A 115,343-nucleotide genomic window follows, 5' to 3' on the forward strand; every position below is an offset into this window, starting at 1 on the left:
TTTCGATGACAACAAGAGCGTTTTGGTTGAAAGTTGTTTTGTGGGATTTGAGCCATTTCTCAAATAGCTTTATCCCTGCTGCTGTGTTGTCAAACCGTGAGGTTTCTATCCCTTGTTTTACATGGTTAACTACAGCCATTAACGAAACATCGAAGTAGGGTTTTGAAACATCAATCCCAATAAAAAAAATTGTAGAGACAATCATCCTGTTATTTTTTATGTTTGTAATAGTTACCTAATTTTTACCCCATCGATCCTAGTCCTTGATAATGGGTATTGCCCTAATTGTTATCTGGTCACTAAGGGAAAAAACGGTAGCGGATTGCATCATGCTATAGGTATAAAAACCTTGACGAAATATTAATGTGCCGCTACCGCTTTAGGTAATCTGATAATTAAGCTAAGTAAAATAAATATTAGATTTTCTTAAATAATATATCAAAACAAATCTAAAGGACGATCGCCTTAGGCAAAGGAGCTAAAATAATCCAGTCAGAGAAAGATGTGTCCACACGATAGGATTCATCGGGACGGACTTGTAATGGAAAGCGGGACTGAAGTTGCTAAGAACACTGAACTGCTCATTTCCCAATCACTATAAATATTAAGCTTATATTTGGGGTGCAGGGCCTGTATAAGTAAATAAATGTGTTCCCGTTTTGCGCTTATACGCTTCGCTTCGTCGTGCCTCCTCGCTGCAGGGCAACGCTGCAACGGTGGCTAGGTGGCCAAAATAGTTTTTCATTTTTGGGGTTGCGGGGGTGTAAACCTTTGTTTCTAAACCTGACAGCAGCGGCAGCTCCCGATTTTTCATCGGGACTATAGCGAATGGCAGGACTGCAAACCGCCAAGCACACAGAACTGCTCATTTCCAATCACAATAAAATAGATAGTTTATATAGGTTGCAATGCTTTCGGTTGGCAATTTACTGTTAACTGGAAACCAATAACTGAAAACCGACCTAAAGTTCTTTTCTTAACCTTGCTACCGGAATATTCATCTGCTCCCGATATTTCGCAACGGTTCTTCTGGCAATGTTATAACCTCTTTCTTTTAAAATTTCGGTTAATTTTTCATCAGCCAGAGGTTTGCGTTTATCTTCGTTGCCAATACAGTCTTCCAATATTTTTTTAACTTCCTTATTCGAAACTTCTTCACCGTTTTCGGTTTGAATAGCCTCTGAGAAGAAAGATTTTAACAAGAAAGTGCCAAATTCGGTTTGTACATATTTAGAGTTTGCCACCCTCGATACGGTTGAAATATCCATATCGATTTTATCTGCAATATCTTTTAAGATCATCGGACGCATTTTTCGCTCATCGGACGTTAAAAAATATTCATATTGATAGTGCATAATGGCATTCATGGTTTTTAACAAAGTTTGTTGCCTTTGTTTAATCGCATCTATAAACCATCGAGCAGAATCTAATTTTTGTTTCACAAACTGAACGGCCTCTTTCAGCTTTTTATCTTTTGATGAAGCTTTGTCGTAATGCTCGAACATCTCCTGATAAGATCTGCTTACCTTTAATTCAGGGGCATTTTTCGAATTTAGTGTCAAAATCAATACACCATCATTATTACTGATATGGAAATCAGGAATAATCTGCATTTGTTTGGTGGTAACCTGATTGGCATCGCCTGGTTTCGGGTTTAAACGCAAAATTTCGTTTACAACCTCTTTAAGCTCTTCACTATCTAAACCTAAACTTTTTTCTAGTTTGTCGTAATGTTTACGTGTAAACTCATCCAAATAGTTTTCTACAACATTCATTGCTTTAACTATAATCGGATTATTCGGGTCTTTCCTTTTTAACTGGATCAATAAACATTCTTTCAGGTCTCTAGCACCAATACCGGGAGGGTCAAAGCCTTGGATCAGTTTTAACATGTCCAATACATCATCTTCCTCAACCATAACATTCTGTGAAAAAGCAAGGTCATCGATCATGGAGCCCAACGGACGGCGTAAATAACCATCATCATCTAAACTGCCGATAATCTGTTTTCCAATAATAAAATCCTGATCTGATAGGGGGATAAGGTCTAATTGCTCTTGTAAACTTTCAAAAAAAGTACTTTCAATGGCAATTGGTGTTTCCTTTTTCTCCTCATCGTCATCACCATTATTGTAATTGGTACTATAATCATTGGTAGAATCGTCTTGTAAATAATCATCTACATTAAATTCATCCATGCTGGTATCTTCTGATGATTGTTCGTAATCTTCAGGTCCATCATTTAAATCATCATATTCGCTCTTTGGCTCATCCTGAGTCATTAAGCTTGGGTCTTCAAGTGCCGGGTTTTCTTCAAGTTCTTCTTTTACACGGGTATCTAAAGCAACCGTTGGCACCTGCAACAGTTTGATAAACTGTATTTGTTGTGGTGATAACTTTTGTAATAATTTTTGTTGTAAGTGTTGCTTTAGCATAGTAAATATAAAAGAATGGGGCAAAAATAAACAATAGATTTCAGATATTCTGCTGATTTGACCTAAATGCTATCGATATGTTTGGTTTTAAAATTATTTCATAAAGATTTGTATTGAATTTAATCTTTGCTACTTTAGTGAGTAAATAAACTAAAACTTAATAAAATATGGGCTTTGTAAAGGAATTTAAAGAATTTGCTATTAAAGGGAATGCTTTCGATTTGGCAGTCGGAGTAATTATAGGTGGGGCTTTTGGTAAAATTGTTACCAGTGTAATCGACGATTTAGTGATGCCTATTATAGCTGCAATGGTTGGTAAGCCAGATTTTAGTAGCATTTATTTTGCAATGGGAAAAGGTGCTGAACTGATTCCACAGGGCGCTTCACTGGCAGATGCTAAAAAGGCCGCTCCAGATGCCTCTATATTTGCTTATGGTAATTTTATTACAGTGGCCATTAATTTCTTATTGTTGGCTTTAATTGTTTTTATGATGGTTAAAGCAATTAATAGAATGAAGAAGAAAGAAGAAGCTGTAGCGGTTGCTGCTCCTGTAGTACCAACGGCAGAAGAAACACTTTTAACAGAAATCAGAGATTTGTTAAAAACAAAAGCATAATATTAAAAAAGCCGTTCCGATGTAAAATTGGTGCGGCTTTTTAGTTCTAATAACTTCTTTTTACGCTTGGATCGGTTATGATGATGTAATCGCCTAGTTTTTTAAATTGCTGCCAATCCGGATTCGTAAAGCTTTCATCAGAAAATGATGAAATGTTCAGGATTTTTAATTTCGGATTTGCTTGTGCCAGTTTTGCCAATGTTCCCAGTTTTTCATCACTGTGGAAACGTCCATTAAGCTGAAAAACCTTAACGCCTCTGTTTGCCTTAACAAATTTATGTATAGACCATGCCATGGTAGCATCCCATAAATTTTGTGTCTGGTAAATCTTCATCGAGCCCATGCTGTGACCACCCAAAGTTGCTGTGAATTTTTCATAATATCTACCCTGAGCAGTATCAATAGGCAAGGGTGGTAAAAAATTGAATGATGTTTTTGGGAAATTTTCTAAAACTTTAAGTCCTCCAGCGGTAACGGCATTGCTATAACGGGTTGCAGCATTTGCCGCAATAACCTTTAAACTGTTTTGTTTGGCGTACTCTATTAAAGGTTTGTAATCTTTGTAATTTCCCCAGGCTCTACCTTCTTTAATAAAGTTCTTTTCTGAGATTAAGCCTGCTAAGTATTCATCTACTTCAGGTTGTACATCGGTATGGAACATTTCTAAAGATAGTGCCGTTTTTAACGGATATTTTGAATGGAGTTTTTTAAAAAGTTCCGCTTCCAGATAATGACCTATAGAATCGTTATGGTCTTCACCAAAAAATAAAACATCCGCTTGCTCCATATCAGCAACAATATCGTCTATTGAGATAGATTTCTGTTTTTTTACATCATAAATCTTGTAATGGTTACTTATTTCCTGTGCGTATAAGCCAGTAGAAATAGTAAGAGCTAACATTAATAGGAGAAATTTCATGCCATCAAAATAACAAAATAATTTTCACCGATAAAATAACGGCACTCACCGCCTTTTACCAAGTTCTTGCAAGTTAGGTATATTATGACCGGTTGCTTATTAATACTTTTGGGTATTAAACATGAACACAAATGGAAAATATTAATAATAACGATAACAACCAGCTTAAAAACTCAGGAAGGGTTTGGAGCGGTTTCATCATAGTCATCATCGGATTTGCATTTCTATTAAACAATATGGGACTAAATATTCCGAGATGGATATTCAGCTGGTCTAATTTTTTAATTGTACTTGGAGTATTTATCGGCGTTCGTCGTAACTTTAAAGGAATAGCCTGGCTTATCCTGATTTTGATCGGTGCTTACAATACATTGGATAATATACCGGGACTGGATCTCGATCTCTCTAAATATGCTTTAGGTATAGGTTTAGTAATTGTTGGTGGCTTTTTAATCTTTAGACCAAAAGATACAGGATTTTTAGGAAAGAAATTGAAGAATAAAGATAAGAACAAAGCCGATTTTGATTTTGACGCAGCTGATGATAAGAAGACCGCAAATAATAATGATGTTATTGAGGTAGTGGCCGTTTTTGGGGGCAGTAACCAAACCGTTTACTCTAAAAACTTTCAAGGAGGCGAAATTACTGCGGTATTTGGAGGGGCAGATATTGTAATGACTCAGGCTGATTTTCCTGAAACAGCATCGCTTGATGTAACAGCGGTTTTTGGAGGAATTAAATTAATTGTACCACAAAACTGGGCAATAAAATCGAACGTAACGGCATTATTTGGTAGCGTAGAAGATAAAAGATCACATGTGATGCCAGTAGCAGAGATGAAAAAAACATTGATTTTAGATGGGACGGCTTTATTTGGAGGGATCGAAATTAAAAGTTTCTAAACATTTATTATAAAACATCGCCTATGAAATGGTTCGCAGTAAATTGTATCTATCAGGTAATTTGTGGTGAAGGAAAACATACACCCCAGTTTAATGAACAAACGCGTTTAATCCAGGCAGATGGGATTTTGCAGGCTTTAAACAAAGCTAAATTGAATGCTGTATATTATAACCCTTCTTTTAATAATTGTAACGGCGATAAAGTAGTATGGAAGTTTATAGGTGTAGGCGGAATATCGGCAGTGGAAGAACTTGCTGATGGTGTAGAAGTAAGTTCTAAAATTGTTGAGCCCAAATCGGTTACACAATACCTGGAGAAGCTAGCGCACCGCAATAAATCATTAACTAATCAAAACCATTTTGACAACTAGACCTTTATCCGTTCCGCAAATACAGAAAATATCGTTTACCATTGCAATCGTGTGGACTGTATTGTGTGGTGCCGGATTGCATTATGTAGTTAATTTTTCTTGGTGGATATCAATAACCGATAGCTTAACCAATAACTTTTTGTTGGCTTTGGCTTGCATTGGTATTAGTAACATGCTTGGGTATTACCAGCCAAAAAATGAGCGGATACTGTACGTACTGATCATCACGCTTGCGCTTACTTTTGTGATTATTTTTGCATCAAAATATGTTGTGCTCTATATTTTTTCTGATTATAAGGAATATAAAGATTTTTACAATTTCTCTTTTGCCTTCAGGGGCTTAATTTCTTTTATGTGTTTAGCCTGGTGTGCTTTAGCTAATATTTTATGGTATAGATTAGAAGAACAATCAGAAACACACGAAAGGCTATCGGCAGCCAAAAGTTTAGCAAAAGAAGCTGAGTTGAATAAATTAAGACACCAATTACAACCACATTTTCTTTTCAATAGCTTAAACTCAGTGTTTGCATTAACCATGGTTAATCCGAAAGAAGCGGGGGTAATGATTATGAAACTAGCTTCTTTTCTTCGTGGAACCTTAAAACGTGATGACGAATTGTGGGTTTCAGTAGAAGAAGAAATGGAATACATTCAATTGTATCTCGATATTGAAAAGGTAAGGTTTAGCCATAGGTTAAACATTGAGGTTAATGTAGCTGAAGATACTTTGAAGCTTTGTTTACCAGGTACCTTGTTGCAGCCTATTGTTGAAAATGCCATTAAATTCGGACTTTATAATACTTCAGCAGGCATTACGATTAAGGTAGATGTTACTGTTGAATATAACATTTTGCAGTTACGTGTACAAAATCCATTCGATCCCGAAATGAAGGCCGCCGGAGGAACTGGTTTTGGTTTAAGTGCCATTAAACGCAGGCTATATCTGTTATTTGCGAATACTCATCTTTTACAAACCGATATTGAGGCAAATAATTTATATATTACCACCCTAAAAATTCCACAAAAAAATGATCAGAACAATACTAATTGACGATGAGCCTTTAGCAAGAGATATTGTAAAATATTACCTTTCAGATCATGCAGAAATAGAGATTGTAGCAGAATGTGGTGATGGGTTCGAAGGTTTGAAAGCCATTACCTTGCATAAGCCCGATTTAATTTTTCTGGATATACAGATGCCTAAAATTAGCGGTTTCGAAATGCTCGAGCTGGTTGAAGATAAACCTGCAGTAATTTTTACCACAGCTTTTGATGAATATGCCATTAAAGCTTTTGAGGTTAATGCGGTAGATTATCTGCTTAAACCGATTGATAAATCGCGCTTCGATGCAGCCATTAAAAAATTACCAGGCAAATTAAACCAAACCGAAAATACAGAGGCTGTTTTGGATGCAGCTGCTTTAAGTCCGGCCCAAAATAATAGGGTAGTGGTTAAAAAAGACGGCGTAATTAAAATTATTCCCATTTTCGATATCAACTATTTAGAGGCCGATGATGATTACGTGAAATTAAGTACCATTGATGGTGCTTTCTATAAGAATAAAACCATGGCTTATTTCGAACAAACGCTCGATGCGAGCCAGTTTATCCGTATACACAGGTCCTACATCATTAATCTGGCCCAGGTAACTAAAATAGAGCTAAAAGAGAAAGATAGCTACGTAGTATTGTTAAAATCTGATATTTGGTTACCAGTAAGCAAAACAGGTTATGTGAAACTGAAGGCGGCGCTAGGTTTGTAATCTGTTTTGGATCTATCGGTCGGTGTCTCACCGACCGAAATAAAAAGGGTGGCAAAAAGGATTTTCACTACAATCAGGTTTGTTTACGGATGCCGCTACTACTATTGATGGTTTGCGCCTTTCTAGCGACAAAGAGCAAATGTAATTTGTTAAACAATGATATTTAGGGTACTTACTGGCCTCGTCCCATCAGGACGGATCCTAGGTAGAAAGAAAGTTTTTTTCGTTCCGTCGGAACGTTTGGTGAAACAATAAACGCATAAATAGATATTTATAAATACCCATAAGGCAACTTTTTCAAAAGAATTATTACATTTGCATTTAAATAGAAAAAATAATAATTAATCACTCTTGCATTTGTAGAGAAATCGCTTTATATTTGCACCTCTTAATTTTACAATAGATAATATACAGTCATGAAAAGAACATACCAACCTTCGCAAAGAAAGAGAAGAAACAAACACGGCTTCCGCGAAAGAATGGCAACAGCTAACGGCAGACGAGTATTAGCATCACGTCGTGCTAAAGGAAGAAAAAGATTAACAGTTTCTGACGAACGCAAGCATAAAGCATAATTTTTGATTGCTTTTCCGTTAATTCGGGATCGGCAGATCAAAATCTGCAGTTATCAATCAAAAATATATGTACACATTCAGGAAAGAAGAACGGTTATGCAGCAGGAAACATTTAGACCTGTTGTTTAAAAACGGTTCTTCTTTTTTATTATACCCCTTTCGGATTTCTTATCTTTTTGTCGATCAACCGGCTGATGTACAAGCGCAGGTGGTCATCAACGTTCCTAAAAAAAGATATAAACGGGCAGTAGATCGCAATCTGCTCAAGCGCCGCATACGCGAAGCTTATCGCCTCAATAAACAAGATAAATTATACATGCCTTTACCTACTGATAGGGGATTGCTTTTGATTTCCATTCAATTTGTAGGTAAAGAAAAATATGATTTTGTTTTTATCGAGAAAAAACTGATTGCTACTTTTAAGCGCTTTCAAAATTTAATCCAGCCCAATGAAATTCATCAATAAAATTTTCGGGTGGTTTTTTTTAGGCCTAATTAAAGTGTATCAATACGCCATTTCGCCAATGCTGGGTGCAAATTGTAGGTTTACGCCAACCTGCTCGCAATATGGGATAGAAGCCATTAGAAAGCACGGCCCATTTAAAGGTGGTTGGCTGGCACTGAAACGTATTGGCAGCTGTCATCCATGGGGCAAACATGGACATGATCCTGTTCCGTAGAAGAGTTCATTTGTTCACTGATCATTGGTTTATTTGTGATTAATTCATAGCCACATTCATCGTTGCGAAGCAATCTCCTCCAATTAATTTATTTGTTAACCTTAATATCATTTGGAAAGTATTAAGGTAAAGGTCCTTCGACTACGCTCAGGATGACACATCACAAAAGGTAATTTGGCTCCAAACGCTAAACTAAATTAACTTCGGACCTCTGACTTCCGACTACATCCATTTTTATTTATCTTTGCACAATGGCTAAAATACTTCAAATAGAAACAGCTACGGCAATTTGTTCTGTAGCACTATCTATCAATGGCGAAACGATTTCATTTAAAGAAGAAAAAGGACAAAACTTACATGCAGCAAATTTAACCTTGTTCATTGATGAAGTGCTTAAAACTGCGGGGTTGAGCTACCAAGAGTTAGATGCCATTGCCGTAAGTAAAGGGCCAGGATCTTATACAGGATTAAGGATTGGTGTTTCTACAGCTAAAGGTCTCTGTTATGCATTAGATAAACCTTTAATTGCCATCGAAACCTTAGAAATGATGGCTGCCGGTTACTTAACAGAAAATCCTGAATATTCTGGTTTAATCTGCCCAATGATTGATGCCCGTAGGATGGAAGTTTATACCTCAATTTTCGATCATTCATTAAATATAATCGTTCCTACCGAAGCAAAAATTATTGACGAGGCAAGTTTCACTGATTATCTTACACAACAACCAATTATCTTTTTAGGTGATGGCGCTGCCAAGTGCGCTGAAGTTTTAACACATCAAAATGCAAAATTTGATGCGTCCAATTTCAATTCTGCAACATACATGTCGCGATTAGCGAATGAAGCTTTCACTAAAACTAATTTTGAAGATGTGGCCTATTTCGAACCTTTTTACCTGAAAGATTTTGTAGTTACACAATCTAAAAAGCAACAGGCACAAGGTTAAGTCGGTTACTTTCTTTTAAAAACCGAAAATAAACTTTTAAAGAAACTTCCACCTTCGTTATCATTTATGCCTGGTATTACGTCGGCAAATTGCGGATGGTTCACCACACTGCCGAATTTAATGCCCACGCCCATATAAAAAGAAGCTCCATTTGGGCCGTTGCCTACAGTAGCATCATTTTTAATCATCCCCAGCGTTTGGAAACTGGTAGCTACCAAATTATCGGTGCCCATAAACAATTCGAAATTAGGGGTTTGGTATTTTGCCTGCAATCCAAGCATAAAAACACCATTCAAATTGTACAATGGAGTAATACTTCCTGAAAAATCGTTGGCAATAAAAGTGTTTACAAAAGCAATATCTCCACCTTTGTAAAACAGGTTTTTCGAAACAGCTAGGCCTGGTTTGTAAAAACCATATCGCTTAGATAGGTAAACATCAAGTTTGGCGTTGGTAGGAGCTAAAAACTTCTTACTCTGTTCCGAAAGGAGGAAAATGTCTTTAATTTCCTGGTTGGTATTAGATTGATTATTTTCTATATTCTCAATAATTTTCGATTGATCTATCATCGTACGCTGCGTATTACTTCGCCACCAAATAAAACCTAAATCTTTAATATTGGCCATTAAGAAAAGGCCTTTTTTAGTAGTGTAATTGGCTCCAAAGCTTAATGATAACCCAGGGTTTTTAAAGTTGGGAAAGAAGTTTTTCTTATCTACCTCATTAAAATCAGAAAAATTGCTAGAGTAAGTTCCCTTCAGGCCAATTAACAAGGCATCAGCTTCTGGGTCGATATATAAGAAGGAATTGGAAACATCTAATTTGTTATAAAGTATTCCACTCAATACACTGGCTTTTAAACCAAATGCAAGGCGCTTGTTCCAGTTTTCGCGGTAGGTAAAACTAAATTGGTGATACGTTTGCTCGTAACCTTTTGTATCGAATATTCCGGTATATTGTTGGTTGGGGCTAAACCTTTCGAACGAATCAAAAATAGCAAGGGTTTCATTTGTGTATTCGATATTGGCATCCGACCTTATCTGCCAAGAAAACCCCATTTCTTTTTGATATTTGTAAGATTTGAAAAGCCTGAACGCAGCTACATAGATATTGCTGTTTTCGAAAAAATGATTAACTTCTCCAGTGCCGATCGGTAAACTTCTTGTATCAAAAACACCCTCTTGCGTTAGTTTTCTAATGGCAAACTTAGAGCTTCCCTTATTAATTGCATTTGTTCCAAAGTAGGGCAGGAAGAAATTTGAAGAGAATTTTCGGGATGAATCGAGCGTGAAAGATTTTTGAGATGGGTTTTCGAAGGCGTCAAACATCGTTTTGGTGCCGAAAAGTGCATATTGTTGCGCATTTGCAACCCCGAAGCTGGCTAGTGCCAGTAACGCAAGTAAAAGTTTCTTCATGTAAAATAGTTTTTCTGGGCTTGTTTCCTTATTAACGGTTACTTAACGAATCTGGTATTTCTGGCTTTAAATATTTGTTTAAAAGCAAGTTAGTGATGAACTTGTTTTTGTCTGCACTCATCTGGTAATAAAAAGTATCGAAACTTTTTAAACCGCTATCGGCCCTCAAATGTTTGTAAAATGGGAGCTGAATATTGTTCCTGAAAATATCTGCCGAATTTTTGGTGTTGATGTAATAACTCACATTCGAGGTGGTCGAAATCTGGTTCACCGCATCTACATATTGTGGCGTTTGTATTAAAAGCCTGTTGTTTTTATAATCATTTAGAAATGATTGCACCGTGCTTGCGTTATTGGCCGCAACTAAATTATTATCTACAATGGCATAATAAGGCCTCGCAAATTTTTTAAAGGGTTCACCGAAATAGCTGTATAGAATATCAGATGATTTAAAGAGCTTAATGTCTTCATTGTAATCTGTACTTACATCAAGCAATAACTGTTTTACTTTTTCCCCATTTGATAATGAAATTGCACCTAGTTTTTCGCTAGTGCTTAACTGAAAAAGAATAAATTGATTCTTCGTGTAAGTCGTAAATATCGAATTTAAATCTATTCTGTATTCGTCTTTTACTTTTTTTATTACCGCATTGGTTTTTGAAAGTGTTTTCGTCTGTTCCTGCCAACTATTAAGCTTTTTAAGCCATTTGCCATAATCATCATAAGCATAAAGTGTATAGTTTGCTGTATTATCTGGCAGGATATTTTGTATGGATGTATTTTGTGCAGCTGTGTTTTCGAATAGTTTAAGGTAATTATGCTGGTCTTTTAACTCTGTATTGCCGCTGAAAAGGATTTTTTCTCTACTGAAATTATAATTAAGTACGGCAAAACTGTTCTGTTTATTAAAAATTGCAATTTCTCCATTAATGTTGCCCGCAATAATATTTTTGAGCAGTAACGGCGCCTGGTTAAAATTGATATAAACATGGGTGAGTACATTTTTAATTTGCCGGTTATTCTCCTTAATGTATTCAGTAAAGGGATTTTCCGTTAAACGTACATTGGCATCATTAATAAGTTTAAGAGATGTTGAAGCCGTTAATACCTGGCCATGAATGCTTAAATAAACCGATAAGCTATCATTTAGCTTTACCGTATACAGGTCTTTAGCAGTTTCGCTGATCGCTTTTTTAAGTTTTAACTGTTCATAGAATTTTTTGATGTCATTATCACGTTGTATTTGTAAGGTGATCAAGAAGTTCAGGGTTTTATTCGAATCGGGTAATACACTGATGTAAACTTGCTGATCTTTCAGGTATCTGTTTAGCAGATTATCGTCGATAATGCTTGTTTTCAGCTGTTTTAAGATGCTCATTTTATCCTTTCCCAAAACCTGCTGGATAAGTTGCTGCCCCTCAATAATATCGTAAAAACCTTTGTCGTTCTGAAAAGAAAACACCAAAGCTGCGTTATTGGTTGCCGATTGCAGCGCCAGGTCTTTCGCATCATTATCTATACCCAATTTTGAAAAATAGAGGTAAGCCATAAAGGCTACACCTAAAAATAATGCACTTGTTAGAATTACGATTTTTTTCATCTGCTGTGCAACAAATTTAATTTATTACATTGATTAGTGAGAAGTTCTTTGTCAATTTATTAATTTAGCGATTGCTACTAGCAAATAACTATGAATAAACGAATAATCCTTACTGCTTCTTTTTTTGGTGCTGTTGCTGTTTTGCTGGGCGCATTTGGTGCTCATGGTTTAAAAGCCTTAATTGATGGACCATCATTAGAAATTTGGCAAAAGGGTGTTGATTATCAGTTCTATCATACATTTGCGCTGTTGTATCTTTCTACCTTTGCCCGTTATCGGAACAAGCTCATTAATATCGCTTATTTTTGCTTCACGTTTGGGATTATCCTCTTTTCAGGGTCATTATATTTATTGGCTACCCGAAGCATATCGCATTTAGGATTTACTGAATTTATTGGCCCAATAACGCCAATTGGTGGGCTTTTATTTGTATTGGGATGGATAATGCTCTTTTTTGCGGCATTTAAAGATAAATAATGAATACTTTCGAAAGTGATATTTTTGCAGAAAGAGAAACACTTTTTGTTGAAGTTATTTTGCCATTATCTTTGGCGAAAAACTATACTTATCGTGTACCTTTTGATTTAAACGACCAGATTGCCGTTGGAAAACGGGTAGTGGTGCAATTTGGAAAACATAAAATTTATACGGCTTTAATTAGTAAAATTAGCACCTTACCGCCAACAGTTTATGAGGCCAAATATATTATCGATGTAGTAGATACTGAGCCTGTAATCACACCTACCCAGCTCAAATTTTGGAGCTGGATGACCAATTATTACATGTGCAACGAAGGCGATGTAATGGCAGCTGCCTTACCAGCAAGTTTAAAGCTGGCCAGCGAAACGATCTTGATCCTTCGCGAAGATTACCATGAAGATACCGAACTTACCGATAAGGAAGAAATCATTATCAATGCACTGAAACAGCAACATAAACTTACCGTTAATGATGTTTCTAAGCTACTTGGACAGAAAACCGTATATCCGATCATCAATCATTTGTTGGATAAAGAACTGGTTCTGGTGGCAGAAGAGGTGGTGCAGAAATATAAACCTTTGCTTAAATCGTTTGTCATATTAAACGATTTTTATAGCGATGAAGAAAATCTGAAACAGCTTTTTAATGTTTTGGATAGAGCTCCTAAACAATTAGACGCTTTATTGGCTTACCTGAAATTACAAAAATCTAATCTGCCGATTGCTAAAGAACAGCTTTTAGAAGAAAGCAATTGTGGACCAGCAGCGCTAAAAGCCTTAACCGACAAAGATATTTTTGTAGTAATGAAAAGGCCGGTTAGCCGTTTGGCCGCGCACGATGAGGAATTCAGTGTAAATTTCGAACTGAACGAAGGTCAGCAGAAAGCATTAGGTCAGATTAACCAATATTTTGAAGAGAAGGAGGTCGTTTTGCTACATGGCGTCACCGCATCCGGAAAAACACAGGTGTATATTAAGCTGATTGAAAAGATTATCCAGCATACAGATGGACAGGTTTTGTTCCTGTTACCCGAAATTGCCTTGACAACCCAGATTGTAGAACGGATTAAGCGCTATTTTGGTAATTCAATTGGTGTATACCACTCTAAATTTAACAACAGCGAACGGGTAGAAATTTGGAATAAAGTACGGACAGGTGCTTATAAAGTAATTCTTGGTGCCCGTTCAGCAGTTTTTCTTCCTTTTGAACACCTAAAATTGATTGTGGTTGATGAGGAACACGAACCGTCTTACAAACAATACGATCCGGCACCACGCTATCAGGCAAGGGATGCAGCCATTTATCTTGGTTATCTGCATCAGGCTAAAGTTGTTTTAGGATCAGCTACGCCATCCTTAGAGAGTTATTATAATGCCTTACAGGGTAAATATGGACTTGTAGAGATGAAAGAGCGTTTCGGCGGGGTTCAGCTTCCTAATCAGCAGGTGGTAAGTATTTCGGAAGAAACGAAGAAGAAAACGATGAGTTCGTATTTTTCGAGCGTGTTGATCAAAGATATCGATCTGGCCCTTTCTAAAAAAGAGCAGATTGTCTTATTCCAGAATAGGAGGGGCTATGCCACCATTCTGATCTGTGCAACCTGTGGTTATACCCCGAAATGTGTAAATTGCGATGTAAGTTTAACCTATCATAAAAGTAGTGGTAAATTACATTGTCATTATTGTGGCTATCAACAAAGTAGCGTAAATATCTGTCCGGCTTGTGGTTCGGTGCATGTGGAGCAAAAAGGATTTGGTACTGAGCGGATTGAAGAAGAACTCAGGTTACTTTATCCTGAAGTTACCATCGCCAGATTGGACATGGATAGTACAAGGACAAAAAATGGGCTGCAACAAATCTTAAACGACTTTCAAGAAAAGAAAACTGATATTTTAATTGGCACACAGATGGTGGCCAAAGGATTGGATTTCGATAACCTTAATCTTATTGGTGTAATTAATGCCGATACACTTTTAGGTTACCCCGATTTCCGCGCCTACGAAAGAAGTTTCCAGCTGCTGGCACAAGTGGCAGGTAGGGCAGGTAGGAGGGCCGATCAGGGGAATGTTTGTATTCAGACTTACGATGCTGAAAACCGCATTATTAAACAGGTAGTAAACAACGATTATGAAGGAATGTACAACGACGAAATTGTTGAACGTGAGAAATTTCTTTATCCGCCGTTTTCGCGAATGATATTTTTGTACATCAAACATAAAGATTCACATGTTCTGGATCATGCTGCATTTGCTTTGGCCAATATCCTTAAAGGAAAATTTGGTAAACGTGTTTTGGGCCCAGAACAACCATTGGTAAGCAGAGTGCGGAACCTTTACATTAAACAGATCATTATCAAAGCCGATAAGCATACTGCCATTCAAAAAGTTAAAGATGCACTACGGGAAACCTTAACCCAATTTAATGCCACCAAAGAATTTAAAGGTGTTTTTACACAAATAGATGTAGATCCGTATTAATTACTAATTTAAGTTTTGATTTAGTGTTACTTACGGTAATGTGGATTTCTTTATCTTGTATCACCGTTTAAGAAACGCTAATTTTGAAGCTCATGGCGTATAAATTTGTTGATAATTACCGAGAACGTGGAGCGAGAAAAAAACTGGTTGAGTTGTTAAAATCTCGCGGGATTGAAGATGAAAATGTGTTAACAGCCATAGGTAAAGTTCCACGGCATTTCTTTTTTGATGAAACTTTTTGGAACCAATCTTACAAAGATATTGCTTTTCCAATAGGTGATGGGCAAACTATATCCCAACCTTACACTGTTGCCTACCAAAGTGAACTGCTGCACATTAAAAAAGGAGATAAAGTACTCGAGATCGGAACTGGTTCAGGCTATCAAACCTGTATTTTAATGGAACTGGGCGCAACAGTTTTTACGATAGAAAGACAAGAAAACATTTACAATAGAACCATTCAGATTTTACCCGGAATGGGCTACCGACCTACTTTTTATTGTGGCGATGGCTCGAAAGGAATTGCTGCCCATGCCCCCTACGACAAAATAATCGTGACTGCTGGCGCTCCTTTGGTTCCAGAAATCTTATTAAAACAATTAAAAATAGGTGGCATTCTGGTTATCCCGGTGGGAGATGAAAAAACCCAGAAAATGGTTACCGTTATACGTGTAAGTGAAACAGACTACGAAAAAATTGTGTTGGATACCTTTAGGTTTGTGCCATTAGTTGGCGACCAAGCATGGTAATTCTAGTCTTGAGTCCAAAGTCGTGAGTCTTTAGTCGATTTGGACTCAGGACTAAAGACTCCAGACTGAAGACTAATCTATCTCTTCATCGCTCTATCCAACTCACGTTTGGTATCTCTATCCTTAATGCTATCGCGTTTGTCGAATTCTTTTTTACCTTGAGCCAAAGCAATTTCTATTTTAGCGAAACCTCTTTCGTTGATGAAAATACGTAAAGGAACAATGGTATAACCTTTTTCTTCGCCTTTAAGCTTTAATTTTCTAATTTCTTTTTTCTGCAGTAATAAGGCACGGTCGCGTTTAATATCGTGATGATAGAAAGAGCTGTGCGTATATTCAGAAACATGAAGGTTGCGCACATACAGGTTTCCCCCAATAAACATGCAAAATGCATCGGTCATGTTGGCTTTACCTTGCCTGATTGCTTTTATTTCAGTTCCTAAAAGTGCAATCCCTGCTACGTATTTATCTAAAAGATTGTAGTCGAAATATGCTCTTTTATTCTTTATGTTGATGTCGTTTTTCAAAATTTTAATAAAGTATGTGATGTTATAATGCCAAGCAAATACGCAAAATATAAATGCTGGGTTGCAAATATCCTAAAAATTGATGTGATAATTTAGTTTTAATTTTTAATTGTAGAGATAAAGAAGTCAAGTTTTATAGCGATTTGGCTATTCAAACTTGACTTCTTTGATATTTGGAAATGTATGGACGAGGCATTTGGCATCTTCAGCCCCGCTTTTGCTGCAACAAAAGCAGAAAAAGCTTTTGGTTTTCGCGTCAATCAGGTTTAAGAACAATGTTTAGCGCCTTGGAAACAGACTGCTGTCGGGGCTGTGGCTGCCATAGAAAACTGGCTTTCATTTCCAAAATATGATCATTTTACTGAAATTTTGAAAGGTATTATTCCATATCTATGATAGACGCCCCTAACGATTAAAATGCTCATTGATTTGTAAAAGCTAAGGATATATTATTATGTTCGTATTTATTCGTTTAAGTTTGGACTTTAAATATCAAAAATGAAATTCAGGAACCTACTTTTAATCTTATTGTTAGCCGTTACTTTTCAGGTAGAAGCACAGCAACCTACTTTATTGCCACAATTCACCTTTTACAAACTGGATGGAAAACCATTTTCAAATAATGATATTAAACAAGGAAAAAAGAACCTAATTATCTTATTTGATTGTACCTGTGATCATTGTCAGAGGGAAAGTAAAAACCTGAATACAAATTACGCCAAGTTTAAGGACGTTAACATTTACATGATCACCATGGATGAGGCTTACATTATTCCACAGTTTTTCAATTCGTATGCCAAAGGTTTAAATGCCAAGCCCAATGTAATGGTATTGCAGGATAAGAAACGCATGTTTATTCCAACCTTTTTGCCAAAGCAATACCCATCCATGTACCTATATTCTTCAACTGGTAAATTGCTCATGTACCAATCGGGAGATGGGGGCATAAAAAAGCTGATGACCGTGGTAAGTAAATAAATTAGCTTTTTTAGCCACAGATCTGCACAGATTAACACTGATTTTTATCTGTGCTAATCCTTTTATCTGTGGTTAAATTACTTTTAACCATTACCTGATAATTAGTACAGGAATGTTCACTTTATGCCGTACCGAATCAACAGTGGTACCGAATATAAGGTCTTTTAAGCCTTTATGGCCATGCGCCCCCATTACCAATAGTTCCATTTCATTTCTGTTGCTGATATCAGCTATGGCTTTACCGGTACTTCCAAAACCAATAAAGGGTGTAGAATCATATCCAAGATCTTCGAGGTTGGCTCGGTATTTCTCCAGGTTGGCTGCATCGCTCTGTGTTTCATGGTCCATTACTTCGTTACCAAGATAGCGTGCGGCAGCTGTTTCTACAACATGGATAAGGAAATAGTGTGCATCTTTGCCGCCTTGAATTAAAGCATGTCGAATGGTGTTTCTATCGTTTTTAGAAAAATCTACAGCAATTCCAATTCGTTTATAACTAATCTTGTCGATTTTACCAATATCCAAAGCATTCCCGTGAGGTACAAGCTGTCTTGATGCATTCTTTTTCTTTTCTAATAACGGATGGAAGAAAACATACAGCAAGAGTAGAACGATGAGGATTAATGCTGGTATTACAATCACATAAATCCACCAGTTGTTGGCCTCTTTTGCCCAGCCACTTATCTCTTCAATTACAAGTTTCACATTCAATGCGATAATAGCTAAAGCACTTGCCCATGCCAATACCTTAACCCAGGGTTTAATTGCAAAATCTTTCATCAGTTTTTTATCTGATGTAAAATGAATTAATGGAATAATGGCAAAGCCCAATTGCAAACTTAACACCACCTGACTCAATACTAATAGTCCGCCTAATGCATCATCTCCATAATGTAAAATGGTAAAAAAAGCAGGGATAATGGCCAGAAGGCGCGTAATCAAACGTCGTAACCAGGGCTGAATCCTTAGGTTAATGTGGCCTTCCATAATAATCTGTCCAGCTAAAGTCCCAGTAACGGTAGAACTTTGTCCGGCAGCGATTAATGCTATTGCAAATAGGGTTGGAGCTACATCCCCGAAAATGTTCGAAAGTAGTTTATGCGCATCTTGAATTTCAGCTACCTCATGTAGCCCATTTTTATAAAAAGCCGCTGCGGCAAGAATCAATATGGCAGCGTTAACAAAAAAAGCTAGGTTTAATGCAACTGTTGTATCAATGAGGTTAAATTTTATGGCCTCTTTAATCCCTTTATTGCTACGTTCGATCTTCCTGGTTTGTACTAAAGATGAATGTAGATAAAGGTTATGCGGCATCACCGTTGCACCGATAATCCCGATGGCAATATAAAGTGCATCGCCATTTAGTATGGAGGGTTCAAATCCTTTGACTACTTCTTTAAGTGATGGTTCTACAATAAACATTTCAACCAGAAAGGAGATCCCGACAATAAAAACCATCGAAACGATAAAGCCTTCCATGGCTCGCATGCCTTTGTTGAGTAAAAAGAGTAATAAAATGGTATCGAAAATAGTAATTGAAATGCCCCAGATTAATGGTAATCCAAAAAGCAGCTGTAGGCCTATGGCCATCCCGATAATTTCTGCTAAATCGCAAGCTATAATTGCAGTTTGTGCCAAGGCAAATAATGGAATATTAGCCCAACGCGGATAAGCTTGTTTAGATGCCTGTGCTAAATCAAGTCCTCTTACTATACCCAAACGGGCACTTAACGATTGTAAGAGCAATGCAATGAGGTTCGACATCAGTAAAACCCAAATTAATTGGTAACCGAATTTACTACCACCCGCTAAATCGGTCGCCCAGTTACCTGGGTCCATGTAGCCAACACTAATTAAATAAGCCGGACCAATGAAAGCCAAAATTCTTTTCCAACCTTTTCTTTTATCTGTATTTACACTTTGATGTACTTCACTTAACGATTCAGTTTTTGCCATTGCTGCTGATTAAAATATGTTTTGCAACTTCTCTACTAATATTAACTTGTTTATCGGATAACCGGATTTCTACGGAGCCATCAAAATCGGTTACATCGCTGATCTGGATTTGTTTGCCCAAGGTAAGGCCTAACTTTTCTAAATGTTTTAAAAATGCCGAGCTGTGTTGGGTTACACCGGTAATGGTACCCCGATCGCCTATTTTTAGTTCGATTAATTTTATAAACTGGGTTTTGGCAAATCTTCCGTTTTTATCGGGAATGGGGTCGCCATGGGGGTCTGCTTTCGGAAAGCCTAAAAATTCATCTAGTCTTTCAATTAGCTCAATTGATTTAATATGCTCTAACTCTTCCGCTACATCATGTACCTCATCCCACTTAAAGTTTAATTTGTCTACCAAAAAAACTTCCCATAATCTATGCTTACGGACAATATCTATCGCTGTATTTTTTCCGATTTCGGTTAAAGTAACCCCCTGGTATTTAATATAATCAACTAAGCCTTTGTCGGCTAATTTCTTAATCATATCGGTAACCGAAGCTGGTTTGGTTTGCATTTGCTCTGCAATAGCGTTGGTTTGAACGTTTATGGTTTTCTCTGCCAGATGATAAATAGTCTTTAGATAGTTCTCTTCCGTGTAACTTTGCATTTATATTTATCTAATTTTATTTTTAGGTAAATCTAAAAATTATTTTTTAAAATATATATGATAAATTATGTTAAAATTTAGAATATAATTTGGTTATGTTTGTATTCTCAAATACCTTTAACACCATATGGCATCTGAATTAGATAAAATTGACTTTAAAATTTTAAGAATTCTTCAAGAGAATGGAAGAATTACAAACTTGCTTTTATCCCAAGAAATTGGTTTATCACCTGCACCAACTTTAGAACGTGTGCGCAAGCTTGAAATGGCAGGATATATTAAAAGTTATCATGCACTGGTAGATGAAGAAAAGCTGGGTTTAGGTATCAAAACCTTTATTCAGATTCAACTCGATTTTCATAAAAATAACACCATCCAGATCTTTTTGGATGAAGTAAATCAAATTAAGGAAATCACAGAGTGTCACCACGTTACTGGTCAGGCCGATTTTCTATTAAAGGTTTATGTGAAAGACATTAAAGCATACGAACGTTTAATCATGGATAAAATCAGTAAGATTTCTGTGGTTAAAACTTTCCAAACGATGATGATCATGTCGACCACAAAGAAAGAACCGATTGTGCCTTTGGAGTATTAAACCGAATAATACCGTCATTTTATAGATGCGTCATGCTGAATTTATTTCAGCATCTTTCTTGCTATTAAGACCCTGAACTAAATTCAGGGTGACGTATTGAGAAAGGTTAGTCGATTTCGTTATTCAATATTATCCCATCAATAATTCCTGATATTTCCTCCGCATTTTGGTAAACCATAAAATGCGTTCCGTTTTGGATTACAAAATCTGGCATTGCGGTTTTGGAATACAAAATTTTATCATTGGTGCCGTGAATGTGGTAGATGCCTTTAGGTTTGATTTTATTCCTCCAGCCTAAAATACTCCCGATTGCCCATTTCAAAAAATAAGGATCTGTATCTTTTATAATTTTGCTCAAAAGTGTTTTCTCACTACTGGAACGTGTACCGAAATAATAATTTTGAGTGAGTTTATTCGATGACTTTAAGAGTTTTGCAGGGATAAGTTTCAGTAGTCCAAGCTTACCTGCGAAACGATATAATGCGGGTAGATGAGTACTCAACATGGTACTCGAGATGATAATCGTTGTTGCAGGGTTTAATAATTTTGCAATTTCTACTGCTATCATCCCGCCAAAAGAAACGCCGACCAAGGCAAAAGGCTGAGTTAAGTTCATTACTTCACTTAGGCGTTTAGCGTATGAAGCCAACGATTCATTTTTATTTGGCGTAATCCAATCTATGTGAATGATATTGATATTTTCATCTAGCTTTAGCTTAGAAAAAATTCTTCTACCGGCACCTAAACCGCTTATAAAATAAGTATTCATTATGCTGGTAAGTTCCAGTCGATGGGTGTTAAGTTGTTTTGTACTAAAAGCTGATTTGCGTTGGAGAAATGTTTAGATCCAAAAAAACCATTGTAAGCCGAAAATGGCGATGGGTGGGCTGCTGTAAGTACATAATGCCTTTTCTGGTCGATTAAAGCCGCTTTTTGCTGCGCGTATTTACCCCACAAAAGAAATACGATCTGTTCGCGTTTTTGAGATAAAGCCTTGATAATTTCATCAGTGAAAATTTCCCAGCCACGGTTTTGATGTGAACCTGCTTCTGAAGCACGAACGGTTAAGGTGGCATTTAACAACAATACACCTTGTTCTGCCCAATGCGTTAAATGTCCGTGGTTTGGTGTTTTAAAACCTTCAATATCAGTTTCCAGCTCTTTATAAATATTTTTTAATGAGGGCGGAACAGCTACACCACGCTGTACCGAAAAAGACAGACCATGCGCCTGGCCAACACCATGATAGGGATCTTGACCTAGAATGACAACTTTTACCTGATCGAAAGGTGTGGTGTTTAATGCATTGAAAATATCAGCGCCTTTTGGGTAAACCATTGCACCTTTCTGTTTCTCTTCCTGTAAAAAAGACTTAAGGCTTTTCATGTAGTCTTTTTCGAATTCTTCTTCTAAAACGGCTAACCAACCTGGTTCTAATGCTGCAGACATGTCTTTTGATGTAAAATGTATTGAATGTAAGATGTATAATGTAAAATCGGGTCAATGGTTTGATAGTTTATAGTCAATAGTTTGGGTGTTCATTCTGGTGAATAGACATTCAACTATTAAACTATGAGCCATGGACCAATAAACTATCAACCAAACCCGTCTCAAAAAGTTTAAGATTTCTTCTTATAAATAGCTAACAGATCACCCTCTAGTGTTGTTTTAGGGCCTTCAATAATTCTCCCCAGTTCTTTTCCTTTTTTATCAAAGACAATAAAAGTTGGTACCCTTACAATGTCCAAGCCATCTATAATGCCGTTTTCAGCTTTTTTATTTCCATCAACCGCAATAATTTCTACGTTTTTCTCATTAAAGTGCAAGGCGTCTAAAATTTTAAAGAAGTTTGGTACGTTTGCTTTACTATCGCCACACCAGGTGCCTAAAACAATTTTGATTTTTTCATTTTTAACCAGTTTTTTCAGTTCGATCAGTGTTGCCGCATCTGGTATGTAAGCTGCATAAAGCGGATCGTACATTTCTTTGAACTCAGGAAAGGTCGTAATGCCCTCGCGCGTACAGGCATTAATTAATATGTCTTTATTGTGAACTTGATCGTGGATTTTTTTATTCACATCTTGAGCAGAAACGTTCATTGCAAGTACGATTAGGGTTATGGATAAGAGGATTTTCATATTAGTGAAATGATTTTTGTGAGCTTTTAAATTTTTAATGAAATTATTGTTTTAAAATCTAATTTCTGCCATTTAAACACGATATTTGCAAAAAAAAAATAATTAGAATAAAATTTATGCCAAATATTATCAGATTAATTGCGGGGTTTGCTTTACTGGGTGGCGCAGTAGCTTTATTTATTTTCGGTTTCTGGCCATGGGGCATCGTTGCCATATTATTGGGAATAATTGTAGTGGTAACTTATTTCTTTAATGAGAATATGCTTTTAGCACAATGGTTTCTTCGAAAAGATAACATGCCTAAAGCAAAAATGTTTTTAGATAGGATTACCAATTACGAAACGCAGTTGATTAAAGTTCAACATGGTTATTATAACTTATTAATCGGTTTAATTGAAAGCAGAACAGCACCGATGCAGAGTGAGAAGTATTTCAAAAAATCGCTTGCATTAGGTATGCAGATGGATCATAACATTGCTTTAGCTAAATTGAGTTTAGCAGGTATTGCAATGGCTAAACGGAACAAACGCGAAGCAACCATGTACCTTGCTGAAGCGAAAAAAGCAGATAAGAACAAATTATTGGCCGATCAGATTAAGCAAATGAAAGATCAGATGGGCATGATGGATAAGCAACAGCAAGTTCGTTATAGATAGTATTAATTACCATATATAAAGCCATTTCATTATTTGAGATGGCTTTTTTTTATTGATTAGTTTTTTTGTAATTACTTTTTTGGTTTTGGAAATGAATGTCGGTTTTCCATCGGGTGCGGTAGTCCCGCTATTCGTTCCAGCCGATGAAGGATCGGCATCCACTGTTATCGGGTTTATAGTGAAGGGTTTGTGGCCGAGATGCATGATGTTCATTGCATCAGTAATATAGAAATGTCATCCTGAGCTTGTCGAAGGGCTTTTAGTAGTGATTAAGGTTTATCTCTTCCGATAAATCTCTCTTTACCTAAAAGAAAACCAATTGCCCGCTTAACATTCTTCTCTACAGAATCTTCTGTTTTGAGGTTTGCAATATAACGTGTTATTTCTTTTTGCAAATAGGGAGCAAGGCCATCAAATATCTCCTTAGCCGCTTTGTTTTCTGCCAGAGCTTCAACTAATTTAGGGTGTACAGTTATTGAACGTATTTCAGTATCAAATACTATTTCGAAGATTGCAGTATCTCCAACATCTTTGCCTGCGGCTTTTCGCATAGGGGTATTCAGGTACAAACGCCAATCGCCAGCATACTTTACCAAGGTTTGTTTAAACTCATGCCCATCAATTTTCATCGTAATCGGGAGTTGGCCTTTGTTTTTCCCTGCCTGATAGAAAACATAGTTTAATGCTTCATCTGGTACAAATACAAAAGGATTGATACCTATAATTTTAATTTCGGAAGTAAAAGGTTTTGGTTTTTTTGTGTTCATTGGCTTTCTATTAAATAAAGATATTGGCTTTGATTAAAACTCCATAATTTTTGGGTCAATAATCAAGCGCCATAATTTCTCTCTATGCTCCATGCCCAACGCTTTTCGCTCTTCGCTAACTGCTCTCCACGCACTGCTTTTTGCTAAAAATTAAAACCAAACGTTATTTTCCATTGTAGTTTATGTAAAATCTAATACTATGGCAACATCACAAGAAGGGAGTACCAACAATACTCAGGAAGAAAATAATATTAAAGATTTGGGCGGCAAAGCAGCTATTGAAAAACTCAGAACGCTAGCCGAAAAGGCCGAAAGCTGTTTTTTCTGTACCAATATTAGAACTGGGATACCCTTATCGGTAAGACCGATGGCTATTCAGCAGGTCGATGATGAGGGGAATATCTGGTTTATGAGCATGAAAGACAGTCATAAAAATAATGAGATTTCAACTGACCCTTTTACGCATCTATTGTTTCAGGCCGGAGCACATTCAGGTTTTGTAAATATTTATGGAATTTCAGAAATCAGTAGGGATCAGGCTAAAATTGACGAGCTTTGGAGCCCGTTTATTAAAACCTGGTTTCAGGGTGGGAAAGACGATCCGGAAATTACCTTGATTAAGGTTATCCCTTCGGAGGGATATTATTGGGATACCAAACACGGCACTGCAGTTGCATTTTTAAAAATGGCAGCGTCGGTTATAACAGGAAAAACAATGGATGATTCGGTTGAGGGAACTTTGGAGGTAGATTAATAGGTTAACTGTTGGAATCGGTTAACTGGTTAATTGTTGCAATTAACTGTCAACTGAGAATTCCCAACTGCAAACTGATTATTTATCTCCTAAATAATCAAATCCTTCTAGTTCTTCTCTTTGGGCTCTTTTGCTTAAGATATCTTCTTCTTCTGCTTGTACCCTTGAGAAAAACAAAGCTTCGGCCTGGATTCTTTTTATTAACTGACGTACCAGCGTTAAATCAAAAGCATCTTTGCTTAATTTAATGCAGTATTCTCTTTCGTTGATTTCTAAGCTTGACGTATTCATATCGCAATGATTTTTAATTATCGATTGCTGTAAATATAGAGAAGGCTTGCTAAACTATTGTTAGCAAGCCTTTTAAGTTTATGTTATGTTTTTGTTAAAATCAAATCCCGAATTACTCTTTTAGCGCCTCAGATTTGATTATTTATGTGATAGGAATAGACCATCATCCGTTTTGGTAACTTTTAAAATTCCTTTTGCTGTTAAAGCTTTTAAGGTTGTATCCCATTTCTTGTTGCTCCAATCGGCCAGTTTTCCTTTTACTTCGGTTAACAGATATTGATCGCCTTCCGAAACCAGTGCATATAATTCTGTTTCTTCTGGAGTCATTTCTATTTTCTTTTTCTCAGGGCGCATCTGCGGGAAGAATAAAACTTCCTGGATGGTACTTTGGTTGGTCATTAACATTACAATACGATCTATACCAAAACCTAAACCTGAAGTAGGAGGCATACCATACTCTAAAGCACGAACAAAATCATCATCCATTGCCATAGCTTCGGCATCACCGCGATCAGCCAGTTTCAGTTGATCTTCGAAACGTTCTTTTTGGTCAATTGGATCGTTCAATTCCGAATAGGCGTTTCCAATTTCTTTCCCATTAACAAATATTTCGAAACGCTCTACTAATCCTTCCGCAGTACGGTGTTTTTTAGCAAGTGGTGTCATTTCTATTGGATAATCTGTAATGAAAGTAGGCTGGATTAAATTCGCTTCTACCTTAGCACTGAAAATTTCATCTACTAATTTACCACGGCCCATTGTAGAATCGGTTTCGATAGCCAATGAAGCACAGGTTTGTAGAAGTTCGTCTTCTGTCATGGCCGATACATCAATCCCTGTATATTTTTGAATGGATTCGTACATGGTTAGTTTTTCGTATGGCCCTTCGAAATTAATATCGTGCTGACCAACTTTAACTACAGCTGAACCATTTGTAGCAATAGCTACTTTTTCTAAACATTCTTCAACCATAGCCATCATCCAGATATAATCTTTGTAGGCTACATATATTTCCATTGAGGTGTACTCTGGATTATGTGTACGGTCCATTCCTTCGTTACGGAACATTTTACCAAACTCATATACACCATCGAAGCCGGCAACGATCAATCTTTTTAGATAAAGCTCATTTGCAATACGCAAATAAAGCGGCATATCTAAAGTATTGTGGTGTGTGGCAAAAGGACGTGCGGCAGCACCACCATGAATGGGTTGTAGGATAGGGGTTTCTACTTCCATCCAGCCTTGCTCATCAAAGTAATTACGCATGCTGTTAATTACCTTACTGCGTTTGATGAAAATTTGTTTGTAATCAGGGTTTACCGTTAAATCTACATAACGCATGCGGTAACGTAATTCTGGATTGGTAAATCCATCGTATACGTTTCCTTCATCATCACGTTTAACAATAGGTAGCGGACGTAGTGATTTAGAAAGGACCTTAAATTCAGTAACATGCACAGAAATTTCTCCTGTTTGTGTAGTGAATACATATCCTTTAACCCCGATGAAATCGCCGATATCTAAAAGCTTTTTAAATACAGTGTTATATAGTGTTTTATCATCACCAGGACAAAGTTCATCACGCTTTAAGTAGATCTGAATTCTGCCAGTAGAATCCTGTAGCTCAGTAAAAGAGGCAGCGCCCATAATATTACGGCTCATAATTCTACCTGCTAATACTACGGTCTTGTATGCTGTCTTATCTACTTCATAATTAGCTAATATATCTGCTGCATATGCATTTACTTCATAAGCTTCTGCAGGATAAGGCTCAATGCCTAGTGCGCGTAATTGTTTTAGCGACTCACGTCGTAATATTTCTTGTTCTGATAATCCTATGCTCATTTCAGGTATTTTTTGCAAATTAATGATTTTGCATTTTTTGTTATTGTTAAATTTTGGGGCTTTAAAGGAATAATTTGGTGATAAAATTTTGAATTTATATTGAAAAAAAATTCAATTTTCAGTACCAATTAGCTAACCATTTAAAACCGATGGCTGCAAAGATAAGAAAGCTATTGTAATTACTAAATGCTTTATTTGATATAACGCAGCATTTTAGATTGTTAAAGCCCAATGAGATAAAAAAGTGATTACCAGAAGATTTCTTGCAGTACTTATTCCATATCAATTAAGGGATCCCAGAATACCTTTTTAAGATTTTGAACTTTAAGGTTTTTAATTTCAACGCCTTCGTTTTCGAGCAGCTCCTGTCTTTTAGCTGTAGATGATGGATCGCCACTGAGTACGCCATTGCTACTGATTACCCTATAATAAGGTACAGGAGGCTGTGAGGCCCCACAAGCGCCAATTGCTCTGGCAACCATTCTTGAGAGGTTAGGTGTACCAATAGCTTTTGCGATTGCACCATACGAAGTTACCCTGCCTTTGGGTATTTCTCTGGTTAAATCCCAAACCTGCTCAAAAAATAAATCGTGTTTCATAGTTTTTGGCAAATGATATGTAAAGCTATTAAATATAGCTCTTTTATAATTCTTCATTCTGATCCGATAGCTATCGGATTTATTTTATTAGGGGCTTTTATATAGTTTCATTGGTCTAATAGCTACTCCGTGGTCAGAATCCTTCTGACTCTACTTTAGTCAAAAAATAGACCCTGAAATAAATTTAAGGTGACGAATAGCAAAGACATAGAATTTATGAATGGGGTTTATTATGTTTTCTAATAGGATTTCATCAAGTAAATTTATTAAACGATATGAATTTAGTGTTTTACAGATGTTATATTTGTTTAGATGTGACTTAGCCATTAAAAAACGATGCCCGATATAAAACATATACCAACTTCTAGTCTTGATTTTTTAAGGTTATTAAAAAATAACAACGAACGTGAATGGTTTAATGACCATAAAACGGCCTACCAGAAAGAACATGCATATATAGAATCTTTTGCACAGGATTTATTAGATCTTATGAATACCCATGATGTAATTGAAACACCATCGGGAAAGAAAAGTTTATACCGGATATATCGGGATACTCGTTTTTCAAATGATAAAACACCTTATAAAACACATTGGAGTGGAAGTTTTAAACGGGCAGGTAAACAAAGAAGGGGTGGCTACTATTTTCATATCGAACCAGGTAATAGTTTTTTAGCTGGCGGTTTTTTCGGGCCTTCTCCTCAAGATTTGAAATTGATAAGGGAAAATATAAGTTTTGATGCCGAGCCTTTGAGAGAAATATTAAATGATGAAATTTTTATTTCTTCCTTCGAGACTTTGAAAGGCGAACAATTAAAAACAGCTCCAAAAGGTTTTGATGGAGATCATCAGGATATCGATTTGCTACGCTATAAACAATTTTTGCTGGTTCATCGATTTACCGATGAGGAAGTTTTAAGTAAATATTACTCAGGACATTGTAATCAGGAATTTAAAAATATGCGTCCATTTTTTGATTATATGAGCGAAGTATTAACAACTGATGCAAATGGAATGGATCTATAATTGATTTTTATAATAATTATTGTAAAAAATTAAAGGGTCACGATTACAAGATTAGTAATGACGACCCTTTTTTTAATTATGATTCAGCTTCTATACCTTCCTCATACATTTCGTCAATGGCTTCGGCATATTTTTTCTCTACAATACGGCGTTTCACTTTCATGGTTGGGGTAATTTCTCCCTCATCTATATTGAAAGGATTACGTTTGATCTTAAAGTTCTTAATGCGTTCAAACTTGGCCAGTTCGTTAGATATTTTTTTAATGTCCTGTTCCATCCAATCTATAATCTCCTGATCGCGGATAAAAGGATCAGCTTCTTCAAAAAACGATGGTTTAAGTTTAAAGGTTTCTTCTAATGTTTCTCGGTTCGGAATAATAATAGCCGTAATAAATTCACGTTTATCTCCAATTAAAAAAAGTTGATCAATTTTTGGGCTTTTCAGGTAAATGTTTTCTACTGGGGTAGGGTAAACATTTTTGCCATAAGCATTTACGATCATGTTTTTTAAACGATCAGTGATTTGTAAATTGCCTTTATAAAAACGGCCAATATCTCCGGTGTGGAACCACATCTCTTTATCTATCGCTTCGGCGGTTTCGGCAGGTTTGTTAAAATAACCTTTCATCACGCAGTGACCGCGAACAATAACTTCACCTTCAGCACATTCAAATTCTTCGTTAAAAGTATTGTGTGTTTGGATACTGAGCATTTCTTTACTTTCAACGTCTTGTATGCCCACTTCAATTCCTGGAATGATGCGGCCAACAGTACCATAAACCTGCCTGTGATATTCGGTTACCGACATTACTGGCGAGGTTTCTGTTAAGCCAAAGCCTTCTAATATTTTAATGCCCAGATCGCCGAAAAATTCGCCTACATTTTTAGGTAGCGCAGCACCGCCAGAAATCATAAACTTTAAACGTCCGCCGGTTTTCTCTTTAATTTTACTGAAAACCAGTTTCTCTGCTATTCCTTTTTTAGCCGATAAAATGAAGCCTGGATTTTTACCAGCTTCTTTTGCTAAACGGTACTTATTTCCCGTTTCCAAGGCCCAGGTAAATATTTTTGCTTTTGTACCTCCGCCAGCAGTTCCACCTTTTATGGCTTTATCATGTATACGTTCTAAAAGGCGCGGAACACAGCTCATTACAGTAGGACGAACTTCGCCCATATTTTTGGCCAATAATTCTAAACTCTGCGCGAAGGCAATTTTACAGCCTTGTGCACAGCAAACATGATAGGTTGCTGTACGTTCGAATACGTGTGATAATGGTAAAAAAGAAAGAAAGGTTTCTGTTTGATCAATCACGGGAATCTGTTGTAAACAAACCTCCACATTCTTAACAAAGTTATAATGGGTAAGCATTACACCTTTTGGCGTTCCTGTTGTTCCAGAAGTATAAATTAAAGAGGAAACATCCTCAGGTAATACTAAACTTCTACATTGATCAATTTCAGCCTTTTCCGCAGCTGTAACCTGATGTTTAAGCGCCAGGATGTCAGAAAAGGCAATTACTTCCACGTGTACATCGTCAGGAATAACAACTTTTTCGAAATCTTTAAAAGCTGGAATAATATATTTTAACTGTTTACAATTGGCTGCTACCTTTAATACTTTGCGGTATAGAAAGTTGTTTCCAACAAGAATAGCTTTTATGCCAGAATCATTAATGATATAAGCCACTTCATGTTCAGAAAGTGTAGGGTAAATAGATACGTTAATTACACCAATTTGTTGGATACCCTGATCATAATATACATATTCAGGAGAATTTTCGATCATTAATCCTAGCCGGTCGCCTTTTTTTATGCCTTTCTCTAAAAAGAAAGCAGAAACAGCATCAGCTCTTTTTAAAGTATCCTCATAAGAAATTTCAGCCCATTCTGCACCTTGTTTATGGATCAAAAAAGTGTCTTGAGGTTTGTGGATATTTTTTACAACATTTCGCAATAAGGTAGGAACAGTTGAAAATTCGTTTATTAATGGCATGCTCGTAATTTGGTTCGCTAATTATAATTAACAATAATAACGCTTTTTGGTTTAAAAATAGAAAAGGCCCCGAAAATTTCGGGGCCCTTAAATAAATATATTTTATAAGATTTTAAACAGAGAAGCTTTCACCACAGCCACAACTACGGCTGGCATTCGGGTTTATAAAGTTGAAACCTTTTCCGTTTAAACCATCAGTGAAATCTAATTCAGTTCCGGCTAGGTAAAGGAAAGATTTCATATCCAAAGCAATTTTGATTCCTCTGTCTTCAAAAAACTGATCGCCTTTTTGTTCTTCGTTATCAAAATCTAAATTGTATGATAAGCCCGAACAGCCACCACCCTTTACCGAAACGCGTAAAAAGTAATCAGAACCCATTTCCGAATCCTGCATTAAGTGGGTGATTTTTTCTTTTGCTTTATCTGTTATCGTAATCATTGTGATAGAGATTTGAGATTTGAGATGTTAGATTTGAGAAATATTTGAGCGCCTTAAGGTCTCATATCTCAAATCTACTGTCTCATATCTATTTTAATGGTGCGATTTTTCTAATACAATTGCCTCTAAGCCATTTTTAACGCGGTAATCGTTAATAGCCGATTTAATTGCATCCTCTGCCAAAACTGAGCAGTGAATTTTAACTGGAGGTAAAGCCAATTCTTCAACAATATCCATGTTGTCGATAGATAAAGCCTCATCAATTGTTTTTCCTTTTAACCATTCTGTAGCTAAAGAAGAAGAAGCAATAGCAGAACCACAACCAAACGTTTTAAATTTAGCATCAGTGATAACGTTATCTTCTCCAACCTCAATCTGCAAACGCATTACGTCGCCGCACTCAGGTGCACCAACTAATCCTGTTCCTACAAATTTGCTGTCTTTATTTAATGTACCTACGTTACGTGGGTTATTGTAATGGTCAATTACTTTTTCTGAATATGCCATGATTTTATTTTTTTAATCTCCTTACGGAGCAAATTTTTTAATTAGTTTTCAATTTAGAGTTTGGCGATTTGCGTAAGGCGTTTGGCGATTAACCTTCTACCTTAAGCCTTCCAACCCTCTACCTTTCTTAGTGTTCTGCCCACTCAATTTTACTCAAGTCTATTCCTTCTTTAAACATTTCCCAAAGTGGAGAAAGTTCTCTTAAGTGATTAACTGCTTTTTGAGTAACTTCAATGGCCTGATCGATCTCAGCTTCTGTTGTAAACCTTCCTAAACCGTAACGGATAGAAGAGTGTGCTAAATCATCAGATAAACCTAAGCTTTTTAAAACGTATGATGGTTCTAAAGATGCTGAAGTACAAGCCGATCCCGAAGATACTGCTAAATCACTCATTGCCATCATTAAACCTTCACCTTCAACATATTTGAAAGAGATATTGGCTACGTGTGGTAAACGGTGTTGTGTATTACCATTAACATAACTCTCTTCCATTTTGTTTAAAGTAGTTTCTAACTTATCACGTAAAGCAGCTAAACGAACAGATTCGCTTTCCATTTCTAAACGGCAAAGTTCGCAGGCTTTACCTAAACCTACAATACCAGGAACGTTTAACGTACCAGAACGCATGCCGCGCTCGTGGCCACCGCCGTCCATTTGTGCAGTAACTTTAACCCTTGGGTTTTTACGGCGAACGTAAAGTACACCAACACCTTTCGGACCGTACATTTTGTGTGCAGAGAAAGCCATTAAGTCGATACCATCAGTATTTACGTCAACAGGAATTTTACCAACTGCCTGCGTAGCATCAGTCATAAATAAAGCACCGTGCTTGTGTGCAATAGCTGCAATTTCTTTAACCGGTTGGATTACGCCAATTTCGTTGTTGCCATACATAATCGAAACTAAAATCGTTTCAGGAGTCATGGCAGCTTCTAATTCAGCTAAATCAATTAAACCATCTTCTTTAACACCTAAATAAGTAACACGTGCTCCGTTTTTCTCTAAATGTTTGCAGGTATCTAAAACTGCTTTATGTTCAGTAACCGCAGTAATAATGTGGTTACCTTTTTCTTTGTACATTTCAAATACACCTTTAATGCCTAAATTATCGGCTTCAGTAGCACCTGATGTAAAAATAATTTCTTTTTCAGTACAGCCGATTAATTTGGCTACCTGCTCACGGGCATAATCTACACCCTCTTCAGCCACCCAGCCAAACGCGTGATTACGACTTGCGGCATTTCCAAATTTCTCAGTAAAGTAAGGTAGCATTGCTTCCAACACCCTTGGATCTAACGGGGTAGTTGCATTATTATCTAAATATATCGGCTGTTTCATCTCTATTCTGTTAATTATAACACAAAGATACGAAAAAACTTATTTAACAATTATAAATAATAGCTATGACCTTACAGGGAAAAGCCGCATTTTTACATTCACATAACCTTATAATCTATGAATAAGATAGAACACATCGGCATCGCGGTAAAAGACCTTAACAGTTCTATAGACATTTATCAGAAACTGCTCAATACAGATTGCTATAAAACAGAGCAAGTTGCATCCGAATTTGTAAATACGGCTTTCTTTAAAACAGGCGAAAATAAAGTCGAACTGCTGCAGGCTACTGCTCCCGAAAGTGCTATTGCTAAATTTATCGAAAAAAAAGGGGAGGGGATTCATCATATCGCTTTCCTGGTTGATGATATCCTTGCCGAAATGGAACGCCTGCATAAAGAGGGATTTGTATTGCTTAGCGAGTCGCCTAAAAAAGGAGCAGATAATAAAATGGTGTGTTTTGTACACCCAAAAGATACCAACGGTGTGCTGATCGAGATCTGTCAGGAAATTAAATGGATTTAGAAGATGTTTAACGCGATTGGATCATTCCCCTCTTTTCTTTTAGAGGGGGTGCCTGCAAGGCGGGGTGTGAATTTGAGTAATATGCTTTTGAAAACGAAAGGTCTGTATTCCATAGCCTCTTCAGTCCTGCTAACCGCTATAGTCCCGATGAAGAATCGGGAGCTGCCGCTTTTATCAGGTTTATTTAAATTGGTCTGTGGTTCTTGGTTTAGCGCTAATCGCACAAAAAGCTGATCTTAAAATCCTTTAATCCCAAAAATCCTATTCTATGTCATTAATTAGTATCATCAGCAAAGATTTCGATATACCAGATGATCTTTCCGAAAATCAATTGCGAGATGCAATGGTTGCTGCCTTTGCCTATTTGATAGATAACGATTTTCCTAAACTGATCCAGATTTTATATAAGGCAGATGTGGATCAATATAAATTAAAAGAACTGCTAGAAACCAAAGTAGGGCAAAGTTCAGCAGAAATAATTGCTGATACTTACATCGCTAGGCAAATGGCCAAAATAGAAACATGGAAGAAATATAGTTAGTTATAAGTCAGATTGATAGTTAATTAAGTCGCTTGATCTTGATGATTTTATATCTTTATTTAATGAATTATCGCTTTCTCTTATTTCTACTTTTTCCAACTTTTGTATTTGCACAAAGAAACTCACCCTCAGAAATAAAAAGAGTGATCACTATTTCATATTAGAAGTATTTATTAATGCTAATAATTATATGAATACCGATCATTATGATTCCGCACAATTATGGCTGACTAAAATTTATATCAAAGTCAGTTATTGTAAAACATTAAGTTGTCCTTGACTTTAAACGGAGGCATTTTTTTTGCCCCAATATTATAAATCTATTAAGAAATAAAGGCATCCTGTCAATTTAAAATCACAGATTTGTGTTAAATTAAATTAAAAATTTTAGCATTTTTCAGCAGGAGCTGAGTGGTATTTGCATTCATTTTTTGCATTAAATTTTTTCGGTGTGTTTCTACCGTAAAGTGGCTAATAAATAATTTTTCTGCAATTTGAGGTCCATTTAATCCTTCGTGCAACAAATTGAGTACTTCTTTTTCCCTACGTGTTAAAATTGGAACACTCTTTATTGCCTGGTTTACTGTATTATATTGCTCTAATAGTTTTTGATTTGCCGCCTTGCTCAGAAATATTTTGTCATTCATCACTTCCCTAATGGCTAAAAGTAATTCATCGCGTTCCATGTTTTTTAAAAGATAACCATTGGCACCTTTAGATAAAAATTGGATAATGATGCCAGCTTCATTGGTAGAAGTTAGGCCAATAATCTTAGTGCTGTTGTTGTTTTTGCGAATGAGTTCGCACAACGCTAATCCATTCATGTCTGGTAAATTGATGTCTAATAAGATAATATCAGGCAGCGCAGTTGTTAAGAACTCGATCGCATCTTTGGCAGTTTTACAAATCCCTAAAATGGTTAAATAGCTTTCGCTGTTTAACATGGTTGATATTCCATCGCCAACCAGGGGGTGGTCATCTATGATTAGGATAGAAATCATTTAAATAATTCGATAAATGAGCATTTTTTTGGTGATGACAAATTACTGAATATTTATTAAAAAATCCATCAAAACTGTAGTGCCAACTCCATTCTCAGAATCTATTGATAATTTACCTTGAAGGTAATCTACACGGTTTTTTACAGATTGGAGCCCTGCGGTATTATTATTCTTTTTTAAATCAAACCCCCTGCCATTGTCTTCTACAGTTACGCTTAACCGTTCTGCTTCTCTATTAAATTGGATAATGACTATAGTTGCATTTGCATGTTTAATGATATTATTTAAAAGTTCTTGGATTATTCTAAACAACATCATTTCTGTTGACGGATTTAACCTTTCATCCATTCCGTAGGCTTGCATGGAGACATTTAATAATTTACCTGCATTTACACTGTTGCACAACTCTTGGATGGCAGGCACCAAACCAATTTTTATCAAAACTTCAGGCATCATGTTATGCGCAATTCTTCTTACCTCTACAGAAGCTAGATCTACCAATTTGTAGCTCTTTTGAAATAATTCGTTACTTTCCAAGTACTTTTCTTCGTGCTTTAGGGTGCTTAACTGCATTTTAATGGTAGAAAAAAGGCCACCTAAACCATCATGTAAATCCTGAGCAATTCGGTTGCGTTCTGTTTCTTGTCCGTTTACCATAGATTGTAAAGAGACTACCTGTTGTTGCCTTTCTAAAAATTTTATTTGTTCTCCTTTTAATGCACTATCCTTGTCAGCAATTACTCGTTTTTGTCGGCTAGACCTATACAGAAGCATCAATATAATTAATAAAGCTATGGCTGAAATAACGATGATGATTAATAATTTATTTCGCTGATTAGCAGCAAGTTCTTTTTCAATGTTAGATAGTTTCAATTGGGCAATTGTTTTTTCTTTTTTTTCGGTTTGGTAACCGTTTTCTAAAAAATTTAACTGCGCTAAGTTCTTTTCTGTATTAAGGCTATCTCTTAGGGTATAAGATGAGGATAAGGAACGGTAGGCACTATCACTCTTGTTTTGTTTGAATAAGATTTCACTCAATAATTTTGAAGACGAAAGTACAACCTGCTGAATGGCGTCTTTTTTAGCGCCTTCATTTGCCTTTTTTAGGTAAGCAGCAGCTAAAGTGTAGTTATTTAAGTTGTAATATATTTCGCCTAATTTATTATTTGTTTCATGTGTTTGTGCCACATCTTTTAACTTTTGGGCCAAGGCTAATTTGGTTTTATAGAAACTGATGGCTTTAGGGATGTTCTTCAAATAAAACTCCTGGTACCTACCTTCCATTTCGTACAATACTAGGCGGTAATCGTCTTTTTCAAATTCGCTGAGTTGGTTGTCTTTCAGGTTTTTTTTAAGTGAATCTATATTTGATTTAACCAACGGCCCATTTTTCAGTTTATCAGCGAGCGTTAACTTTTCAGACCAGTACAGGTATTTCAAATACGGCTTTGCCTTATTTAGTAAAGGATAGCAAAGGTTCAAATATTCATTTGCTTTTTTAACTTGATTGAGCATGCTGTAATGGCTGCCAATATTTACGTATACAATACATAATGAAGTTGCATCTGGCTTCATTTTCTCTAATATTACCCTAGATTTTAAATAGTAGTTGAGTGCTGTTGTATAATCGCCATTTTTACTATATATGCCCGCAAGGTTATTTAAGGCAACCATTTTCGATCGATTTTTAATTGCAAAATCGGGTATGAACTCGGCATGTTCATTTAGCTCGCTAAAACATTCAATTGCTTTTGCCCATTCGCTTCTTCGGAAATGATAATTACCCTTAGTTAGCAATACCTCACAAATCCCCCTATGAAATCCAATCTTTTTAGCTAAGATCTCAGTATTGTTTAGCAATAATAACCCCTCATCTGGCTTGCTTTCATGTAAAATTTGATAAGATGCCAGTTTACGCATGTTAATAATTCGGATAGTATCGTGTTTGGCATTTTTGATCAACTCTTTTAAGCTGTCTGTATTGAGCTTTTGGCTAAAGGCGGAATTGATTGCCGCTAATGTGAAAAAGGTAAAGAGTGTAGCGTACTTAAAGAGCGAAGATAAACTGTTCATATCGTGTAAATTATCTAAGCAAAGTAGGGATAAATTTTCATCTCACAAATACCGGAATTCAGGTAGTTTTTTATTGAAAAAATCCCAGTTTCAGGTGCTATAAAGTAGCGTTTATTATCCTCAGTTTTACATCACTAAAACACTTTAAATTAAAACGTTATGAAAAAATTATTACTAATTGCGCTAACACTATTTGTAATGCAAGCCAATGCAGTTGTACACACCGTAAATAATGTAACTGGTGGTGGTGCACAATTTACTACCATTAATGCAGCGATAGCTGCGGCTACTATGGGCGATACCATTTACGTTCATGGTAGCCCGATAGTTTATGCCGCATTTAATATTTTAGATAAAAAATTAACCATTATTGGTCCGGGTTGGGCGCCTCAAAAAAATAACCCGGTACGTGCTATAATATTTAGTGCAACCATTAAAAACAGCGGTGCAACTAGTGCTGTTGCCACATCAAACGGAACCGAACTACAGGGTCTTGTTTTTAATAACACAATTTCTTTTTCTGCCAATAGCATTAATGAAAGAGGTGTATCTAACATAAGATTAGATAGGTGTGAGCTAAGAAACGGAATAGAATCAAGTGGTTACGATGCTAATAATTACATTATTGAAAATTGCTATATTTCTGGTTCTGTAGCAAGAATAAGCTTGAGTACTTCTAATAGTTATTCAAACTTTTTGTTTCAGAATAATATCTTCAGGATCGATGGATTTAATAATGGTTTTTTATCTGGTTTTTTAAACATCAGCAATTTCATTTTTAATCATAATTTATTCATGACCAATGCACCTGGTGCAGCAGGCTCTTTGGCAGTTAATAATGGCGTTGCAAAAACCCTTACATTTAGTAATAACATTTTCGTGAATATCAATTTAAACTCGGGTATAGAGTCTTGTACATTCAATAGTAACCTTACTTTTTATTCGAGCGTTCCAGCATTAACTGCTCCTTGGGCTGCAGGTAATGTGGCTAACAACATAGATGGTGGTGGCAATTTAAATAACGTTAATCCGCAAATGGCGGCACAAACTGCAGTAAATACTGGGGTAGATAATATCATTGCTGATTTTACAATTGCTGCTGGTCCTGCAAATAACGCAGGTAACGATGGTAAAGATTTAGGTTTGTTATTTGATGCTACAGGTAGTTTAAACTGGGTAAGTGCTCGTGGTGCTCGTTTGCCATTCATCTTTAGCATGAACATTACCAATCCAACGGTTTCGCCTGGTACTAACCTAAATGTAGAGGTTACCGCTAAGAAAAATAATTAGATTTTATAATAGGTTAATTGGTGTTAGTTAATGTTTATGGGGCTGCTTAAAACAGCCCTTAAACTAATTTCACCACTAATCTTAACCTTATACATCATGAGAAGAATTTTCCTCTTACTGCTGTTGTTATCTTCGTTTGTTGTTAACGCTCAAGTAATAAACAAAGCAGAGTATTTTATCGATACCGATCCTGGACAAGGTAATGGCGTCAATATTCCGATAGGTACCGATCCCAATACCATTAGTTTTGTAGCAACAATACCTACCACTAGCTTAACGGAAGGTTTTCATAACCTCAACATTCGTACAAGATTAGACAACGGTATTTGGAGCCATTATGAAAACAGGGTTTTTTACCTATCAAAGTTTGCTTTGGAAGCAAGTAATGTAAAAGCTGCAGAATATTTTATCGATGCAGATCCTGGTAATGGAAACGGAATAGTAATCCCTGTTGCAACTGTTGGTGCAACTACGAGTTTTATAGCCACTATACCAACAACTGGTCTAGCTAATGGCTTTCATAATTTAATTATACGCTCTAGAAACGAACTTGGGCAATGGGGTTTGGGAGAAAATCGAGTTTTTTATACCTCATCAAGTGCTAATGCTGCAGATGTTACAGCTGCAGAGTTTTTTATAGATACCGATCCTGGAACAGGGAACGGCACGGCATTAAGTGTAGGTGCAAGTGGAGCAACGACAACTTTTACTGCTAGTATCGCTACAACTGGTTTAACCAATGGCTTCCATAACCTCAATATCAGAACTAAAAATAGTCAGGGTATTTGGGGTCATTACGAAAATCGAGTATTTTATGTTTCTAACCAAGGTTTGCCTGCGGCAGATATTACAGCAATGGAGTTTTTTATTGACGCCGATCCCGGTGTTGGTAATGGAACAGCTGTGGCGGTAACTACCGGAAGTATTGTAACTTTAATAGCAAATATTCCAACTACTGAACTAACTACAGGTAAACATTTTCTGTTTTTAAGAGCCAAAAGTGCCGACGGTTGGGGAGGTTTCGAAAAACAAGAATTTACCATCGGCGCTGCGGTTGCACCAGCTAAACCAATAATTGCAAGTGTAGATGCTAAAACAACTTCACCAGCATTAACTAATGTAAACAAACCTGTAATTAAAGGAACATCAGAGCCCAATGTAACCATAGAGGTATTTAATGGAATAACTTCATTAGGAATTGTAACCGCAGATGTAACAGGAAACTGGACTTTTACGCCCGCAACAGCATTGGCTGATGGAACTTTAAACATCACTACAAAGGCCAAAAATGCTAGTAATTTAGAAAGTGTGGCAAGTGATGTATTTGTGGTAGTTATTGATACCCAAGCACCTGCAATAGCAACTATTGTAAGTATTGATGCTAAAACAGCACCCAACTTTACCACAGCTCAAAACAAACCAATTGTGGTTGGCAAGGCCGAAGCTTCATCAACGGTTGAAGTATTTAATGGACTTACCAAATTAGGGGAAGTGCTAGCTGATGCTGCTGGCAATTATAGTTTTACACCACTTGTAGCTTTAGCAGATGGCAATTATGTAATTGCAGTTAGTGCAAAAGATGCCGCTGGGAATGTAAGCGCAAAAAGTGCAGGCTTTAGTTTTAACATTTTAACGCTTATCTCTGCTGCTGCGGTTATTGCAAGTGTAGATGGCAAGACCACCCAGAACTTTACAACAAATGTAAATAAACCCATCATTTCAGGAACGGCAACTGCTTTATTAACTATTGAATTTTTTAATGGCTCAACAAGTTTAGGTGCCATTGCAGCTAGTGCAGGTAGCACTTTTAGCTTTACGCCTATTACCGCATTGGCTGATGGAAATTATACGATAACAGCTAAAGCAAAAAACTCAGCTAATGTTTCTAGCGTTGCCAGTAATAGTTTCAGTTTTACTATTGATACACAAGCGCCAACAACACCGGTAATTGTAAGTATTGTAAATCAAACCAATCAGAATTTTGCAACTAATGTTAACCGACCAGTAATTACAGGAACTGGAGAGCCGGGATCGATAATAGAGCTATTTAATGGCGGTATAAGCTTGGGTTTTGCAACAGTAGATGCAACCGGAAAATTCACATTTACGCCAGCTACTTCATTGCCAGATGGCACTATTGCAATTACCACAAAAGCAAAAGATGCGGCAGGTAATACGAGCTCATCAAGTAACAGCTTTACATTTTCAGTTGATACAGTTGCGCCAAATGCGCCACTTATTGTGAACGTAGATAGCAAAAATACACTAAACTTTATTACCACAAACAATAAACCAGTTATTACAGGAACTGCAGAACCAGGTACCACCATTGAAATATTTAATGGTACAACTAGCTTAGGCTTTGCAACGGTTGCCGCAAATGGCACTTATACTTTTACACCAACAACAGCATTGCCAGATGGTAGTTATGTGCTTACTTTAAAAACTAAAGATGCAGCTGGAAATGTAAGTGCATCTAGCGTTAACTTCAATTTTACGATTGATGCTACAGCTCCAAGTGCACCAATAATCGCAAATGTTGATGGAAAATCGACACAGAATTTCTCAACCTCAAATAACAAACCTGTAATTAATGTAACAGCAGAAAATTTATCGAGCGTTGAGTTATTTAATGGCACTACAAGTTTGATTATAGCTAATACTAATGCAACAGGTGCCTTTATATTCACACCATCATCGGCATTGCCTGATGGAAATTATGTGTTAACCGCTAGGGCTAGAGATGCAGCAGGAAATTTAAGCTTGACGAGCGCAAGTTTTAGTTTTAGGATTGATACTGCTGTTCCAATAGCACCAATTATTGCTAGTGTTGATGCTAAGACAACGCAGAATTTTACAACATCAAATAATAGGCCTATAGTTAACGGAACTGCTGAAAATTTGGCTACAATTGAATTATTTAATGGTATTACAAGTCTAGGTACAGCAATTGCTGATGCGAGTGGTAATTATAGTTTTACGCCATCATCGGCATTGCCAGATGGAAATTATGTATTAACTGCGAGAGCTAAAGATGCAGCTGAAAATGTAAGTGTTGGTAGCTTAAGTTTCAGTTTTGCAGTAGACAGTAAAGCACCCTCAATTTCTTTGATTGTTAGTGTGGATGGTAAGTCGGCCAGTCCGGCAAGCGGAACTAATAATAAGCCAATTTTATTGGGCACGGCCGAAGCAGGAAGTACCATCACCATTTTTGCTAACAATGCCATAATTGGTATTGCCGCTGCAACGACTACTGGTAATTGGATATTTACACCCAATGCCGAACTAGCTATTGGAACCTACAATTTTGCCATAACCGCTAAAGATGCACTGGGAAATGAAAGTGCCAAAAGCATCGCATTTGTTTATGATTTAGTTCCAGTGGATAAAATCGTATCGGCCAATAATATTTTAACACCTAATGGCGATGGTAAAAATGACTTCTTGGTCATTAATAACCTTCAGTACTATCCAAAAAGCTTGGTGAGAATTTACGATAGGGCCGGAAGAATTTTATATACCGCCAATGCTTACAAAAATGATTGGGGAGGCGATTTGAACGGAACTTATTTAGCAGAAGGCACTTACTATTATATTGTTGATTTGGGGGAAGATTTTAAAGCATTCAAATCCTATATCACTATCATCAGAAAAAGCATTAGATAATGGAAAAACTAAATAAATATCACAAATGGAACAAAGTTGGCATAGTGATGCTGATTGTTTTGTTCAGCTTTAATAATGAAACTTTTGCGCAATTAAAACCCGCAAATGCTATTTATTATTTCAATGAGTACTTAGTAAATCCAGCAATAGCAGGGAAAGAAGCAAAGGTGGTAAAAGCATCACTCGGTTATAGGCAACAGCTCTCATCTTTTGCCGGAGCGCCACAAAATCAATTTTTGGCAGTAGATTATGGCTTTGATCAAAAATCTGGAGTTGGATTAAAGTTTAACAATGATAAAGCAGGTTTATTGAGACAAACATCTGTTGCGCTAACCTATGCTTATCACTTGCCATTAAACGAAGAAGATAGGCTTAGCTTTGGTATATCTGGAACATTTACCAATAATAGATTAAATGAAAGTTCATTAATTGGTGATAACAGTGATCCAGATGCGATGGATGTAAATCAGAGAAAGACTTATTTTGATAGTGATTTTGGGATAGTTTATCACAATAAACTAATTACTGTTCAAGCAGTTTTCCCTAATATGATTGCCACCTTAAAAAATAATAGGGAAACAGAAGCAGATTATTCAACTTTCTTTACAGCGGTTAGTTATAAGTTTGAAACCGATTTGGGGCTTTTAGAACCGAAATTAACTTACCGTGGAATTAAAGGTTTTAAAAATGTATTGGATGTGGGTACCAATTTTTTATTCAATTCTAATAATAAAAATCAATTCAACTTAATGGGATTTTATCACAGCTCTAAAAGTGCAACTGTAGGTTTTGGGATAACTTTTAATAGTAGATATAGTTTTACAGGCAGTTATTCTATAAATACAACACTGCTACAAAGTTACAGTAATGGAGATTTTGAGATAGGAATAGGTTTAAAGTTGTAATACTAAACTTTATAAATGAGTTGGGAGAATATCCCCATCTCAACTCATTATTTTCCACTAAAAATCATTTATAAATATAATCCAAAATCAATGTCAAAATTCCTAACTGTCTCCGCCCGATGAGGTGTAATTAGGGCTTTTAGTAGGCAATTTTGAGTGTCAAATTAAATTTAAACTTTTAAAAATCAAAAACATGAAAACAATTACAAAAAACATTAAATGGTTATTCATCATTGTTGTGGGCTTCAGTTTTATCGCTTGTAAAAAAGACAGTAGCGTAGTAGATGAAATTAAGAAGGTAGAAATTCAAAAAAAACAGATTCAACAAGTTATTCCAGATCAATACTTAGATTCTTTAAAGAAGTTAGGGCTTTCTATTAATACAGGAATCACACCTTTAAATGCAGAGGGGAATTACGGTATAAGTCCATTAATTCTTTTATCTAGCAATATTAAAACTGATGTAAAGGGTTCTCGTTTTCTCGATGCAAAGATTAACCTTTCAAAACAGGATGAAAACTTTGGAATTAGGTTGTTGGCTAAAAACTTTCTTTCCTCTAGTGATACAAGTATTGTTACTGCTATATCAGGAGCAGGAAATGATTTTACAATTTATGGTAAGGTGAAGTCGACACACAGTGGAAAAACAGCCGATTTTGCTATTATCATATCTGGAACTTTAGAAAACAAGAACATTAAGAATTTTAAATATGGCTTAATTTGTATTTCTAATAAAGAAACTACTTCGAGTGTTTTTATTAAAGAGGGCCAAGGTCGAGTATTTACAGAAAGTGATGGGATCTCGACTGTAATAACAGAAAAGGATTTTCTTGCACTCAGTTTTGAGAAACAAAAAGTTCAATCATTTGGTGGATCAAGACTAATTCAATAAAAACTGATGTTAACTAAAATATTTCTTTTAGTCTCTTGTAAATCAAAAATAAAATTAGGATATTTGCATCCTCTAAAATAGAGGTAGAAAAGACTAATAGGAAATGTCATAAGCATTGTTGCCAGGCAAATTGCAAAAATGTTCTTGATGCTTTCACACAAATAACTAAAAATAATATTCAAATGAAAAAAGATTTGCACCCAACAAGCTACAGACCAGTTGTTTTTAAAGATATGTCTAACGAATATGCTTTCTTAACAAAATCTTGCGTAGATACTAAAGAAACAATTAAATGGGAAGATGGTAACGAGTATCCTCTTTATAAATTAGAGATTTCTCACACTTCACACCCTTTTTATACTGGTAAAATGAAATTGGTTGATACAGCAGGACGTATCGATAAATTCAAAAACCGTTACGCTAAGAAATAATTTTAGCAACAAAAAGCATTTTTTGAAGTCCCTTTGCCAAAAGCATCGGGACTTTTTTTATTTTTGCTACTTATGACAATCAATCTGTTTGATGATTCTTGTTGGGCGTCCTTGCGTCCACTTACGTTTACCAGGCCTGTGGCCGATTTACGCATTGGTATTTTAACCATTGCAGAGAAATGGGCTAAATATTTAAATGCCGATTTCGGCTTTCATACCCAAGATTACCTCTCCATAAAGTTTGCGCCAAAATCCAATGCCAATTTATTTATAAATGGTTCTGTTTGCCCCGATGAGGCTTTGCTAAGCGATGTATATGGACTTAAAGCGGGCGAGGTACTTTATAAAAGAGATGTCATTATCGCGTATATCGCAGATCAGCATGATTTAGAATCGGCTAAATCATTAAGGCCGGTTGAGTATAAAAATGATTTTGTACAGATTGTTTATCCAGAGCATATTTTCGGGAATAATCCAGGCGAGATCAGAAAAGATTTTAAATTGTTAACCGAAGGCCGTAGCTCAGCAAAAATAAGTAACACCAACCAATTGCTTGGTGATGATATTTTTCTTGAAGAGGGTGCTAAAGCCGAATGTAGTGTGTTAAATAGCACCTATGGGCCAATTTACATCGGTAAAAATGCTGAAGTGTGGGAAGGTAGTTTAATAAGAGGATCTTTTGCGCTTGGCGAGAATTCGTCGATAAAAATGGGTGCTAAAATATATTCGGGTACTACCATTGGCCCGAATAGCCGTGCTGGTGGCGAAATTAACAACTCGGTAATTTGGGGCAATTCGGCCAAAGGCCACGAAGGTTACTTGGGTAATTCGGTAATGGGAGAGTGGTGTAATATAGGTGCCGATACAAACAATTCGAATTTAAAAAATAACTATGCCGAAGTAAAACTGTACGATTACGAAAGCAAAAAAATGCGGAACACTAATTTGCAGTTCTGTGGTTTAATTATGGCCGATCATGCAAAATCTGGCATAAATACCATGTTTAATACTGGCAGTGTGGTTGGTATTGGAGCCAATGTTTTTGGTGCGGGTTTCCCTGCAAACCACATACCCGATTTTAGTTGGGGAGGTGCCGGTGGTTTCGATATCTATAAATTGAATAAAATGTTCGAAACAACCGAAAAGGTATTTGCCCGAAAAAATATAGTTTTTGATGAAGTAGAAAAGGATATTATTACTAAAGTATTTGAATTAACTGAATCGTATAGACGATTTTAATATAAAACCTGATCTGGAAAGATCAACCAACCATTAAATAATACAAAATGAGAAAAAAGATTGTTGCCGGTAACTGGAAAATGAACTTAGATTATAACGAAGGTGTTTCGTTATTCAGCGAAATCGTAAATATGGTTAAAGATGAGCGCAAAGGCGATCAACTGGCTATTATTTGCTCACCGTTTATTCATTTAAACAGCTTGGCAAAATTGGGTGGTAACGATGTTAAAATTGGCGCTCAAAATATTAGCGATAAAGAAAGTGGTGCATATACCGGTGAAACCTCGGCAAAAATGGTGAAATCTGTTGGTGCAGAATATGTTATTCTAGGTCACTCAGAACGCAGACAATATTTCGCTGAAAGCGATGCTTTATTAGCTGAAAAAACTAAAGTTGCCCTGGCTAATGGTTTAACACCAATTTTCTGTATTGGCGAAACTTTAGACGAGCGTAACAACGGCAGTTATTATGAAGTATTAAAAAAACAATTGGTAGAAGGTATTTTTAGTTTAACTGAAGAAGACTTTAAGAAATTGGTTATTGCTTACGAGCCAGTTTGGGCTATCGGCACAGGTTTAACCGCCTCTCCAGAGCAAGCGCAGGATATCCATGCTTTTATCCGCAGTGAAATTCAAGCTAACTATGGGTTTAATGTGGCTGATGATACAACCATTTTATATGGTGGTAGCTGTAATCCAGGCAACGCTGCAAGTTTATTCTCTCAAAATGATATTGATGGCGGCCTGATTGGTGGTGCATCATTAAAATCGCGCGATTTTACAGATATTATTAAAGTACTAAACAGCTAAATGCAATACACAAAAGCAATATTTACATTTAAAAGTATCGAAGACTATCAACAGGATTTGCTTATTAGTGATCTTGCCGATTTAGGCTTCGATACTTTCGAAGATAGTGAGGGTGGTTTTACGGCTTTCGTAATCAAGGATAATTTTAATGAGCAGGAATTAAAAGATCTTTTGACAAATTATAGTGAAGAGTTTACAACATCATATACTTTAGAAGATGTTGCCGATGAAAACTGGAATGCGGAATGGGAAAAGAATTTTAGTCCGCTGATTATTGATGATGTGTGTTATGTAAGGGCAACCTTTCATGAACCTCAGCCATCATATCCATATGAGATTGTAATCGATCCTAAAATGGCCTTTGGTACTGGTCATCATCAAACTACCACAATGGTGATGCAGTATATTTTAGCTGCTGATTTGAAGGACAAAAACATTCTGGATATGGGCTGCGGCACCGGTATTTTGGCCATTCTGGCTGCGAAACTGGGTGCTAAAAGCCTAATGGCTATCGATTATGATGATATCTGTTACGAAAGCACCATTGAAAATGCCGCACTTAACCAGGTAGATAATTTAAAGGCGCTTTGTGGTAGTAAAGAAGTGATTCCTAACGAAGAATACGATGTTATTTTTGCCAATATCAATAGAAATATCCTGCTGGACCAGATTCATCGCTATGCAGAAGTATTGAAAGCAGAAGGGAAAATTTTCTTTAGTGGATTTTATTTAGATCCTGATTTAGGAATGATTACCGCCGAATGTGCTAAATACGGCATTAAATATATTGATCATAAACAAAATGGCGATTGGGTTGCGACTCAGTTTGAAAAGAAGGTAGAAGGCTAAAAGGAAGAGGGCTGAAGGTCGGATCTCAAATCTGATGTCTCACATCTCAAATCTAAAAAAAAAATATGCGCATACATTTTATAGCGATTGGTGGAAGTGCAATGCACAATCTGGCCATCGCCTTACATAAAAAAGGTTATCAAATTTCAGGTTCTGATGATGTGATCTTCGAGCCGGCGAAATCCCGTTTGGATAAATATGGTTTATTGCCTGCTGAAATGGGCTGGGGTGAAAGCCGTATTTCGACCGATTTAGATGCGGTTATTTTAGGGATGCATGCACGGATAGATAATCCTGAATTATTGAAAGCGCAGGAATTGGGTGTTAAAATCTACTCTTATCCTGAATATATTTACGAGCAGAGTAAAAATAAATTACGTGTAGTAATTGGTGGTAGTCATGGTAAAACAACCATTACCAGCATGATTTTGCATGTGCTCAATCATTATAAACGCGATTTCGATTATTTGGTTGGTGCACAACTGGCAGGTTTCGAAACCATGGTGAAAGTTACAGAAGAGGCGCCGGTAATGATTATTGAAGGCGACGAGTATTTGTCTTCTCCGATTGATAGAAGACCTAAATTTCATCTTTACAAAGCAAATGTTGCCGTAATTAGTGGTATTGCATGGGATCACATTAATGTTTTTCCAACCTATGCCGATTATACTTTGCAGTTTGATAAATTTATCGATACCATTGAGCCTAATGGCACTTTGATATACTGCAAGGCTGATGCCGATCTGAATGAAATTGTAACGCAATCAAAAGCCAATGTTTCAAAAATTGCTTATGCCATTCCTGCGCATGAAATTAGAAAGGGAATAACCTATCTGCTTCCCGAAGAAACGGCTTTGAAAATTTTTGGCGATCACAACCTGATGAACCTGAATGCTGCTAAATTGGTATGCAAACAATTAGATATCAGTGAAAAGGAATTTGATGCAGCCATTTCCTCATTTACAGGTGCAGCTAAACGTTTAGAAGTAATATCAGCCGATGAATTGACCAATGTTTACAAAGATTTTGCACATTCACCGTCAAAACTGAAAGCCACCATAGATGCTGTTAAAGCGCAGTTTACCAACCGAAAACTGGTAGCCTGTATCGAATTGCATACTTTTAGCAGTTTGAATAAAGATTTCTTGAAAGAATATACAGGTGCTATGGATAAGGCTGATGAGGCAATTGTTTTTATCGATATTAAATCTTTCGAACAAAAACGGATGGAACCTTTTTCTGAAGATGATGTTCAGCAGGCATTCGCCAATCCAAAATTGAAGTTTTTTAATGATGCAGCAAAGTTAAAAGCCTATTTGTTGAGTTTAAATTATAGAGATGCTAATCTGTTGATGATGAGCTCTGGTAATTATGCAGGTTTCGATCTGCCTGAACTGGCGGCTGCATTAGAAAAGTAGATATGAGACATGAGATTTGAGATGTAAAATTTCAGAACTAGAATTCCCACTCAAATCTCACATCTAGTATCTCATATCTCACCTATAGTGTCTCAAATCTCATATCTAACATCTAATATCTAATCAAATGAAAAGCACCGGAGATCACATTAAGCAAAGCAGGCTAGCCTTAGGTCTAAGTCAAGCTGATGCAGCTAAAAAGCTTAATATTTCTACTCCGGCTTTTTGTAAAATTGAGACAGGCCAAACCGATCTTAATATCTCCCGTTTACTCCAGATTTCCAAAACGTTTAAGGTTCCGGTGATACAGCTGATCACTGGGCAATCAACAACATCAGACTCATCTGAAGAACTCGTTGCACTTAAAAAAGAACTGATAGAAAAGGAAGAAGAAATTAATAAGCTCCGTAAAAAGGTTATCGATCTGTATGATAAGCTTGGAATATAAAATGCGGTTTGTCTGTCGTTTATCCGACTAATTGTCATTTAATAATTTTATTAAAGAATAAAATTCATGTTTATTATAAATATTTTGAATTAAATTCAAAATATTTATAGTTTTATAGAATGGTAATCGAAAACAATTTTAGTCTTGATCATATCGATCTGGCTATACTCAGACTTATGCAGGATAATGCGCGGATCTCAAATGTAGATTTAGCAAAGGCATTGGATCTAGTTCCTTCAGCTGTGCTGGAACGGGTAAAGAAGTTGGAAAAGAAAAATGTAATTACCCAATATAATGCCCGGATAAACCCTGTGGCACTCGATTTAAAATTACTCGCCTTTATTTCAATGAAATCATCTCAAAGTTTGGGCTGCAGTGATACCGCAAATGAACTGGCAAAAATACCCGATGTGCAAGAAGTACACGTTATTGCAGGAGATGATTGCTTTCTGATTAAGGTGAGGACAGCAGATTCTGCCTCATTAATGGCTTTACTGCGCGATGAGTTTAGTAAGATTCCGAATATTTTATCGGTTAAAACTACAATTGTGTTGGAAACCGTGAAAGAGCAACAAAAATTGGTAATCCCTGAAAAATAAAAACATGGCAAATTTAAATAAAACGGCATCTCCGGTAATGGTTTACCTGGCATTTGCTATCGTATACATCGTATGGGGTTCTACTTACTTTTTCATCCAAAAGGCCTTGGTTGGTTTTCCGCCATTTATTTTAGGCGCATTCCGCTTTTCCATTGCGGGTGTTTTGATGCTAACTTGGTGCAAGATTAAGGGAGAGGAGATCTTTAACCTAAAAACGATGAAAATTGCTGCGGTAAGTGGTATTTTGATGTTAGGCTTAGGCAATGGAATCGTGATCTGGGTAGAACAGTTTATCCCAAGTGGTTTAGTAGCCATTATGGTAGCTTCAGCAGCAATCTGGTTTGTTATTTTAGATAAATCGCATTGGAAAGAAAATTTGAGCAATAAATATGTAGTATCGGGTTTGGTAATTGGCTTTTTGGGTGTTGTGCTCTTATTTGGCGACCAGATAGTAAAGGCGCTTGATAAACCTCAAAGTAATTTACAGATTATCGGCATGGTATTGCTTGTTTTAGGGCCGATAGCTTGGGCAGGGGGATCGCTTTACTCGAAATACCACCCCACTACAGGAAGTTCGGTTTCTGTTAATACAGGCTGGCAGATGTTAATGGCCAGTGTAGCTTTCTTACCTGGAGGATTTTTTAAATCTGAGTTTAAATTGCTCGATTGGGGGAGCATACCGCTTGATGCCTGGTTATCTATTGTTTACCTTATTCTGTTTGGTTCAATTGCAGCTTTTAGTGCTTATGTGTGGCTGCTTAAAGTGCGCCCAGCTACACAGGTGAGTACCTATGCATATGTAAATCCGGTAGTAGCTGTTTTGCTAAGTTTAACTTTTACCAATGAAGTGATTGGCCTTACACAGGTGATCGGATTAGTGATTATTTTAGGAAGTGTACTCTTGATTAATTTGCCGAAATATAAAAGTGTATAGGTTATTATAGGAGGATCGTCATTGCGAGGAGGGACGACGAAGCAATCTTTAATTTAGATAAATATTATATAATTAAGATTGCTTCGTCGGCTAAAAAAGCCTTCTCGCAATGACGATAAATTAATTAAAATACCTTACGCATGGTAAGGTGCTTTTTGCCAAAGGTTGCACCAGTAGCTTTATGGATCGCAATCATTTGTTCATTAAAATCACCAACCCAACTCAATTCGAGTTCTTTATATTGATTTTTAGGAAGTACGTATTCGCCCAAACTGATAAAAAGAACTGATTCTAAGCCGTGTTTTTGGAATTTAGGTTTAGTGCCCATCACAATTGCCCTCATGCGGGTAACGCCCACCCAGCGGCGGTAAGCAAACTTTAATTTTTCAATCAAACCAAGTTTTCCATCAAAACCTTTAATCATTTGGTTTGCATCAGGAATTAACACTACAAAAGATGCTGGTTCGCCATTAAAGTATGCAAACTGGATCAGGTGTTCATCCATAATAGGTTCCATGCTTTTAAAACTCTCTTCGAGGGTTTCTTTCTTAATAGGAACAAAGTTTTCAAAATCCTGCCAGCCATCATTGTAAATTTCCATTAAGTCATTTATGTATTTGCTGGAATTGGCTTTGCTGAAATATTCGAAAGTATAACCTGGTTTATTTCTTACCCAGTTGGCAATTTTTGTAAAACGTTCTGGAAAAGGAATAGTAAGGTTAATGTGATTGGTTAATTGCTCATATTCGGTAACAAAACCATATTTCTCGAAAAATTTCTGATAATACGGAAAGTTATAGTTCATCCCGAAAGAGGGAGGGGTAAAGCCCTCAACCAATAGGCCCCAAAAAGTATCATTTTCGCCAAAATTAATCGGGCCGTCCATGGCTTTCATTCCGTTTTCGGTTAACCAGGTTTTGGCCGTATCGAATAAAAGAAAGGCAGCTTTTTCATCATCAATACATTCAAAAAATCCCATACCACCTGTTGGTTGGTCATAGTGGTAGGCTTTTTTTTCATTAATAAAAGCTGCTACACGGCCGATCAGTTTTCCTGCATCGTCTTTTAAAACCCAGCGTGTACATTTTCCATGCGCAAAAAAGGTGTTTTTTTCTGGATTAAAAACATTTTCAACTTCACTATCCAGTGGACAGATCCAGTTTTTATCGTTTTTATATAGGGCTTTGGGTGTGTTTAGAAAGTCTTTTTTTAATGATGAATTGCTTACTGGTATAACTTGCATGGGCAGATTTTAAAATTAAAAAGCATCCTACCAAGCGGGCGGATGCTTTTTCAAATATATGTTTTTTTAAATATTAATAATCGTCGTCGTCATCGTCGAAGTTATCGAAGTTGTCAAGATCATCTAATGGCAAATCAAAATCATCATCGTCGTCATCTTGTGGCTTCTTTTTCGTTGTTAGAATATCGTCATCTTCAAGATCATCATCATCGTCTACCTGTTTCTTGGTAGTCGGCTTGGTTGGGAGTTTCTTTGGCGCTTTCATAACACAAAAATAAAAATTGCTTTTATAGTTTAAAAATACAAAAAAACTTTTTCTAATAACAACCTGAAAGCAAAGAAATTAATTTATTTATTCCACATTTTCTCCAACCGTATTTTCCTCCTTTACGATGTCTTTCAGTTGAGGAAGTTGGTTTAGGTTATTTAACCCAAAATAATCCATAAATAATGTGCTTGTGCTGTATAGGATAGGTCGGCCAGGAGTTTCGGCTTTTCCATCGATACTGATTAGCTCTTTTTCCAGCAGGCGTTGCACAGAATAATCTGAATTTACGCCTCTTATCTGTTCAATTTCTAATTTAGTAATGGGCTGGCGGTAGGCAATAATTGCTAGTGTTTCCATAGCTGCCTGGCTTAGTTTTTTCTTTGAGCGATGTAACTGAAGTTGGTTAACCGTTTCATGGTAATCTTTTTTGGTGAGAAACTGATAACCATTGTTTAAGAATACCAATTCGATGGCAAAATCAACATGGCTATATTTTTCCTTAATCTGTTCAACGCTTTCTAATACCTGTACTTCGGTAAATTCTTCATTGAAAACAGCATTTAAGGCAAGTATAATTTCTTGAGTGCCTATGCTTTGGCTGGAAGAAAATACAAGGGCTTCGATGTGCCTGGTGATGTTGTGATTGGGCATATACAAAAATAGAATTTTTGGGCATAAAAAAAGCGGTCTCGCTTTTAAAAACAAGACCGCTTTCAACACACAAATGAAACCTGAATTAAGATATAGTTTTAGGTTAGGTTATTAAATATCTATATCAATTCTATAAGAACGTCTTTGATAAACACTATCGTTTATTTCTAACACAAGTTTAAGGCTAAACAAGGTTCGATCAAGATTCTATTTAGTGAGTGGTATTAATAATTGAGTAAACGGTAAATTTTCTACTTTAACGGTATAGAAATGGTTACTGTTGTACCATTTGTGGTATTCTGCCTAACATCTAAGTGTATAGGTTTTGCTCCAATCTGACCTAAAAGGTGCAACCTTTCTTTGGTTAACTGCATGCCTTTACTAATGTGTGTTTCTTTTTTATCCTTTAAAGAATTATCAATTCCAATCCCATCATCAATAATTTCGATGTTAAGATAGAATTCATCTTTCAGTTTAATGTTGATCAGAATTTCACCACCGCTTTCTTTTGGCATAATGCCATGCCATATTGCGTTTTCTACATAAGGTTGCAACAGCATAGATGGTATAAAGGTTTCTTCTTTGTCGATATCTTCATCCACATTAAAAATATAGACCAGTTTATCACCAAAACGGTTCTTTTCCAGTTTTAAATAAAGATTTAAGTATTCTAGTTCTTCTTCTAAAGAGATGTAGCTTTTTGTACAAATCTCTAGGTTCTTTCTGATCAATCTGGCAAATCCCGTTAAAACCTTGTTTGCTGAGGCTGTATTCTGCGTATTAATGTAATGCTGAATCGAATTCATCACGTTGAAAACAAAATGTGGATTCATCATCGCCTGTAAAGCTTGTTGTTCGAGCATCAGAACTTTATTTTTTAACAACAATTGCTCTTGTTCTTTGTCTTTTTGCTTACGGGTAATGTAAACAGCCACTTTATAAAAAATATAGGCTACAAGCAATATCAAAATAGATAAGAACCATAAGCTTTGCCAAAAATGCTTTTTAATGGTAAATGCGATTTTTGCCGATTGGCCCCAATTGCCGTTCTGACTTTTTGCACTCACTTCAAAAACATAATCGCCAGGCTGGAGGGAAGAGAAATCTAACCGCCTTGTTCTGGTTTCTACCCATGCAGAATTTTCGTTTAAACGGTAACGATAGGTAATATCACTGGTGGTAAAATCGACCGCACTAAAGGTAAAGAGAATGGTATTGTTACCAGTTTCGAAAGTAAAATTACCTTGATCAACTGGTAAACGCTCGTTATCTTTAACAATAGATGTAACGTACACTTTGGGAAGATTCTTAATGATGTTTTTATTGTTGTACTTAAATAAGATTAGGCCTTTGTTTGTTGCAAAATAGGCCGTGCTATCATCAATGAACAAACTGTTGATGTCATCACTCAAAAGATCCTTACCATAGTCGAAATTGGCCACGGTGGGCTGACTCGGATAATCGGCTATTTTGTTAACACCTTTATTTGTTAATACCCATATTTCGCTGTTTTTTACAAATATTTTGGTGCAGATATTATTGGTTAAACCATCTTTTTGGGTAATCTGTCTGGCAATCTGGTTGTTCTTATAAAAAATTAAACCATAGCCATCTGTAGCCAAAATCAATGTGCCGTCGGCAAGCTGTTGAATGTCGTTTATCCTTTTGGTAAGTAAGGGATGGTTTTCGTAATGTTTAATTAGTTTCCCTTTTGAAAATTGAGAAAGTCCATTAATATTCGAAAACCATAGATTGCCTTCATGGTCGTAAAAAACGTGGTAAGACCTATCTTTAAAAAAATCTTCTTTTTCGCGGTATTTTGCAGCGTTAAATTCGAATTTATTTCTTCTATCCGATAGGAAAACAACACCTGATGATAGGGCTAAGGCAAGGTGATTGTTATTTTCGCCTACACTAAAGTGTTTAATTACGAACATTGAGTTGTTCGATTCCTTTAAATAACTGACTTCATTACTGCTGTTATAGATATTTTTGAAAATACCCATTCCATAATCGGATGCAAAATATATGGATTGGTCTTTTGGGTCGAAAGTAATCTGTTTAATGGTTTTGTATTTCTTAAAATCGTCTAAACCAATTTCGTCTACTTGGTAATTGTTGATGGTTAACACGTCGATTACGGCATCATCGGTACCCAGCCACAGGCGGTTTTTCCCGTCTTTAGTGATGCTTTTGATTACATTGCTACTCAGGCCAGATTCTGCATCAATAATCGATAATCGGTTATTTGTATTAGGAAGCATGTAAATTCCTTGATTGGTAGCAAACCACATGTTCTGGTTATTATCCTTGATGACCTGGTTAACCGAAATATCCTGAAGATATTGGACTGTTTTTCCGCTTTTATCTAGAGCGAAGGCTCCATTGGCATTCGATAACCAAACCTCTTTGGAAGTAACATCGTAATAAAAATATCCCGACATGTTCTTGATCAGATTCTGAGGAATCGGTATGAGGTCGTTGATGCTTCCATGTCTATATTGTTTTAATCCTCCGCTGTCTAGGTAAAATAAAGATCTGTGACTGGTATTCGCGGCAGTCATGTAAGAAAGGGGCTGTACTTTGGAACTGACCATGGAAAAAGTTTTTCCATTAAATTTCTGCACACTTAAGTCGCTATAGGCAAATATTTCACCTTGCTCATCTTCATGGATAAAGGCATTGATAAATTTATCATTTAGATTAGGGGAAATGTATTTTTTGATCGTTTTGCCATCCCAGCAAACAATCAAGTTGGCATTTGTTCCGAGCCAAATCCGTCCGAGTTTATCTACTAAAAAGGAAACAATTACGGTGTTAAAGTTTAGTTTTTTAAGTAGGTTATCATTATCCTGGTTGTAAAACTTTCCTTCTTTTAAGTAGCTGAGCTGACCGTTCAGGGCAAAAAACCACAACCGCCCTGCTTTATCTTCTTTCATCTGAAGGATCTGGGTATCCGGAAGTCCATCTTCGATGGTAAAATTCTGGAAATTTGTTCCATCAAAACGACTTAATCCATTGTCAGTGGCGATCCATATAAAACCTTTCTTATCTTGTAAAATGTAATAACAGTTATTGCTGGCGAGTCCGTTTTTAGTATTGTAATGGGGCAGGTAAGTGGTTTGGGCAAGCAGGATTTTTGGGGCACTAAATATAATAAGCCCGAATAAAAAAGCAATAAATGAGCGACCGAAGTTTAACCTCAGTATTGCTTTTATAGCAAATAAAATCGCTCTTATGCGTAGTTTAATGATCACTGTTTGCTTTTGTAAATAATTTTATTTTTTCAAAAAAATCGCTTGCTCTTCTTCGCGAAATATTAATACTTTCTCCATTTTTTAAGAAAACCTGAAGTCCGTTTTTAGAATTGTATTCTTTTAAGTGGTTGAGATTAATAATGCTCGACTTATGGATCCGCACAAATTGATCGCCTGGTAAAAGCTCTTCAAATTCCCGTAAAACTTTCGAAACCGTAATTTTATCATGGTTACTTAAGTGTACAATAGAATAATTACTGTCTGCTTCGATGTAAATAATATCATCGATATCAATCATTTTAAACCCCTGCCCATAAGGGAGTGTAAGTTTTCTGATTTCTGATCGTGAACTTAAGCTAGAAGCCAGATTATTGATTCTTTCATCGTTTTCATTCTGACTTTTAAAGCGTTGGATATGTTGAAAAACCTTATCTACAGCTATTTTAAGCTCATCAATATCAATTGGCTTTAACAAATAATCGAGTGCATTTGCCTTAATCGCTTTTAGTGCATATTGATCGTAAGCAGTTGTAAATATTACGGCGGCATTGTGTTTTTGTGCATCGGGAATAAGTTCAAAGCCGTTGCCCCCAGGCATGGCAATATCCAGAAAAATCAGATCAATGGGATGATGCGCTAAAATATCTTTTGCTTCCGCTACAGACCTTGCAATACCGGTAATTTCTACCTGCGGACAATTCTGTTGCAGTAAAAAAAATAATGATGAGCGTGCAAATTCCTCATCATCAACAATAATGGCTTTTAATATGGTCATAGCTATAGGTTGGTGAATGTATTAAAATGGTCTTATAAAAAAAAATGCAAATCGAAAAAACCAGTGATCTGATTGTCACGTATGTATCATCAAACGAATTCAAAACCACTAAACATAGATTACTATGAAACACAATGAACTAAAAACAAAAAATGAACTTCAGGAAAAAAGTTTATTTGACAAAACTGTAGGCAGAAGATCTTTTCTTCAGTATGCAGGTGCAGGTGCAGCTGGTATTGCTTTGGTAGCCGCCGGTTGTAAAAAAGATCGTGGCTATGAGAATCCTGTAATGGGAGGCGCTACACTAGATTTTAAAGATGATTTTGGTGTATTAAACTATGCCTACGCTTTAGAGCAATTAGAAGCTGCATTTTATGTTAAGGTTGCTTCAGCACCTCCTGCAAGTTTCACAGCTGCTCAAAAAGCATATTTTCAAGATATCCAGTTTCATGAAATTGCACACAGAGAGTTTTTTAAAGCAGCTTTAAGCACCGCTGCAATTGGAAGTTTGGAGGTTGATTTTTCTAAAATAGATTTCACTAGTGCTACAAGTGTATTATCAACAGCAATGACTTTTGAAGATTTAGGAGTTGCTGCATATAATGGTGCAGGGCCAAGAATTAAAGACGGAGGATATTTGTTATTGGCCGGTAAAATTGTGTCTGTAGAAGCGCGTCACGCAGCTTATATTAGAGATCTAATTTCTAATGGTTCATTTGCCGATTTAAACAGTCTTTCGGCATTCGGTTCTAATAATGCTGGAGGTTTAGATGGAGCATTAACACCTGATAAGGTTTTGCCTTTAGCACAACCATTCATCAAAACAAAAATCTCTGCAATCAATCTTTAAACTTTAAAACTAGAAATCATGAATATCGTAAATATATTAGAAGAAATTGAAAAAGTTGACGGTGAAATCTATGAGAGATTAAATCCGAGAAGAGCTGCAATGAAAAGCTTTTTCAACATGGGTAAAAAAATCTCTTTAGCCGCTATGCCACTGGCGCTAGGTTCAATGTTCCAAAAAGCATACGGACAAACAGCTTTACCAACAGCAGTTGTTAATGTATTAAACTTCGCATTGTCTTTAGAGTATCTTGAATACCATTTTTATAATCACTGTCTTGTAGGCAAAACTCCGGGATCGGGAGTAACCGATGTTACTTTTAATTTTCCTAATGCAGCCAGCCAAGCAGCCATTACTACCATTCGTGATCACGAAAAAGCACACGTTGATTTATTGGTAGGTGCTTTGGGAAGTTCGGCTCGTGCGCCTATTGCCTATGCAGATACCGATTTTAGAGCAGGTGGAACATTTGCTACCGTATACTCTGATTATGGTACCTTCTTAGCGGTAGCACAAGGTTTTGAAGATACTGGAGTTAGAGCATACAAAGGTCAGGCAGGAAACTTATTGGTTAGTCCAGGTGTATTGCAAACCGCTTTGCAGATCCACTCGGTTGAGGCACGCCATGCTTCACATATCCGTCAAATGCGTACAGCAGCTGGTAGTACAGTATATAAACCATGGGTTAGTTTAGGCGCTTCTGGCCAGGCAAACGATTCTGGAGTTCCTCAGGTAGATGCAGTTTATGCGGGTGAAGATTTAACTGTACAGGCAAATGTTAACATCGCAAATATTACCGGTGCACCGAACGCAACTGCGGCTAAATTGGCTGCTGTAGAAAGTTTTGATGAGCCATTAGATAGAGCTAGTGTAATTACCATTGCAAACTTGTTTTTACAACCAGGTAAAAAACTATCATAGCAAAAGTTTTTACATTATTAATTAGGTAATGTTTAGTTTAAGGTAGGGAGGTAGAACTTAGTTTTACTTCCCTTTTTTGAATAGGATTATTAAGATGATAGGATTTTAGGATCAATGGGTATAATAAAATACATTCTCCGTCATCCATCTCACATTACTAATAAGTTATCACCTGTTCTTCCAAGTGCTCAGGCAAATCCCTGTAATTGTATTTTTGTCCGCGTAACTGAGGTTCGAAACCTGCGGCTTTAATAGATTGCTGAATGCCATTTGCTGTGAAACGATGTGGTGCACCAGCAGCTGATACTACATTTTCTTCGATCATAATAGATCCAAAATCATTTGCGCCTGCATGTAAACAAAGTTGGGCAGTGGCTTTACCAACTGTTAACCAACTGGCCTGAATGTTTTTAATATTTGGCAACATAATGCGGCTAAGTGCAATCATACGGATATATTCATCTGCTGTTACATTGTTGCTAATTCCACGTAATCGCTTTAATAAGGTGCCATCATCCTGGAAAGGCCAAGGAATAAAGGCTAAAAATCCGTTTGCATCTGCAGGTTTTTCGCTCTGTACCTGGCGGATCCATACTAAATGTTCAAAACGTTCTTCTATGGTTTCCACATGGCCGAACATCATCGTTGCCGAAGTAGTGATGTCTAATTGATGGCATGCACGCATTACATCAAGCCACTCTTGTCCGCCACACTTGCCTTTCGAGATTAAACGCCTCACGCGGTCGTTTAAAATTTCTGCACCAGCACCAGGAAGAGAATCCATCCCAGCTTCTTTTAATGCTTTTAATACCTCAGTATGCGTCAAACCTTCGAGCTTTGCAACGTGTGCAATTTCTGGTGGACCTAAAGCATGCAGTTTTAAATCAGGATATAATTCTTTTAATTTTCTGAATAAGTCAGCATAAAACGCTAAACCTAAATCGGGATGGTGACCACCCTGCAATAATAATTGATCTCCACCTAAACGGAAAGTCTCTTCAATCTTTACCTTATAAGTTTCGATATCAGTAATATAACTTTCGTCGTGGCCAGGCCTGCGGAAGAAATTACAGAATTTACAGTTGGCAATACAAACATTAGTGGTGTTTACATTACGGTCGATCTGCCAGGTTACCTTACCACTGGGTACTTGAATTTTTCTTAACTCATTCGCTATAAACATTAACGATGCGGTATCGGCATGATGGTATAAATGTACACCTTCTTCAAGGCTCAAAAAATCGAAATGTAATGCCCGTTGCAGTAAATCGGCTGTATTCATAGCACAAAGATAAGGAAAAGGGAGGGAAGGTTGAAGGTGTAAGGTTTGAGGTTTGTAAAAAAAAGCCGAGAGCGACAAGGCGGTTGGCGAATAGCGCACAGCGGGGAATTGCCATTCTCCATTTTCAATCATCCGTCCTACATTCTCCATCTTACATTGTCCATCATTTGCCATTTTACATTCTCATTCATTTTCCATCTTCCAATCTCCCTTAAAACAATATCTTTACGGTTCTAAAAATAAATATGGTAGATTTTAATCGTTTTACACTGGCCAACGGCTTAAAAGTTTTGGTGCATGAAGATGCTACAACACCAATGGCTGTTTTAAATATCTTATATGATGTGGGGGCTCGTGATGAGGATCCGGAAAAAACGGGTTTCGCACACTTATTTGAACATCTTATGTTCGGTGGATCAGTAAACATCCCCAATTATGATGAACCTTTGCAACGTGTAGGAGGTGAGAATAACGCTTTTACAAGTAACGATATCACTAATTATTACATTACGCTGCCTGCTGAAAATATAGAAACTGCATTTTGGCTGGAGAGCGACCGCATGCTGGGCCTGGCTTTTTCTGAAAAAAGCTTAGATACCCAACGAAATGTGGTAAGTGAAGAATTTAAACAACGTTATCTTAATCAGCCTTATGGCGATGTTTGGCTAAAGTTGCGTCCGTTGGCTTATAAAAAGCATTCTTACCGCTGGGCAACTATCGGGAAAGAACTTTCGCACATCGAAAATGCAACAATGGATGATGTGAAAGCATTTTTTAAGAAACATTATACCCCACAAAATGCAATTTTGGTAGTAGGTGGCAACGTGAAAACCGAAGAAGTAAAAAAACTGGCCGAAAAATGGTTCGAGCCTATTCCGGCCGGAGATAAATATAATCGCGATTTGGTACAGGAGGAACCTCAAACCGAAGCCAGAACAGAAACTGTTAAAGCTAATGTGCCTTTAAATGCGATTTACATGTCTTTTAAAATGCCAGGACGATTAAATCAGGATTATTATTCCTTTGATTTATTATCTGATATTTTATCAAGAGGACAGTCTTCACGCTTGTACAATAGCCTGTTAAAAGAACAGAAACTTTTTAGCGATATCAACGCCTATATTTCGAGCAGTTTAGATCCGGGTTTGTTTATCGTTGAAGGTAAACTAGTGGAAGGTGTAACAACCGAAACGGCAGAAAAAGCAATCTGGGCTGAACTGGAAAAATTAAAGGCCGAGCTGGTTTCTGAAACTGAATTAACCAAAGTGAAGAATAAAGTAGAATCGGTACTTGTTTTTTCTGAGATGAGCCTGCTAGATAAAGCGATGAACCTGGCTTATTATGAATTACTGGGAGATGCGGCTTTATTGAACCAGGAAACCGAATCGTTTATCAAAGTTAAAGCAGAGGATATTAAACGGATATCCAACGAAACATTCCAATCAAATTCATCATCAACTTTATATTACTTAACTGAAGAAAATGCTTAACAGACAACAGGCGCCTGATTTTAAGCAGGTATCAACCATAAATTTTATCCATCCAGAAAAAAAAGTATTAGATAATAGCGTGCCCGTTTTTACTATTTATTCTGGAGAGCAGGACCTGGTACGTATTGAATTTGTTTTTGAAAATGTAAACTGGACACTCGAAAAACCATTGCAGGCTATTGCGGTAAGCACATTGATTAATAACGGAACAAATAAATTATCGGCAAAAGAAATAGCCGAACAAATTGATTTTTATGGTGCATTTTTCCAAACAGAATATGCCCAAGATCAATCTTCGGTTACGCTTTACACTTTAAATAAACATTTGCATTCGGTATTACCCATTGTGAAAGATGTTTTATCAGAAAGCCAGTTCCCACAACATGAGCTCGATATTTACATCCAAAACCAGAAGCAAAAGCTACAGGTAAACCTGAAGAAAAATGATGTTCTTTCGAGAAAAGAATTTGCACATGCTTTATTTGGCGATACAGCTTATGGTGTAAATATTAAAGCAGAACACTATGATGCATTAAAACGGGAAGACTTAATAGAATATTTTAAGGCTGCCTACGCGCCAAATAATTGTACCATAATCGTTTCGGGGAAGTTTGATACTACAAGCTTTAAGCTGTTAAACGATACTTTTGGAAAAGATTGGGAAAAAAGCAATGCGGTAAAGAATAGTTTCAATTTTACTGCTACGGCAAAACAGTTTGTTTATACAGAAAAACCAGAGGCTTTACAATCTGCAATCAGAATAGGCCAGTTGGCAATTAACCGCACACACGAGGATTTTTCTGGACTTCAGATTTTAAATGCTGTTTTAGGTGGCTACTTTGGATCACGTTTAATGAACAATATCCGCGAGGATAAAGGCTATACCTACGGCATTGGTTCGGGTATTTCTTCCTTACAACAGGCTGGTTATCTTTTTATCGCTACTGAGGTTGGTGCCGATGTTTGTTCGGCTGCATTAACCGAAATTTACAAAGAAATCGATATATTGAAAAACGAACTGATAGGGGAAGAAGAGCTGGATCTGGTTAGGAACTACATGTTAGGTTCGATGTTGGGCAGTTTGGAGAATGTTTTCTCACATGCCGATAAATTCAAGAACATTTATTTTGCAGGATTGGATTACAACTACTATACAAAATATATAGAGAAAGTTAAAACCATTACTGCTGAAGAATTACTTGCCTTGGCGAATAAATACCTCACAACCGATCATTTTACAGAGGTGGTAATTGGGAAGAAATAAGTGTTATCGCACTAACGAAAGAAGTCAAGTTTTAAATACTTGACTTCTTTTAATTAAACTATCTATACTGGCAAAGATATGTTGTTTGAACGCTCGCCTTTATTTTAAAAGATGAGTTGGCAGGTACTTCAAAATTGTTACCTGCTTTAATGTTTTGCCAGTCTGTAGTATCTGGTAAAAGTGCTGTCAATTCACCCTCTATAACGTGCATAATTTCTTTCTGAGCTGTTCCAAAAGTATATTCTCCCGGGTTTATAACGCCGATAGTCGATTTTCCCTCAGCGGTTTCATAGCCTAACGATTTAACGTTGCCATCAAAATATTGGTTTTCAGTAATCATATGCTAATTTATAAAGTTTTTGCTAAAACAGCTTTTTGTTTATCTGCCTGAAATATCTTTTTATAAAAATCTACATACTCGCCGTATTTTTCGGGCGGGTACTTTTTATTATTCATGCTTTGTGTACGGCTATAAATAATCGTATTGTCTTTTACACTAAATTTTGCAGTATACGAGCCGAATTCAGATGTAATGGTAATATCTTTTGGAATAAACTCTACATTATAACCTTTTGGTAAAATGTAACTAATTTCATCATCATCGTTGTAGCTGAACGGAACAGCAAAGTATGTTTTTCTGCCCTCTACTTTAAGCGGAACGCTCTCGCGACGGTTAACCTGGTTTATCACCAAAAATAACTTGTCTCCACCTTTTGTTAACAACGGATTGGTTTTAAAGTTAATCTCTTCGGTAAGCACTGGTAACGTTTTATCTGGCTGTGCATACTTATAACTAATCAGCTCTGCTACCGGAATGGGACTTTCTTCAATTATTGTTTTCCGGAGATCAACAGGTTCCATTAAAGTCATCGGAAAATTTTCTTCAAACTGCGCGTTGCCATAAGTAGATTTTATTTCAGAGCTGGCTGTACCATCTTCTGCCAATGTAATTTTGGTTTTTCTGATCTGATAATTTTCCTTGGCATTGTAAGTGGGAGTATGCACTATTTTTCCTCCATCTTCGGTAACCATTAATACATTCCGGTCAGAATTGCTATAGCCGATAAATCCCATTGGTTTATATTGACTGGTGCATTCTAAAAAAGTAGTATCTTTTGCCAATGGAACACACAAAATCATGTGGTTTGCCTGCCCCATACTCGAGTAATTCGGATTTAAACTGGGCATATCATTTCCAATAACAATTAAATTGGAGGCAATTCCTGCTTCGTTTAATAAAGCCTTCATATAGTTAGAAAGCGCTTTACAATCACCGTAATTTACCTGTGCAACCTTTTCGGCCAAAATAGGCCTAAAACCACCAATGCCCAGTTGAACACTTACATAACGGGTATTTTGCTGCAAATGGTTATATAAAATCCGAATCTTTTCTTTAGGTGTTTTGGCATCTTTGATTAAATTCTGCACCATTAATTTGGTTGCTTCCGGAAGTTTATTTCCATCCTGATTTAAGGTAAAAAGCCACGATCCGAAATTTTTCCAGTTATCGAAATTTCCTGTAGTACCATCGTATTCAAACTGATTGGGAGAGGCTTTAACCCATGCAGAAATGTTATCAATACCTGTGCTTAAAGGCTCATCAGCAACTGCTGCAACGTTGGCACTTTTCCATTTATACTGTACTTTTTCTCCATTGATCACCGAGTCGGTCGGTAAATTCGGACTCGTAATATACCTCATTTTGTAGTTTTTTGCCTTTTGAATCGTGTAGGCAGATTTTTCTACCGATACACCAAAACCTTTCAGGTCGTGCCATGAAGGAAAAGAAAGCAATCCTTTATAATCCTGGCTATAGCTGTACTCTATGGTGTATGGATAGGTTATACTTACAAATTTCAAGAGCTTAAGTCTATTGTCTTCGAAGATCGAAAAATCCGAAATCAGGCTTTGGTCTTTAATATCAGAACTTTTATAGTCCTTTACCTTTTTTCCTGCAGCATCGTAAAGGGTAGCTCTAATGTTGTATATACTGCTAAACTTATCGTAAACCTCTGCCATTTCTCCATAGCTTTCGCCGGCTTTGTTCAAAATGGTTATCGCCACTTTATAATCCATTTTTGCCTCACCTAAACCCTTAACATCAAAAAAAGATTCTTCGTTCCTAATTACAACAACAGCATCCTTTTTCAGGTTTTCAGAGATCTTTGCTACATCGTAATCTATCTGTGCTAATGCACTATTAACGCTTACAAGCGCAAGTGCCAAACTTAAATAGTATTTCATTATACTTTCTTTTTAAATACAATTTGTTCAGCCTGTTTTTCTACAACCGTTTTAAATAGTTCTTTTAAATCGAAATATTCTTCTGGCGTATAAAGCGATTTGTTTACGTTTATGATACTTTTTACCATTAAGGTTTTGCCTTCTGTCACATAATTGATGGTAAATGTTCCATTCTCTTCCGGGAGTTTATAAATCCCGCCCTTTGGTAGCTTATCTACTTCATAGTCTTCAGGGAAGTTGATCGTAATGCGGTAACTTTCTTTAAATGGATAGGCAAAATCGACCGGGAATTTTCGTTGCTCTAGTTTGAATAAATTTTCCTTCGTTCGTTCGAAAAGGAGAGGGGTAAAATACACCAGGTTTCCGGCTTCTTCCACATTATCTTCAATTACTACATCCATGCTTTCAGTCAACAGTTCATCAAGATTGTCGAGGTTGTCGATTTTGTAAATAGAAACTTCAAGACCTGTTTTATCTTTTTTGAAGTTTTTAACAAATTCGGTTTCGTTATTTGTTTTTCTGTATTTATTGCGAAGGTTTAATGCGCTATAACCTTTTGAGTATTGAATAATTTTGCCTGTTAACTTATGGTCTTTATCAAGCGTCATATTATAAACAAAAATCTTTTCGCTCGATATACTTGGTTCTGTAGAAAGCCATTTTCCATCAAAGCTTTTTAAATTCATATAAAACCCCTGGTGACTCAGGTTTTCATAATCTAACATACCAGCAGGAAGATCTTTATCTGTAGCATCAAGAAAATAAAGTGTATTCCCGATCTGCGTAACACCAATTACATTATTGAACGCCGATTCCATCGGATATCCAGGATGTTCGCCATTTTCTCTGGTGCTGATCAAAACCGGGTAAGCATCAATTTTCGCTTCCTTTAATAAGCTTAATAGAGCAAGGTTAATATCAGCAGACGAACCTGTTTTCTTTTCGAAAATGCTTTTTGGATTGGTCTCCTTAGCATACTTCGAGTATTCTTTATTCCATTTTAAGCTGTTTTTAACATAGTTGAAAATAAGTTTTACAGCAGCCAGGGTATCTTTTTCCCCTTTCAAAATGCCTGGAAGTACAGATTTGGCATAACTGTTTTTATTAATAAAACTGCCAAAATTTTCATCCTCGGCCAGCCCTTGGATGATTTTTGGCCACGAACCATTAAAGTCTTTATAAATTTCGCCCGGGAATTGGGTTCCCCTAAGTTCAAATTCTATTTTAGGTGTATAATCATCCATTGTAGTTACATATGGCTCTTCTTTTAGTGCAGGTACATTTGCAGCACAATATTTGTCATAAACAGCGTTAGAATTTAAGCCAGGAATATAGGATGCAGTTACAGTTTCATGCACTGGATGCTCAACTTTGTAGTATCCGCTCATATTGTTTTTGTATATGAAATAATCAGGGATTCTAACATTATACTCAGACCATAGGGTGGGAATACTTGACTGGAATTTCCATCCGCGTAGCGTAAATGTAAAATCGGATCTAATTTTATACTTAAACTCGATAATCGATCCTTCTTTAACATTAGGCAATGCAAATTTTTTGATCACAAAGTTTTTATTAAATTCCTCGGTAAACTTGGCATCTTTGTTCAGTTTACTGGTAACCATTTTGCCATCAACCATATTATAAGTTGCGGCATCCATAAAACTGAGGTCTTCTTTTGCAGAATTACTACTTCTATAAAGTTCTACGTGATAATTGGCCAGATCATAACCATTTTTGTTTAATATTTTGTAACGAATATGTCGTTCAAACACATAAATAAACCCTCCAGTAGCGTTATATTCGAAATAACAGTTGCCAACATCAAACAGTTTGATCGCAGAAGCGGAAGAGTCCTGTCCTGTGGCTTTCACTTCGAATTCTGTTGGTGCAATTTTACCAAACTTGAATTCTCTTTTTATAGATTGAGCGGTTTGGGCATAGAGGGTACTAACTCCAATGCATAGCATTAAAGTCAGAAATTTGAGAGCATTTTTCTGCATTTGTAAAATTAGTTTTTTGGTTGTGCAATATTAAAAAGATTCAGCGAAATATGATCAATTAATTAACAACATATTTTTTGATGTAAACATTTAAATCAACCTATATGGCACATGCAAAATTTTATAAGTAATCTGTTATCCTTTTTTATGGGTTGGCTATTTCAGTTTTGTAGGTTTTTAGATATGCTGATCTCACTATTTTTGCTGTTTTATGGTCTTTAGTGTGGCTCCATCCGGGAGGCATGAAGATGTATAGAAACTTGTTTTTAATGCCTGGCGCACGCCAAACATCTTTAGCCAAAAGCACAATTTCGCCAAAATAAGCATCTAAAAAACTGTGCTTTTTCATTTCTCGGGTAATGCCATATTCAATTTTTATTGTTTTATCTTCTTCCTGATAGGTTTTAAAAACATGGTCCCAGATGGGTAGCAGGTTGCAGAAGTTGGTGTCCATATATAATGCATTCTTGGCATGGTGTACACGATGATGGGAAGGGGTAAGGATTATTTTATTTAAAAAACCGAAACGGCCATCTTTAGAAATGTTTTCTCCAATGTGGATAAAAGATCCCCAAACACCATCAATAAACATAATTAAAAAAAGCAGTGAGGGACTTACCCCTAAAAGAATACACGTTGTTGTCCTTATCAGGTCTGCATATGGTGCTTCTAAAAAAAAGTGAGCAAAATTTACCGATAGATTCATGGTTTCGGGTGCATGATGGGTAGAATGCAAACACCAGAACAGCCTAACTTTATGCGCTAAAAAATGGTAAATGAAGTGGCCAAATTCCCATATTACATAGCCATAAATGAGCCAGTACCAGGTAATTTCGGTTTTAAAAATGGCATATTTCCCAAATAATCCAATGCAGAGGGAAACCATTCCAATGGAGATGATGCGACCAATAAATGAATTGAAGACTAACGAAAAGAAAGAAATGCGATAATCTACCACTTTAAAACGGCGATAAAATGTCATCCTAATGATCTCAAAAACCAATAGAAAAGGAATTAAAGGACCAATAAGCGCACTAATTCCTTTCCAGCTCATAAACTGGCTATAATCATTAGTTTGCAACAGCTGTAAAAGTGCCGATAAGCCGAAAAAGCCAAACAGCCATTCCTTTGTTCCTTCCAGAAAATCAATCATATCATTATATTTGGTTCGATGAATTTATATAAATCTCGAGTTTAATCAAATTAAATCACTAAATAATTACTTTGATTATCCTTTCATAATTTCTGCAAACCTGGCCCTTTTGGTGCTATGGCAATTGTCAGGCAAGCTCAATATTTAAGCCTTTTTATCTTAATACTTTTATTTTCCCTCAATTTTCGTATCTTTGCCTGGCAAATAATAAATCCTAATTTATTTGCTATGCAACTCGATTCCACAAAGTTTATTGCCACAGGTTTAACGTATGACGACGTACTTTTAGTACCCGCATATTCCGAAATTCTGCCCCGTGAAGTAAATACAACCACTTTTTTAACTAAAAAAATTAAACTTAATGTTCCATTGATTTCTGCCGCAATGGATACTGTAACTGAAGCCGAACTTGCCATTGCCATTGCGCAAAATGGAGGTATAGGTATGTTACATAAAAACATGACTATAGACAGACAAGCTGCCGAAGTACGTAAAGTTAAGCGTTCGGAAAGCGGTATGATCCAGGATCCAGTAACCTTATTGGAAACAGCTGTTGTGGCCGATGCTTTCAAGATTATGAAAGAGCATAAAATTGGTGGTATTCCGGTTGTAAGTAGCGATAATAAGCTGGTTGGTATTATTACAAACAGAGATTTACGTTTCCAAAAAGATATGAAGAGACCAATTTCTGAGGTAATGACTAAAGAGAATTTAATCATTGCACCAGAAGGAACCACTTTAGTTCAGGCAGAAGAAATTCTTCAAAACCATAAAATCGAGAAACTTCCTGTAGTAAGTAAAGATGGATACTTAAGTGGTTTAATCACTTTTAAAGATATTTCTAAAGTTAAAGATTATCCTGCTGCCTGTAAAGACGAACGTGGTCGTTTAAGGGTGGGAGCTGCGGTAGGGGTAACAGCGGATACTTTACAGCGTGTTGATGCTTTGGTTCATGCTGGCGTTGATGTAATTACAATCGATACTGCTCATGGCCATACAAAAGGTGTGGTTGATAAATTAAAAGAAGTTAAAGCTAAATATCCTGATTTACAGGTTATTGTTGGTAATATTGCTACTGGTGCTGCTGCAAAATTCCTGGCAGATGCTGGCGCTGATGCTGTAAAAGTAGGTATTGGTCCAGGTTCTATCTGTACCACCAGAATTATCGCAGGTGTTGGTGTTCCTCAGTTATATGCAGTTTACGAATGCGCTAAAGCTTTAAAAGGAACGGGAGTACCTGTTATTGCTGATGGTGGTATTAAACACACTGGCGACATTGCTAAAGCTATTGCATCCGGTGCAAGTACAGTAATGGCAGGTTCGTTATTTGCAGGAGTAGAAGAATCGCCGGGTGAAACCATTATTTACGAAGGACGTAAATTTAAATCTTACCGCGGAATGGGTTCAATCGAAGCGATGGAGCAAGGTTCTAAAGACCGTTACTTTCAGGATGTGGAAGATGACATTAAAAAATTAGTTCCAGAAGGTATTGTTGGTCGTGTGCCATTTAAAGGTACTTTAGCAGAAGTAATGTACCAATACATTGGCGGTTTACGTGCGAGTATGGGTTACTGTGGAGCGGCAACTATAGAAGCGTTACAAGAAGCGCAGTTTGTACAGATTACCGCTGCGGGTATGCGCGAAAGCCATCCACATGATATTACCATTACTAAAGAAGCACCAAATTATACCAGATAAGGTGTAAGGTAGAGGTTTGAAGGTTTAGGCTTTAAATAATCTTGTTAGGAGGATTTTTTAACTACTCAAAATTTTAAGAAAAGAAATCATAATATCTTAGGTCCCCTTTAGAGGATTTAGAGGTAATTATAGCGGGGCATCGTTTACGATAGCCCCGTTTTATTTTTTATAGGCTGTATCATAAATATAGAATTGTCATCCTGAAAGGTAATTTATTGTATAAAAATCGATATAAATGACAGGAGACTTTTTTGGAAAGATGATAAGCTGCGAGAAATCGTCATTGCGAGAAGGCTTTTTCAGCCGACTAAGCAATCTTACAACGATCGCTACTAGGCTGCGCTTTAAGATTGCTTCGTTCCTCGCAATGCCCCCCCGATGTTGGAATCTGTCAATGGTAGAGGTTAGTTTTTGATAAAAAACATTGGAGTGGTAATGACATTTACATATCGTAGCGTCATTCCCAACTCGATTGGGAATCGTAATGCCTTGGTAGGGTTTGCCGGTCGCTTTAAGATTCCCGCATGCGCGGGAATGACGACCTTCCTAAAGAGATCTGTCATTGATAGCCTGTCGAAGGACCTGTTCAAATATCTCAAAGGGGCGTTTCGACAAGCTCAACGTGACAAATCCGAATAGAATTACAAATATGATACAGCCTCTTGGATTTAATAAAAATAGAAAAATAACAAAATAAAATTTGGCAGATAAATTTTTTTAATATATTTGTCGACTAAATCTATAGGATTTATATGATAATTATGAAAGCCAACCAAAAATCACACTCGTATTGTTGTTGTAGTCATTCTAAAACAGTAATCAAATATTTTCGAACGAGTCATTAATCAACAACATTTAACAAACTATATAACCAATCATGAACAAAAGTTTACTTATTTTCTTTTCATTAATATTTTCTGCAAGTTTTGTTTTTGCTCAAACACCTGTAAGAGGTGTAATAAAGGCAAGTAATGGCAGTATCATACCACACGCAACCATAAAGGTAAGAGGTACCAACCAAGCTGTTGTAGCCGATGATAATGGTGCATTTACCATTAATGTAAAGCAAGAAATCCCATTTTATTTACAAGTGAGTTCAGTTGGCTTTAAGCCCCAGGATTTTCAGTTTTTAAAACCACAAGAAACACCCATTGAGTTGGTTCTGGTAGAAAATGAACTGTTAGATGAAATTGTAGTAACTTCGAGAAGGCGTTCGGAGGTTTTACAAGATGTGCCTATTCCAATTACGGTAATCGGTGGACAGGCAGCAGAAAATGCAGGTGCATTTAACGTTAACCGTTTAAAAGAATTGGTTCCTTCTGTACAGTTGTATGCTTCTAATGCCAGAAATACAACCTTAAATATTAGGGGTTTGGGTTCAACATTCGGTTTAACCAACGATGGTATTGATCCAGGCGTAGGTTTCTATGTGGATGGTGTTTATCACGCCCGCCCGGCTGCCACCTCTACCGATTTTCTTGATATTGAACAAATAGAAGTTATCCGTGGTCCTCAAGGTACATTATTCGGAAAAAACACTACTGCTGGTGCATTTAACATTACCACTACAAAACCAACTCAAACACCAAGCGCAAAGGTAGAGCTGAGCGTTGGGAATTATAATTTTATCCAGGCAAAAACATCTGTTTCTGGAGGTGTAGCTAAAAATCTTGCTGCAAAAATATCAATATCGGGTACACAGCGTGATGGTACCATCTGGAATACGCGCGAAGAGCGTAAATACAGCGGGCAAAACAACCTCGGTTTTAAAGGCCAGTTGTACTATACCCCATCAGATAGATTAAAAATATTATTAAGTGGCGATGTAAGTGTGCAGCACCCGGCAGGTTATCCGCTGGTGATTGCAGGTGTTGCCCAAACAGAAAGAAGTGCTTACCGTCAGTATGCTAAAATTGTATCAGATTTAGGCTATCAACAACCAAAGATTGATCCTTTTTCAAGAGAAATCAATACCAATACACCTTGGCGGCACAATCAATCAATAGGAGGTATATCTTTAAACGTAGATTATAAAATAGGTAATGGAACACTTACCTCTACTACTGCCTGGAGATTCTGGAACTGGGATCCAACAAATGACAGGGATTTCTCTGAATTAGCTGCATTAACTAAATCACAAGGTAATTCCCGTCACGATCAATATTCACAGGAAATTAGATATGCTGGTAATATCACTGATAAATTAAGTGGTGTAATTGGTGTATTTGCCCTTGCCCAAAACTTAAAAGGTTTAGCTCAAACCGAAGAGGTAGGCAAAGATCAGTGGAGATTTGTACAAACAAGCAATACCGGCAGTCAGGCTTTATACTCAACACCAGGCTTGTTAGATGGCTTTGGCATCAAAACAAATTCAACCATCAAATCGTTAAGTGCTGCTATTTTTGCACAAGTAGATTGGGAATTTTTAACCAATCTGCATGTTTTACCTGGATTAAGATACACCTACGACAAAAAAGATGTTGATTATGACAGGGTAACTTACGGAGGTTTGCAAACTACAGACGCAGCTTTATTAGCACTCAAAGCAGCAGTGTACAGTAATCAACAGTTCACTACAAATGTAGATAACAATAATTTGTCTGGAAACCTTACGGTATCATATCGTCCAAATCCTAAATTAAATGTTTATGGAACTTTTTCTACTGCATATAAACCAGTTGGTGTAAACGTAGGAGGCTTGCCAACTACTTCAACCGGACAGGCAGACTTATCATTAGCTGTTGTAAAACCAGAATATGTTCAACATTACGAATTGGGTTTAAAAACCAAACCAGTAAAAGGTGCTATTTTAAATATTACAGCTTTTAATACCGATATTAAAGATTATCAAACCAATGTGCAATCTCCACAATTGGGGGTAAACAGAGGTTATCTGGCCAATGCAGAAAAAGTTAAAGTAAAAGGTTTAGAAGTTGATGGAACTTATCAATTAGAAAGGTTCTTAACTTTAAACGCTGCTGTAGCTTATCTTGATGGTAAATATGTGAAATTTACCAATGCACCGCTGCCTTTAGAAGAAACCGGACATACAGAACTCGTAAATGGCGTAGCTACTCAGGTCGCATTTAAAGATGCTTCAGGAGGTAGATTACCAGGTATATCTAAATGGAATATTTCTGGTGGTTCAGAATTTAGCACGCCGGGTAATTTAGCAACTAAGCCGGGTAGATATTTTATTGCTGCTGATGCCAGTTACCGTTCACAGTATTCTTCAAACCCTACACCATCGAGCATATTAAATGTTAAGGGATATGCTTTATTTAATGCCAGATTAGGATTCAAATCTGATAAATTCTCGGCATTTGTGTGGAGCAGAAATATCGGAAACAAAAATTACTACGAGCAGTTGCAGGCAGCAGCAGGTAACTCTGGTTTGTATGCAGGTGTACTTGGCGATCCGAGAACTTATGGTGCTACCTTGCGTTATTCTTTCTAAGATCATTTAACTAAAAATTTTTTCTCTCTTATATTTGGTTAAAAGGAGTGGTGTAATGCTACTCCTTTTTTATTAAACCTATCAGGTTTTAAAAACCTGATAGGTTTGTTAACGAAAGAACAAAAAACTGTAACAGCTTTGTTCAGAATTAAAATTTATAGAAAGCCGATAAAATATTAACTTCGGTAAATTTTAAAAAAAATGAATAAGCTTAACTCGGTTTGTGTGTATTGTGGCTCAAACTTTAACGGCGACATAACATTGCGTAACGAAATAAGGCAATTGGCAGAAACGCTTGTAAAACAGCACATCAGATTGGTTTATGGTGGCGGTAGCGTTGGGGTAATGGGTGTGTTAGCTAACGATGTACTGGAGTTGGGTGGTTTAGTAACGGGGGTAATTCCTCAATTTTTAATGGATAAGGAAGTCGGTCACCAAGGTTTAACCGAGATGGTTGTTACCGAAAATATGCATCAGAGAAAACAGAAAATGGCCGATTTGAGCGATGGTTTCGTCATCTTACCTGGTGGATTTGGTACATTGGAAGAATTTTTCGAAGTGCTAACCTGGTTACAGCTCGGCCTGCACAATAAACCTATTGGTGTTTTAAATGTAAATGGCTTTTACGATCCCTTGTTTACCCAAATGGAAGTGATGGTGCAAAGCAAATTCTTAAAACCAGCCAATCGCGATTTAGTTTTTAACGAGGCACATGCCGAAATATTAATTCATAAAATGGATCGTTTTTCTGCCATTCCCGACGAAGTTTGGTTTAGAGAAAGGAATCTGACCTAAAAATTAATGATTAAATAACAATAAACAATTATCAATTTGCCAGCGGAAAAGCGCTTGGCGCTAAAATATACCTATATATCAAATGCAAATTATTACCTCCCACGCGGAATTTGAACAATACCTTGGCAAGGAATTAGGCGTTTCTTCATGGCATACCATTACACAAGAACAGATTAATAAATTTGCCGATGCTACTTTAGATCATCAATGGATACATGTTGATGAAGAACGGGCGCAAAATGAAGGACCCTTTAAGGCAACTATTGCCCATGGGTATTTAACTTTATCGTTAATCCCTTACCTATGGAAAGAAATAGTAGATATCCAGAATTTAAAAATGGAGATCAATTATGGGATCGAAAGTTTAAGGTTTGCACAGGCAGTTACCGTAAACAGCAAAGTAAGGTTAAAAGCAAAATTGGCTTCCATCATTAATCTTCGGGGCGTAACTAAAGTAAATATGGGTATTGAAATGGAAATCGAAGACCAGAAAAAACCAGCATTTAGTGGTGAGGTAGTTTTCTTGTATCATTTTATCAGTTAATTATTACCTTGTAGCGGATCGTTTATTTTTAACGTTTAAGGAAGAAAAAACAAATTCGCTCATGAAAAATATTTTCAATCTTTTAAGTTTTGTTTTAATTAGTCTGTTCATCTTATCATGCGGAAAAAATAAGAAGCAAAATCCTGTTGCTGATTCATTTTTGCCGATGCAGATTGGTAATTTATGGTATATGAATGCTCAATCCTATACCGAAATTCAGGATACTGTCCGGATTAATAATAAGCTTTTTTACAAGTTTTACGCTTTGGTAGGTGGTGATGCAACCAGTACAGTTTATTTAAGGATCGACGAGCAGAATAAATTGATTGAGAGTTATCCCGATACTCCTTTGAAAACTTATACCAGAGCTGATTTTAATGCAAAAATGGGTGATAAGTTTTTTACTACTGGAGAAAAGGATGTAAATGATAACGAAGTAACTGTGGTTCAAAAATCGGATACCTCAATGACTTTTTCGTTTGATCCTGTTTATCATCCAAATTTAAAAGGCCACCCATCGCAGGTAAAATATATAAAAGGCAAAGGCTGGGCAGAAAACTTTAAAAAGCTAAAGATTAATGGCGTGGTTTATCAAAATTAGTCTTTACGTTTATACACTTTTTCATATTGTTCAATCCATTGTCCAGGTGTAATTTTTCTGGCTAGTTCTGCAACTAGTGCGTACGGAATATCATCTGGCTTTTTAAAACGGACACAACCTTTGCCCATATCGAGTTTATATTTACAATGTTTAGGGTATTCATCCTGAAACCATTCCAATAAATCGGTAAATGCGTATAGGCCCAAGTGATGCATAACAATAAAATTCTTTTGCGAACCAATATTGATAAAAGGTAAAGCCTGTTCTGGTTTACAGTGGTAACCATCAGGGTAAAGATCTAATGGAATAACATAGCCCAGCATACCATAGGAGATTTTTTCTTCGAACCCTTTGGGTAAGTTTTCTAAAATGGTATCCCTCAGTTTTGAAACAGGAACTTTTCTTTCTTCAGCGATACTGTTTAAATATTCTTCTGGTGTATTAATTGCCATCTGCATACTAATTTTTATCAAACTTCTTTTTTAACTTACTTACAATCGATGGATTATCCAATTCTTCTAAGCCGCTCAGTTCCAACTCCAGTGCCTTTGTACTGATCTGGATTTCGATTAACGAGATGATGAGCGAGATCATAAAGAAGATCAAACTCAATGCGAAAAGGATTTCGGCAACCGTATTCCACTCCAGGTAAATAAAAAACATACAAAAAAGACAGCTTGCGAAACTGAGTACACCAAAAGCCTGCATATTTTTAATTAACCTTAATCGGTAACGTAAGTTTTCAATCTGTTGATGAAGTGCTGAATTTTTATCGCTGTCTTCATATTTCGACTTTAAACTTCTTACCAAACTGGCCAAAGCCAGAAACCGGTTGGTATAAGCCAGCATAATTAAGCTAATGGCAGGAAACAATAGCGCAGGAATATTGATGGTTAGTTCCATTTTTAGGATTTACCCAAAAATATCATTTTAAATGGATTTCTTTCATATTAACCGCAAAGGGCGCAAAGTTTTTGCATAGAAATTTATAATAGCCAAAGTGTAAATTCATAAGTTTTTGTTGTTTTTTCTTTGTGTACTTTGCGATTAAAAAACTTAGCGCACTTTGCGGTTAAGTTGCCGGTAGACCAGAAACCGTTTTGGTCAATATTGTTTTTCTAAAATTAAATTTAAATTGCCACCATGAATATCGAATTCAACAAGAATGAGGATGTGAATAAACAGTTGGTATACGAACTGAAAACCAAACTCAAAAAAATATATTTAGGCGGTGGTGAAAAAAATGCTGCCAAACAAAAAGAAAAGGGAAAGCTATTGGCTCGTGAGCGGATTGCTTATTTAATTGATAAAGATACGGACTTTTTAGAAGTAGGTGCTTTTACCGCTGATGGCATGTATGCTGAGCAAGGTGGCTGTCCTTCGGCAGGCGTAGTTTGTGGTATTGGCTATGTAAGTGGAAGACAGTGTATGCTTGTAGCCAACGATGCCACGGTAAAAGCAGGTGCCTGGTTCCCGATGACGGCAAAAAAGAACTTACGTGCACAGGAAATTGCCATGGAGAACCGCTTACCAGTAATTTACCTGGTTGATAGCGCTGGTGTATACCTCCCGATGCAGGACGAAATTTTTCCCGATAAAGAACATTTTGGAAGAATGTTCCGTAACAATGCAATGATGTCATCAGAAGGGATTGTGCAAATTTCGGCCATTATGGGTGCTTGTGTAGCTGGTGGTGCCTATTTGCCGATTATGAGCGATGAAGCGATGATTGTTGATAAAACGGGCTCTGTATTTTTAGCGGGTTCTTATCTGGTAAAATCGGCCATAGGCGAAGAAGTTGACAATGAAACTTTGGGCGGGGCAACTACGCATTGCGAAATCTCGGGTGTTACCGATTATAAGCATCCTAATGATCAGGCTTGTTTGGATAGTATCAGGAACATCATGAGTATGTTGGGTGCGCCTCAAAATGCAGGTTTCGATCGGATTAAGCCTGCCAAACCTAAAGAAAAAGAAGAGGAATTATATGGGATCCTCCCCGAAAACCGTGACAAACCTTACGAAATAATGGATATCATTAACCGTTTGGTGGATCAATCTGAATTCGAAGAATACAAAAAAGGCTACGGACAAAGCATTGTTTGTGGTTTAGGACGTATTGATGGCTGGGCTGTGGGCATTGTGGCTAATCAACGTAAAGTAGTGAAATCGAAAAAGGGTGAAATGCAGTTTGGCGGTGTAATTTATTCTGATAGTGCCGATAAAGCTACCCGTTTTATTATGAATTGTAACCAGAAGAAAATCCCATTGGTTTTTTTACAGGATGTTACCGGTTTTATGGTGGGCAGCCGATCAGAACATGGCGGTATTATTAAAGATGGTGCCAAAATGGTTAATGCTGTAGCCAATTCTGTGGTGCCCAAATTTACAATAGTATTAGGGAATTCTTATGGTGCAGGCAATTATGCTATGTGTGGTAAGGCATACGACCCGAGATTGATATATGCATGGCCAACTGCTAAAATTGCGGTAATGGGTGGCTCACAGGCGGCAAAAACCTTACTTCAGATTCAGGAAGCCTCCTTGAAAGCCAAAGGAGAGGTAATCACACCAGAAAAAGAGGCCGAACTTTTAAAGGAAATCACTGATAAATACGATAGTCAAACCACACCTTATTATGCTGCATCGCGCCTTTGGGTAGATGGTATTATCGATCCATTGGAAACCAGAAAGGTTATTTCGATGGGGATTGAGGCCGCTAATCAATCGCCGATTACAAAGAAATTTAATGTAGGGGTGATACAGACTTAAGAGCTATCAGATGTTACCATCTGATATAAGGAACATTTTTCCGAAAGAAAATAATTTTATTAACTTTGGTATAAGCTTTTAATGAAAAGTATTAAAAATGAATTACAAAATATCATTATCGGAGATGGATCAGTTGGGCCAACAAGCAAACTTGAAAAAGTCCAAAATTTCCTTGGAACAAATGAGAAAGCAAGCTTCCGAACTGAAAAACAAAAGTATCTCAAAAGTGAAGAAGCAATCTGCTTAACCGATTTTGCTTTTAAAGAAAAGCTATTTTTTGTTGAAGAAATTTCTGAAGATAACTTTATCAGTGCAGGCGCTGAACAAAGGGTTTATCGTTTTGATGATTTCTATATCATCAAAATCAACGATTCTATATTTTACGAATATTGGCTTGATTATTTTAATAGCCTTCTTATCCATAATTATTTTTTTAGCGCAACAGCTTACGACTTTTTAGGTTTTAAATTTATTGATAACACATTCTACGCTGTTGTTAAGCAAGAGTTTATTATGTCTACAGAAATTACAGACTTGAATACCGTAAAGCAATTTTTATCTTATAATAATTTTAGTAATAGCCGGAACAATGATTATATTAATAGCGATTTAGGTATTATTTTCGAAGATTTGCATGACGAAAACGTACTTTCAAAGAATGGAATTTTATATTTTATTGATACCATTTTTTATCTAACCAAGGGTTTTTATTCAAGCAATATCTGATTATTATGATGGTTTGTTCTACCCCTTAAGCCACCTTGGCCTATCTCAGTTCTTATCATAAAAGTGCCTTTGTTTCTTGGTGGTATAAGAACAATTAAATGAACTTATTGATCAAAACAATTAATATTATATTTAAAACATGAAAAATCTTTGTCTTTTTCTTGTCCTTACACTATTGCAGATCAATCTCTTTGCCCAAAAAACGAATAAAATTCATCAAAATGCGATCGTAATCGATACCCATGGAGATATACTGTTCAATCAGATCAAATCGGGCATCGATATCGGGAAACTTCAGCCAAAAGGGAATTTCGATTTAGTAAGGGCCAAACAAGGTGGGTTAGATGTTCAGTTTTTCTCCATTTGGTGTGATGAAACAGGTGGATATGCTGTAGCTAATCAGGAAATAGATTCACTTTATAGTTTGATCAAGCGATATCCCGATAGGATCCAATTGGTTGCAACAGCTAAAGATTTAGAACTAGCGGTTAAACAACAAAAATTGGCCGCGATGATAGGGGTAGAAGGTGGCCATATGATCGAAAACCGTTTAGATTATATCGATAGCCTGGCAAAGCGCGGAATGGCTTACCTCACCTTAACCTGGAACAATAGTACCTCGTGGTCGAGTTCGGCCGCCGAAGAAACCTCGGGTAAAGTGAAACCTGAAAACGCGGGTTTAAACGACTTTGGAAAACAGGTAGTTAAACGCTTGAATAAACTCGGCATATTGATAGATTTATCGCATGTAGGCGAAAGAACATTTTACGATGCCATTGCAGCATCTACTAAACCCATAATTGTATCTCATAGCTGTGCTTACGCTCTAAATCCAGTTCCACGAAATTTAAAAAATGATCAGATTAAAGCTGTTGGTAAAAACGGTGGAGTAGTTTGTATTAATTTTTATAGCGGGTTTTTAGATTCTACTTTCAATACTAAACAAAAGGCTTTCTTTGCAAAATATGATGGCGAACTCAAAACATTGAGTGCTAAATATGGCAGAAGCAATGCCATTGATACCTTAATTTATAACCATCAGGCTGATGCCGAAGCTATACGACCGCCAATTGCACTTTTGGTTAAACATATCAATTATATAGTGAAATTAATTGGCATAAGCCACGTGGGGCTGGGCGCAGATTTTGATGGTGCCGAATCTTTTCCTTTAGGGATGAACAGTGTTGCCGATTATCCTAAAATTACCGATGAGCTGATTAAAAATGGATACTCTGAGAGTGATATCAATAAAATTCTGGGAGGTAATGTAATTCGGTTGATTAGAGAGAATAAAGGAGGGTAATTTTTTGTGCTTTAATATGTTACCATCTTACAGTTAAAGTACACCTGAATTGGAGTTGTGGCCTATCCAGTTAGTGTCAGATGGAAACATCTGACACCACGAATCTATCATGAGTGAGGCATCTTAATGCACCTGAGCTTTAAACGCCAAACGCCATACGCTTTCTGCTTGGCTTATGATGTTAATAAGTAAACTATGTTGACAATGTGCACTTGCCAACAAATATTTAAAGCGTTAAATTTGCACTACGATTAATGAATTTCAAACACACAATATAATGTTACAAGAAAACGAACACGTTCAGTGTTTAATTATAGGTTCAGGTCCTGCAGGTTATACTGCTGCAATTTATGCTGCCAGAGCTGATTTAAAACCAATTATGTATACCGGTATGCAAGCCGGTGGGCAGCTTACGCAAACTACAGATGTAGAAAATTTTCCAGGTTACCCACAAGGAATTATGGGGCCAGAAATGATGGAAGATTTCCGTAAGCAAGCCGAGCGTTTTGGTACCGATATCCGTTTCGGTTATGTAAGTTCGGTTGATTTTTCTTCAACACCACATAAAGTAGTGGTTGATGAAATTAAAACCATTACGGCTGATACCGTAATTATTGCTACAGGCGCTACAGCCAAATGGTTGGGCTTACCAAGTGAGCAACAATACAATGGTTTTGGTGTTTCGGCCTGTGCCGTGTGCGATGGTTTCTTCTTTAAAGGACAAGATGTTGCCATTGTAGGTGCTGGAGATACTGCTGCCGAAGAAGCAACTTATTTGGCAAAACTTTGTAAAACCGTTCATTTATTGGTGCGCAGAGACGAATTCAGGGCTTCTAAAACGATGGTTAGCCGCGTGTTGGCAACACCAAATATTGTGGTACACTACAATACCGAAACCCAGGAGATTTTAGGTAACGGTAAAAATGTAACTGCGGTTAAGGTTTTAAATAACAAAACTGGCATTGAGTCTGATATCGAAGTAGAAGGTTTCTTTGTGGCTATTGGTCACAAGCCAAATACTGATATTTTTAAAGGCCAGTTGGATATGGATGAAACTGGTTATTTAGCTACCAAACCAGGATCTACTTTAACCAATATCGAAGGTGTTTTTGCTTGTGGCGATGTTCAGGATATGTATTACAGACAGGCGGTAACTGCTGCAGGTTCTGGATGTATGGCCGCGCTTGATGCCGAAAGGTATTTAGCTGCTAAAGAACATCCTGTAGAAGCGTAAATAATATTTAAAATATTTTGAAGAAGAGATATCAGTAATGGTTTCTCTTTTTTTTGTGCCATAATCCTTAAAGCATAATGCTAAGCTTGTTATTTTTTGGAAAGCAAGTGCAGCTGCTCTTTTATTGTTCGTCCTGCTTTCCGCTACAAGTCCTCGCTGCGCTGTGGGCTTCCGCTATTCAGGTTTAAATACTTAGGTTTCTGCTACTATTAAGGGTTGAATAACGTGCTGCCTAGAATAACTCCTCTGCCGTTTGCAACCCAAAATAGTTAAACTGGCCGTGCCACCTAAACCTGGCAGTAGTGGCAGCTCCCGATATTTCATCGGGACTATAACGAATGACAGGGCTATCATTATCCAAACGCTTCTGTACCTGATTTCTAAAAAATATCACTAGCTCAAATGCTCAGATTATCTTTTAGCTATAACGATGAAGAAAGCAATTGCAGTGACTCTTTTTATTGTTAGTCCTGCTTTCCATTTCAATCAGGTTTAAATACTTAGGTTTCTGCTACTATTAAGGGTTGAATAGCGTGCTGCCTAAAATAACTCCTCTGCCGTTTTGCAACCCCACATAGTAAAACTGGCTGTGCCACCTAAACCCGATCAAAGCGATATGCCGATATTTCCATCGGCAGAAGTGGGAGCGGGGCTAGCATAACCTAAATACTGCTGTATCTGGTTTCCATGAAAAGATTATGATGCTAATTCTTGATGCAGTTCTTTTTGGCTTATTTTTTTGGAAAGCAATTGGAGTGGCTCTTTTTATTGTCAGTCCTGCTTTCCATTTCAAGTCCGCTCCCGATGAAAAATCTGGATTGCGTGCTTTCCATTTCAATCAGGTTTAAATACTTAGGTTTCTGCTACTATTTAGGGTTGAATAGCGTGCTGCCTAGAATAATTCTTCTGCGCTTTGCAACCCCAAATAGTTAAACTGGCTGTGCCACCTAAACCCGATCAAAGCGATATGCCGATATTTCCATCGGCAGAAGCGGGAGCGGGGCCACAATTTCCCAAATGATACTGTACTTGATTTCCCCACAAACAAAAATGTTTTTAACAATTTAACTTTCCCACATAGCATTACTCACTACTGGAATTAACTAAATGCTGCGCCAGTTTTTAAAAAAAAATCATGATCTCAAATTATTAATGCATCTATAAAAACTATAGCATGATGGAAGGACCTATCCAGAAATTAATAAATCGATTTATGATGATAATGCCTGATATCAAACGGTTGATCTTGATTGTAACAAAAATGTGGGATTTGTAATATCTCCATAATCTCTATCTTGGTTCAAATAATCAAAATAAATCTATAAAAACCAAAACACAACATGAACAAAGCATTATCGATTTTTATTGGAGTATTAATCAGCACAAGTGCATTTGCGCAGAGTGATCCTAATCTGGGTATCATACCTGCACCTGTAGCCATTACCAGGGCAAACGGAAATTTCATTTTAGATAAAACCACCGTTTTAGTAAATCAAAGCATCGACGGCGCAAAGATGGCAGATTTATTAAATGCTTTTATCGTTACCAAGGCCGGTTTCGCCCTAAGAGAAACTAAAATTACCCAACCTAACCAAAAGGCTATTATTTTAACATCTGTTGGAGCAGATCAATTACCAGCCGAAGGTTATACCATTAAGGTTAGCCCTAACCAAGTTATTTTGACAGGAAAAGGCGCAGGTCTTTTTTACGCCGTTCAATCGGCTATGCAAATGATGCCTGATAAAGTTGCCGATAAAATTACTATTCCTGCAGTTAATATTAACGATTATCCACGTTTTGCTTACCGCGGAACGATGTTGGATGTAAGCCGCCATTTCTTCCCGATTTCTTTTATCAAAAAGTACATCGATCAGCTGGCTTATTATAAAATCAATACTTTCCATTGGCATTTAACTGATGATCAGGGCTGGAGACTGGAAATAAAAAAATATCCAAAACTAATCGAAATCGGTTCTTCACGTAACGGATCTATTATTGGCAATTACCCAGGTAATGGCAATTATCTTACGCCAGTTAAGGGTTATTATACGCAAGAAGAAGCCAAAGAAATTGTTAAATATGCTGCTGCTAAGTACATCACCGTAATTCCGGAGATCGAATTGCCAGGTCATGCTTCTGCGGCAATTGCAGCATATCCTGAATTAAGTTGTTTCCCTGATCGTGATACCTTTATCAGTGATAAAACACCATGGGCGGGCAGCAGAAAAGGAAAGCAAGTACAGCAAACCTGGGGTGTCTTTGACGATATTTTTGTGCCATCTGCAAACACATTTACGATGTTGAATAATATTCTAGATGAGGTTATTGCCATTTTTCCTTCGAAATACATTCACATTGGTGGCGATGAGGCCCCTAAAACCTATTGGAAAGAATCTACTTTCTGTCAGAACCTGATGAAAGAGAAAGGTTTGAAAGATGAGCATGAATTGCAGAGCTATTTTATCCAGACCATAGAAAAACATGTTAATGCAAAAGGACGCTCTATTATTGGTTGGGATGAAATTTTAGAAGGAGGTTTGGCTCCAAATGCAACTGTAATGAGCTGGAGAGGCGAAGATGGTGGAATTGCGGCAGCGCAACAAAAGCACGATGTAATTATGACACCAGGTTCTATGGGTTTATATATTGATCATAAACAATCTAATTCTCCTGATGAGCCCGTAACCATTGGCGGATTTGCTCCTTATCAAAAGATTTATGCTTACGATCCAATTCCAAAAGTATTAACCGCTGATGAGCGAAAATACATTAAAGGTGTACAGGCAAATATGTGGTCTGAGTATATCAAAACTACAGCAAAAGCAGAAAATCACGCTTTCCCTCGCTTATTGGCTTTATCAGAAATTGCATGGTCGCCGGTTGAGCGTAAAGATTTAAAGAATTTTTCTGAACAACGTTTGCCAGCACATTTAGCACGTTTAGATAAAATGAATGTGAATTTCTGGGTGCCTACACCAATTGGTCAGAGCGATAAACCTTTAACCGGAGGAGAATTTACAATTGATTTAAAAGCACCAGTTAGCGGAGCTAAAATTTATTATTCGATAGATTTATCCCGTCCATCAGAAAATGCGTTTTTATACACCTCACCAATTAAAATTACAGTACCACAAGGCGAAAAAAGAGTGTTGAAAACAGTTGTTGTTGCACCAAGTGGTAGAAGAAGTGTAGCCACAGAAACTGTTTTAAATAACGGAGCACCTGAAGTTAAAACAGAGGCAAAGAAATAAAAAATGTTGCTTTAAAACGCTAAAATGCTTAATTTGGGGCAACCAAAACGTCCTAAATAGAATGAAATTACAGAAATATACATTACAGCATCTCTTGTTAATAACAGGGATGCTGTTTTGTTTTGCATGCTCAGAAGAAAAACCCAAAGAAATTAAAGCCGAAACCGCAAAAGTGCAGAAAAATCCCTTCCGTTTTTACAAAGATATAGAAGTAAAACCCGGATTAAATTTCGAAATTGTAAGCTGGGGAAAAGGGGTTGATTCTATAGGAGGATATCAGATTCTCATGTCTGATTCTGTTCGCAACAATTACAGATCTGCTGCTGTAGATCGCAAAGGTATTTTGATCGATGCCTGGAATATGGATTTAGACAATGATGGAAATCCTGAATTGTATATTCAGCTCTTAAGCAAAAAAACAGTTTCAGATTTAAATGTTTTTGAATATGCAGGTGGCGATTTCAATAAAATCAGTTTCCCTTCGTTAGGCGCCAATCAAAAGAAAGGTTATACGGGTAACGATAATTTTTTTATTAAAAACGGAGACCTGTTCCGTTCTTTCCCGGTGAAGGATAGCGCCGATAGCACTAAAACGATTACCAAGACCTATCAATATAAATTAAGCGGAAATAGTTTTTCTACAAGTGAGGTAAAGCCTGAAGAAAATAAAGCTAAAAGCTGAAAGACCAAAGACTAAAGGTGAAGGGCGTAGCGCGTGAAGCGTGGAGACGACTCTTCGCGCCGGTGTCATCCTGAGCGTAGTCGAAGGATCTTTCATGCTATTAACCATATATTAGAAATGAGCAGCGAAAAATTTTCAATTATAGATCGAATCAAGAGCTTTAAATATGCTTTTAATGGGCTAAAATTGTTCTTTGTTAACGATCATAACGGAAGAGTTCATCTGTTTGCGGCAATCGTTGCTATTGGCCTATCTTTTTACTTAAAAATATCTGGTTTAGAGTGGATTGCTATTTTATCCGTTATTTCGGCTGTTTTTGTAGCCGAAATTTTAAACGCTGCTATAGAAAAACTGGCCGATGTAGTTTCTCCAGATTATCACCCCAAAATTAAAGTGGTAAAAGATTTGGCTGCTGCTGCGGTTTTGGTGGCTGCGTTCCTGGCGGTAGCGGTTGGTTTTATTGTCTTTATTCCAAAGCTATTTTTGTAGCTCAGCCATAGCAGTCCTCGATTCTTCAATCTTATCCTGGATAATATCATCCCATCGGGCCTGCATTTTATGGTTACTTCCATGCTCAGTTTCTTCGTCATAGTTACGTTGCATGGTATCGAAATAATCGCTGATCTGGTTGGCTAGCTCAGATATTTGAGCTTTATAGCTCGTTACAGAATAGTTTCTGTTTTTCAATACCCTTTCGGCTTCTAAAAGTAAAATATATTGAATATCGGCATGCCCTTGTTCGTGGTGTAAAAGACTGGCCCTAATTTCGGGGTCTTTAATTTTATCCCACTTTACCCAAGATCGGGTTTTATCGATACTCACATCATTTTTTAGCTTAATAGCAACACGGTTACGATAAACGGTACTTTCGTAACTATACCTCCATGTCATGGCAGTGAGTGCAAAAAATGGCGAGCGCATATCGGCTTTACCTTTAAAGTGCGTTTCCCAATTCAGCTGAACCGATTGGGTAAAATCTTGTTTAAAGGCAAATGTGCATAGCAATGCCAGCAAAAATAAAAGGGCAATTAGTCGTGTTTTCACCTGTGTAATTTTAGTTTCAACGGTGTTGAAGCTATCCTGATTTATCTATTCCATTGTTGAATGATAAATCAGGATAGTTTCGTGTGTTGATTTTTACAATGAAAAAACCGTGCCTAAAATTATTCAGGAGTAGAAATCTGTCCGCTGATCCGTTCAAATTTCTCAATCAGCAGTGAAATTCTTTCCTTTTCGCGTTTAATTACAGCCTTTCTCAATATAGTTGAGCAGAATAGTATCCATGAAAAAGTTAACACAATTGCAGCTACTTTTTGAGGCATACTCAAATAGGTTAAAATTTCGATGAAATAAAATATAATTCCGAGCGATAATGCAATGGCGTAAAACCAATATAAAGAATTGTAAAGTTTGTACCGGTTTAATTGATAGGTTTTTAAATTATTCAGGTATTCGTGTGGATGGGCCGTAGCATCATTTTTAGCAATCAAACGGTGATCGCGATATAGAATAAGCGTATATACACCAATAGCAACAATGGTAATACTGATGCCAACATGGGTTGTCCACGATTCGAAATGCATAAATATCCATAATGCAGCAATAGCGATAAAGGATGCCAGCATTCCTAAAATATTTAAAGCAGATTTTAGCTTTAATCCATTTACTTCTTTCTTCGCTTGTTGCAACATCTCATCAGCAGAAACTTTAACTTCTACCTCGTGCTTTTGCCACAACTCCTGTATTTGATCAAACGCTTGCATACTGGCTATATAGTTCTGTTAATTTTTGTTTAATTCGGTGAATTTTTACCCTTAAATTGCCTTCGCTTATCCCTGATATATCGGCAATTTCGTGGTATGGCAACTCATCAAGTACCATCGTAATAATCAAACGGTCATTCTCTTCAAGCTTCGATATACATTTATAAAGTAGGGCAACCTGCTCATTTTTCTCTGAAAATTCTTCTATCTTATTTTCAATGATGTTGTCCGTTAATTCATCTTTTGCCTGTCTTTTTTCAGATCTCAAATAAGTTAAACAGGTATTTACTGCAATTCTATAAATCCAAGTAGAAATTAAAGATTTGTTCCTGAACTTGTCCAGATTTTGCCAAACCTTTAAAAATGTTTCTTGTAAAAGATCATTTGCAGCGTCGGTATCGCCAGTATAACCATAACATAAATGGAATATCTTTTTGGAATTTGAGTCGAAGATCTCTTTAAATAACTTGTCTTTTTGTTCCATTTAGGGGTTTATAGTTGCGTTTTAGATGAGGATGTACGTTTTTTGTTACAGCAGAAACTAAAAATAATATATTTTTTAATGCCACCTGTTATCAAAATTTGTTACAAGCTGTAAATATCGTAGTTTTACCAAATTAACTTGCGACAAACTTTTTATATTCATGAAGAAAAATAAACTCACGCTTTTCATTTTCTTAGCGCTGATTGCGGGTATTGCATTAGGCTATATTTTAAATGTCAATTCAATCGATGTCTACAACCAGAAAATACTCACCGCCGATGCGAAAGTTAAAAGTATTGAAGTAAGCATTGCAAAAACTACAGATACGAGCAGTATAGGTTACACGCAACTTAAGGCCGAGCGAAAAGCCAATGCAAAAATCAAAAAAGAAAACGAAGACATCAGGGAGAAAAAATTAGAATATTTTACCCTGTTGAGTGATATTTTCCTTCGCCTGATTAAAATGATTGTTGCGCCACTTGTGTTTACAACTTTAGTGGTTGGTGTAGCCAAAGTAGGCGATATTAAAGCTGTAGGTAGAATTGGTGGTAAAACGTTAGGCTGGTTTTTGGCCATGTCGTTAATGTCGCTGGTGTTAGGTATGATTCTGGTGAACTTATTTGAACCTGGAAGGCACATGAAATTATCACTGCCAGATCAATTGGTGAACACGGGCATCCAGAAAGCATCAATGAGCGTGAAAGATTTTATCGCACACGTTTTCCCGAAAAGTATTGCCGAATCGATGGCTACCAACGAAATTTTACAGATTGTGGTATTCTCCTTATTCTTTGGCGTAGCCACCGCTGCCATCGGCGATTTAGGGCAGGTTGTGATAAAAGCATTTGATGCTATTGCGCATGTAATCTTAAAAATGACCGGTTATGTAATGAACTTTGCGCCATTGGCTGTTTTTGGGGCAATGACCGCCATCGTGGCCAAACAAGGCTTGAACGTACTTAATACCTATGCTATATTTATTGGCGAGTTCTATCTTGGTTTAGTGATACTTTGGGCCCTATTAATTTTCTTAGGATTTTTGGTATTGAAGAAACGTATTTTCCGTCTGGTAAACGATATGAAAGAGCCTGCACTTTTGGCTTTTAGTACAGCAAGTAGTGAAGCGGCTTATCCCAAAACAATGATGCTGTTAGAACGTTTTGGCTGTAAAGATAAAATTGTAAGTTTCGTACTGCCATTGGGTTATTCGTTCAATTTAGATGGTTCTATGATGTACATGACCTTTGCTTCTTTATTTATTGCACAGGCTTACGGCATTCATTTAGGTTTCGAACAGCAAATTTCTATGCTTTTAATCCTCATGTTAACCAGTAAAGGAATTGCAGGTGTGCCAAGAGCCTCGTTGGTGGTTATTGCAGGTACTATAGCAAGTTTCAATATTCCTGAAGCAGGCTTGGCGTTGTTAATCGGTATCGATCCTTTATTGGATATGGGCCGTTCTGCAACAAATGTTGTTGGAAATAGCATCGCAACAGCAGTGGTAAGTAAGTGGGAAGGGGAGCTTAAGGAGTCCTGAGTCTGGAGTTGGAAGTCTTGAGTCCTATTGTCTCATTCAATCACTCAACAATTCACTCATTCAATAATTAAATATTAATTCAATAATTCAACATCAAGTGTCAAGTAGAGGAAAAAAAATATTCTTAGCCATTACCATTATCGTTCCGATGATCATTTATTGTTATATCTATTATAAACCGATTATTCAGAATGCACCTTTCCGCAAGGATGATTTTGTATCAATGCAGTATAGCTATGGCTTAAATGATACTTTGGAAAACACATATGATTCAAAGACTGGTGTTTACCAGTACGTAAATAATAAGGACTCTGTGGTTACTAAAAAGTTCTTTTTAAAGAGCAATGATGTGTTATACATGCATAGAAAGGCAAATGAAATCGGCCTTTGGAATTTTCCAGATACCATTGGTAAAAAAAGTGATAAATCCAGGTTGGTACCGCGTTATGATATTACTTTCAATTATAAAAAAAAGTCGAAACACGTAACCATTTATGGCGACTTTGATGGCAATCCAAAATTACTGGATGCCGCTGTTCAAATGAGAAAAATCATTCAGGAAACCTTATTACAAGCCGAAAAAAGAAGCGGGAAGTAGATAGCGTAGTCCGGAGTCGAGATTCCGAGGTCCGAAGCCAAATTGCCTGTAAATCAGTTTAGTGTTGAGCGTTTGGTGTCAAATTAACCAATTAGCTAGCCTGGAGTTGGGAGTTTTGGATTTGGAGTCGAAGGATCTGCCACGGAGCTTGAATAGCAAACAGGCAAATATTTAACTATTAGGAAATGAACGGCTTGTGGTTCTTGGAAGCCTTTAGTCCTGCCATTCGCTAATTCCGATGAAGAATCGGAACCGCTGCTGTCAGGTTTAGAAATGAAAGTTTCTACAACCAGCAACCCTAAAAATGAAAAGCTGTTTTGAGCGACTAGCCCAGGTTGAAGCGTTAACCTGCAGCAACGAGGTACGAGGAAGCGAAGTGTAAAAGCGTAAAACGGAAAGGACTTGGTGTTTTGCATTTGCCTTGCGCTACAATCATAAGTGTTTGCTGCAATGGACAGCAGGGCAGGTTTAGCCTAAGAATTATCGAACCATGCTTTTCGGAAAATAGAATTAATAATAGTAGTCAAATCGATCTCGAAATCCTTAAATCCTCCGAATCCTGATCCTGTATGATTTTAGTGAAAAATATTTTCGATATGTATTTGTGTGTTAATTGAATTTGTTCTATATTTGCACCTCGTTAAATAAAAATTAAAAAACTAATATTTAAACAATGTACGCAATAGTAAATATAGCAGGGCAGCAATTTAAAGTTGCTAAAGACCAGCACCTTTTTGTACACAGATTACAAGGAGATGAAGGCGCTAGTATTGAATTTGATAATGTATTGTTGGTTGACAACGGTGGTGCGATTACTGTAGGTGCTCCTGCAGTTAAAGGTGCTAAAGTTTCAGCTAAGATCGTATCTCATTTAAAAGGTGATAAAGTAATTATTTTCCACAAAAAACGTAGAAAAGGTTACAAAAAGAAAAATGGTCACCGCCAGTTTTTCACTAAGATTCAGATCTCTGACATCACTCTATAATTAATTGTTAACCCAATAATTCGCTTTTTAGCGAGTTACAAAATATAAAATCATGGCACACAAAAAAGGAGCCGGTAGTTCGAAAAACGGACGTGAATCGCATAGTAAGCGTTTAGGTATTAAAATTTTCGGTGGGCAATTGGCTATCGCTGGAAACATTTTAGTACGTCAACGTGGAACAAAACACCACCCTGATAAAGGTGTTGGTATTGGTAGAGACCACACTTTATTTGCTTTAGTTGATGGTACTGTAATTTTCAGAAAGAAACAAGATAACAAATCTTATGTTTCTATCCTTCCTATTACAGAAGCTGAAATCGAAGCAGCAGTAGCTAAAGCACCAGTTGCTAAAAAAGCGGTTGCAAAGAAAGAAGTTGTAGCTGAAGAGGTTGTTGAAGCAGCACCAGTTGCTAAAAAAGCACCTGCTAAAAAAGCAGCTAAAAAAGACGAAACTACTGAAGAAGCTGCACCTGCAGAATAATTGGTAACAAAGTTATAAAGGAAAGTCCTGATGCAAATCGGGACTTTTTTTGTTTAGAGGGATTTAGTAGTTCATTTATCATTGGTTCATTTGTAAGTTGGTTAAGCGGTTAATTGGCTCCAACACCAAACTATCTAACAACCCTTCGACTCCGCTACCATTGACAGGCTCCAATAGAATGGCCGTCATCTCGACTGTAGCGCAGCGAAATGGAGAGATCTTTGTAGCAAGTTATTGAATCAAATTTAAAAGATTTCTCCACTGCGGTCGAAATGACGATACTTCTAGACCATTCACCTTCTTTATCTATTTGTCATTCATATTGATTTTTATAAAATTAAATTATCCCTCAGGGTGACATATCGAGGGGAAATCGGCTAATCGACTCCGGACTCAACTGTTAAACCATGTTAAATAACAAAAATTAACATTTCTCCGATTTAGATTTGACTATTGATTTAAAACAATTCAAATGAATTTGAAGAGAATATCTTTATTAATCCCACTACTTATTTCTGGTCGGTTGTTGCACGCACAAGATGTAGAAGAAAATATCCGCATGGTGAAACCATTTAAGGCCGATGGCATATCGAACGAGTGGAACGAAACGCTTAACCAGTACAACGATGCCACCAAACTGGCTTTTGCTTTGGCCAATGATGACAAAAACTTGTACATCATTATCGAGTCGTTAGATCCCCAAACTACTTTTAGTGTGCTAAGGGGTGGTATTACCTTAAACATTAATACTGAGGGTAAAAAGAAAGATGGTATGAAGTTAACCTTTCCTTTGATGGAAAGACCGCCAATGCCAAAAGAAGGAGAAGAGCATCATGATCATGCTCCTTTATCACCTGATAAAGATAACGAGCTGCACGATCCCGCTGCGATGAATAAAAGTATCCGAGTTTCGGGATTTAAAAATATTGCTGATGGTGAGTTGCCAGCAATGAATCAGGACGGTATTGAGACCGGAATGAGCATTCATTCCAATAGAGATCTTATTTACGAATTAAGCATTCCATTAGCGCAATTACAGGTAGGATTAGACCTTAAAAAGCCGTTGGTTTACAATATCAAAATTAATGAACCGAATAAATCTGGCTTCAAAAGGGAAGGTAGGACTGAAGGTGCAGGTGGTGGTAAAGACAGATCGGGCGGAAGAGGTGGAATGGGAGGCGGCCGTGGCGGTATGGGCGGTGGAAGAATGGGTGGTGGCGGCCAACGACCATCAGAAGGCGGCGAACCGGCAGCTAAATCTTCTGATTTTTGGATTAAATATAAATTGGTAAAGGCTTAAGCTAGGATATATAAGTCATTTCGAGAGATAATTTATTGTATAAAAATCAATATAAATGACAGGAGAATTTTAAGGAAATACATCTCCTCCAAGTATCGTCATTGCGAGAAGGCTATTTCAGCCGACGAAGCAATCTTTATAGGATGGATCACTAGCATAAAAGATTGCTTCGTCGTTCCTCCTCAGCAATGACGACCTTTCTATGGAAGTCTGTCAATGGTAGCGAAGAGCAACGAAGCCGAGAACCAGGAAGTGCTCGGCGAAGCTAAATCTATATTCAAAGATCTCTCTCCCGAAAGTTCGGGACTGCGCTTCAGTCGAGATGACGATATACTTTAATACTCTCTAGCCATCAATTGATCGGTAAGCGTTAATAGATTTGCTTTTCGCTCATCGCTCACATTAATCTGGGCAAATACGGCTAAGGCTTTGTTTAGGTAGTTATTCATGCTCGCCTTGGCAATGTCCTGAATATCTAAAGTATCATAAACCTGACGTACGGTATCTACCTTTTCCTGTGCATTAAATTCTTTATATGCGGTCCAGGTATCTAATGATGCCCTGGTTTCTCCATCGGCAAGTTCGAAAGCTTTTAATAGAAGAAAGGTTTTTTTGTTGGCAATAATATCTCCACCAACTTGTTTTCCGAATTTCTCAGGATCAGCATAGACATCTAAAATATCATCCTGCAGTTGGAAAGCAATGCCGATATTCTCGCCAAACTGATAGATTAAGTCGGCATCTTTCTCTGAAGCTCCGGCTATAATGGCACCAAGTTTTAAGGCACCACCCAAAAGCACTGCAGTTTTTAATCTGATCATGTTGATGTATTCTTCAATACTTACATCGTCACGGCCTTCAAATTCCATATCCAATTGCTGGCCTTCGCAAACACCTTGAGCCGTTGCATTAAAGGTATTTAATACGGGGCCGAGAAAGGCTGGGTTAACCTTCGCAAGGTTTTTATTTGCTTCAACCATCATTACATCACCGCTTAAAATGGCAATATTGGTGCTCCATTTTTCATGCACAGTGGCTTTCCCCCTGCGAAGTGGTGCATTGTCCATAATGTCGTCATGAACGAGCGTAAAATTATGAAAAACCTCAATAGCCATAGCGGCATGGATCGATTCATTGGCATCTTCACCAAACAACTCTGTCGCCATTAAAACCAATAGTGGTCTTACCCGTTTCCCACCAAGATTAATAATATAAGTAATGGGATCGTAAAGCTGTTTAGGATGATCCGGAAACTTTAAATTTTGTATTGCAGTATCTAAAATTTGTTGTAATTCTTCTGTAGTATGCATTGTACTTATTGCGTAAACACTGTGTTTAAGGCACAATTTTAAATTTTTTAATCTGGAATTAAGGTGAAATCAATTTGGCGTTTAGAAAGATCTACTTTTTTCACCCTGATCATCACTTCATCCCCCAGTTGGTATTTTTTCTTTTTGCGTTGGCCTACAATGCAGTAATTTTTCTCATCAAGTACATAAAAATCATCAGATATATCCCTTAAACGAATCATGCCTTCACATTTATTCTCTTCAATCTCTACATACATGCCCCACTCGGTAACACCCGAAATAATACCTTTGTACTCCGTACCGATATTGTTTTCTAAGTATTCGGCCTGTTTGTATTTAATGGAAGCACGTTCGGCATCTGCTGCTCTTTTCTCCATTGCTGAAGAATGTACAGAGGCCACTTCGTAAAATTCCATATCGGCCGATTTTCCTCCATCTAAATAGGTCTGTAAAAGCCTGTGTGCCATCACATCAGGATAACGGCGGATAGGGGAAGTAAAGTGCGTGTAATATTCAAAAGCCAAGCCATAATGACTGGTTTTTTTAGTCGAATAAATTGCTTTAGCCATTGATCTGATCGCCAGCGACGTTAGAATATTCTGTTCTTTCTTGCCTTCTACATCGGCCATTAAATTGTTCAGTGATTTGGCAATTTCTTTATCCGATTTGGTATTGATTTTATAACCGAAACGGGAAGCGAAAGTTGCAAAAGTATTTAAGGTTTCCATGTTTGGCGAATCATGCACACGATAAACAAAGGTCAGTTTGTCTTTCCCCTTAGTTTTCTTGGCTATAAACTCGGCAACTTTACGGTTGGCCAAAAGCATGTAATCTTCAATCAGTTTATGGGCATCTTTACGCTCTTTTACATAAACACCAATGGGCTTGCCCGAATCATCAAGTTTGAATTTAACTTCTGTACTTTCGAAACTGATGGCGCCGTTTTTAAATTTACGGTCGCGAAGGATGTAGGCCAATTCGTTCAGTTTCAGGATTTCTTTTGCATAATCACCTTCTTTATTCTCAATTACTTCCTGCGCTTCTTCGTAGCTGAATCTCCTGTCGGAGTGGATCACCGTTCTACCATACCATTCAGATTGGATATTGGCTTGTTCATCCAGTTCAAAAACGGCTGCAAAACACAATTTATCTTCATGTGGACGTAATGAACATACACCATTACTTAAACGTTCTGGTAGCATGGGAATTACGCGGTCTACCAGGTAAACCGAGGTGGCACGGCTATAGGCTTCTTTATCTAAGTCAGTTCCCTGGATTACATAATGTGAAACATCAGCAATGTGGACACCAATTTCATGGTTTCCATTTGGTAATTTTTGATAAGAAATGGCATCATCGAAATCTTTCGCATCAGCCGGATCTATTGTAAAGGTTAGTACGTTTCTAAAATCTTTTCTTTTCGCAATTTCAGCTGCTGGGATTTCTTCAGGAATGGCATTGGCTTCGCGTTCTACCTGGGGAGGAAACTCCAAAGGAAAACCATACTGCGCTAAAATTGCATTCATTTCGGTATTGTTCTCGCCCTGATTACCCAGTACGTGCTTAACGATACCAATTGGATTCTTGGCACTTTCTGGCCAGTCAGATAAGGTTACCAATACGCGTTGACCATTTTTGGCTTCGTGGATATCGGCCAGAGGAACAAAAATATCGTGCATCATTTTTTTGTCGTCAGCGATTACGAAGGCAAAACGATCTGATATCTTGATTACACCTGTGAAATCTGATTTTGCCCTTTTGATGATTTCGACAACTTCGCCATCGTTTTTACGACCGCTTTTCTTTGCGAAAACATAAGCCTTTACGGTATCGCCATGCAATGCATTTTTAAGTTTTCGTGGTGCCACAAAAACATCTTTCTCAAACTCATCTTCCGGAACGATATAAGCTGAACCATCGGCAGTCATATCAACCGTTCCGATAATAAAGTTTTGCAGCTCTTTGAGTTTAAATTTACCTTTTTCTGGTTCTAGGAAAATTCCTGCACTTTTCCCTTCTTTTAAGATCTCGAGAATGGTTTCCCTCGATTCTTGATCGTTCAAATTTAATTTGGCCGAAACCTGCTTGTAATTAAGCAGCTGATTACTGTTTTTTTCAAAAACATCACTAACCAATTGATTCAGAACCAATTTTATATTTGCCGATTTTTTCTTTGCCATATGCTAAACTGAATTTATCGAAGATACAGAAAAGATGCTCAGGATGGAAAATATAGGGGACAATATGTAAAATGGATGATGTAAAACACAAATCTTTATGTCCTATTGCTAATCAATTAATTTAAGTTCAATATAGGTAATGTTTTTACGTTCTGCTGTATAGCTAATGTGAATGTTGCCACTTTTATCCTGAATAATGGCCGGGTAACTATACTCACCTTTATCGTGGTTTTCTAAGGTGTAAATGTCTTGCCAGTTTTTACCATCTGTAGAGATAGCCAATTTCAAGGTAGAACGTCCTTCCCACCAATTTTTACCTGCGGTTAACGGATTGTAAATGAGCAACTTTCTGCCATCTTTTAAGGTTACTGCATCGCTACCCGAATTTGGATTAGGCAATTGAGTAGCCTTAAGTTTTGACCAGGTTTCACCGTTATCTTCCGACCAGCTTTCTACAATCACATTCTGTCTGCTTCTGCATAATAGTTGTAATTTCCCGTTCTGATAGGTTAAGATTGAGGGTTGTATAACGCCGAAAGTATCACAGTTAATTTCAATTTTCTTCCAGTTTTTTCCTTTTCCATCTGATTTTTCAATATGGATTTTCCAAGTCTTTTCATCCAAACTTTCTGTACTTGATGGATAAAGGATTACCCCATTTTTAAGCTGAATGGGTTTGTTTTTTATCGGACCGAGGAAACCATTTGGGAGTTTTTTTGCTATTGACCATGTTTTGCCATCATTAACGGATGTTTTGTATTCCGCCCACCATGCTCTTGGATTTGGTCCAACCTTATAATGCAGAAATAAAGTTCCATTTTTGGTTTTAAAAAGCACAGGATTCCAGCAGGCAAATCTGCTTGTATCGTTTTTTATTCCATTTGCTATTTCAATTGGTTGACTCCATTGTGTCCCGGTTTTTATTGAGGACCAGATTACAACGTCTTTACTTCCTTCATGTTTACCGCCAAACCAGGCTGCCATTATTTTTCCCTTACCCAAATCAACCAAGGTTGAGGCGTGACAGGCCTCGAATGGAGCCTTTTCAAAAATAGTGGTCGACTGAATAATCTCTACTTTTTGCGCATAAATGCTCAAATAAGGAAAAATGAGTATAATAACAATCGAAAGATATCTAAGCATTTTCTATTATTGGTGTCCCGGAATGGCCTCAATCAATTTTCTGGTGTACTCTGCTTTTGGTGCATAAAAAATCTGTTCTGGAAAACCTTCTTCTTCGATTTTTCCTTTGTTCATCACCAAAATACGGTCTGAAATGTGTTTTACAACGGCCAGGTCGTGAGAAATGAAGATATAGGTGAGTCCGAATTCGCGTTGTAAATCTTTAATCAGGTTTAAAACCTGCGCCTGCACAGAAACATCTAAAGCAGATACCGATTCGTCGCAAATGATAAATTTAGGTTCTAAAGCTAACGCTCTCGCGATAACTACCCGCTGTCTTTGTCCGCCACTAAATTCATGCGGATATCGGTTAAAGTGTTCTTCTTTTAAGCCCACCTTATGGAGTAACTCCAGTACCTTCTTTTTGCGTTCAGTATCGTTATGATGTAATTTATGCACCTGCAATGGCTCCAGAATAGATTGACCGATACTTAATTTAGGATTTAATGAAGCGTAAGGGTCTTGAAAAATGATCTGTATATCTTTCCTTAACTTTCGTAAAGCTGTTTTGCTGATGTGCGTAATGTCTTCTCCGTTAAAGACAATATGACCTGATGTAGGCTGGATTAACCTTAAAATGGTACGTCCTAAAGTGGTTTTACCACAGCCTGATTCTCCAACCAAACCTAAAGTTTCGCCAGGAAAAACCTCAAAATTTAACTGGTCAACGGCTTTAACATAATCGGTTGTTTTACCGAAAAGACCATTGTGGATCGGGTACCAGGTACAAAGATCTTTAATCTGAAGTAAAGGTTTCTGGGCGTAAAGTTTTTCCCTTCGGGCAGCAATTTCAGCTACCGTTAATTGGTTTGATGCCTGTAAATGTGCAGAAGCGTCATCAATTTTTCCGGTAAGGAAATCGGCCACCACAGGTAATTTTTTTAATTGCAGACTAGGTGAGGGGCGACAGGCAAGCAAACCTTTGGTGTATGGATGTTGCGGGTTTTCGAAAATAGATTTTGCCGGACCTTGTTCTACAATTTCACCTTTGTACATTACGGCCAAATCATCAGCAATTTCATTTACCACACCTAGATCGTGCGAAATAAAAATCATTGCCATATTGCGTTCCTGCTTAAGTTTTAAGAGAAGTTGCAAGATTGTTTTCTGAACGGTTACATCTAATGCCGTGGTGGGTTCATCGGCTATTAATAATTTTGGATCGCAGCTTAAAGCCATGGCAATCATTACCCTTTGCTTTTGTCCGCCTGAGATTTGGTGTGGGTAACTATCAAATATTTTTTCGGGCCGGGGTAATTGTACCTCGTTAAACAATGCAATCGTATTTTTTTTGGCTTCCGCTTTATCTACTTTTCGGTGCAGCATAATGGCCTCAGCCACCTGGTACCCGCAGGTAAAAACAGGATTGAGTGAAGTCATGGGTTCCTGAAAAATCATCGAGATCTGGTTTCCCCTGATCTGGCGGATTTCATTCGAGCTGAGATTGAGCAGACTAATATCTTCAAAATCTATATCGCCGGTAATTTTTGCCGCACGTTCATCGTGCAAGCGCATAATGGAAAAAGATGTAACCGATTTTCCAGAACCAGATTCGCCAACAATACCTAAAACAGTTCCTTTTTTTACATTGAAACTGATCTGTTTTACCGCTTTAAACCAGGTTTTTTCATCCTGGTTATAGAAATCGATGTTTAAATTTTCTACGTTTAACATTAGATTTTAGTAATCACAAGTTCTTTTGATCCGGTTTCTAAGCTATTATATTCATCGAAGTGACAGTGACGACCGACTGGAGTTTCATCTTGTGCTAAAAAGAGTAAGTGTTTCGCAAGGGAGATTAATCCTTCTTTGTTAGCGGTAATAACAATTTGATCTTCAACTATATCAGTTTCTATGGTAAACCCATCCTCCCAGCTATAAATTATACCTCTTTCTTTAGAATATTTTGGGATATTTAGTTTTAACTCTATCATCATTTAGGTTACAATGGTAATGTTTTCTGCCGAAATTACATCCATTTCTTTAAATTTTAACAATACCTGAGCAGTAGTAATTACATCTTTCTGGCAATAGGTAACAATTCTATTAAGATTTTTTTCTTCGTAATAAACTTGCCTTACCTGCGCGCCGTTAATATCATCTTTAGGTGTAGGGATATCTAAAATAGCGGCTAGCAGGTTTAAGGAAGTGAAATGTTTATAATCGCCGAATTTCCAAAGTTCCATCGTATCAATATGGTTTACCTCCCAAGGTTTTTTACCCGAAAGCTGTAATTGAACCGGAATTTCTATGCCGTTAACCAATAGCCTTCGGCATAAATAGGGAAAATCGAACTCTTTTCCATTATGCGCACAGAACATCAAGGTGGGCATTTGTTTACTTAATAAAGCAGAAAACTGTAGCAGCATTTCTTTTTCATCATGGCCAAAAATAGATTTAATGCGCAATGAGCAGGATTTGCCCTGAACGCTGAAAATCCCCATGCTAATGCAGATGATCTTACCAAATTCGGCCATAATGCCGGCTTTTTCGTAAAATTCTTCAGGCGTTTGGTCTTGATTTCTTTGATAATGTGTTTTTTGTTCCCAAAGTTCCTGGAAATGGGGAGGTACATCTTGAAAAGATGGATATTGAGGCACAGTTTCGATATCGATAACCATTACCTGATTGAGATCTAACGCCTTTAGCATACATAGGTAGTTTTCAATTAACAATTTACAATTTTCAATTCAAAATCTTCTATGCAAACCATTAAACATTACAACAATATTTTATAAGTTTGGATTATGGCGATAAGTAAATTTGAGCAATCTTTAATAGACGGTGCTCACCAAAAGCTTCAAAGTTTAATGGGTAACTGGAAAGGCATAACCAAAACCTGGTTCGAAAAGGATATACTGGCAGATGAATCTCCAGCTGAAGCAAAAATTACTTCAATTTTGGGTAACCGTTTTATATCTCTAGATTACCAAGGAAGTTTGGAAGGAAAACCTTTTGAAGGCAAAATGATTATTGGTTTCGATATTCCTTACCAAAGATTTACGACCAGTTGGATGGATAGTTTCCACATGGGCACGCAGATTATGCTTTCGAGTGGCGAAGCTACAGCAAATGGTTTTTTAGTTTTTGGTGAATACGGGAGTCCTGAATATGGAGAACAGCTTTGGGGTTGGAGAACCACGTTGGAACTGATCAGTGCCGATGAAATTGTATTAACCGCATATAACGTTTCGCCAGAAGGGGAAGAGGCAAAAGCTACTGAAACGGTTTATAAGAGGGGATAGATTTAGAAAGGTCGTCATTCCCAACTTGATTGGGAATCTTAATGCTTCATGTAAAATGCATTAAGATTCCCGCATGCGCGAGAATGACGTACCGTAAAAAAACTAAAATAAGCTTGGCGAAGCCTGATTGGCCATTACCGGAATCTTTAAATCGGTTCCTACAGCTTTATTCAGTTTCTCCGTGAAATAAGCTGAAAATAGTGGAGAAGATAACTCTATATTTTGATGGACAAAGAAATACAAGTTTTGTAATCCCTGTTCTTTCCAGCTTACAATTCTTTCAATCCAATCATCTAATCGCTTCTTGTCAATATCATCATCATTGGCGCCAACGAAACGTACAAAGGCCGTGGGCGAGGTTAAACGCATATGCAACATATCTCTTCTGCCGGCAGTATCAACAATAATATTGGCAACACCATTTTCCTGAAACAATTGTGCAAATTCGTTTGCTATGGCAGGATTTGAAAACCATTCTTCGTTTCTCACTTCAACGCCCAGCGGAATTACCTTTGGAAACTCATTGATTACAATTTTTAGCCTTTCGAAATCTTTTGGTTTAAAATTATCATGCAATTGAAGAAAAGCCATTCCAAGTTTATCCTCAAAATTGCTGATTGCATCGCAGTATTGCTCAACAGGTTCTTTAACGTTGATCAATCTTTTAAAATGACTGATGGTATTGGTCAGTTTTGGGAAAAACTTAAAATCTGCAGGTGTTTTTTGCGTCCATGTAATTACTTGCTCACGGCTTGGCATGCCATAAAAGGTGGCATTTAACTCAATGGAATTAAATTGAGTAGAATAATAAGTCAGCTCGTCTTTCGTGCCTTTTGGATAAAAACCCTTTAAATCTGCCTTATTCCATTTGGCACAACCAACATAAGCCTGGAAAGATTGTTTAGGTTTATTTGCTTTCAAAACTGTTGCTGTTTCAGGAGCATCAGCCGGAAGGGTATAATCTATAATCGAAGCGTCGTCTACTTTGCCGAATTGCATTTTTAAAGGTTTTAGGTGTAAGGTAAAAGGTTTAAGGCAAAAAAATACCCTAGTTAATTTAACTAAGGTATTATATTTTGTAAAAATAAGAAACTTGTTCTTTGCTTTAGCTTATTGTGGAAAGTTTATGTTTTTCGTATCTCCAAACTGAGAACTGAAAACTTCTAACTGTAAACTGAACTAGTAACCCAGAATCTTCAATACCTGCTTACTGTTCTGTTCCTCTCCAAAAACCTCGAAGTTGAAACTTTCGTCGCGGTTTCTGCGAATCAATACATGTTTAGGGCTTGGCAACAAACAATGGTGGATACCACCATAACCACTCAATACCTCCTGGTAAGCGCCAGTGTGGAAGAAACCTAAGTACTGTACTTTACGCGTTTTAGGCATAAATACACTATTCATGTGTGCTTCCTGGTTGTAATAATCCTGCCCGTCGCAGGTAATACCACCTAAGTTAACACGTTCGTATTCAGCATCCCAGTTGTTAATTGGTAATAAAATGTATTTTTGGTTTAGTGCCCAAACATCTGGTAAATTGGTAATGAAAGAACCATCTAACATTAACCAACGCTCACGGTCATTCTGTTGTTTACGACCCAATACTTTATATAGGATACCAGAAGCCTCGGCAACAGTATATTTACCAAATTCGGTAATAATATCTGGTTCCATTACATCGTGGATGGCGCAGATTTCTTTAATCCTTTTTACAATTTCGTTTACCATGTATTCGTAATCGAAATCGAACACCAACGAATCTTTAAATGGCATACCACCACCAATATCCAAAGTGTCTAAGTCAGGATTGATTTTTTTGAACTTGCAATAAAGCGTTACATATTTCTCTAACTCGTTCCAGTAATATGGCGAATCGGTAATACCAGAGTTAATGAAAAAGTGCAATAATTTAACCCTGAAATTAGGATTATGAACGATTTTGTTGTTGTAAAAATCGATAATATCTTCCATACGCACACCTAAACGCGAAGTATAGAACTGCGAATCTGGCTGCTCTTCGGCGGCAATACGGATACCTAAATTACAAGGGGTATCGATATCAACCTCATCATCAAAAAGGTTAAACTCCTCTTTATTGTCTAAAACAGGGATAATATTGGTATAACCATCATGCAACATATCAATGATATATTGTTTGTACTGGTAGGTTTTAAAGCCGTTGCAGATGATGGTGGTATCTTTAGTTAACACACCTTTTTTCTCCAAAGCATCAACCATCGGCATATCAAAAGCCGAAGAAGTTTCCAGGTGGATGTTGTTTTTTAAAGCTTCTTCTACAATATGCTTAAAGTGCGAGCTTTTTGTACAGTAGCAATATTTGTAATCGCCACGATAATTGTTCTTTAAAATAGCGGTTTGGAAAAGAATCTTCGCCTGCTGGATCTTCTTACTTACCATTGGTAAATACGTGAAACGTAGGGGAGTACCGTAAGTTTCGATCATTTCCATCAGGTTTAAATCCTGAAAATATAATTCATCATCTATAACATCGAAACCCTCCTGAGGGAAACCAACACTTAGATCAAGAAATTCTGAGTAACTCTGCATTTACTTTTAAATAATTTTTGCAAAAATGTAATTTTAAATCGAGAATTAAACGGTATTGATAATATTTTTACTGTAAGGAAACGCTTAGCCTGATTACTATCTGGTCTTAGCATCTCGCTAAGACTTTCCGTTAAATTTTTTAAAAGACGAAATAAGATTAGTGTTTAACTAATTAATTTGAAAAGTAGGTTTCAGTTTTATGGATTTACCTGGTAAGGACAGTACTGCTTTGATCTCTTGTTTAGTAAATGAAAGATAATTAAGTTTAAGTAATGATTGGAAAGCAGGTTCCTGTTTAAATAGGTCGGGGTTGGCCCTGCTCTCCACTTTATCCCGAAGAAAAATCGGGATGTTCGTTCCGATCAGGTTTATGTATTTGGGCTGGTGCTGCTATTTAGGGTTTAATAGCGAGTAGGCTAATCAATCATCAAATAACGTTTTATCCTTTGCGGAGATATTTGGTTAAAATTATGATAGTTTGTCCTTCAACCTTACCTTCAATTTGTTCGATGTTATCATGAACTAATCGGATATTTTTAACTACAGTACCTAGTTTAGCGCTCAAAGTTGAGCCTTTAACATCCAACGTTTTTACCAAAACAACAGTGTCGCCGTCAAATAAGCGCGTGCCGTTGCTGTCCTGATGAAATTCTACCGTTCCATCTTGCTCATGGTCGCCGGTTTTTTTAGCCCACTCCAAAGTTTCATCTTCAAGGTATAAAATATCCAGACTATCTGCTGCCCAGCCTTCATTTCTTAGCCTGCTCAACATTCTCCAGGCAACAACCTGTACAGGGGCAAATTCCGACCACATGGTTTCTGTTAATATTTTCCAGTGGTTTGGTGCAAGCTGTTCCGTTTTTTCAATCTGATCTAAGCAGGTTTTACAAACTAAAATGCTGTTATCGCTATTGGCATTGCTGCTTGGTGGCACTTCGTACACCGATAAATTGATTTCAGCGGTGCATAATTCGCATTTATTGCCCGAACGGGTCTGTAATTCTTGTGTTAAAGACATATTGATAACGGATTTTTGGCGAAAGTAATAAAAGTAATTGGAATCAAGTGGATCGTCATTTCGACCGCAGTGCTCTAAAGGAGCTCATTTAGAGGAGAAATCTTGTTATTATAATAGGTTTTGTTTGATAGAAAAGGAAATGAATGTTTTTTGATCATTTGGAAAGCAGGTTTCTGTTTTTATCAGTTTGGGTTAGTCCTGCTCTCCACTTTATTCAGAAGAAAAATCGGGATATTCGTTCCGATCAGGTTTATTGAAATTAGGATATTGCTGCTATTTAGGGTTTAATAGCGAGCGTACTTATGCGACAGATTTTCAGTGTTTTCTGTGATTCTGTGGCAAAAATAAAAATGGTTCGTGGAGGCACGAACCACGGCGTTGAAATATAAACAGATATGAATGTTTTTTGATCATTTGGAAAGCAGGTTCCTGTTTTTATCGGTTTGGGTTAGTCCTGCTCTCCACTTTATCCCGAAGAAAAATCGGGATGTTCGTTCCGATCAGGTTTATGTATTTGGGCTGGTACTGCTATTTGGGGTTTAATAGCGAGTGCGAACTTTTTAAAGAAAAAGTCTTTATTTTGAAAAGTATCGTCATTTCGACCGTAGTGGAGAAATCTTTAAAGTTTCCAATAAACATAGTCCAAAGATTTCTCCATTTCGCTGCACTCCAGTCGAAATGACGACTGATTTTAATAACTCATTTCCATGGCTTTGGTCCACCAGCTAATCTTTTTAGCTACAATTTACTCGGCAAGTGTATCTCAGCCAGCATACACCTTGCGCTGCCACCACCATTTTTTTCGATGATATACAATGGTGCATAAATAATTCTGCTATATTGTTCAAGCGCTGCAATCTGCTCAGCATTTAATGATAAATAAGCCTGCTCCGACATAACCAATAAGCTTTCGTTCTCTGCATTGGTAACCTGCAACATATTGCCCGCAAATTTATTCATCTGCTCCAAGCTGATTTCGATGATTTCTTTACCAGCGCCTTTTAAACTGATGGTTACATTTAACTTTTCTTCAGGATTTTTAATAGAATCAAGGCAGATTACTGCAAAGCAGTCACCAATGCACATCATTACGTTAGTATGGTAAATCGGGAAATTCGTTTCATCAACCGCCTGGAATGCCACTGGTTCGTATCCGGTGAGCATGGAGAAATTGTTCAGCACTTCTTCATCGGTGCGCACACTTAAGCAGGCGTAAGCAATTTTATTGGTGCGATCTAACACCATGCTTCCTGTACCTTCTAAAAACGCATATTGTTTTTCGTAAAAACTTAAATCAGTAATGTGATTAACTTCGAAATTTTCTCTCAGGCCATCCAGTATTTCTATCCGGCGTTCTAACCTGCGGTTTTCAGAAAACATCGGATAAAGATATACTGAGCCGTCTTCGTGAAAGGAAACCCAATTGTTCGGGAAAATAGAATCAGGCGTTTCAGGTTGTAAGGTGTCATCTACTACCTTCACATCAACATTGTTTTTACGTAGTAAATCAACAAAGGCATCAAACTCTTTTAAAGCCGCTGTTTGTACATTGGTTTCAGTAGATGCATTTTGAAATTTGTTATTTCCCGCTGTTTGCTCGTTGAACTTAAAATCAACAGGGCGGATCATGAGGATGTGGTTGGTGGTCTGCATTTTCTTCTTCTTATGCGTCATCCTGAATTTATTTCAGGATCTTAATTAGGAGATCCTGAAATAAATTCAGGATCTTAATTAGGAGATCCTGAAATAAATTCAGGATGACGGGTCACTAATTACAAATTATCTCTTAAAATCGGCAGGCTCATACAATGGAAACCACCACGGGCACGCGATAATTCTGCCGAAGGCATTAAAATCAACGTATCGGTTATGGTTTCGGCATTTACTTTGCCGCTTTCTAAATCCTGGATTAAATCTTTAACATCCACCACATCAAAGCCAGCAGCTTTAAAAGCCTCTACTGTTTTATCGTTTCTATCATAACCTAAAACAACACCTTCTTTAATGGCTAAAAGGTTACAGGAATCCGTCCATTGTTCTCTCGAATCGTAAGGAAATTGATTATTTCCGCTGTAGATGATTTTTGTTGGTTCAGTGCTTTTTAAATCGTTTTGGCTAATATCATTTAATAAAGCTTCTACATGTTCAAAGTGTTTCGGTTCGCTCGGATTGGCTTTTGTAAACTGAATAGCAGTGGTCGCTTCAAGCTTTTCGGGCTCTTTTAAAAAGTTGATCGGCTCGTAAGGATTATATTTTGGTGAATGGGCAATCGAATTTAAAATTACCCAGGTATCACGTTTAACCTGTGTAAAAACAGTGTCCAGGTGCATATAATCACGTTTGCTCGGTATTTTTACCACCGTAACTTTTTCTACCACATCCTGATCGAACAATAACTTAATGGCTTCGTTGGCACCATGTTCTGATGTCCGTTCACTACAGCCAATTAATACGTGGTTGGGGCTCACCATCATTACGTCGCCACCTTCTAAAGTGGTACTGAAAGCAGGTTCATCACCAGGGCGTAAAAAGTGCATGGTTACATCCGGAATTTCGAGGATGTTATTGCGATAGTCCTCAAACAAAGGGTGATTGAAGAAAATATAACGCATTAAAAGTGTTTCGCGCACCCGGGCTTTTTTTGCCGGTTTATTTAACAAGATATGGTTGTTAATAGTGGTACCTACATCCCTGGTGAAAATTAAATTGGGGATTGGTGCAAAAATCATGGTATCGTTGGCCAATGTTCCGGAGATAAAAATCTCCGCCAATTGTTTTGGATCGGTATTGGTTAATTCTAACTGTACTTTATAGGTACAGCCTTCGATAGCACAAACTGCTGCTACCAGTTTTTTACGGATGGATTCGTTCTCCAACATTTCACTTAATAGGTTCTGAATCTCAATTACAGATTTAGAATTGTGAAAATCGGGGTGGTTGGGTTTATAAAAATTACGGTCTGATGCTTCAGAATCTATTTCAGCCAATTTTCCTTTAATCTTTTCAGGATCAAGAAAATACATCAACAGTTTAATATAATAATCGTATTCGCCTTTACGGATGGTATCTAAATGTACAATATCTTCGAAAAGCCAATCTTGTGCCTTAGAGGGTACTACTTTGCCTAATCCACTATCAGGACTATGTATTAATAATTTACGCAATCTGCCGATTTCGGTGTTTACGCTCACTTTAAAATTTGGGTTCTGCTCGCTCATAAAAAAGTTAGTTATTGCAAATCTATTAGAATTTTTGAGAGTCCGAAAGTCCAGGGTCCGAAAGTCCGAAGATATAGTTTGAAAATAGGTGCTGGGAAAGTTAGAAGACCAATGAGGTTTATACTTACAGGGATTGCCTCTTCGGACATCGGTCTCCCGACTTCGGACTTTTTTATACACAGAACCAACCTCCTTAAACCTTAATAGCGGCAGCTCCCGATTTCTTCAATCAGGACTATAGCGAAAAGAAGGACTATCGGGCCCCACTGGCACTACTTACCTTTCCAAACCCTTTAAAAACGATGAAAGTTGAAATTTAAGATAAAAAATCTTCGGACTTCGGTCTCCCGACTTCGGACTTTTTTATACACAGAACCAACCTCCTTTAAACCTTAATAGCGGCAGTTCCCGATTCCTTCAGTCGGGACTATAGCGAAAAGAAGGACTATCTGGACCGATTTGCACTACAGTACCTTTCCAAACCCTTTAAAAGCTCGAAAACCTTCCACCTTAAACCTTCCACCTTAAACCTTTCACCTTCCACCTTTTTTACATATTTTTGGCCCATGAATTTTATTATTGCCGAAACACAGAAAGCCATTTTTGAACTTTATAAGGAAGAAGTAGCCGAAGGTGTAATCAACATACAAGAAACACGTAAAGAATTTGAAGGACAGGCAACAATTGTTGTTTTTCCGATTACCAAAATTTCGAAGAAATCGCCAGAGCAAACTGCCACTGAAATTGGCGAATATTTGGTTGCTAATGTAGCCGATATTATTAAATTTAATGTGGTTAAAGGCTTTTTAAACTTAAGCATTGCTGAAAGTTATTTCTTACAACAGTTTAATGAGGAAATTTTATCGCCCGATTTTGGTGTGTATGCACCAAACGGTAAAAAGGTAATGGTCGAATATTCTTCGCCAAATACCAATAAACCGCTTCACCTGGGGCACGTGCGTAATAATTTATTGGGTTATTCGGTTTCTGAACTGCTTAAAGCTTACGGTTACGATGTGGTGAAGGTAAACCTGGTTAACGATCGTGGTATCCACATCTGTAAATCGATGCTGGCCTGGCAAAATTGGGGTAATGGCGAAACACCCGAAAGTACAGGCTTAAAGGGCGATCACTTGGTAGGAAAATACTACGTCATTTTTGATAAAGAATATAAAAAAGAAATTGAAGCTTTAAAAGCCGAAGGACAAACAGAAGAAGAAGCCAAGAAAAATGCTCCATTGATCAAAGAAGCACAACAAATGCTGTTGAAATGGGAGCAAGGCGATGAGGAAGTGGTTTCGCTGTGGAAAACCATGAACGAGTGGGTTTACGCTGGTTTTAACGTGACATATAAAAATCTTGGGGTTGATTTTGATAAATTTTATTACGAAAGTAATACCTATCTGTTAGGAAAAGGTACTGTTGATGAAGGTTTGGCCAAAGGTGTTTTCTTTAAAAAGGAAGATGGTTCGGTATGGATCGATTTAACTGCCGATGGTTTAGACCAAAAGCTGGTTTTGCGTGCTGATGGAACTTCGGTTTACATTACACAGGATTTAGGTACTGCCGAAATGAAACACGACGATTTCAATATGGATGAGTCGATTTATGTGGTAGGGAATGAGCAGGATTACCACTTTAAAGTGTTGTTCCTGATTTTAGAGAAACTGGGCAAAAGCTGGGCAAAAGGTTTATACCATTTATCGTACGGAATGGTTGATTTGCCAAATGGTAAGATGAAAAGCCGTGAAGGAACAGTTGTTGATGCTGATGAGTTGATTGAAAGCATGGTAAGCACTGCCCGCGAGAAAACGGAAGAATTGGGTAAAACCAACGATTTTAGTGAAGAAGACAAGGAAGAGCTGTATAAAAATATAGGTTTAGGTGCCTTAAAATATTTCCTTTTAAAGGTTGAACCTAAAAAACGTTTATTATTCAATCCGGCTGAAAGTATCGATTTTCAGGGGAATACCGGACCGTTTATTCAGTATACGCATGCGCGGATTAAATCGCTGTTGACTAAGTCGGATTACAAGTTCGCAGTTGGCAGTGAGCAGTTTTCAGGAATATCGGATGTAGAATTGGAAATGATTCTGCAACTGGCGAAATACCCTGCAGAAATTGCCATTGCGGCTAAGGCTTACAGTCCGGCAAGTTTGGCCAACTATTTATACGAACTGGCTAAACTGTTCAACAAGTTTTACCATGAGGTACCGCCGATTGTAAAAACCGAAGAAGGTGAAACGAAACAGTTCCGATTAAACCTGAGCAAAAAAACGGCAGATATCATTCATGCCGGAATGCTGATTTTAGGGATTACTTCGCCGGAAAGAATGTAAGATGGCAGAGGTAAGATGGGAGATGGAAGAGGTAAGATGGAAGAGGTAAGATGTAGTATTAAAAGTGAAATGATAGATATGCTCTTGAAATCCTATCATCTTAATAATCCTGGCTCATGATGTACGAACTGGTTTTACTTTGTCTGGTGGCTTTTGCTGCCGGATTTATAGATGCTATTGTAGGTGGCGGTGGTTTATTACAAACTCCCGCCATTTTACTTATTTTACCACATTACCCCGTGGCCACGCTTTTAGGGACTACCAAAATCCCATCAATGGCAGGTACAACGTTAGCCGCTTTCAAATATTCGAAACAGGTTCGTTTTAACTATAAGGTACTTGCTGCCTGTGTGCTTACTGCATTCTTTGCTGCATTGCTGGGTGCATTTTTGGTAAGTAGGATAGATAATTCGGTCATTAAACCTGTAATCCTCGTTGTACTGATTTTAGTTGCACTTTATACCTATTTTAATAAACAATTTGGTATCCACCAGGAGAAAGACCATTCGCTTAAACAACAGGTTTTAATGGCTGGTTTATTTGGGATATTGATTGGTTTTTATGATGGTTTAATCGGACCAGGCACTGGTTCTTTTCTGATTTTGGTTTTTATTGCCGTTCTGGGTTTCGATTTTATAGGGGCCAGCGCACATGCCAAAATTGTAAATATGGCCACTAATCTGGCGGCCATTATCTATTTCAGTTCTACCGGGCATATCCTGTTTCAATACGCCATACCGATGGCGCTGTTTAACCTAACCGGTGCTTTCTTCGGTACAAAACTGGCCTTACTTAAAGGAAATAAATTTGTCCGTGTGTTTTTTCTGATCGTTGTTTTCGGAACAATTTTAAGATTTGCTTATGATGCGTTATTAAAATAAGATAATCTTAGTAGATTTGTTTATCTATGATTAGATTAACGTTTAATTTTATTCTCGCTTCTTTTTTACTTGCGATTTTAATTCTTTTTTCTTTAGACACTCGTGGAGAGGTTTTTATTGTAACTTCAAACGCAGATGCTGGTTCGGGAACTTTAAGAGATGCATTAATCAAAGCGGCTGCAAATGGCAGTGCCGATAAAGATTTTATTCATTTTAATTTAGCAGATCAAAGTGAAAGCGGAAGAACCATAACCTTGTTAAGTCAATTGCCTGATGTTTCTTCGAATCTGGATATCGATGGATCGACACAATCGGGTAATTTTTTTGGTGTAAGTACAGCTAAAGTGCAAATAAAAATGTCATTTTCGTATTTAACTACTTACTATGGATTAACATTGATAAATGTTAATGATGTAGGTATTTATGGCATATACATCATAAATTTATTACCAACCACTGCGCCAGGAAGATGGGAACAACGGCAAGGGATATGTTTAAGACAGGCAAAAAATATAAAAGTTGGGGCGGCCGGAAAAGGGAATGTAATTTGTGGCTTTACACATGAAATTGGTGTTAATGTTCATTTAACTGGTGGACAAATTCAGTATTATTCTGAAAATTTAACAGTTCAGGCCAATATTATTGGTTTTGAATCTGATGGTGTGACATTGCCGATGTCTTTTTCTGGAGCTCAATCGATGTATTATATATATGGACTAGTAGATATTGGCGGAACTAGTCCTGCAGAAGGAAATGTATTTGCAAAAGGTATCAATTTCTCCCAGAGCAATTACAATTCAAATAATGACCCATTATATTCTACTCCGGCAACGATAAAGATTAGAAATAATAAAATTGGTACAAATTTTACTGGAGATATTGCAACGCCATTGTCATCAGGTTTTAGTGTGTTAACAAGCAACCCTAATGGTAAAAATACAATAAGTATAGAAGATAATGTCATTTCTAGCGAAGGATATGCAATTAACCTTTTAAATAACGGGATGCCCGTAAGTATCAAAAGGAATTTTATTGGCATTGACAAGAGCCTAACCAAGCGATTGCGAGCTTCAACAGGTGTTTTTGTTTACTATTCGGATGGTGTAGTTATTGGTGGGCAAGACCCGGCAGACGCAAATTACATCGCCTATTGCAAGCCGGTAAATGTTTGGCCCTATTCAACTGTTTCAGTGAATAAGAATAGCTTTTTCTGTACAGTTGGTGCATATCCAATGATATTTACAAATAGCTCTCGTACAATTCCAGTGGTAAATATTCAAAATTTCACCGCAAATGCTGTATCTGGTACGGCTACACCAAACTCAACAATAGAACTTTTTTACAGCGACTTGTGTAGAACATGTTCTCCGGAAACCTATTTTGCCAGTACCACGGCTGATGCCAATGGCAACTGGAACTATAATGGTAATATTTTAAGATCGGTAATTGCTTCTGCAACATTAAATGGCTCCACATCAGAATTTACCCGAACCAGGGTTGATGTTTCTGGGGTTAAGATTATTCATGCATGTTCTAATATGGGCTCAATTACAGGTGTGTTGCCATTAAGTGCTGCTAATGTAGAGTGGTTAGATATTAATGGAAATGTAGTGGGTAGGGAGAAAGACCTTTTAAATGTGCCAATTGGTACTTATCGGTTAAAAGCAGTTAATGGAGATTGTAGTGAAGTAACACCATGGTTTGAAATTAAAAAAGGATTGATAACAAATGCCACAAATGTTCAGATACTAAATCCAGCTTGTGGTACTGGTGGCAACATTAGAGGTTTACAGGTTGTAAATAATACCTCATCACCTGCAGTTTACAGCTGGAAAAATGAATTGGGTACCGAAGTAGCTACAACATTAAATTTAACAAATGTTACGCCCGGAAGATATACCTTAACAATATCCACATTGGATAACAGTTGTACAGAGACTTATGGGCCGGTTAACTTAACATCTAGCTCCGGACCAAGCGTTAGCCTGCTTTCCTTATCTATAACGCCAGCTAATTGTGGTACAAATTCTGGAGGTATTACGGGAATAATGGCAACTGGAAGCGGCACTTTAACCTATAAATGGAAAAACGAAAACAATGTGCAGGTTGCAAGCATTAAGGATTTGGTAAATCAGCCGCCCGGCAAATACACTTTAGAAGTTAGAGACCAATCCAGTTGCGGAGCGATAATTACACAGGTCATTACCATTCCGGATGCCAACGCCATTACCATTAATGATAGCCAGAAACAAGTTTTCAATCCTACTTGTTCGGGTAATAATGGAAGTATAAAAGGTTTGCTAATAACTGGAGCTAATTCCTTTACCTGGAAAAATATTGGTGGTCAAGTAGTTGGTAGTCAGCTGGATTTAGAAGGGGTGCCTTCCGGAAGTTACCAGTTAACAGCTTCAAATCAGTCATGTAATAAAACTTATGGTCTTACCTTAGTTACACAGCCAAATTTGATCGATGCTAGGGGCATTACAAAGATAATTACCGATGCCTCTTGTGGATTAAACAATGGAAAAATCATAATTACGATGCAAAATACAAGCCATCTGCCAAAAAGTTATAGATGGGAAGACAAATCAGGTAAGACCGTTGGGGGGAATACAGCTGTACTTGAGAACGTAGACGCTGGAGATTATAGTGTTTATGGAATAGATGATTATGGTTGCGAAATATATCTGATTACTTACAGCGTTAATAGACAAGCTGAACTTGCTTTAGTAAATAGCAATGTTCGTATTGCAGATGATAATTGTAATCAAGGATTGGGAAGTATTACCGGAATGCAAATTAGTGGTGGCCTTGCACCTTATAGCTATAAATGGACTAATGACGCTGGTATTCAGGTTGGCAATAATTTAGACATATACAATTTACCCAAAGGCAATTATAAACTGGAAGCTACTGATGCTTTAAATTGCTCGCCATTGATTTCGAATTTTGTGGTTGATAATCTTACCAGCCAAATTACAGCACCAACTGTTACACCAATTCAACTTTGTTCACCGGGCGAAGCAACTTTGCGGGCAAGTGGATCGACAAAAGCCACCAGCTATGCCCTTTATGAAAGTGAAGAGGCTTCATTTCCTATAGACGTTTCTGTTAGCGGGATTTTTAAAGTTAATGTCAGAGGTGATAAAAATTACTTTATTGCTCAACGTATCGGCGATTGCGAAAGTAGAAAAATGGAAGTGAAAATTACAGTTGGCTTATCAGGATTGACTGTAGCAAATTCGATTTCACCTAACAACGATGGTATTAATGATATTTGGAATTTAAAGGGTATTGAAAATTATCCAAAGGCACACATTCAATTTTTTAATAGAGTAGGAAATAAGGTTTATGAATCTGTGGGATATACCATGCCGTTTGATGGAACGATTAAGGGTTCTAGACTTCCAGTAGGTGTATATTACTATATCATAAAATTAAGTCAAGCGTGTGAAATAGTTACAGGATCGATAACTTTATTATATTAATATTTACTTGGTAAGCAAAAAAATAAATGCTACATCTTTATTTGGTGAATTGGCCCAATATGTAATGTAAAAAAGGATTGACAAAAAAGCATCGCTAGTTTAATCCAGTGATGCTTTTTCTTTTCTATTTAAAGACTTTGGACTACGGACTATTTCCCTTCAATCCCCGATTTAGTTGCCACAGGTTTTTTCTTCCTAAAGTTTGGAAAAGTCATTGGGCTTTTGGCTGGGCGCTCATCTCCTAATAACACACCCCATTGTTTAAACGACTCTGTTCGATCGAAAACAACTTTAAGTACCGCCACAATCGGTAGTGCGAGGAACATCCCGGAAATACCAGCTATACTGCCCCCGATAAATACCCCGAGGATGGCAAATAAGGCATTGATTTTTACCTTCGAGCCAACAATACGCGGCATCAAAATGTTATTATCTAAAAACTGAACGAAAGCAATAACACCTAAAACAGTGATTACCGGCCACAATTCTTGAGATGAAGTAAGCGTTAACAGTACCCCGATTAAGTTACCAATTAAAGCACCCACATATGGGATCAGGTTTAATATGGCGAAGATTACCCCGATTAACAGGGCATGTTTTATACCGATTAACATCAATATCCCGCCCAATAAAATGGTCATATAGGTGATCTGGATTAACAGACCGATTAGGTAGCTTTTAATGATCGATTCGGTTTCATAAATCGCTTCTTTCACTTTTGGATGATCGTCGGTTTTAAACCACATGAAAATAAAGCGCAATAAAATGTCTTTATAAAAAAGCATCAGGTAAATATAGATGGGTAATAAACCGATAAATACAAAAATGCCACTTAACGTTACAGCAGCACCACCTGCCAGCGAGGTTCCCATGTTCATCAAATCGTCGCTTTTAGTCTTTATAAAGGCTTTTTGCTGGTTATCGTCGTAATGGGTAATACGGCTAATCCAATCGCTTAATGAATTAATATGCTGTGTTACGTTCTCCTTTATCTGCGGGAAATCTTTAACCAACATTCCAATCTGGTTCGAAAAAAACCAAACAATCAAAGCTACAAAGAGCGCTACCAATAAAATGGATAGAATGATGGCCAGCGTTTCGGGCATCTTTTTTCTTTTTAAAAATCGATACACCGGTAGCAACATAATGCTGATAAAAAAAGCCATCAATACTGGCATGATAATATCTCTTCCGATTACCATAACGGCTACGATGGCCATCAGACCTAATAATTCTATAGATCGTTTAACGGTTAGGGGTAAATTGTTAGTCATAAAAAGCTTAATCTGATTTGAGTTTTAAACACAATCGGTGTCAAAATGTTTTAAGATAAGCTTTAATATTGGAAAATGAATGGTTGCGTTTCAGTTTTGAGTTGGGAGCTTGGCGTTTGGAGTTAATTAACCGATTCCCCTTCGATATGTCACCATGAGAGGTCAGTTTTTGTAAAGAAACAAAGTAGTTGGGATGACAGGTTAAGATAAATCGTCATTTCGACCGCAGTGGAGAAATCTTTGAACTATATTTATTAGATAGTTCAAAGATTTCTCCATTTCGCTGCGCTCCAGTCGAAATGACGACCGATTTTTACAATCTATCACCTTGAGCGGATTCGAAGAGCTGGTAGAGGTTCGGATTTTGGCACCAGTTAACCGATTTCAAACAATTAACCGTTTAAGCAATGCTTAAA

General features: G+C 37.1%; 104 protein-coding genes. 56 read left to right on the forward strand and 48 right to left on the reverse strand.

Annotated features, from left to right (window positions below; translation table 11 throughout):
* Positions 1 to 205, reverse strand: a 205-nt coding sequence (locus EZ456_RS25320; protein WP_394343141.1) for a hypothetical protein, incomplete at its 3' end; no start/stop codon positions are given.
* A 757-nt stretch (positions 206 to 962) separates the two neighbouring features.
* Positions 963 to 2,435, reverse strand: a complete 1,473-nt coding sequence (rpoN, locus tag EZ456_RS10065) for an RNA polymerase factor sigma-54 (RefSeq protein WP_131529759.1) — start codon at positions 2,433 to 2,435, stop codon at positions 963 to 965.
* A gap of 167 nt (positions 2,436 to 2,602) precedes the next feature.
* On the opposite strand from rpoN, the gene mscL reads away from it, so the two are divergent.
* The gene (mscL, locus tag EZ456_RS10070; protein WP_131529761.1) at positions 2,603 to 3,052 is read left to right on the forward strand and encodes a large conductance mechanosensitive channel protein MscL; all 450 of its coding nucleotides are present in this window, start codon (positions 2,603 to 2,605) and stop codon (positions 3,050 to 3,052) included.
* Between the two features lie 46 nt (positions 3,053 to 3,098).
* Here the strand turns inward: mscL and EZ456_RS10075 are convergent, their stop codons facing one another.
* The gene (locus EZ456_RS10075; RefSeq protein WP_131529763.1) at positions 3,099 to 3,971 is read right to left on the reverse strand and encodes a ChaN family lipoprotein; all 873 of its coding nucleotides are present in this window, start codon (positions 3,969 to 3,971) and stop codon (positions 3,099 to 3,101) included.
* Positions 3,972 to 4,102: 131 nt separating this feature from the next.
* Between EZ456_RS10075 and EZ456_RS10080 the strand changes: the two genes are divergently transcribed.
* The 8 genes from EZ456_RS10080 to tsaB all read left to right on the forward strand — a co-directional run bounded on the left by EZ456_RS10080 (position 4,103) and on the right by tsaB (position 9,209).
* The gene (locus tag EZ456_RS10080; protein WP_131529765.1) at positions 4,103 to 4,873 is read left to right on the forward strand and encodes a LiaF transmembrane domain-containing protein; all 771 of its coding nucleotides are present in this window, start codon (positions 4,103 to 4,105) and stop codon (positions 4,871 to 4,873) included.
* Positions 4,874 to 4,896: 23 nt separating this feature from the next.
* A complete protein-coding gene (locus tag EZ456_RS10085; RefSeq protein ID WP_131529768.1) occupies positions 4,897 to 5,244 on the forward strand; it encodes a DUF4288 domain-containing protein in 348 nt (115 codons plus the stop codon).
* Positions 5,234 to 6,295, forward strand: a complete 1,062-nt coding sequence (locus EZ456_RS10090) for a sensor histidine kinase (protein ID WP_225876514.1) — start codon at positions 5,234 to 5,236, stop codon at positions 6,293 to 6,295. The genes EZ456_RS10085 and EZ456_RS10090 overlap by 11 nt, the downstream gene beginning before the upstream one ends.
* Positions 6,273 to 7,007 carry a LytR/AlgR family response regulator transcription factor gene (locus EZ456_RS10095; RefSeq protein ID WP_131529769.1) on the forward strand — a complete coding sequence of 245 codons (735 nt, stop codon included), beginning with the start codon at positions 6,273 to 6,275 and terminating at the stop codon, positions 7,005 to 7,007. The genes EZ456_RS10090 and EZ456_RS10095 overlap by 23 nt, the downstream gene beginning before the upstream one ends.
* Positions 7,008 to 7,423: 416 nt before the next feature.
* Positions 7,424 to 7,582: a 50S ribosomal protein L34 gene (rpmH, locus tag EZ456_RS10100; protein ID WP_010601723.1), complete on the forward strand. Its 159-nt coding sequence runs from the start codon at positions 7,424 to 7,426 to the stop codon at positions 7,580 to 7,582.
* A gap of 67 nt (positions 7,583 to 7,649) precedes the next feature.
* Positions 7,650 to 8,048 (forward strand): ribonuclease P protein component, encoded by a 399-nt coding sequence (locus EZ456_RS10105; RefSeq protein ID WP_131529771.1) that lies wholly within the window; start codon positions 7,650 to 7,652, stop codon positions 8,046 to 8,048.
* A complete protein-coding gene (gene yidD, locus EZ456_RS10110) occupies positions 8,032 to 8,262 on the forward strand; it encodes a membrane protein insertion efficiency factor YidD (RefSeq protein ID WP_131529773.1) in 231 nt (76 codons plus the stop codon). Before EZ456_RS10105 ends, yidD begins: the two co-directional genes overlap by 17 nt.
* Positions 8,263 to 8,513: 251 nt before the next feature.
* Positions 8,514 to 9,209 carry a tRNA (adenosine(37)-N6)-threonylcarbamoyltransferase complex dimerization subunit type 1 TsaB gene (gene tsaB, locus EZ456_RS10115; RefSeq protein WP_131529775.1) on the forward strand — a complete coding sequence of 232 codons (696 nt, stop codon included), beginning with the start codon at positions 8,514 to 8,516 and terminating at the stop codon, positions 9,207 to 9,209.
* 5 nt (positions 9,210 to 9,214) lie between these two features.
* Here the strand turns inward: tsaB and EZ456_RS10120 are convergent, their stop codons facing one another.
* Positions 9,215 to 10,624, reverse strand: a complete 1,410-nt coding sequence (locus tag EZ456_RS10120) for a DUF5723 family protein (RefSeq protein WP_131529777.1) — start codon at positions 10,622 to 10,624, stop codon at positions 9,215 to 9,217.
* A 31-nt stretch (positions 10,625 to 10,655) separates the two neighbouring features.
* Positions 10,656 to 12,224: a hypothetical protein gene (locus tag EZ456_RS10125; RefSeq protein WP_131529779.1), complete on the reverse strand. Its 1,569-nt coding sequence runs from the start codon at positions 12,222 to 12,224 to the stop codon at positions 10,656 to 10,658.
* Positions 12,225 to 12,314: 90 nt separating this feature from the next.
* Here EZ456_RS10125 and EZ456_RS10130 point away from each other — a divergent pair, with 90 nt between their 5' ends.
* From EZ456_RS10130 to EZ456_RS10140, 3 genes are all read left to right on the forward strand, one after another.
* Positions 12,315 to 12,701, forward strand: a complete 387-nt coding sequence (locus EZ456_RS10130; protein WP_029279875.1) for a DUF423 domain-containing protein — start codon at positions 12,315 to 12,317, stop codon at positions 12,699 to 12,701.
* Positions 12,701 to 15,181, forward strand: coding sequence for a replication restart helicase PriA (gene priA, locus EZ456_RS10135; RefSeq protein ID WP_131529781.1), 2,481 nt, complete (start codon positions 12,701 to 12,703; stop codon positions 15,179 to 15,181). Before EZ456_RS10130 ends, priA begins: the two co-directional genes overlap by 1 nt.
* A 92-nt stretch (positions 15,182 to 15,273) precedes the next feature.
* Positions 15,274 to 15,930 (forward strand): protein-L-isoaspartate(D-aspartate) O-methyltransferase, encoded by a 657-nt coding sequence (locus EZ456_RS10140; protein ID WP_131529783.1) that lies wholly within the window; start codon positions 15,274 to 15,276, stop codon positions 15,928 to 15,930.
* Between the two features lie 77 nt (positions 15,931 to 16,007).
* On the opposite strand, the gene smpB is transcribed toward EZ456_RS10140, so the two are convergent.
* Positions 16,008 to 16,457 carry an SsrA-binding protein gene (gene smpB / locus EZ456_RS10145; protein WP_029279869.1) on the reverse strand — a complete coding sequence of 150 codons (450 nt, stop codon included), beginning with the start codon at positions 16,455 to 16,457 and terminating at the stop codon, positions 16,008 to 16,010.
* Between the two features lie 498 nt (positions 16,458 to 16,955).
* Here smpB and EZ456_RS10150 point away from each other — a divergent pair, with 498 nt between their 5' ends.
* The gene (locus EZ456_RS10150; protein ID WP_131529785.1) at positions 16,956 to 17,435 is read left to right on the forward strand and encodes a TlpA family protein disulfide reductase; all 480 of its coding nucleotides are present in this window, start codon (positions 16,956 to 16,958) and stop codon (positions 17,433 to 17,435) included.
* A gap of 90 nt (positions 17,436 to 17,525) precedes the next feature.
* Here the strand turns inward: EZ456_RS10150 and EZ456_RS10155 are convergent, their stop codons facing one another.
* Complete coding sequence (locus EZ456_RS10155) at positions 17,526 to 19,391, reverse strand: Nramp family divalent metal transporter (RefSeq protein ID WP_131529788.1); 1,866 nt, start codon at positions 19,389 to 19,391, stop codon at positions 17,526 to 17,528.
* Entirely contained in the window at positions 19,378 to 20,040 is a 663-nt protein-coding gene (locus EZ456_RS10160) for a metal-dependent transcriptional regulator (RefSeq protein WP_131529790.1), read from the reverse strand. The genes EZ456_RS10155 and EZ456_RS10160 overlap by 14 nt, the downstream gene beginning before the upstream one ends.
* A 127-nt stretch (positions 20,041 to 20,167) precedes the next feature.
* On the opposite strand from EZ456_RS10160, the gene EZ456_RS10165 reads away from it, so the two are divergent.
* Positions 20,168 to 20,638 (forward strand): Lrp/AsnC family transcriptional regulator, encoded by a 471-nt coding sequence (locus EZ456_RS10165; RefSeq protein ID WP_025142637.1) that lies wholly within the window; start codon positions 20,168 to 20,170, stop codon positions 20,636 to 20,638.
* 106 nt (positions 20,639 to 20,744) lie between these two features.
* On the opposite strand, the gene EZ456_RS10170 is transcribed toward EZ456_RS10165, so the two are convergent.
* From EZ456_RS10170 to EZ456_RS10180, 3 genes are all read right to left on the reverse strand, one after another.
* On the reverse strand, positions 20,745 to 21,407 hold the full coding sequence (locus EZ456_RS10170) for an alpha/beta hydrolase (protein WP_131529792.1): 663 nt from the start codon (positions 21,405 to 21,407) through the stop codon (positions 20,745 to 20,747).
* The gene (gene ung / locus EZ456_RS10175; RefSeq protein WP_131529794.1) at positions 21,407 to 22,087 is read right to left on the reverse strand and encodes a uracil-DNA glycosylase; all 681 of its coding nucleotides are present in this window, start codon (positions 22,085 to 22,087) and stop codon (positions 21,407 to 21,409) included. The genes EZ456_RS10170 and ung overlap by 1 nt, the downstream gene beginning before the upstream one ends.
* A gap of 170 nt (positions 22,088 to 22,257) precedes the next feature.
* The gene (locus tag EZ456_RS10180; protein ID WP_131529796.1) at positions 22,258 to 22,776 is read right to left on the reverse strand and encodes a thioredoxin family protein; all 519 of its coding nucleotides are present in this window, start codon (positions 22,774 to 22,776) and stop codon (positions 22,258 to 22,260) included.
* A 116-nt stretch (positions 22,777 to 22,892) separates the two neighbouring features.
* Between EZ456_RS10180 and EZ456_RS10185 the strand changes: the two genes are divergently transcribed.
* Complete coding sequence (locus EZ456_RS10185; RefSeq protein ID WP_131529798.1) at positions 22,893 to 23,432, forward strand: DUF2892 domain-containing protein; 540 nt, start codon at positions 22,893 to 22,895, stop codon at positions 23,430 to 23,432.
* 269 nt (positions 23,433 to 23,701) lie between these two features.
* On the opposite strand, the gene EZ456_RS10190 is transcribed toward EZ456_RS10185, so the two are convergent.
* Positions 23,702 to 24,199, reverse strand: a complete 498-nt coding sequence (locus tag EZ456_RS10190; RefSeq protein WP_131529800.1) for a YdeI/OmpD-associated family protein — start codon at positions 24,197 to 24,199, stop codon at positions 23,702 to 23,704.
* Between the two features lie 199 nt (positions 24,200 to 24,398).
* Between EZ456_RS10190 and EZ456_RS10195 the strand changes: the two genes are divergently transcribed.
* Positions 24,399 to 24,953, forward strand: a complete 555-nt coding sequence (locus EZ456_RS10195) for a pyridoxamine 5'-phosphate oxidase family protein (RefSeq protein WP_131529802.1) — start codon at positions 24,399 to 24,401, stop codon at positions 24,951 to 24,953.
* Between the two features lie 78 nt (positions 24,954 to 25,031).
* Here the strand turns inward: EZ456_RS10195 and EZ456_RS10200 are convergent, their stop codons facing one another.
* The 3 genes from EZ456_RS10200 to EZ456_RS10210 form a co-directional block, all read right to left on the reverse strand.
* On the reverse strand, positions 25,032 to 25,244 hold the full coding sequence (locus tag EZ456_RS10200; protein ID WP_057934006.1) for a hypothetical protein: 213 nt from the start codon (positions 25,242 to 25,244) through the stop codon (positions 25,032 to 25,034).
* A gap of 138 nt (positions 25,245 to 25,382) precedes the next feature.
* Positions 25,383 to 27,092 (reverse strand): lysine--tRNA ligase, encoded by a 1,710-nt coding sequence (gene lysS, locus EZ456_RS10205; protein WP_131529804.1) that lies wholly within the window; start codon positions 27,090 to 27,092, stop codon positions 25,383 to 25,385.
* Between the two features lie 272 nt (positions 27,093 to 27,364).
* The gene (locus EZ456_RS10210; protein WP_131529806.1) at positions 27,365 to 27,691 is read right to left on the reverse strand and encodes an MGMT family protein; all 327 of its coding nucleotides are present in this window, start codon (positions 27,689 to 27,691) and stop codon (positions 27,365 to 27,367) included.
* Positions 27,692 to 28,027: 336 nt separating this feature from the next.
* Here EZ456_RS10210 and EZ456_RS10215 point away from each other — a divergent pair, with 336 nt between their 5' ends.
* Positions 28,028 to 28,717, forward strand: a complete 690-nt coding sequence (locus EZ456_RS10215) for a DUF2461 domain-containing protein (protein WP_131529808.1) — start codon at positions 28,028 to 28,030, stop codon at positions 28,715 to 28,717.
* A gap of 76 nt (positions 28,718 to 28,793) precedes the next feature.
* Here EZ456_RS10215 and EZ456_RS10220 read toward each other — a convergent pair whose 3' ends face one another.
* From EZ456_RS10220 to EZ456_RS10235, 4 genes are all read right to left on the reverse strand, one after another.
* Positions 28,794 to 30,710 (reverse strand): AMP-dependent synthetase/ligase, encoded by a 1,917-nt coding sequence (locus EZ456_RS10220; RefSeq protein ID WP_131529810.1) that lies wholly within the window; start codon positions 30,708 to 30,710, stop codon positions 28,794 to 28,796.
* A gap of 112 nt (positions 30,711 to 30,822) precedes the next feature.
* On the reverse strand, positions 30,823 to 31,149 hold the full coding sequence (locus EZ456_RS10225; protein WP_025142623.1) for a HesB/IscA family protein: 327 nt from the start codon (positions 31,147 to 31,149) through the stop codon (positions 30,823 to 30,825).
* Between the two features lie 93 nt (positions 31,150 to 31,242).
* Positions 31,243 to 31,656: a Fe-S cluster assembly scaffold IscU gene (iscU, locus tag EZ456_RS10230; protein ID WP_025142622.1), complete on the reverse strand. Its 414-nt coding sequence runs from the start codon at positions 31,654 to 31,656 to the stop codon at positions 31,243 to 31,245.
* Between the two features lie 127 nt (positions 31,657 to 31,783).
* Positions 31,784 to 32,995 carry an IscS subfamily cysteine desulfurase gene (locus EZ456_RS10235; protein WP_131529812.1) on the reverse strand — a complete coding sequence of 404 codons (1,212 nt, stop codon included), beginning with the start codon at positions 32,993 to 32,995 and terminating at the stop codon, positions 31,784 to 31,786.
* A 117-nt stretch (positions 32,996 to 33,112) separates the two neighbouring features.
* Here EZ456_RS10235 and mce point away from each other — a divergent pair, with 117 nt between their 5' ends.
* Positions 33,113 to 33,520, forward strand: coding sequence for a methylmalonyl-CoA epimerase (gene mce / locus EZ456_RS10240; RefSeq protein WP_131529814.1), 408 nt, complete (start codon positions 33,113 to 33,115; stop codon positions 33,518 to 33,520).
* Between the two features lie 268 nt (positions 33,521 to 33,788).
* Positions 33,789 to 34,061: a hypothetical protein gene (locus EZ456_RS10245; RefSeq protein WP_131529816.1), complete on the forward strand. Its 273-nt coding sequence runs from the start codon at positions 33,789 to 33,791 to the stop codon at positions 34,059 to 34,061.
* Positions 34,062 to 34,429: 368 nt separating this feature from the next.
* Here the strand turns inward: EZ456_RS10245 and EZ456_RS10250 are convergent, their stop codons facing one another.
* Positions 34,430 to 35,062, reverse strand: coding sequence for a response regulator (locus tag EZ456_RS10250; RefSeq protein WP_131529818.1), 633 nt, complete (start codon positions 35,060 to 35,062; stop codon positions 34,430 to 34,432).
* Between the two features lie 42 nt (positions 35,063 to 35,104).
* Positions 35,105 to 37,135 (reverse strand): tetratricopeptide repeat-containing sensor histidine kinase, encoded by a 2,031-nt coding sequence (locus tag EZ456_RS10255; RefSeq protein WP_131529820.1) that lies wholly within the window; start codon positions 37,133 to 37,135, stop codon positions 35,105 to 35,107.
* A gap of 159 nt (positions 37,136 to 37,294) precedes the next feature.
* Here EZ456_RS10255 and EZ456_RS10260 point away from each other — a divergent pair, with 159 nt between their 5' ends.
* The 12 genes from EZ456_RS10260 (at position 37,295) to EZ456_RS10315 (ending at position 50,615) form a co-directional block, all read left to right on the forward strand.
* Positions 37,295 to 38,425: a hypothetical protein gene (locus EZ456_RS10260; protein WP_131529821.1), complete on the forward strand. Its 1,131-nt coding sequence runs from the start codon at positions 37,295 to 37,297 to the stop codon at positions 38,423 to 38,425.
* A 96-nt stretch (positions 38,426 to 38,521) separates the two neighbouring features.
* Positions 38,522 to 42,091 carry an Ig-like domain-containing protein gene (locus tag EZ456_RS10265; protein WP_165501293.1) on the forward strand — a complete coding sequence of 1,190 codons (3,570 nt, stop codon included), beginning with the start codon at positions 38,522 to 38,524 and terminating at the stop codon, positions 42,089 to 42,091.
* Positions 42,091 to 42,996 (forward strand): PorP/SprF family type IX secretion system membrane protein, encoded by a 906-nt coding sequence (locus tag EZ456_RS10270; RefSeq protein WP_131529825.1) that lies wholly within the window; start codon positions 42,091 to 42,093, stop codon positions 42,994 to 42,996. Before EZ456_RS10265 ends, EZ456_RS10270 begins: the two co-directional genes overlap by 1 nt.
* 193 nt (positions 42,997 to 43,189) lie before the next feature.
* Entirely contained in the window at positions 43,190 to 43,888 is a 699-nt protein-coding gene (locus EZ456_RS10275; RefSeq protein WP_131529827.1) for a hypothetical protein, read from the forward strand.
* Between the two features lie 182 nt (positions 43,889 to 44,070).
* The gene (locus tag EZ456_RS10280) at positions 44,071 to 44,319 is read left to right on the forward strand and encodes a type B 50S ribosomal protein L31 (RefSeq protein ID WP_025142617.1); all 249 of its coding nucleotides are present in this window, start codon (positions 44,071 to 44,073) and stop codon (positions 44,317 to 44,319) included.
* 72 nt (positions 44,320 to 44,391) lie between these two features.
* On the forward strand, positions 44,392 to 45,558 hold the full coding sequence (locus EZ456_RS10285) for a putative sugar nucleotidyl transferase (protein ID WP_131529829.1): 1,167 nt from the start codon (positions 44,392 to 44,394) through the stop codon (positions 45,556 to 45,558).
* Positions 45,559 to 45,605: 47 nt separating this feature from the next.
* The gene (gene tpiA, locus EZ456_RS10290) at positions 45,606 to 46,367 is read left to right on the forward strand and encodes a triose-phosphate isomerase (RefSeq protein WP_131529831.1); all 762 of its coding nucleotides are present in this window, start codon (positions 45,606 to 45,608) and stop codon (positions 46,365 to 46,367) included.
* Positions 46,368 to 47,216, forward strand: a complete 849-nt coding sequence (prmA, locus tag EZ456_RS10295; protein ID WP_131529833.1) for a 50S ribosomal protein L11 methyltransferase — start codon at positions 46,368 to 46,370, stop codon at positions 47,214 to 47,216.
* A 65-nt stretch (positions 47,217 to 47,281) separates the two neighbouring features.
* Positions 47,282 to 48,634: a UDP-N-acetylmuramate--L-alanine ligase gene (locus EZ456_RS10300; RefSeq protein WP_131529835.1), complete on the forward strand. Its 1,353-nt coding sequence runs from the start codon at positions 47,282 to 47,284 to the stop codon at positions 48,632 to 48,634.
* 127 nt (positions 48,635 to 48,761) lie between these two features.
* Positions 48,762 to 49,082 (forward strand): helix-turn-helix domain-containing protein, encoded by a 321-nt coding sequence (locus EZ456_RS10305; protein ID WP_131529837.1) that lies wholly within the window; start codon positions 48,762 to 48,764, stop codon positions 49,080 to 49,082.
* A 119-nt stretch (positions 49,083 to 49,201) separates the two neighbouring features.
* Positions 49,202 to 49,681 (forward strand): Lrp/AsnC family transcriptional regulator, encoded by a 480-nt coding sequence (locus EZ456_RS10310; protein WP_057935227.1) that lies wholly within the window; start codon positions 49,202 to 49,204, stop codon positions 49,679 to 49,681.
* A gap of 4 nt (positions 49,682 to 49,685) precedes the next feature.
* Positions 49,686 to 50,615: an EamA family transporter gene (locus EZ456_RS10315; RefSeq protein ID WP_205945068.1), complete on the forward strand. Its 930-nt coding sequence runs from the start codon at positions 49,686 to 49,688 to the stop codon at positions 50,613 to 50,615.
* Positions 50,616 to 50,739: 124 nt separating this feature from the next.
* Here EZ456_RS10315 and EZ456_RS10320 read toward each other — a convergent pair whose 3' ends face one another.
* The 5 genes from EZ456_RS10320 to EZ456_RS10340 all read right to left on the reverse strand — a co-directional run bounded on the left by EZ456_RS10320 (position 50,740) and on the right by EZ456_RS10340 (position 56,809).
* Complete coding sequence (locus EZ456_RS10320; RefSeq protein ID WP_131529838.1) at positions 50,740 to 51,858, reverse strand: GNAT family N-acetyltransferase; 1,119 nt, start codon at positions 51,856 to 51,858, stop codon at positions 50,740 to 50,742.
* A 73-nt stretch (positions 51,859 to 51,931) separates the two neighbouring features.
* Entirely contained in the window at positions 51,932 to 52,123 is a 192-nt protein-coding gene (locus EZ456_RS10325) for a hypothetical protein (RefSeq protein WP_131529840.1), read from the reverse strand.
* Between the two features lie 87 nt (positions 52,124 to 52,210).
* On the reverse strand, positions 52,211 to 52,777 hold the full coding sequence (gene scpB / locus EZ456_RS10330; RefSeq protein ID WP_131529842.1) for an SMC-Scp complex subunit ScpB: 567 nt from the start codon (positions 52,775 to 52,777) through the stop codon (positions 52,211 to 52,213).
* Between the two features lie 251 nt (positions 52,778 to 53,028).
* A complete protein-coding gene (locus EZ456_RS10335; RefSeq protein WP_131529844.1) occupies positions 53,029 to 56,034 on the reverse strand; it encodes a ligand-binding sensor domain-containing protein in 3,006 nt (1,001 codons plus the stop codon).
* Positions 56,024 to 56,809, reverse strand: a complete 786-nt coding sequence (locus tag EZ456_RS10340; protein WP_131529846.1) for a LytR/AlgR family response regulator transcription factor — start codon at positions 56,807 to 56,809, stop codon at positions 56,024 to 56,026. Before EZ456_RS10340 ends, EZ456_RS10335 begins: the two co-directional genes overlap by 11 nt.
* Before the next feature lie 124 nt (positions 56,810 to 56,933).
* On the opposite strand from EZ456_RS10340, the gene EZ456_RS10345 reads away from it, so the two are divergent.
* Both EZ456_RS10345 and EZ456_RS10350 read left to right on the forward strand, forming a co-directional pair.
* Positions 56,934 to 57,659: a ferritin-like domain-containing protein gene (locus tag EZ456_RS10345; RefSeq protein WP_131529848.1), complete on the forward strand. Its 726-nt coding sequence runs from the start codon at positions 56,934 to 56,936 to the stop codon at positions 57,657 to 57,659.
* 18 nt (positions 57,660 to 57,677) lie between these two features.
* Complete coding sequence (locus EZ456_RS10350) at positions 57,678 to 58,577, forward strand: ferritin-like domain-containing protein (protein ID WP_131529850.1); 900 nt, start codon at positions 57,678 to 57,680, stop codon at positions 58,575 to 58,577.
* A gap of 157 nt (positions 58,578 to 58,734) precedes the next feature.
* Here EZ456_RS10350 and EZ456_RS10355 read toward each other — a convergent pair whose 3' ends face one another.
* Positions 58,735 to 59,859, reverse strand: a complete 1,125-nt coding sequence (locus tag EZ456_RS10355) for a CofH family radical SAM protein (RefSeq protein ID WP_131529851.1) — start codon at positions 59,857 to 59,859, stop codon at positions 58,735 to 58,737.
* A 245-nt stretch (positions 59,860 to 60,104) separates the two neighbouring features.
* Here EZ456_RS10355 and EZ456_RS10360 point away from each other — a divergent pair, with 245 nt between their 5' ends.
* Positions 60,105 to 61,349 carry a M16 family metallopeptidase gene (locus EZ456_RS10360; RefSeq protein ID WP_131529852.1) on the forward strand — a complete coding sequence of 415 codons (1,245 nt, stop codon included), beginning with the start codon at positions 60,105 to 60,107 and terminating at the stop codon, positions 61,347 to 61,349.
* Positions 61,342 to 62,613, forward strand: coding sequence for a M16 family metallopeptidase (locus tag EZ456_RS10365; RefSeq protein ID WP_131529854.1), 1,272 nt, complete (start codon positions 61,342 to 61,344; stop codon positions 62,611 to 62,613). The genes EZ456_RS10360 and EZ456_RS10365 overlap by 8 nt, the downstream gene beginning before the upstream one ends.
* A gap of 58 nt (positions 62,614 to 62,671) precedes the next feature.
* On the opposite strand, the gene ppnP is transcribed toward EZ456_RS10365, so the two are convergent.
* The 4 genes from ppnP to EZ456_RS10385 all read right to left on the reverse strand — a co-directional run bounded on the left by ppnP (position 62,672) and on the right by EZ456_RS10385 (position 68,013).
* Positions 62,672 to 62,953, reverse strand: a complete 282-nt coding sequence (gene ppnP / locus EZ456_RS10370; protein ID WP_131529856.1) for a pyrimidine/purine nucleoside phosphorylase — start codon at positions 62,951 to 62,953, stop codon at positions 62,672 to 62,674.
* 8 nt (positions 62,954 to 62,961) lie between these two features.
* A complete protein-coding gene (locus tag EZ456_RS10375; protein WP_131529858.1) occupies positions 62,962 to 64,857 on the reverse strand; it encodes a DUF3857 domain-containing protein in 1,896 nt (631 codons plus the stop codon).
* Positions 64,857 to 66,860: a DUF3857 domain-containing protein gene (locus EZ456_RS10380; RefSeq protein ID WP_131529860.1), complete on the reverse strand. Its 2,004-nt coding sequence runs from the start codon at positions 66,858 to 66,860 to the stop codon at positions 64,857 to 64,859. The genes EZ456_RS10375 and EZ456_RS10380 overlap by 1 nt, the downstream gene beginning before the upstream one ends.
* A 145-nt stretch (positions 66,861 to 67,005) precedes the next feature.
* Positions 67,006 to 68,013, reverse strand: coding sequence for a sterol desaturase family protein (locus EZ456_RS10385; protein WP_131529862.1), 1,008 nt, complete (start codon positions 68,011 to 68,013; stop codon positions 67,006 to 67,008).
* Positions 68,014 to 68,241: 228 nt separating this feature from the next.
* Here EZ456_RS10385 and guaB point away from each other — a divergent pair, with 228 nt between their 5' ends.
* The 5 genes from guaB to EZ456_RS10410 all read left to right on the forward strand — a co-directional run bounded on the left by guaB (position 68,242) and on the right by EZ456_RS10410 (position 75,108).
* Positions 68,242 to 69,711, forward strand: a complete 1,470-nt coding sequence (gene guaB, locus EZ456_RS10390; RefSeq protein ID WP_131529864.1) for an IMP dehydrogenase — start codon at positions 68,242 to 68,244, stop codon at positions 69,709 to 69,711.
* 877 nt (positions 69,712 to 70,588) lie between these two features.
* Positions 70,589 to 73,168 (forward strand): TonB-dependent receptor, encoded by a 2,580-nt coding sequence (locus EZ456_RS10395; RefSeq protein ID WP_131529866.1) that lies wholly within the window; start codon positions 70,589 to 70,591, stop codon positions 73,166 to 73,168.
* A gap of 201 nt (positions 73,169 to 73,369) precedes the next feature.
* The gene (locus EZ456_RS10400) at positions 73,370 to 73,963 is read left to right on the forward strand and encodes an LOG family protein (RefSeq protein WP_131529868.1); all 594 of its coding nucleotides are present in this window, start codon (positions 73,370 to 73,372) and stop codon (positions 73,961 to 73,963) included.
* 82 nt (positions 73,964 to 74,045) lie between these two features.
* Complete coding sequence (locus tag EZ456_RS10405; RefSeq protein ID WP_131529870.1) at positions 74,046 to 74,507, forward strand: MaoC family dehydratase; 462 nt, start codon at positions 74,046 to 74,048, stop codon at positions 74,505 to 74,507.
* Positions 74,508 to 74,568: 61 nt separating this feature from the next.
* On the forward strand, positions 74,569 to 75,108 hold the full coding sequence (locus tag EZ456_RS10410) for a hypothetical protein (RefSeq protein ID WP_131529872.1): 540 nt from the start codon (positions 74,569 to 74,571) through the stop codon (positions 75,106 to 75,108).
* Here EZ456_RS10410 and EZ456_RS10415 read toward each other — a convergent pair.
* Positions 75,105 to 75,560, reverse strand: coding sequence for an iron chaperone (locus tag EZ456_RS10415; RefSeq protein WP_225876515.1), 456 nt, complete (start codon positions 75,558 to 75,560; stop codon positions 75,105 to 75,107). The two genes, EZ456_RS10410 and EZ456_RS10415, sit on opposite strands and share 4 nt — an antisense overlap.
* A 7-nt stretch (positions 75,561 to 75,567) precedes the next feature.
* Positions 75,568 to 76,011, reverse strand: coding sequence for a DUF2721 domain-containing protein (locus EZ456_RS10420; RefSeq protein WP_131529876.1), 444 nt, complete (start codon positions 76,009 to 76,011; stop codon positions 75,568 to 75,570).
* 240 nt (positions 76,012 to 76,251) lie between these two features.
* Between EZ456_RS10420 and EZ456_RS10425 the strand changes: the two genes are divergently transcribed.
* From EZ456_RS10425 to EZ456_RS10455, 7 genes are all read left to right on the forward strand, one after another.
* On the forward strand, positions 76,252 to 77,880 hold the full coding sequence (locus tag EZ456_RS10425) for an acyl-CoA carboxylase subunit beta (protein WP_131529878.1): 1,629 nt from the start codon (positions 76,252 to 76,254) through the stop codon (positions 77,878 to 77,880).
* 81 nt (positions 77,881 to 77,961) lie between these two features.
* Positions 77,962 to 78,606, forward strand: a complete 645-nt coding sequence (locus tag EZ456_RS10430; RefSeq protein WP_131529880.1) for a putative polyvalent protein kinase domain-containing protein — start codon at positions 77,962 to 77,964, stop codon at positions 78,604 to 78,606.
* A 139-nt stretch (positions 78,607 to 78,745) separates the two neighbouring features.
* Positions 78,746 to 79,909 carry a dipeptidase gene (locus EZ456_RS10435; protein ID WP_131529882.1) on the forward strand — a complete coding sequence of 388 codons (1,164 nt, stop codon included), beginning with the start codon at positions 78,746 to 78,748 and terminating at the stop codon, positions 79,907 to 79,909.
* Between the two features lie 277 nt (positions 79,910 to 80,186).
* Entirely contained in the window at positions 80,187 to 81,143 is a 957-nt protein-coding gene (gene trxB / locus EZ456_RS10440) for a thioredoxin-disulfide reductase (protein ID WP_131529884.1), read from the forward strand.
* 1,340 nt (positions 81,144 to 82,483) lie between these two features.
* Positions 82,484 to 84,394 (forward strand): beta-N-acetylhexosaminidase, encoded by a 1,911-nt coding sequence (locus EZ456_RS10445; protein WP_131529886.1) that lies wholly within the window; start codon positions 82,484 to 82,486, stop codon positions 84,392 to 84,394.
* 61 nt (positions 84,395 to 84,455) lie between these two features.
* Positions 84,456 to 85,076: a hypothetical protein gene (locus tag EZ456_RS10450; protein ID WP_131529888.1), complete on the forward strand. Its 621-nt coding sequence runs from the start codon at positions 84,456 to 84,458 to the stop codon at positions 85,074 to 85,076.
* A gap of 117 nt (positions 85,077 to 85,193) precedes the next feature.
* Positions 85,194 to 85,565, forward strand: coding sequence for a diacylglycerol kinase family protein (locus tag EZ456_RS10455; protein WP_131529890.1), 372 nt, complete (start codon positions 85,194 to 85,196; stop codon positions 85,563 to 85,565).
* Here the strand turns inward: EZ456_RS10455 and EZ456_RS10460 are convergent.
* The 3 genes from EZ456_RS10460 to EZ456_RS10470 form a co-directional block, all read right to left on the reverse strand.
* Entirely contained in the window at positions 85,554 to 86,120 is a 567-nt protein-coding gene (locus tag EZ456_RS10460; RefSeq protein ID WP_131529892.1) for a DUF922 domain-containing protein, read from the reverse strand. The two genes, EZ456_RS10455 and EZ456_RS10460, sit on opposite strands and share 12 nt — an antisense overlap.
* Positions 86,121 to 86,239: 119 nt before the next feature.
* Positions 86,240 to 86,839: a hypothetical protein gene (locus EZ456_RS10465; RefSeq protein WP_131529894.1), complete on the reverse strand. Its 600-nt coding sequence runs from the start codon at positions 86,837 to 86,839 to the stop codon at positions 86,240 to 86,242.
* Positions 86,826 to 87,323, reverse strand: coding sequence for an RNA polymerase sigma factor (locus tag EZ456_RS10470; RefSeq protein WP_029275756.1), 498 nt, complete (start codon positions 87,321 to 87,323; stop codon positions 86,826 to 86,828). Before EZ456_RS10470 ends, EZ456_RS10465 begins: the two co-directional genes overlap by 14 nt.
* Positions 87,324 to 87,483: 160 nt before the next feature.
* Here EZ456_RS10470 and EZ456_RS10475 point away from each other — a divergent pair, with 160 nt between their 5' ends.
* From EZ456_RS10475 to EZ456_RS10495, 5 genes are all read left to right on the forward strand, one after another.
* Positions 87,484 to 88,860 carry a dicarboxylate/amino acid:cation symporter gene (locus EZ456_RS10475; RefSeq protein WP_131529896.1) on the forward strand — a complete coding sequence of 459 codons (1,377 nt, stop codon included), beginning with the start codon at positions 87,484 to 87,486 and terminating at the stop codon, positions 88,858 to 88,860.
* A gap of 97 nt (positions 88,861 to 88,957) precedes the next feature.
* Complete coding sequence (locus EZ456_RS10480; protein WP_131529898.1) at positions 88,958 to 89,458, forward strand: hypothetical protein; 501 nt, start codon at positions 88,958 to 88,960, stop codon at positions 89,456 to 89,458.
* Positions 89,459 to 90,131: 673 nt separating this feature from the next.
* A complete protein-coding gene (rplU, locus tag EZ456_RS10485; protein WP_025146774.1) occupies positions 90,132 to 90,443 on the forward strand; it encodes a 50S ribosomal protein L21 in 312 nt (103 codons plus the stop codon).
* A 52-nt stretch (positions 90,444 to 90,495) separates the two neighbouring features.
* Positions 90,496 to 90,924 (forward strand): 50S ribosomal protein L27, encoded by a 429-nt coding sequence (gene rpmA, locus EZ456_RS10490; RefSeq protein ID WP_131032291.1) that lies wholly within the window; start codon positions 90,496 to 90,498, stop codon positions 90,922 to 90,924.
* 478 nt (positions 90,925 to 91,402) lie between these two features.
* Positions 91,403 to 92,224, forward strand: a complete 822-nt coding sequence (locus tag EZ456_RS10495; RefSeq protein ID WP_131529900.1) for a hypothetical protein — start codon at positions 91,403 to 91,405, stop codon at positions 92,222 to 92,224.
* Positions 92,225 to 92,559: 335 nt separating this feature from the next.
* Here the strand turns inward: EZ456_RS10495 and EZ456_RS10500 are convergent, their stop codons facing one another.
* From EZ456_RS10500 to EZ456_RS10525, 6 genes are all read right to left on the reverse strand, one after another.
* The gene (locus EZ456_RS10500; RefSeq protein ID WP_131529902.1) at positions 92,560 to 93,534 is read right to left on the reverse strand and encodes a polyprenyl synthetase family protein; all 975 of its coding nucleotides are present in this window, start codon (positions 93,532 to 93,534) and stop codon (positions 92,560 to 92,562) included.
* Between the two features lie 47 nt (positions 93,535 to 93,581).
* The gene (rnr, locus tag EZ456_RS10505) at positions 93,582 to 95,714 is read right to left on the reverse strand and encodes a ribonuclease R (protein WP_131529904.1); all 2,133 of its coding nucleotides are present in this window, start codon (positions 95,712 to 95,714) and stop codon (positions 93,582 to 93,584) included.
* 108 nt (positions 95,715 to 95,822) lie between these two features.
* Positions 95,823 to 96,857 carry a sialidase family protein gene (locus EZ456_RS10510; RefSeq protein WP_131529906.1) on the reverse strand — a complete coding sequence of 345 codons (1,035 nt, stop codon included), beginning with the start codon at positions 96,855 to 96,857 and terminating at the stop codon, positions 95,823 to 95,825.
* A 6-nt stretch (positions 96,858 to 96,863) separates the two neighbouring features.
* On the reverse strand, positions 96,864 to 98,570 hold the full coding sequence (locus tag EZ456_RS10515; RefSeq protein WP_131529908.1) for an ABC transporter ATP-binding protein: 1,707 nt from the start codon (positions 98,568 to 98,570) through the stop codon (positions 96,864 to 96,866).
* Positions 98,570 to 98,830: an Imm32 family immunity protein gene (locus EZ456_RS10520; RefSeq protein ID WP_131530300.1), complete on the reverse strand. Its 261-nt coding sequence runs from the start codon at positions 98,828 to 98,830 to the stop codon at positions 98,570 to 98,572. The genes EZ456_RS10515 and EZ456_RS10520 overlap by 1 nt, the downstream gene beginning before the upstream one ends.
* 3 nt (positions 98,831 to 98,833) lie before the next feature.
* Positions 98,834 to 99,547 carry a 3'-5' exonuclease gene (locus tag EZ456_RS10525; protein ID WP_131529910.1) on the reverse strand — a complete coding sequence of 238 codons (714 nt, stop codon included), beginning with the start codon at positions 99,545 to 99,547 and terminating at the stop codon, positions 98,834 to 98,836.
* Between the two features lie 96 nt (positions 99,548 to 99,643).
* On the opposite strand from EZ456_RS10525, the gene EZ456_RS10530 reads away from it, so the two are divergent.
* Entirely contained in the window at positions 99,644 to 100,141 is a 498-nt protein-coding gene (locus EZ456_RS10530) for a DUF1579 domain-containing protein (RefSeq protein WP_131529912.1), read from the forward strand.
* A gap of 102 nt (positions 100,142 to 100,243) precedes the next feature.
* Here the strand turns inward: EZ456_RS10530 and EZ456_RS10535 are convergent, their stop codons facing one another.
* The 5 genes from EZ456_RS10535 to EZ456_RS10555 form a co-directional block, all read right to left on the reverse strand.
* On the reverse strand, positions 100,244 to 101,140 hold the full coding sequence (locus tag EZ456_RS10535) for a DUF72 domain-containing protein (protein WP_131529914.1): 897 nt from the start codon (positions 101,138 to 101,140) through the stop codon (positions 100,244 to 100,246).
* 180 nt (positions 101,141 to 101,320) lie between these two features.
* The gene (locus tag EZ456_RS10540) at positions 101,321 to 102,709 is read right to left on the reverse strand and encodes an arginine decarboxylase (RefSeq protein ID WP_029277861.1); all 1,389 of its coding nucleotides are present in this window, start codon (positions 102,707 to 102,709) and stop codon (positions 101,321 to 101,323) included.
* A 439-nt stretch (positions 102,710 to 103,148) separates the two neighbouring features.
* Complete coding sequence (locus tag EZ456_RS10545; RefSeq protein WP_131529916.1) at positions 103,149 to 103,727, reverse strand: PhnA domain-containing protein; 579 nt, start codon at positions 103,725 to 103,727, stop codon at positions 103,149 to 103,151.
* 738 nt (positions 103,728 to 104,465) lie between these two features.
* On the reverse strand, positions 104,466 to 105,401 hold the full coding sequence (gene ctlX / locus EZ456_RS10550; protein WP_317129999.1) for a citrulline utilization hydrolase CtlX: 936 nt from the start codon (positions 105,399 to 105,401) through the stop codon (positions 104,466 to 104,468).
* Between the two features lie 98 nt (positions 105,402 to 105,499).
* The gene (locus tag EZ456_RS10555; protein ID WP_131529918.1) at positions 105,500 to 106,945 is read right to left on the reverse strand and encodes an arginine deiminase family protein; all 1,446 of its coding nucleotides are present in this window, start codon (positions 106,943 to 106,945) and stop codon (positions 105,500 to 105,502) included.
* Between the two features lie 566 nt (positions 106,946 to 107,511).
* On the opposite strand from EZ456_RS10555, the gene argS reads away from it, so the two are divergent.
* From argS to EZ456_RS10570, 3 genes are all read left to right on the forward strand, one after another.
* Positions 107,512 to 109,284: an arginine--tRNA ligase gene (gene argS / locus EZ456_RS10560; protein ID WP_131529920.1), complete on the forward strand. Its 1,773-nt coding sequence runs from the start codon at positions 107,512 to 107,514 to the stop codon at positions 109,282 to 109,284.
* A gap of 116 nt (positions 109,285 to 109,400) precedes the next feature.
* Positions 109,401 to 110,165: a sulfite exporter TauE/SafE family protein gene (locus EZ456_RS10565; protein ID WP_131529922.1), complete on the forward strand. Its 765-nt coding sequence runs from the start codon at positions 109,401 to 109,403 to the stop codon at positions 110,163 to 110,165.
* A 26-nt stretch (positions 110,166 to 110,191) separates the two neighbouring features.
* Positions 110,192 to 113,653, forward strand: a complete 3,462-nt coding sequence (locus EZ456_RS10570) for a gliding motility-associated C-terminal domain-containing protein (protein WP_131529924.1) — start codon at positions 110,192 to 110,194, stop codon at positions 113,651 to 113,653.
* A gap of 149 nt (positions 113,654 to 113,802) precedes the next feature.
* On the opposite strand, the gene EZ456_RS10575 is transcribed toward EZ456_RS10570, so the two are convergent.
* Positions 113,803 to 114,927 (reverse strand): AI-2E family transporter, encoded by a 1,125-nt coding sequence (locus EZ456_RS10575; RefSeq protein ID WP_131529926.1) that lies wholly within the window; start codon positions 114,925 to 114,927, stop codon positions 113,803 to 113,805.
* Between the last annotated feature and the right edge of the window lie 416 nt (positions 114,928 to 115,343).

The sequence above is a fragment of the Pedobacter psychrodurus genome, from assembly GCF_004331735.1.
Classification (GTDB): Bacteria; Bacteroidota; Bacteroidia; order Sphingobacteriales; family Sphingobacteriaceae; genus Pedobacter; species Pedobacter psychrodurus.

Excerpts from the sequence above, each read along its gene's own strand:
- rpoN (WP_131529759.1), bottom strand. The coding sequence starts at position 2,435 with ATGCTAAAGCAACACTTACAACAAAAATTATTACAAAAGTTATCACCA.
- mscL (WP_131529761.1), top strand. The coding sequence starts at position 2,603 with ATGGGCTTTGTAAAGGAATTTAAAGAATTTGCTATTAAAGGGAATGCT.
- EZ456_RS10075 (WP_131529763.1), bottom strand. The coding sequence starts at position 3,971 with ATGAAATTTCTCCTATTAATGTTAGCTCTTACTATTTCTACTGGCTTA.
- EZ456_RS10080 (WP_131529765.1), top strand. The coding sequence starts at position 4,103 with ATGGAAAATATTAATAATAACGATAACAACCAGCTTAAAAACTCAGGA.
- EZ456_RS10085 (WP_131529768.1), top strand. The coding sequence starts at position 4,897 with ATGAAATGGTTCGCAGTAAATTGTATCTATCAGGTAATTTGTGGTGAA.
- EZ456_RS10095 (WP_131529769.1), top strand. The coding sequence starts at position 6,273 with ATGATCAGAACAATACTAATTGACGATGAGCCTTTAGCAAGAGATATT.
- rpmH (WP_010601723.1), top strand. The coding sequence starts at position 7,424 with ATGAAAAGAACATACCAACCTTCGCAAAGAAAGAGAAGAAACAAACAC.
- EZ456_RS10105 (WP_131529771.1), top strand. The coding sequence starts at position 7,650 with ATGTACACATTCAGGAAAGAAGAACGGTTATGCAGCAGGAAACATTTA.
- yidD (WP_131529773.1), top strand. The coding sequence starts at position 8,032 with ATGAAATTCATCAATAAAATTTTCGGGTGGTTTTTTTTAGGCCTAATT.
- tsaB (WP_131529775.1), top strand. The coding sequence starts at position 8,514 with ATGGCTAAAATACTTCAAATAGAAACAGCTACGGCAATTTGTTCTGTA.
- EZ456_RS10120 (WP_131529777.1), bottom strand. The coding sequence starts at position 10,624 with ATGAAGAAACTTTTACTTGCGTTACTGGCACTAGCCAGCTTCGGGGTT.
- EZ456_RS10125 (WP_131529779.1), bottom strand. The coding sequence starts at position 12,224 with ATGAAAAAAATCGTAATTCTAACAAGTGCATTATTTTTAGGTGTAGCC.
- EZ456_RS10130 (WP_029279875.1), top strand. The coding sequence starts at position 12,315 with ATGAATAAACGAATAATCCTTACTGCTTCTTTTTTTGGTGCTGTTGCT.
- priA (WP_131529781.1), top strand. The coding sequence starts at position 12,701 with ATGAATACTTTCGAAAGTGATATTTTTGCAGAAAGAGAAACACTTTTT.
- EZ456_RS10140 (WP_131529783.1), top strand. The coding sequence starts at position 15,274 with ATGGCGTATAAATTTGTTGATAATTACCGAGAACGTGGAGCGAGAAAA.
- EZ456_RS10150 (WP_131529785.1), top strand. The coding sequence starts at position 16,956 with ATGAAATTCAGGAACCTACTTTTAATCTTATTGTTAGCCGTTACTTTT.
- EZ456_RS10155 (WP_131529788.1), bottom strand. The coding sequence starts at position 19,391 with ATGGCAAAAACTGAATCGTTAAGTGAAGTACATCAAAGTGTAAATACA.
- EZ456_RS10160 (WP_131529790.1), bottom strand. The coding sequence starts at position 20,040 with ATGCAAAGTTACACGGAAGAGAACTATCTAAAGACTATTTATCATCTG.
- EZ456_RS10165 (WP_025142637.1), top strand. The coding sequence starts at position 20,168 with ATGGCATCTGAATTAGATAAAATTGACTTTAAAATTTTAAGAATTCTT.
- EZ456_RS10170 (WP_131529792.1), bottom strand. The coding sequence starts at position 21,407 with ATGAATACTTATTTTATAAGCGGTTTAGGTGCCGGTAGAAGAATTTTT.
- ung (WP_131529794.1), bottom strand. The coding sequence starts at position 22,087 with ATGTCTGCAGCATTAGAACCAGGTTGGTTAGCCGTTTTAGAAGAAGAA.
- EZ456_RS10180 (WP_131529796.1), bottom strand. The coding sequence starts at position 22,776 with ATGAAAATCCTCTTATCCATAACCCTAATCGTACTTGCAATGAACGTT.
- EZ456_RS10185 (WP_131529798.1), top strand. The coding sequence starts at position 22,893 with ATGCCAAATATTATCAGATTAATTGCGGGGTTTGCTTTACTGGGTGGC.
- EZ456_RS10190 (WP_131529800.1), bottom strand. The coding sequence starts at position 24,199 with ATGAACACAAAAAAACCAAAACCTTTTACTTCCGAAATTAAAATTATA.
- EZ456_RS10195 (WP_131529802.1), top strand. The coding sequence starts at position 24,399 with ATGGCAACATCACAAGAAGGGAGTACCAACAATACTCAGGAAGAAAAT.
- EZ456_RS10200 (WP_057934006.1), bottom strand. The coding sequence starts at position 25,244 with ATGAATACGTCAAGCTTAGAAATCAACGAAAGAGAATACTGCATTAAA.
- lysS (WP_131529804.1), bottom strand. The coding sequence starts at position 27,092 with ATGAGCATAGGATTATCAGAACAAGAAATATTACGACGTGAGTCGCTA.
- EZ456_RS10210 (WP_131529806.1), bottom strand. The coding sequence starts at position 27,691 with ATGAAACACGATTTATTTTTTGAGCAGGTTTGGGATTTAACCAGAGAA.
- EZ456_RS10215 (WP_131529808.1), top strand. The coding sequence starts at position 28,028 with ATGCCCGATATAAAACATATACCAACTTCTAGTCTTGATTTTTTAAGG.
- EZ456_RS10220 (WP_131529810.1), bottom strand. The coding sequence starts at position 30,710 with ATGCCATTAATAAACGAATTTTCAACTGTTCCTACCTTATTGCGAAAT.
- EZ456_RS10225 (WP_025142623.1), bottom strand. The coding sequence starts at position 31,149 with ATGATTACGATAACAGATAAAGCAAAAGAAAAAATCACCCACTTAATG.
- iscU (WP_025142622.1), bottom strand. The coding sequence starts at position 31,656 with ATGGCATATTCAGAAAAAGTAATTGACCATTACAATAACCCACGTAAC.
- EZ456_RS10235 (WP_131529812.1), bottom strand. The coding sequence starts at position 32,995 with ATGAAACAGCCGATATATTTAGATAATAATGCAACTACCCCGTTAGAT.
- mce (WP_131529814.1), top strand. The coding sequence starts at position 33,113 with ATGAATAAGATAGAACACATCGGCATCGCGGTAAAAGACCTTAACAGT.
- EZ456_RS10245 (WP_131529816.1), top strand. The coding sequence starts at position 33,789 with ATGTCATTAATTAGTATCATCAGCAAAGATTTCGATATACCAGATGAT.
- EZ456_RS10250 (WP_131529818.1), bottom strand. The coding sequence starts at position 35,062 with ATGATTTCTATCCTAATCATAGATGACCACCCCCTGGTTGGCGATGGA.
- EZ456_RS10255 (WP_131529820.1), bottom strand. The coding sequence starts at position 37,135 with ATGAACAGTTTATCTTCGCTCTTTAAGTACGCTACACTCTTTACCTTT.
- EZ456_RS10260 (WP_131529821.1), top strand. The coding sequence starts at position 37,295 with ATGAAAAAATTATTACTAATTGCGCTAACACTATTTGTAATGCAAGCC.
- EZ456_RS10265 (WP_165501293.1), top strand. The coding sequence starts at position 38,522 with ATGAGAAGAATTTTCCTCTTACTGCTGTTGTTATCTTCGTTTGTTGTT.
- EZ456_RS10270 (WP_131529825.1), top strand. The coding sequence starts at position 42,091 with ATGGAAAAACTAAATAAATATCACAAATGGAACAAAGTTGGCATAGTG.
- EZ456_RS10275 (WP_131529827.1), top strand. The coding sequence starts at position 43,190 with ATGAAAACAATTACAAAAAACATTAAATGGTTATTCATCATTGTTGTG.
- EZ456_RS10280 (WP_025142617.1), top strand. The coding sequence starts at position 44,071 with ATGAAAAAAGATTTGCACCCAACAAGCTACAGACCAGTTGTTTTTAAA.
- EZ456_RS10285 (WP_131529829.1), top strand. The coding sequence starts at position 44,392 with ATGACAATCAATCTGTTTGATGATTCTTGTTGGGCGTCCTTGCGTCCA.
- tpiA (WP_131529831.1), top strand. The coding sequence starts at position 45,606 with ATGAGAAAAAAGATTGTTGCCGGTAACTGGAAAATGAACTTAGATTAT.
- prmA (WP_131529833.1), top strand. The coding sequence starts at position 46,368 with ATGCAATACACAAAAGCAATATTTACATTTAAAAGTATCGAAGACTAT.
- EZ456_RS10300 (WP_131529835.1), top strand. The coding sequence starts at position 47,282 with ATGCGCATACATTTTATAGCGATTGGTGGAAGTGCAATGCACAATCTG.
- EZ456_RS10305 (WP_131529837.1), top strand. The coding sequence starts at position 48,762 with ATGAAAAGCACCGGAGATCACATTAAGCAAAGCAGGCTAGCCTTAGGT.
- EZ456_RS10310 (WP_057935227.1), top strand. The coding sequence starts at position 49,202 with ATGGTAATCGAAAACAATTTTAGTCTTGATCATATCGATCTGGCTATA.
- EZ456_RS10315 (WP_205945068.1), top strand. The coding sequence starts at position 49,686 with ATGGCAAATTTAAATAAAACGGCATCTCCGGTAATGGTTTACCTGGCA.
- EZ456_RS10320 (WP_131529838.1), bottom strand. The coding sequence starts at position 51,858 with ATGCAAGTTATACCAGTAAGCAATTCATCATTAAAAAAAGACTTTCTA.
- EZ456_RS10325 (WP_131529840.1), bottom strand. The coding sequence starts at position 52,123 with ATGAAAGCGCCAAAGAAACTCCCAACCAAGCCGACTACCAAGAAACAG.
- scpB (WP_131529842.1), bottom strand. The coding sequence starts at position 52,777 with ATGCCCAATCACAACATCACCAGGCACATCGAAGCCCTTGTATTTTCT.
- EZ456_RS10340 (WP_131529846.1), bottom strand. The coding sequence starts at position 56,809 with ATGACCATATTAAAAGCCATTATTGTTGATGATGAGGAATTTGCACGC.
- EZ456_RS10345 (WP_131529848.1), top strand. The coding sequence starts at position 56,934 with ATGAAACACAATGAACTAAAAACAAAAAATGAACTTCAGGAAAAAAGT.
- EZ456_RS10350 (WP_131529850.1), top strand. The coding sequence starts at position 57,678 with ATGAATATCGTAAATATATTAGAAGAAATTGAAAAAGTTGACGGTGAA.
- EZ456_RS10355 (WP_131529851.1), bottom strand. The coding sequence starts at position 59,859 with ATGAATACAGCCGATTTACTGCAACGGGCATTACATTTCGATTTTTTG.
- EZ456_RS10360 (WP_131529852.1), top strand. The coding sequence starts at position 60,105 with ATGGTAGATTTTAATCGTTTTACACTGGCCAACGGCTTAAAAGTTTTG.
- EZ456_RS10365 (WP_131529854.1), top strand. The coding sequence starts at position 61,342 with ATGCTTAACAGACAACAGGCGCCTGATTTTAAGCAGGTATCAACCATA.
- ppnP (WP_131529856.1), bottom strand. The coding sequence starts at position 62,953 with ATGATTACTGAAAACCAATATTTTGATGGCAACGTTAAATCGTTAGGC.
- EZ456_RS10375 (WP_131529858.1), bottom strand. The coding sequence starts at position 64,857 with ATGAAATACTATTTAAGTTTGGCACTTGCGCTTGTAAGCGTTAATAGT.
- EZ456_RS10380 (WP_131529860.1), bottom strand. The coding sequence starts at position 66,860 with ATGCAGAAAAATGCTCTCAAATTTCTGACTTTAATGCTATGCATTGGA.
- EZ456_RS10385 (WP_131529862.1), bottom strand. The coding sequence starts at position 68,013 with ATGATTGATTTTCTGGAAGGAACAAAGGAATGGCTGTTTGGCTTTTTC.
- guaB (WP_131529864.1), top strand. The coding sequence starts at position 68,242 with ATGCAACTCGATTCCACAAAGTTTATTGCCACAGGTTTAACGTATGAC.
- EZ456_RS10395 (WP_131529866.1), top strand. The coding sequence starts at position 70,589 with ATGAACAAAAGTTTACTTATTTTCTTTTCATTAATATTTTCTGCAAGT.
- EZ456_RS10400 (WP_131529868.1), top strand. The coding sequence starts at position 73,370 with ATGAATAAGCTTAACTCGGTTTGTGTGTATTGTGGCTCAAACTTTAAC.
- EZ456_RS10405 (WP_131529870.1), top strand. The coding sequence starts at position 74,046 with ATGCAAATTATTACCTCCCACGCGGAATTTGAACAATACCTTGGCAAG.
- EZ456_RS10410 (WP_131529872.1), top strand. The coding sequence starts at position 74,569 with ATGAAAAATATTTTCAATCTTTTAAGTTTTGTTTTAATTAGTCTGTTC.
- EZ456_RS10415 (WP_225876515.1), bottom strand. The coding sequence starts at position 75,560 with ATGGCAATTAATACACCAGAAGAATATTTAAACAGTATCGCTGAAGAA.
- EZ456_RS10420 (WP_131529876.1), bottom strand. The coding sequence starts at position 76,011 with ATGGAACTAACCATCAATATTCCTGCGCTATTGTTTCCTGCCATTAGC.
- EZ456_RS10425 (WP_131529878.1), top strand. The coding sequence starts at position 76,252 with ATGAATATCGAATTCAACAAGAATGAGGATGTGAATAAACAGTTGGTA.
- EZ456_RS10430 (WP_131529880.1), top strand. The coding sequence starts at position 77,962 with ATGAAAAGTATTAAAAATGAATTACAAAATATCATTATCGGAGATGGA.
- EZ456_RS10435 (WP_131529882.1), top strand. The coding sequence starts at position 78,746 with ATGAAAAATCTTTGTCTTTTTCTTGTCCTTACACTATTGCAGATCAAT.
- trxB (WP_131529884.1), top strand. The coding sequence starts at position 80,187 with ATGTTACAAGAAAACGAACACGTTCAGTGTTTAATTATAGGTTCAGGT.
- EZ456_RS10445 (WP_131529886.1), top strand. The coding sequence starts at position 82,484 with ATGAACAAAGCATTATCGATTTTTATTGGAGTATTAATCAGCACAAGT.
- EZ456_RS10450 (WP_131529888.1), top strand. The coding sequence starts at position 84,456 with ATGAAATTACAGAAATATACATTACAGCATCTCTTGTTAATAACAGGG.
- EZ456_RS10455 (WP_131529890.1), top strand. The coding sequence starts at position 85,194 with ATGAGCAGCGAAAAATTTTCAATTATAGATCGAATCAAGAGCTTTAAA.
- EZ456_RS10465 (WP_131529894.1), bottom strand. The coding sequence starts at position 86,839 with ATGCAAGCGTTTGATCAAATACAGGAGTTGTGGCAAAAGCACGAGGTA.
- EZ456_RS10470 (WP_029275756.1), bottom strand. The coding sequence starts at position 87,323 with ATGGAACAAAAAGACAAGTTATTTAAAGAGATCTTCGACTCAAATTCC.
- EZ456_RS10475 (WP_131529896.1), top strand. The coding sequence starts at position 87,484 with ATGAAGAAAAATAAACTCACGCTTTTCATTTTCTTAGCGCTGATTGCG.
- rplU (WP_025146774.1), top strand. The coding sequence starts at position 90,132 with ATGTACGCAATAGTAAATATAGCAGGGCAGCAATTTAAAGTTGCTAAA.
- rpmA (WP_131032291.1), top strand. The coding sequence starts at position 90,496 with ATGGCACACAAAAAAGGAGCCGGTAGTTCGAAAAACGGACGTGAATCG.
- EZ456_RS10500 (WP_131529902.1), bottom strand. The coding sequence starts at position 93,534 with ATGCATACTACAGAAGAATTACAACAAATTTTAGATACTGCAATACAA.
- rnr (WP_131529904.1), bottom strand. The coding sequence starts at position 95,714 with ATGGCAAAGAAAAAATCGGCAAATATAAAATTGGTTCTGAATCAATTG.
- EZ456_RS10510 (WP_131529906.1), bottom strand. The coding sequence starts at position 96,857 with ATGCTTAGATATCTTTCGATTGTTATTATACTCATTTTTCCTTATTTG.
- EZ456_RS10515 (WP_131529908.1), bottom strand. The coding sequence starts at position 98,570 with ATGTTAAACGTAGAAAATTTAAACATCGATTTCTATAACCAGGATGAA.
- EZ456_RS10520 (WP_131530300.1), bottom strand. The coding sequence starts at position 98,830 with ATGATAGAGTTAAAACTAAATATCCCAAAATATTCTAAAGAAAGAGGT.
- EZ456_RS10525 (WP_131529910.1), bottom strand. The coding sequence starts at position 99,547 with ATGCTAAAGGCGTTAGATCTCAATCAGGTAATGGTTATCGATATCGAA.
- EZ456_RS10530 (WP_131529912.1), top strand. The coding sequence starts at position 99,644 with ATGGCGATAAGTAAATTTGAGCAATCTTTAATAGACGGTGCTCACCAA.
- EZ456_RS10535 (WP_131529914.1), bottom strand. The coding sequence starts at position 101,140 with ATGCAATTCGGCAAAGTAGACGACGCTTCGATTATAGATTATACCCTT.
- EZ456_RS10540 (WP_029277861.1), bottom strand. The coding sequence starts at position 102,709 with ATGCAGAGTTACTCAGAATTTCTTGATCTAAGTGTTGGTTTCCCTCAG.
- EZ456_RS10545 (WP_131529916.1), bottom strand. The coding sequence starts at position 103,727 with ATGTCTTTAACACAAGAATTACAGACCCGTTCGGGCAATAAATGCGAA.
- ctlX (WP_317129999.1), bottom strand. The coding sequence starts at position 105,401 with ATGACGCATAAGAAGAAGAAAATGCAGACCACCAACCACATCCTCATG.
- EZ456_RS10555 (WP_131529918.1), bottom strand. The coding sequence starts at position 106,945 with ATGAGCGAGCAGAACCCAAATTTTAAAGTGAGCGTAAACACCGAAATC.
- argS (WP_131529920.1), top strand. The coding sequence starts at position 107,512 with ATGAATTTTATTATTGCCGAAACACAGAAAGCCATTTTTGAACTTTAT.
- EZ456_RS10565 (WP_131529922.1), top strand. The coding sequence starts at position 109,401 with ATGATGTACGAACTGGTTTTACTTTGTCTGGTGGCTTTTGCTGCCGGA.
- EZ456_RS10570 (WP_131529924.1), top strand. The coding sequence starts at position 110,192 with ATGATTAGATTAACGTTTAATTTTATTCTCGCTTCTTTTTTACTTGCG.
- EZ456_RS10575 (WP_131529926.1), bottom strand. The coding sequence starts at position 114,927 with ATGACTAACAATTTACCCCTAACCGTTAAACGATCTATAGAATTATTA.